This is a genomic window from Ruegeria sp. CDSB022 (genome assembly GCF_059611145.1).
In genome coordinates this window covers 1-109,511 of record NZ_JBXWOZ010000009.1, presented here as the reverse complement: position 1 = coordinate 109,511, position 109,511 = coordinate 1, and the positions used below count along the sequence as shown (strand labels likewise).

Annotated in this window: 114 protein-coding genes, 2 tRNA genes and 1 pseudogene (1 of these 117 running past the window's edge); 65 read left to right on the top strand and 52 right to left on the bottom strand. The window is 57.0% G+C overall.

Features of this window, described 5'->3' with window-relative positions:
* The 8 genes from AC2FIZ_RS14325 to AC2FIZ_RS14290 form a co-directional block, all read right to left on the bottom strand.
* On the bottom strand, positions 1 to 453 hold the start of the coding sequence (locus AC2FIZ_RS14325; RefSeq protein ID WP_142637962.1) for a type II secretion system F family protein. The gene continues 516 nt to the left of window position 1, outside the view; only the first 453 of its 969 coding nucleotides appear in the window; its start codon is at positions 451 to 453; the stop codon falls past the left edge of the window.
* Positions 454 to 464: 11 nt separating this feature from the next.
* A complete protein-coding gene (locus AC2FIZ_RS14320; RefSeq protein WP_281995756.1) occupies positions 465 to 1,907 on the bottom strand; it encodes a TadA family conjugal transfer-associated ATPase in 1,443 nt (480 codons plus the stop codon).
* Between the two features lie 24 nt (positions 1,908 to 1,931).
* Positions 1,932 to 3,167 (bottom strand): CpaE/TadZ family protein, encoded by a 1,236-nt coding sequence (locus AC2FIZ_RS14315; protein ID WP_281973278.1) that lies wholly within the window; start codon positions 3,165 to 3,167, stop codon positions 1,932 to 1,934.
* A gap of 194 nt (positions 3,168 to 3,361) precedes the next feature.
* Entirely contained in the window at positions 3,362 to 3,991 is a 630-nt protein-coding gene (locus tag AC2FIZ_RS14310; RefSeq protein ID WP_142637968.1) for an OmpA family protein, read from the bottom strand.
* 17 nt (positions 3,992 to 4,008) lie between these two features.
* Entirely contained in the window at positions 4,009 to 5,415 is a 1,407-nt protein-coding gene (locus tag AC2FIZ_RS14305; protein WP_142637970.1) for a type II and III secretion system protein family protein, read from the bottom strand.
* A 194-nt stretch (positions 5,416 to 5,609) separates the two neighbouring features.
* On the bottom strand, positions 5,610 to 6,491 hold the full coding sequence (gene cpaB, locus AC2FIZ_RS14300; RefSeq protein ID WP_142637972.1) for a Flp pilus assembly protein CpaB: 882 nt from the start codon (positions 6,489 to 6,491) through the stop codon (positions 5,610 to 5,612).
* 143 nt (positions 6,492 to 6,634) lie between these two features.
* On the bottom strand, positions 6,635 to 6,844 hold the full coding sequence (locus AC2FIZ_RS14295) for a hypothetical protein (protein WP_142637974.1): 210 nt from the start codon (positions 6,842 to 6,844) through the stop codon (positions 6,635 to 6,637).
* A gap of 81 nt (positions 6,845 to 6,925) precedes the next feature.
* Positions 6,926 to 7,132, bottom strand: coding sequence for a hypothetical protein (locus tag AC2FIZ_RS14290; protein ID WP_142637976.1), 207 nt, complete (start codon positions 7,130 to 7,132; stop codon positions 6,926 to 6,928).
* A gap of 352 nt (positions 7,133 to 7,484) precedes the next feature.
* Here AC2FIZ_RS14290 and AC2FIZ_RS14285 point away from each other — a divergent pair, with 352 nt between their 5' ends.
* Positions 7,485 to 8,351 (top strand): lytic transglycosylase domain-containing protein, encoded by an 867-nt coding sequence (locus tag AC2FIZ_RS14285; protein WP_496703308.1) that lies wholly within the window; start codon positions 7,485 to 7,487, stop codon positions 8,349 to 8,351.
* A gap of 43 nt (positions 8,352 to 8,394) precedes the next feature.
* On the opposite strand, the gene AC2FIZ_RS14280 is transcribed toward AC2FIZ_RS14285, so the two are convergent.
* The 5 genes from AC2FIZ_RS14280 to tldD all read right to left on the bottom strand — a co-directional run bounded on the left by AC2FIZ_RS14280 (position 8,395) and on the right by tldD (position 15,391).
* Positions 8,395 to 9,021, bottom strand: a complete 627-nt coding sequence (locus AC2FIZ_RS14280) for a 3-oxoacid CoA-transferase subunit B (protein WP_142637980.1) — start codon at positions 9,019 to 9,021, stop codon at positions 8,395 to 8,397.
* Positions 9,021 to 9,725: a CoA transferase subunit A gene (locus AC2FIZ_RS14275; RefSeq protein WP_281973275.1), complete on the bottom strand. Its 705-nt coding sequence runs from the start codon at positions 9,723 to 9,725 to the stop codon at positions 9,021 to 9,023. Before AC2FIZ_RS14275 ends, AC2FIZ_RS14280 begins: the two co-directional genes overlap by 1 nt.
* 91 nt (positions 9,726 to 9,816) lie before the next feature.
* Positions 9,817 to 12,450, bottom strand: a complete 2,634-nt coding sequence (gene topA / locus AC2FIZ_RS14270) for a type I DNA topoisomerase (protein WP_496791225.1) — start codon at positions 12,448 to 12,450, stop codon at positions 9,817 to 9,819.
* A 150-nt stretch (positions 12,451 to 12,600) separates the two neighbouring features.
* Entirely contained in the window at positions 12,601 to 13,731 is a 1,131-nt protein-coding gene (dprA, locus tag AC2FIZ_RS14265) for a DNA-processing protein DprA (protein WP_281995760.1), read from the bottom strand.
* A gap of 238 nt (positions 13,732 to 13,969) precedes the next feature.
* Complete coding sequence (tldD, locus tag AC2FIZ_RS14260) at positions 13,970 to 15,391, bottom strand: metalloprotease TldD (RefSeq protein ID WP_281995761.1); 1,422 nt, start codon at positions 15,389 to 15,391, stop codon at positions 13,970 to 13,972.
* 176 nt (positions 15,392 to 15,567) lie between these two features.
* On the opposite strand from tldD, the gene coxB reads away from it, so the two are divergent.
* From coxB to AC2FIZ_RS14205, 11 genes are all read left to right on the top strand, one after another.
* Entirely contained in the window at positions 15,568 to 16,479 is a 912-nt protein-coding gene (gene coxB / locus AC2FIZ_RS14255; RefSeq protein ID WP_142637990.1) for a cytochrome c oxidase subunit II, read from the top strand.
* A gap of 87 nt (positions 16,480 to 16,566) precedes the next feature.
* A complete protein-coding gene (cyoE, locus tag AC2FIZ_RS14250; protein WP_142637992.1) occupies positions 16,567 to 17,523 on the top strand; it encodes a heme o synthase in 957 nt (318 codons plus the stop codon).
* Positions 17,520 to 17,681, top strand: coding sequence for a cytochrome c oxidase system small membrane protein (locus AC2FIZ_RS14245; RefSeq protein WP_185956706.1), 162 nt, complete (start codon positions 17,520 to 17,522; stop codon positions 17,679 to 17,681). The genes cyoE and AC2FIZ_RS14245 overlap by 4 nt, the downstream gene beginning before the upstream one ends.
* The gene (locus AC2FIZ_RS14240; protein WP_282027749.1) at positions 17,681 to 18,256 is read left to right on the top strand and encodes a cytochrome c oxidase assembly protein; all 576 of its coding nucleotides are present in this window, start codon (positions 17,681 to 17,683) and stop codon (positions 18,254 to 18,256) included. Before AC2FIZ_RS14245 ends, AC2FIZ_RS14240 begins: the two co-directional genes overlap by 1 nt.
* Before the next feature lie 22 nt (positions 18,257 to 18,278).
* Positions 18,279 to 19,094, top strand: a complete 816-nt coding sequence (locus AC2FIZ_RS14235; protein ID WP_142637996.1) for a cytochrome c oxidase subunit 3 — start codon at positions 18,279 to 18,281, stop codon at positions 19,092 to 19,094.
* Positions 19,095 to 19,249: 155 nt separating this feature from the next.
* Positions 19,250 to 19,927 (top strand): SURF1 family protein, encoded by a 678-nt coding sequence (locus tag AC2FIZ_RS14230; protein WP_142637998.1) that lies wholly within the window; start codon positions 19,250 to 19,252, stop codon positions 19,925 to 19,927.
* Entirely contained in the window at positions 19,924 to 21,312 is a 1,389-nt protein-coding gene (gene thrC, locus AC2FIZ_RS14225; protein ID WP_142638000.1) for a threonine synthase, read from the top strand. The genes AC2FIZ_RS14230 and thrC overlap by 4 nt, the downstream gene beginning before the upstream one ends.
* Complete coding sequence (locus tag AC2FIZ_RS14220; protein ID WP_142638002.1) at positions 21,309 to 22,571, top strand: M16 family metallopeptidase; 1,263 nt, start codon at positions 21,309 to 21,311, stop codon at positions 22,569 to 22,571. Before thrC ends, AC2FIZ_RS14220 begins: the two co-directional genes overlap by 4 nt.
* Entirely contained in the window at positions 22,571 to 23,155 is a 585-nt protein-coding gene (locus tag AC2FIZ_RS14215; protein ID WP_271950493.1) for a GNAT family N-acetyltransferase, read from the top strand. Before AC2FIZ_RS14220 ends, AC2FIZ_RS14215 begins: the two co-directional genes overlap by 1 nt.
* 104 nt (positions 23,156 to 23,259) lie before the next feature.
* Positions 23,260 to 24,078 carry an MBL fold metallo-hydrolase gene (locus AC2FIZ_RS14210; RefSeq protein WP_496791224.1) on the top strand — a complete coding sequence of 273 codons (819 nt, stop codon included), beginning with the start codon at positions 23,260 to 23,262 and terminating at the stop codon, positions 24,076 to 24,078.
* A gap of 38 nt (positions 24,079 to 24,116) precedes the next feature.
* Entirely contained in the window at positions 24,117 to 25,532 is a 1,416-nt protein-coding gene (locus tag AC2FIZ_RS14205) for an FAD-binding oxidoreductase (protein ID WP_496791223.1), read from the top strand.
* A 12-nt stretch (positions 25,533 to 25,544) separates the two neighbouring features.
* Here the strand turns inward: AC2FIZ_RS14205 and AC2FIZ_RS14200 are convergent, their stop codons facing one another.
* Entirely contained in the window at positions 25,545 to 26,084 is a 540-nt protein-coding gene (locus AC2FIZ_RS14200) for an adenine phosphoribosyltransferase (RefSeq protein ID WP_142638010.1), read from the bottom strand.
* A gap of 312 nt (positions 26,085 to 26,396) precedes the next feature.
* On the opposite strand from AC2FIZ_RS14200, the gene AC2FIZ_RS14195 reads away from it, so the two are divergent.
* Positions 26,397 to 26,570: a hypothetical protein gene (locus tag AC2FIZ_RS14195; protein ID WP_496791222.1), complete on the top strand. Its 174-nt coding sequence runs from the start codon at positions 26,397 to 26,399 to the stop codon at positions 26,568 to 26,570.
* A 4-nt stretch (positions 26,571 to 26,574) separates the two neighbouring features.
* Here the strand turns inward: AC2FIZ_RS14195 and AC2FIZ_RS14190 are convergent, their stop codons facing one another.
* The 3 genes from AC2FIZ_RS14190 to AC2FIZ_RS14180 all read right to left on the bottom strand — a co-directional run bounded on the left by AC2FIZ_RS14190 (position 26,575) and on the right by AC2FIZ_RS14180 (position 29,244).
* Positions 26,575 to 27,204 carry a LysE family translocator gene (locus AC2FIZ_RS14190; RefSeq protein ID WP_496791220.1) on the bottom strand — a complete coding sequence of 210 codons (630 nt, stop codon included), beginning with the start codon at positions 27,202 to 27,204 and terminating at the stop codon, positions 26,575 to 26,577.
* Between the two features lie 51 nt (positions 27,205 to 27,255).
* Positions 27,256 to 28,272: a DUF418 domain-containing protein gene (locus AC2FIZ_RS14185; RefSeq protein WP_496791219.1), complete on the bottom strand. Its 1,017-nt coding sequence runs from the start codon at positions 28,270 to 28,272 to the stop codon at positions 27,256 to 27,258.
* 99 nt (positions 28,273 to 28,371) lie between these two features.
* Positions 28,372 to 29,244, bottom strand: a complete 873-nt coding sequence (locus AC2FIZ_RS14180) for an S-methyl-5'-thioadenosine phosphorylase (protein WP_496791217.1) — start codon at positions 29,242 to 29,244, stop codon at positions 28,372 to 28,374.
* Between the two features lie 302 nt (positions 29,245 to 29,546).
* Here AC2FIZ_RS14180 and AC2FIZ_RS14175 point away from each other — a divergent pair, with 302 nt between their 5' ends.
* Positions 29,547 to 31,181, top strand: a complete 1,635-nt coding sequence (locus AC2FIZ_RS14175) for a SulP family inorganic anion transporter (RefSeq protein WP_142638018.1) — start codon at positions 29,547 to 29,549, stop codon at positions 31,179 to 31,181.
* A gap of 31 nt (positions 31,182 to 31,212) precedes the next feature.
* On the opposite strand, the gene AC2FIZ_RS14170 is transcribed toward AC2FIZ_RS14175, so the two are convergent.
* Positions 31,213 to 31,851, bottom strand: coding sequence for a CatB-related O-acetyltransferase (locus tag AC2FIZ_RS14170; protein ID WP_496690164.1), 639 nt, complete (start codon positions 31,849 to 31,851; stop codon positions 31,213 to 31,215).
* Positions 31,851 to 32,456, bottom strand: a complete 606-nt coding sequence (locus AC2FIZ_RS14165) for a flavin reductase family protein (protein WP_281995771.1) — start codon at positions 32,454 to 32,456, stop codon at positions 31,851 to 31,853. The genes AC2FIZ_RS14170 and AC2FIZ_RS14165 overlap by 1 nt, the downstream gene beginning before the upstream one ends.
* Positions 32,457 to 32,527: 71 nt before the next feature.
* On the opposite strand from AC2FIZ_RS14165, the gene AC2FIZ_RS14160 reads away from it, so the two are divergent.
* The 5 genes from AC2FIZ_RS14160 (at position 32,528) to AC2FIZ_RS14140 (ending at position 35,557) form a co-directional block, all read left to right on the top strand.
* A complete protein-coding gene (locus AC2FIZ_RS14160) occupies positions 32,528 to 33,022 on the top strand; it encodes a GNAT family N-acetyltransferase (RefSeq protein ID WP_142638024.1) in 495 nt (164 codons plus the stop codon).
* A gap of 53 nt (positions 33,023 to 33,075) precedes the next feature.
* Positions 33,076 to 33,834, top strand: a complete 759-nt coding sequence (locus AC2FIZ_RS14155; protein WP_142638025.1) for an EcsC family protein — start codon at positions 33,076 to 33,078, stop codon at positions 33,832 to 33,834.
* A gap of 96 nt (positions 33,835 to 33,930) precedes the next feature.
* Complete coding sequence (locus tag AC2FIZ_RS14150) at positions 33,931 to 34,389, top strand: NUDIX hydrolase (RefSeq protein ID WP_271950475.1); 459 nt, start codon at positions 33,931 to 33,933, stop codon at positions 34,387 to 34,389.
* 70 nt (positions 34,390 to 34,459) lie between these two features.
* A complete protein-coding gene (locus tag AC2FIZ_RS14145; RefSeq protein WP_281995772.1) occupies positions 34,460 to 34,915 on the top strand; it encodes a DUF1178 family protein in 456 nt (151 codons plus the stop codon).
* Between the two features lie 3 nt (positions 34,916 to 34,918).
* Complete coding sequence (locus tag AC2FIZ_RS14140; protein WP_281973265.1) at positions 34,919 to 35,557, top strand: SDR family NAD(P)-dependent oxidoreductase; 639 nt, start codon at positions 34,919 to 34,921, stop codon at positions 35,555 to 35,557.
* Here AC2FIZ_RS14140 and AC2FIZ_RS14135 read toward each other — a convergent pair.
* A complete protein-coding gene (locus AC2FIZ_RS14135) occupies positions 35,551 to 35,907 on the bottom strand; it encodes a hypothetical protein (protein WP_142638033.1) in 357 nt (118 codons plus the stop codon). The genes AC2FIZ_RS14140 and AC2FIZ_RS14135 overlap by 7 nt on opposite strands.
* A 164-nt stretch (positions 35,908 to 36,071) precedes the next feature.
* Between AC2FIZ_RS14135 and AC2FIZ_RS14130 the strand changes: the two genes are divergently transcribed.
* The 6 genes from AC2FIZ_RS14130 (at position 36,072) to AC2FIZ_RS14105 (ending at position 44,871) form a co-directional block, all read left to right on the top strand.
* On the top strand, positions 36,072 to 37,310 hold the full coding sequence (locus AC2FIZ_RS14130) for an aspartate kinase (protein WP_142638035.1): 1,239 nt from the start codon (positions 36,072 to 36,074) through the stop codon (positions 37,308 to 37,310).
* Positions 37,311 to 37,356: 46 nt separating this feature from the next.
* Positions 37,357 to 39,600: a phosphoenolpyruvate--protein phosphotransferase gene (gene ptsP / locus AC2FIZ_RS14125; RefSeq protein ID WP_282027753.1), complete on the top strand. Its 2,244-nt coding sequence runs from the start codon at positions 37,357 to 37,359 to the stop codon at positions 39,598 to 39,600.
* Positions 39,601 to 39,738: 138 nt separating this feature from the next.
* Positions 39,739 to 41,184, top strand: coding sequence for a glucose-6-phosphate dehydrogenase (zwf, locus tag AC2FIZ_RS14120; protein ID WP_281973264.1), 1,446 nt, complete (start codon positions 39,739 to 39,741; stop codon positions 41,182 to 41,184).
* 2 nt (positions 41,185 to 41,186) lie between these two features.
* On the top strand, positions 41,187 to 42,992 hold the full coding sequence (gene edd / locus AC2FIZ_RS14115; protein WP_281973263.1) for a phosphogluconate dehydratase: 1,806 nt from the start codon (positions 41,187 to 41,189) through the stop codon (positions 42,990 to 42,992).
* Between the two features lie 5 nt (positions 42,993 to 42,997).
* Entirely contained in the window at positions 42,998 to 43,630 is a 633-nt protein-coding gene (locus AC2FIZ_RS14110) for a bifunctional 4-hydroxy-2-oxoglutarate aldolase/2-dehydro-3-deoxy-phosphogluconate aldolase (protein WP_142638043.1), read from the top strand.
* 50 nt (positions 43,631 to 43,680) lie between these two features.
* Positions 43,681 to 44,871, top strand: a complete 1,191-nt coding sequence (locus AC2FIZ_RS14105; protein ID WP_496690159.1) for a pyridoxal-phosphate-dependent aminotransferase family protein — start codon at positions 43,681 to 43,683, stop codon at positions 44,869 to 44,871.
* 126 nt (positions 44,872 to 44,997) lie between these two features.
* Here the strand turns inward: AC2FIZ_RS14105 and AC2FIZ_RS14100 are convergent, their stop codons facing one another.
* A complete protein-coding gene (locus AC2FIZ_RS14100; RefSeq protein ID WP_282022135.1) occupies positions 44,998 to 46,113 on the bottom strand; it encodes a pyridoxal phosphate-dependent aminotransferase in 1,116 nt (371 codons plus the stop codon).
* 93 nt (positions 46,114 to 46,206) lie between these two features.
* On the opposite strand from AC2FIZ_RS14100, the gene AC2FIZ_RS14095 reads away from it, so the two are divergent.
* The gene (locus AC2FIZ_RS14095; protein ID WP_281973260.1) at positions 46,207 to 47,277 is read left to right on the top strand and encodes an SMP-30/gluconolactonase/LRE family protein; all 1,071 of its coding nucleotides are present in this window, start codon (positions 46,207 to 46,209) and stop codon (positions 47,275 to 47,277) included.
* 66 nt (positions 47,278 to 47,343) lie between these two features.
* Positions 47,344 to 48,126 carry a crotonase/enoyl-CoA hydratase family protein gene (locus AC2FIZ_RS14090; RefSeq protein WP_281973259.1) on the top strand — a complete coding sequence of 261 codons (783 nt, stop codon included), beginning with the start codon at positions 47,344 to 47,346 and terminating at the stop codon, positions 48,124 to 48,126.
* A 205-nt stretch (positions 48,127 to 48,331) separates the two neighbouring features.
* Here the strand turns inward: AC2FIZ_RS14090 and AC2FIZ_RS14085 are convergent, their stop codons facing one another.
* Together AC2FIZ_RS14085 and AC2FIZ_RS14080 are read right to left on the bottom strand one after the other, a co-directional pair.
* Positions 48,332 to 49,495: a benzoate/H(+) symporter BenE family transporter gene (locus AC2FIZ_RS14085; protein ID WP_246097247.1), complete on the bottom strand. Its 1,164-nt coding sequence runs from the start codon at positions 49,493 to 49,495 to the stop codon at positions 48,332 to 48,334.
* 143 nt (positions 49,496 to 49,638) lie between these two features.
* Entirely contained in the window at positions 49,639 to 52,791 is a 3,153-nt protein-coding gene (locus tag AC2FIZ_RS14080) for a valine--tRNA ligase (protein WP_281995776.1), read from the bottom strand.
* Between the two features lie 142 nt (positions 52,792 to 52,933).
* Here AC2FIZ_RS14080 and AC2FIZ_RS14075 point away from each other — a divergent pair, with 142 nt between their 5' ends.
* The 3 genes from AC2FIZ_RS14075 to AC2FIZ_RS14065 all read left to right on the top strand — a co-directional run bounded on the left by AC2FIZ_RS14075 (position 52,934) and on the right by AC2FIZ_RS14065 (position 57,492).
* The gene (locus AC2FIZ_RS14075; protein ID WP_496791215.1) at positions 52,934 to 55,225 is read left to right on the top strand and encodes a xanthine dehydrogenase family protein molybdopterin-binding subunit; all 2,292 of its coding nucleotides are present in this window, start codon (positions 52,934 to 52,936) and stop codon (positions 55,223 to 55,225) included.
* Positions 55,203 to 56,279, top strand: coding sequence for a T6SS phospholipase effector Tle1-like catalytic domain-containing protein (locus tag AC2FIZ_RS14070; RefSeq protein ID WP_496791213.1), 1,077 nt, complete (start codon positions 55,203 to 55,205; stop codon positions 56,277 to 56,279). The genes AC2FIZ_RS14075 and AC2FIZ_RS14070 overlap by 23 nt, the downstream gene beginning before the upstream one ends.
* Before the next feature lie 124 nt (positions 56,280 to 56,403).
* On the top strand, positions 56,404 to 57,492 hold the full coding sequence (locus tag AC2FIZ_RS14065; protein WP_281973255.1) for a Hint domain-containing protein: 1,089 nt from the start codon (positions 56,404 to 56,406) through the stop codon (positions 57,490 to 57,492).
* Positions 57,493 to 57,593: 101 nt separating this feature from the next.
* Here the strand turns inward: AC2FIZ_RS14065 and AC2FIZ_RS14060 are convergent, their stop codons facing one another.
* Positions 57,594 to 58,169, bottom strand: coding sequence for a GcrA family cell cycle regulator (locus tag AC2FIZ_RS14060; RefSeq protein ID WP_281995779.1), 576 nt, complete (start codon positions 58,167 to 58,169; stop codon positions 57,594 to 57,596).
* 126 nt (positions 58,170 to 58,295) lie between these two features.
* Here AC2FIZ_RS14060 and AC2FIZ_RS14055 point away from each other — a divergent pair, with 126 nt between their 5' ends.
* Positions 58,296 to 59,099 carry an ABC transporter permease gene (locus tag AC2FIZ_RS14055; protein ID WP_496791212.1) on the top strand — a complete coding sequence of 268 codons (804 nt, stop codon included), beginning with the start codon at positions 58,296 to 58,298 and terminating at the stop codon, positions 59,097 to 59,099.
* On the opposite strand, the gene AC2FIZ_RS14050 is transcribed toward AC2FIZ_RS14055, so the two are convergent.
* Entirely contained in the window at positions 59,081 to 59,974 is an 894-nt protein-coding gene (locus AC2FIZ_RS14050; RefSeq protein WP_281995781.1) for a DMT family transporter, read from the bottom strand. The genes AC2FIZ_RS14055 and AC2FIZ_RS14050 overlap by 19 nt on opposite strands.
* 47 nt (positions 59,975 to 60,021) lie before the next feature.
* On the bottom strand, positions 60,022 to 60,399 hold the full coding sequence (locus AC2FIZ_RS14045; RefSeq protein ID WP_281995782.1) for a MerR family transcriptional regulator: 378 nt from the start codon (positions 60,397 to 60,399) through the stop codon (positions 60,022 to 60,024).
* 58 nt (positions 60,400 to 60,457) lie between these two features.
* Here AC2FIZ_RS14045 and AC2FIZ_RS14040 point away from each other — a divergent pair, with 58 nt between their 5' ends.
* The 6 genes from AC2FIZ_RS14040 to AC2FIZ_RS14015 all read left to right on the top strand — a co-directional run bounded on the left by AC2FIZ_RS14040 (position 60,458) and on the right by AC2FIZ_RS14015 (position 65,804).
* On the top strand, positions 60,458 to 60,718 hold the full coding sequence (locus tag AC2FIZ_RS14040; protein ID WP_345741813.1) for a zinc ribbon domain-containing protein: 261 nt from the start codon (positions 60,458 to 60,460) through the stop codon (positions 60,716 to 60,718).
* Positions 60,719 to 60,957: 239 nt separating this feature from the next.
* Complete coding sequence (locus AC2FIZ_RS14035; protein WP_142638068.1) at positions 60,958 to 62,145, top strand: aspartate aminotransferase family protein; 1,188 nt, start codon at positions 60,958 to 60,960, stop codon at positions 62,143 to 62,145.
* Positions 62,146 to 62,173: 28 nt separating this feature from the next.
* Entirely contained in the window at positions 62,174 to 63,100 is a 927-nt protein-coding gene (argF, locus tag AC2FIZ_RS14030) for an ornithine carbamoyltransferase (protein WP_271950442.1), read from the top strand.
* Between the two features lie 57 nt (positions 63,101 to 63,157).
* Positions 63,158 to 63,499 (top strand): 5-carboxymethyl-2-hydroxymuconate Delta-isomerase, encoded by a 342-nt coding sequence (locus tag AC2FIZ_RS14025; RefSeq protein ID WP_281995783.1) that lies wholly within the window; start codon positions 63,158 to 63,160, stop codon positions 63,497 to 63,499.
* 309 nt (positions 63,500 to 63,808) lie between these two features.
* Positions 63,809 to 64,771, top strand: coding sequence for a pirin family protein (locus AC2FIZ_RS14020; RefSeq protein ID WP_496791210.1), 963 nt, complete (start codon positions 63,809 to 63,811; stop codon positions 64,769 to 64,771).
* Between the two features lie 67 nt (positions 64,772 to 64,838).
* Positions 64,839 to 65,804, top strand: coding sequence for a 2-dehydropantoate 2-reductase (locus AC2FIZ_RS14015; RefSeq protein WP_496791208.1), 966 nt, complete (start codon positions 64,839 to 64,841; stop codon positions 65,802 to 65,804).
* A 4-nt stretch (positions 65,805 to 65,808) separates the two neighbouring features.
* Here AC2FIZ_RS14015 and AC2FIZ_RS14010 read toward each other — a convergent pair whose 3' ends face one another.
* From AC2FIZ_RS14010 to hrpB, 3 genes are all read right to left on the bottom strand, one after another.
* Entirely contained in the window at positions 65,809 to 67,287 is a 1,479-nt protein-coding gene (locus AC2FIZ_RS14010; protein ID WP_496791207.1) for an inorganic phosphate transporter, read from the bottom strand.
* A gap of 93 nt (positions 67,288 to 67,380) precedes the next feature.
* On the bottom strand, positions 67,381 to 67,839 hold the full coding sequence (locus AC2FIZ_RS14005) for an NUDIX hydrolase (protein WP_282027762.1): 459 nt from the start codon (positions 67,837 to 67,839) through the stop codon (positions 67,381 to 67,383).
* A 139-nt stretch (positions 67,840 to 67,978) separates the two neighbouring features.
* A complete protein-coding gene (gene hrpB / locus AC2FIZ_RS14000) occupies positions 67,979 to 70,411 on the bottom strand; it encodes an ATP-dependent helicase HrpB (RefSeq protein WP_496791206.1) in 2,433 nt (810 codons plus the stop codon).
* Between the two features lie 153 nt (positions 70,412 to 70,564).
* On the opposite strand from hrpB, the gene meaB reads away from it, so the two are divergent.
* From meaB to AC2FIZ_RS13975, 5 genes are all read left to right on the top strand, one after another.
* The gene (gene meaB, locus AC2FIZ_RS13995) at positions 70,565 to 71,542 is read left to right on the top strand and encodes a methylmalonyl Co-A mutase-associated GTPase MeaB (RefSeq protein ID WP_142638208.1); all 978 of its coding nucleotides are present in this window, start codon (positions 70,565 to 70,567) and stop codon (positions 71,540 to 71,542) included.
* 149 nt (positions 71,543 to 71,691) lie between these two features.
* Positions 71,692 to 72,831 carry a Hint domain-containing protein gene (locus AC2FIZ_RS13990; RefSeq protein WP_496791205.1) on the top strand — a complete coding sequence of 380 codons (1,140 nt, stop codon included), beginning with the start codon at positions 71,692 to 71,694 and terminating at the stop codon, positions 72,829 to 72,831.
* 169 nt (positions 72,832 to 73,000) lie between these two features.
* Positions 73,001 to 73,288 carry a 50S ribosomal protein L28 gene (rpmB, locus tag AC2FIZ_RS13985; RefSeq protein ID WP_142638086.1) on the top strand — a complete coding sequence of 96 codons (288 nt, stop codon included), beginning with the start codon at positions 73,001 to 73,003 and terminating at the stop codon, positions 73,286 to 73,288.
* A 408-nt stretch (positions 73,289 to 73,696) separates the two neighbouring features.
* Positions 73,697 to 74,047, top strand: a complete 351-nt coding sequence (locus AC2FIZ_RS13980) for a hypothetical protein (RefSeq protein WP_142638088.1) — start codon at positions 73,697 to 73,699, stop codon at positions 74,045 to 74,047.
* A 42-nt stretch (positions 74,048 to 74,089) separates the two neighbouring features.
* Positions 74,090 to 74,554: a copper chaperone PCu(A)C gene (locus AC2FIZ_RS13975; RefSeq protein ID WP_281995789.1), complete on the top strand. Its 465-nt coding sequence runs from the start codon at positions 74,090 to 74,092 to the stop codon at positions 74,552 to 74,554.
* 81 nt (positions 74,555 to 74,635) lie between these two features.
* Here AC2FIZ_RS13975 and AC2FIZ_RS13970 read toward each other — a convergent pair whose 3' ends face one another.
* Together AC2FIZ_RS13970 and AC2FIZ_RS13965 are read right to left on the bottom strand one after the other, a co-directional pair.
* Positions 74,636 to 75,244, bottom strand: a complete 609-nt coding sequence (locus AC2FIZ_RS13970; protein ID WP_282027764.1) for an HdeD family acid-resistance protein — start codon at positions 75,242 to 75,244, stop codon at positions 74,636 to 74,638.
* A 54-nt stretch (positions 75,245 to 75,298) separates the two neighbouring features.
* Positions 75,299 to 75,994 (bottom strand): NAD-dependent deacylase, encoded by a 696-nt coding sequence (locus AC2FIZ_RS13965; protein ID WP_281995791.1) that lies wholly within the window; start codon positions 75,992 to 75,994, stop codon positions 75,299 to 75,301.
* 28 nt (positions 75,995 to 76,022) lie between these two features.
* Here AC2FIZ_RS13965 and AC2FIZ_RS13960 point away from each other — a divergent pair, with 28 nt between their 5' ends.
* Positions 76,023 to 76,466 (top strand): low molecular weight protein-tyrosine-phosphatase, encoded by a 444-nt coding sequence (locus AC2FIZ_RS13960; protein ID WP_142638096.1) that lies wholly within the window; start codon positions 76,023 to 76,025, stop codon positions 76,464 to 76,466.
* A 67-nt stretch (positions 76,467 to 76,533) separates the two neighbouring features.
* On the opposite strand, the gene AC2FIZ_RS13955 is transcribed toward AC2FIZ_RS13960, so the two are convergent.
* From AC2FIZ_RS13955 to AC2FIZ_RS13945, 3 genes are all read right to left on the bottom strand, one after another.
* Positions 76,534 to 77,460, bottom strand: coding sequence for a DMT family transporter (locus tag AC2FIZ_RS13955; protein ID WP_281995792.1), 927 nt, complete (start codon positions 77,458 to 77,460; stop codon positions 76,534 to 76,536).
* Positions 77,461 to 77,619: 159 nt separating this feature from the next.
* Positions 77,620 to 78,561, bottom strand: coding sequence for a LysR family transcriptional regulator (locus tag AC2FIZ_RS13950; protein ID WP_281995801.1), 942 nt, complete (start codon positions 78,559 to 78,561; stop codon positions 77,620 to 77,622).
* A gap of 66 nt (positions 78,562 to 78,627) precedes the next feature.
* Positions 78,628 to 78,939 carry a hypothetical protein gene (locus AC2FIZ_RS13945; RefSeq protein ID WP_142638101.1) on the bottom strand — a complete coding sequence of 104 codons (312 nt, stop codon included), beginning with the start codon at positions 78,937 to 78,939 and terminating at the stop codon, positions 78,628 to 78,630.
* 175 nt (positions 78,940 to 79,114) lie between these two features.
* Here AC2FIZ_RS13945 and AC2FIZ_RS13940 point away from each other — a divergent pair.
* Positions 79,115 to 79,738: pseudogene (locus tag AC2FIZ_RS13940) on the top strand (RNA ligase family protein).
* 86 nt (positions 79,739 to 79,824) lie between these two features.
* On the top strand, positions 79,825 to 81,624 hold the full coding sequence (lepA, locus tag AC2FIZ_RS13935) for a translation elongation factor 4 (protein WP_281973236.1): 1,800 nt from the start codon (positions 79,825 to 79,827) through the stop codon (positions 81,622 to 81,624).
* A gap of 7 nt (positions 81,625 to 81,631) precedes the next feature.
* Here lepA and AC2FIZ_RS13930 read toward each other — a convergent pair whose 3' ends face one another.
* Positions 81,632 to 82,765, bottom strand: coding sequence for an acyltransferase family protein (locus AC2FIZ_RS13930; protein WP_281973235.1), 1,134 nt, complete (start codon positions 82,763 to 82,765; stop codon positions 81,632 to 81,634).
* A 397-nt stretch (positions 82,766 to 83,162) separates the two neighbouring features.
* Here AC2FIZ_RS13930 and AC2FIZ_RS13925 point away from each other — a divergent pair, with 397 nt between their 5' ends.
* Entirely contained in the window at positions 83,163 to 83,342 is a 180-nt protein-coding gene (locus tag AC2FIZ_RS13925; RefSeq protein ID WP_142638109.1) for a CTP synthetase, read from the top strand.
* A gap of 90 nt (positions 83,343 to 83,432) precedes the next feature.
* On the top strand, positions 83,433 to 83,753 hold the full coding sequence (locus tag AC2FIZ_RS13920) for a hypothetical protein (protein ID WP_142638110.1): 321 nt from the start codon (positions 83,433 to 83,435) through the stop codon (positions 83,751 to 83,753).
* Between the two features lie 1,294 nt (positions 83,754 to 85,047).
* On the opposite strand, the gene AC2FIZ_RS13915 is transcribed toward AC2FIZ_RS13920, so the two are convergent.
* The 4 genes from AC2FIZ_RS13915 to AC2FIZ_RS13900 form a co-directional block, all read right to left on the bottom strand.
* Complete coding sequence (locus AC2FIZ_RS13915; protein ID WP_142638111.1) at positions 85,048 to 85,185, bottom strand: entericidin A/B family lipoprotein; 138 nt, start codon at positions 85,183 to 85,185, stop codon at positions 85,048 to 85,050.
* Between the two features lie 76 nt (positions 85,186 to 85,261).
* Positions 85,262 to 86,056 carry a metal ABC transporter permease gene (locus tag AC2FIZ_RS13910; RefSeq protein ID WP_142638112.1) on the bottom strand — a complete coding sequence of 265 codons (795 nt, stop codon included), beginning with the start codon at positions 86,054 to 86,056 and terminating at the stop codon, positions 85,262 to 85,264.
* Positions 86,056 to 86,805, bottom strand: coding sequence for a metal ABC transporter ATP-binding protein (locus AC2FIZ_RS13905; protein ID WP_496690139.1), 750 nt, complete (start codon positions 86,803 to 86,805; stop codon positions 86,056 to 86,058). Before AC2FIZ_RS13905 ends, AC2FIZ_RS13910 begins: the two co-directional genes overlap by 1 nt.
* On the bottom strand, positions 86,802 to 87,281 hold the full coding sequence (locus AC2FIZ_RS13900) for a Fur family transcriptional regulator (RefSeq protein ID WP_142638114.1): 480 nt from the start codon (positions 87,279 to 87,281) through the stop codon (positions 86,802 to 86,804). The genes AC2FIZ_RS13905 and AC2FIZ_RS13900 overlap by 4 nt, the downstream gene beginning before the upstream one ends.
* 93 nt (positions 87,282 to 87,374) lie before the next feature.
* On the opposite strand from AC2FIZ_RS13900, the gene AC2FIZ_RS13895 reads away from it, so the two are divergent.
* A complete protein-coding gene (locus AC2FIZ_RS13895; protein ID WP_496690138.1) occupies positions 87,375 to 88,412 on the top strand; it encodes a zinc ABC transporter substrate-binding protein in 1,038 nt (345 codons plus the stop codon).
* 23 nt (positions 88,413 to 88,435) lie between these two features.
* Here the strand turns inward: AC2FIZ_RS13895 and AC2FIZ_RS13890 are convergent, their stop codons facing one another.
* A complete protein-coding gene (locus AC2FIZ_RS13890) occupies positions 88,436 to 88,771 on the bottom strand; it encodes an ArsR/SmtB family transcription factor (protein WP_142638116.1) in 336 nt (111 codons plus the stop codon).
* 320 nt (positions 88,772 to 89,091) lie between these two features.
* Here AC2FIZ_RS13890 and AC2FIZ_RS13885 point away from each other — a divergent pair, with 320 nt between their 5' ends.
* The 6 genes from AC2FIZ_RS13885 to AC2FIZ_RS13860 all read left to right on the top strand — a co-directional run bounded on the left by AC2FIZ_RS13885 (position 89,092) and on the right by AC2FIZ_RS13860 (position 92,857).
* A complete protein-coding gene (locus AC2FIZ_RS13885) occupies positions 89,092 to 89,724 on the top strand; it encodes an ATP-dependent Clp protease proteolytic subunit (protein ID WP_142638117.1) in 633 nt (210 codons plus the stop codon).
* Between the two features lie 132 nt (positions 89,725 to 89,856).
* The gene (gene clpX / locus AC2FIZ_RS13880) at positions 89,857 to 91,122 is read left to right on the top strand and encodes an ATP-dependent Clp protease ATP-binding subunit ClpX (protein WP_496791203.1); all 1,266 of its coding nucleotides are present in this window, start codon (positions 89,857 to 89,859) and stop codon (positions 91,120 to 91,122) included.
* 66 nt (positions 91,123 to 91,188) lie between these two features.
* The gene (locus AC2FIZ_RS13875) at positions 91,189 to 91,563 is read left to right on the top strand and encodes a Rid family hydrolase (protein WP_142638120.1); all 375 of its coding nucleotides are present in this window, start codon (positions 91,189 to 91,191) and stop codon (positions 91,561 to 91,563) included.
* Positions 91,564 to 91,642: 79 nt separating this feature from the next.
* A complete protein-coding gene (locus AC2FIZ_RS13870) occupies positions 91,643 to 92,026 on the top strand; it encodes an NADH:ubiquinone oxidoreductase subunit NDUFA12 (protein WP_142638122.1) in 384 nt (127 codons plus the stop codon).
* A 13-nt stretch (positions 92,027 to 92,039) separates the two neighbouring features.
* On the top strand, positions 92,040 to 92,492 hold the full coding sequence (gene mlaD / locus AC2FIZ_RS13865; RefSeq protein ID WP_496703388.1) for an outer membrane lipid asymmetry maintenance protein MlaD: 453 nt from the start codon (positions 92,040 to 92,042) through the stop codon (positions 92,490 to 92,492).
* Positions 92,489 to 92,857 carry a DUF2155 domain-containing protein gene (locus AC2FIZ_RS13860; RefSeq protein WP_142638127.1) on the top strand — a complete coding sequence of 123 codons (369 nt, stop codon included), beginning with the start codon at positions 92,489 to 92,491 and terminating at the stop codon, positions 92,855 to 92,857. The genes mlaD and AC2FIZ_RS13860 overlap by 4 nt, the downstream gene beginning before the upstream one ends.
* Here the strand turns inward: AC2FIZ_RS13860 and aat are convergent.
* The 4 genes from aat to AC2FIZ_RS13840 form a co-directional block, all read right to left on the bottom strand.
* A complete protein-coding gene (aat, locus tag AC2FIZ_RS13855; RefSeq protein ID WP_496703390.1) occupies positions 92,812 to 93,444 on the bottom strand; it encodes a leucyl/phenylalanyl-tRNA--protein transferase in 633 nt (210 codons plus the stop codon). The two genes, AC2FIZ_RS13860 and aat, sit on opposite strands and share 46 nt — an antisense overlap.
* Before the next feature lie 48 nt (positions 93,445 to 93,492).
* Entirely contained in the window at positions 93,493 to 94,842 is a 1,350-nt protein-coding gene (accC, locus tag AC2FIZ_RS13850) for an acetyl-CoA carboxylase biotin carboxylase subunit (RefSeq protein WP_496791202.1), read from the bottom strand.
* A gap of 9 nt (positions 94,843 to 94,851) precedes the next feature.
* Positions 94,852 to 95,343 (bottom strand): acetyl-CoA carboxylase biotin carboxyl carrier protein, encoded by a 492-nt coding sequence (gene accB / locus AC2FIZ_RS13845; RefSeq protein WP_281995796.1) that lies wholly within the window; start codon positions 95,341 to 95,343, stop codon positions 94,852 to 94,854.
* A gap of 152 nt (positions 95,344 to 95,495) precedes the next feature.
* The gene (locus AC2FIZ_RS13840; protein ID WP_142638135.1) at positions 95,496 to 96,032 is read right to left on the bottom strand and encodes a helix-turn-helix domain-containing protein; all 537 of its coding nucleotides are present in this window, start codon (positions 96,030 to 96,032) and stop codon (positions 95,496 to 95,498) included.
* 223 nt (positions 96,033 to 96,255) lie between these two features.
* Here AC2FIZ_RS13840 and AC2FIZ_RS13835 point away from each other — a divergent pair, with 223 nt between their 5' ends.
* The 5 genes from AC2FIZ_RS13835 to AC2FIZ_RS13815 all read left to right on the top strand — a co-directional run bounded on the left by AC2FIZ_RS13835 (position 96,256) and on the right by AC2FIZ_RS13815 (position 102,159).
* Positions 96,256 to 97,554, top strand: a complete 1,299-nt coding sequence (locus AC2FIZ_RS13835) for a helix-turn-helix domain-containing protein (protein WP_281995802.1) — start codon at positions 96,256 to 96,258, stop codon at positions 97,552 to 97,554.
* Positions 97,555 to 97,632: 78 nt separating this feature from the next.
* The gene (locus AC2FIZ_RS13830; RefSeq protein ID WP_142638139.1) at positions 97,633 to 98,013 is read left to right on the top strand and encodes a response regulator transcription factor; all 381 of its coding nucleotides are present in this window, start codon (positions 97,633 to 97,635) and stop codon (positions 98,011 to 98,013) included.
* On the top strand, positions 98,010 to 98,312 hold the full coding sequence (locus AC2FIZ_RS13825) for a hypothetical protein (protein WP_282027767.1): 303 nt from the start codon (positions 98,010 to 98,012) through the stop codon (positions 98,310 to 98,312). The genes AC2FIZ_RS13830 and AC2FIZ_RS13825 overlap by 4 nt, the downstream gene beginning before the upstream one ends.
* The gene (locus AC2FIZ_RS13820) at positions 98,312 to 100,990 is read left to right on the top strand and encodes an ATP-binding protein (RefSeq protein WP_496791200.1); all 2,679 of its coding nucleotides are present in this window, start codon (positions 98,312 to 98,314) and stop codon (positions 100,988 to 100,990) included. The genes AC2FIZ_RS13825 and AC2FIZ_RS13820 overlap by 1 nt, the downstream gene beginning before the upstream one ends.
* A 77-nt stretch (positions 100,991 to 101,067) precedes the next feature.
* Complete coding sequence (locus tag AC2FIZ_RS13815) at positions 101,068 to 102,159, top strand: FliM/FliN family flagellar motor C-terminal domain-containing protein (RefSeq protein ID WP_496791198.1); 1,092 nt, start codon at positions 101,068 to 101,070, stop codon at positions 102,157 to 102,159.
* Positions 102,160 to 102,167: 8 nt separating this feature from the next.
* On the opposite strand, the gene AC2FIZ_RS13810 is transcribed toward AC2FIZ_RS13815, so the two are convergent.
* Genes AC2FIZ_RS13810 through AC2FIZ_RS13795 form a run of 4 tightly spaced genes read right to left on the bottom strand, consistent with a single transcriptional unit; the run spans position 102,168 to position 104,361 of the window.
* Positions 102,168 to 102,599 carry a protein tyrosine phosphatase family protein gene (locus AC2FIZ_RS13810; protein ID WP_142638147.1) on the bottom strand — a complete coding sequence of 144 codons (432 nt, stop codon included), beginning with the start codon at positions 102,597 to 102,599 and terminating at the stop codon, positions 102,168 to 102,170.
* Positions 102,600 to 102,608: 9 nt separating this feature from the next.
* Positions 102,609 to 103,040 carry a DUF6691 family protein gene (locus AC2FIZ_RS13805; RefSeq protein WP_142638149.1) on the bottom strand — a complete coding sequence of 144 codons (432 nt, stop codon included), beginning with the start codon at positions 103,038 to 103,040 and terminating at the stop codon, positions 102,609 to 102,611.
* Positions 103,040 to 103,462 (bottom strand): YeeE/YedE family protein, encoded by a 423-nt coding sequence (locus tag AC2FIZ_RS13800; protein WP_142638151.1) that lies wholly within the window; start codon positions 103,460 to 103,462, stop codon positions 103,040 to 103,042. Before AC2FIZ_RS13800 ends, AC2FIZ_RS13805 begins: the two co-directional genes overlap by 1 nt.
* Positions 103,463 to 103,497: 35 nt before the next feature.
* Positions 103,498 to 104,361, bottom strand: a complete 864-nt coding sequence (locus tag AC2FIZ_RS13795; RefSeq protein WP_281995798.1) for an MBL fold metallo-hydrolase — start codon at positions 104,359 to 104,361, stop codon at positions 103,498 to 103,500.
* A gap of 246 nt (positions 104,362 to 104,607) precedes the next feature.
* On the opposite strand from AC2FIZ_RS13795, the gene AC2FIZ_RS13790 reads away from it, so the two are divergent.
* Positions 104,608 to 104,823, top strand: a complete 216-nt coding sequence (locus tag AC2FIZ_RS13790) for a hypothetical protein (protein WP_142638155.1) — start codon at positions 104,608 to 104,610, stop codon at positions 104,821 to 104,823.
* Between the two features lie 9 nt (positions 104,824 to 104,832).
* Here AC2FIZ_RS13790 and AC2FIZ_RS13785 read toward each other — a convergent pair whose 3' ends face one another.
* Positions 104,833 to 105,051: a carboxymuconolactone decarboxylase family protein gene (locus AC2FIZ_RS13785; RefSeq protein WP_142638212.1), complete on the bottom strand. Its 219-nt coding sequence runs from the start codon at positions 105,049 to 105,051 to the stop codon at positions 104,833 to 104,835.
* Between the two features lie 162 nt (positions 105,052 to 105,213).
* On the opposite strand from AC2FIZ_RS13785, the gene AC2FIZ_RS13780 reads away from it, so the two are divergent.
* Positions 105,214 to 105,480 carry a DUF2312 domain-containing protein gene (locus tag AC2FIZ_RS13780; RefSeq protein WP_142638157.1) on the top strand — a complete coding sequence of 89 codons (267 nt, stop codon included), beginning with the start codon at positions 105,214 to 105,216 and terminating at the stop codon, positions 105,478 to 105,480.
* A 22-nt stretch (positions 105,481 to 105,502) separates the two neighbouring features.
* On the opposite strand, the gene AC2FIZ_RS13775 is transcribed toward AC2FIZ_RS13780, so the two are convergent.
* The gene (locus AC2FIZ_RS13775; RefSeq protein WP_281995799.1) at positions 105,503 to 106,060 is read right to left on the bottom strand and encodes a hypothetical protein; all 558 of its coding nucleotides are present in this window, start codon (positions 106,058 to 106,060) and stop codon (positions 105,503 to 105,505) included.
* 499 nt (positions 106,061 to 106,559) lie between these two features.
* Here AC2FIZ_RS13775 and AC2FIZ_RS13770 point away from each other — a divergent pair.
* From AC2FIZ_RS13770 to AC2FIZ_RS13760, 3 genes are all read left to right on the top strand, one after another.
* Positions 106,560 to 106,635: transfer RNA gene (locus AC2FIZ_RS13770), tRNA-Thr, on the top strand.
* A 239-nt stretch (positions 106,636 to 106,874) separates the two neighbouring features.
* Positions 106,875 to 106,960: transfer RNA gene (locus tag AC2FIZ_RS13765), tRNA-Leu, on the top strand.
* Between the two features lie 225 nt (positions 106,961 to 107,185).
* Positions 107,186 to 107,557 carry a rhodanese-like domain-containing protein gene (locus AC2FIZ_RS13760; protein ID WP_142638196.1) on the top strand — a complete coding sequence of 124 codons (372 nt, stop codon included), beginning with the start codon at positions 107,186 to 107,188 and terminating at the stop codon, positions 107,555 to 107,557.
* A gap of 48 nt (positions 107,558 to 107,605) precedes the next feature.
* On the opposite strand, the gene AC2FIZ_RS13755 is transcribed toward AC2FIZ_RS13760, so the two are convergent.
* Positions 107,606 to 108,406 (bottom strand): alpha/beta fold hydrolase, encoded by an 801-nt coding sequence (locus AC2FIZ_RS13755; RefSeq protein WP_399171133.1) that lies wholly within the window; start codon positions 108,404 to 108,406, stop codon positions 107,606 to 107,608.
* A 49-nt stretch (positions 108,407 to 108,455) separates the two neighbouring features.
* Between AC2FIZ_RS13755 and AC2FIZ_RS13750 the strand changes: the two genes are divergently transcribed.
* Positions 108,456 to 108,830 (top strand): hypothetical protein, encoded by a 375-nt coding sequence (locus AC2FIZ_RS13750; protein ID WP_281995800.1) that lies wholly within the window; start codon positions 108,456 to 108,458, stop codon positions 108,828 to 108,830.
* 55 nt (positions 108,831 to 108,885) lie between these two features.
* On the opposite strand, the gene AC2FIZ_RS13745 is transcribed toward AC2FIZ_RS13750, so the two are convergent.
* Positions 108,886 to 109,511: PLP-dependent aminotransferase family protein (locus AC2FIZ_RS13745; RefSeq protein WP_496791195.1), on the bottom strand; the 626-nt coding region annotated here is incomplete at its 5' end.

Sequence of the window (109,511 nt, the reverse complement as noted above, 5' to 3'; positions counted from 1 at the left end):
CAACTGTTCTTCCAGCATTGCCATACGCTTTTTGGCCTTGTTGTTTACCCACGCATAGACACCACCAACACCGATTGCGACCGAAATTGCGGCCCGCATTATGGTTTCCGTTCCCGTTGCAATGCTGAGCCCCATGAAGGCAAAGCCTGTCACCAACACCATAATCAGGATCAACTGACGGGGTGTGAAGGCGATGGCGGCCTTCTGAGCCTTGTCCGCCAATAGGGAATAGAGCGGAATACTCTGGGACTTCATATGCTGCTGCATTTCCTTGCGCAGCTGTTCCAGAACTTGTTCGCGCCCGACGCCTTTATCCAGCATGTCCAGACGGCGGTTCACGCGGCTGTTCAGACTGATGGATTTTCCGAAGGCAACCAGATAGATTCCTTCCACCAACGCAAGTACGCCTACGAAGATCGCGACGTAGATCAGTGCCTCCATAGGCAGTTGCATTTCAAGATCTCCTACATAGTCGTTGGTTCGTAAATCGAAGGGGGCAGATCATAGCCCCACAGACGGAAGCGTTCGGAGTAGTGGCTGCGAACGCCTGTCGCGGTAAAATGGCCAATGATCTTGTTGTCGGGCGTTAATCCAACGCGTTGAAAACGAAAGATTTCCTGCATGGAAATCACATCGCCTTCCATACCAGTGATTTCGGTGATCGAAGTCATACGCCGCGAGCCGTCCTGCAGGCGGCTTGCCTGAACGATCAGGTTCACAGCACTGGAGATCTGGCTACGGACGGCCTTGATCGGCATTTCGATCCCGGCCATCGCGATCATGTTTTCAAGGCGCGAAATCCCGTCTCGGGCCGAGTTCGCGTGGATCGTTGTCATCGAGCCATCATGGCCAGTGTTCATGGCCTGTAGCATGTCGATAACTTCCGAGCCCCGTGTCTCACCCACGATGATACGGTCGGGACGCATACGAAGGGCGTTTTTCAGACAGTCGCGGGGGCTGACTTCACCCTTGCCTTCGACGTTAGGCGGGCGGCTTTCCATCCGGCCAACATGAGACTGTTGCAGCTGGAGTTCCGCTGTATCCTCGATGGTCAGAATACGCTCGGCGTCGTCGATAAAGCTGGACAATGCGTTTAGCGTGGTTGTTTTACCGGAACCGGTACCGCCCGAAACGATCACATTCAGGCGTGTAGATACAGCAGCCTGCAGATAGGCGGCCATTTCTTCGGTGAAGGCACCAAAATTCACCAGGTCATCAATGGCCAGCTTATCTTTTTTGAACTTACGAATGGATACCAGCGAGCCGTCAACGGCAATCGGTGGCACCATGGCGTTGAAACGCGAGCCATCCGCCAGACGGGCGTCCACATAGGGGTTGGATTCGTCAACACGGCGGCCCACGGCGGATACGATCTTGTCGATGATCCGCATCAGGTGCTTTTCGTCTTTAAAGGTAACGTCGCTAATTTCTAGCTTACCGAACCGTTCAACAAAAATTTGCTGCGGGCCGTTGACCAGAATATCGCTGACAGAGTCGTCCTGAAGCAAGGTCTCGAGAGGGCCAAGACCGGTTACTTCGTCATACAGTTCCTTGTTCAGCTGTTGCCGGTCGTCGCGGTTTAGAACGATGTTGCGGGATTCCAGAACCTCACTGGCAATCGCACTGATTTCCGAGCGCAGCTCGGATTCTCCAGCTTTCTCAAGGGCCGCAAGGTTCAGGTTTTCAAGAAGCTCGCGGTGGAGTTCGATCTTGATTTCGCCCAGACGCTCTTTGCGCTTGCGTTCCTTGTCCGCCCCTACAACCTCGACCGCCTTTTTGGGGGTGGGTCGCCGGGCAACAGCAGTAGAGGTTGATGCTTGCTCCGCTGCAGGTGCAGGTGTGGCCTCGGGCGATTTAGCCGGTGCCTGGACCGGTTGTGCTTCGGGTTTTTTATATCTTGAAAACACGGCGGCTCTCCCTGTGGGATTGTGTTATGCGGCTTCGGCGCTACTGCTGCCCAGGCTGTGCAGCGACTTCGCAAGCTTTGCGATTTCCTTGCGCAGTGGGTTCTTGGCCGCAGCGTTGGCCAATGGCAGACCGTGATCACCGCTTTGCATCACGGGTTTGCCGCCATCCGGCAGTTGAAGATCAATAGAGATACCCAGGCTTTCACCCATGCGCTTGACCCGGCCCTTACCATTCAGATCGGTAAATTTCGGGGCGCGATTGAGAGCGAAACGCAACTTATTGAAGGGTAGTTCCTCGGCCTGTAAAGCGCGCTTGAGGCGCAATGCGTTCTGAGCCGATCGCATGTCCAGTTCTATCAGGGCAAAGTAAACATGGGCGGCCTGCAGTACAGTTTCCGACCAGTGAACCAATGTCGTTGGCATGTCGACGATCACATAATCGAAGTGCTTTCGCGCCTTTTCGATCACCCGTTCGATATCTTCTTGCGTAATCAGATCCAAAGGCACCATATCCGAAGGCGCAGTTAGCACCTGCAGCTTGTCCTCATAGGACTGAAGCGCCTGGTTGAAGACGTCATCATCCATTGCCGCCGTATCAGACAGCATCTCGAATACAGTTTCTCGACGGGGAAGATCCAGATAGGTCGAAACCGTTCCGTATTGCAGGTCCAGGTCAATCAAACAAACCGAAGGGGCCTCTTTGTCAGAGACCGTTGCCAGTTCCCAAGCTAGGTTGACGGCCATAGTCGTCGACCCGACCCCACCGGCAAGTCCCTGAATCACAAACAAAGCACCCTCTTTAGAGTCGCCAGCTGCACGTGCGGCATCTGATCCGGGGGCAACGGCGACGGGTTCGGGTTTGTTCATCCGGTCGATTGCTTCTTGCAATTCACCTTCTGGAAGAGGGTAGGGGACGAATTCGTCCGCGCCCTTGCGCAGCAACTGATGCAGCGAAGCCGGGGTCACGTCCTCGGCGATCAGAACTATTTTGATATTTTTGTCTTTTGCCTGTGTGATGATTTCACCCATCAGTGACAGGTTGTCTTCATCCTCGCCATCAATGGCCAACGCGACAAATTGCAGTGAATTCGCCTCGGGTTGGTTGAAAAATGTCAGGGCTTCGGCAAAGCCGAGATCGCCCCAACGCTCACCCAAAGCGCCTTCCATATCTTCTATAAGCAGATCGAAATTCTGGACATCACGACTGATCGTGCAGGCCAGAATTGCGGTCTCTTCGTTTTGCGGCGTGGCGCTTGTCATTAACACAATCCTCGTCGAAGGGTAGGCGAACCATCCTGGCCCAGAGGACAGGATTGGCTTGCTGTCACCCTATTGCGGCCATTTTCGGACGCAGGTCACCCAATTGTTGAAAATGTGGCTTGGAACTTAGGCAAGAATTAGGCGCAAAAGAACCAATTGTAGGGAATTGGGCGACGATGCCGCCCAATCACAGTTTATTGTTCGCTTGTATCGCCAATAGCGGTTTCGCGGCGCAGCTGGGATTCATAAACCGCGCTTTCCACGTACTCACGATTGACGATAGCGGCGTATTTGCCATCGAGTAGCTGGGGTGCACGATCAACGAAGCCTGATACTTCGGTCACGGTGCGCCTGTTGCGACGGTCTCGATCCGGCGTAGCCACGAGAGGTCGAGACTTACCGAATGAAACAACCGCCTCCAACCGCGAGCGAGAGATACCCTGCTGCGTAAGGAACGCAACAGCCGCATTCGCGCGCCGCTGGCCCAGGCTTTGGTTATATGCCGTTGATCCAACAGCATCCGTATGGCCATAGACCCGGAACCGTGCCTCGGGGAACTGTTTGATCCAGTTCGCCTGACGCAAGAGTACTCGCCGAGCTGTTTCGTCCAGTTGAGCGCTGTTGAAATCAAAGTTGATCTGGGTCGGCACTTCGGCTGCGAACCGTTGGCCCAGGATCTGGGCATATGTCAGTTCGCCATTCATTACTTGAATGTTGTTCAGTGTCGCATTCCCGAACGCGCCTTGATCGGCTTCGTATCCGGCCTCACGCGTACATGCGGCGACAGCGACCGAAAGACCCAGTGTGATGATCCACTTCTGCATTGGTCCTATCCTCCTAATCAATCCAGGACGTAGCCGTACGAGCTACCGAAGTCCTGATTCGCGACTTCCGAAGCTGCACCGGCACCTAGACGTTCAGTCCGACCGACTTTGCCATTGACGAACAGATCAAATTCGCTGGGCGGTTTGACCCGATCCGTAGGCAGAGCCAGTGCCTCGCCACGAGTCGGCGACACAAGGTGGGCTGTGATGATGATCACCAGTTCACTTTGCTGACGCTGATATTCCGCGCTGCGGAAGAGGGCGCCAAGAACCGGGACGTCACCCAACCAAGGAATCTGGCTGTTCAGGTCGGTGAAATCATCCTGGATCAAGCCAGCGATCGCAAAGCTTTCACCATCGCGCAGCTCAACCGTTGTGCTGGTCTGGCGTGTGATGAAAGATGGAACATTATCACCTTGAATGGTGAAGTTCGACGAACCATCGATAGCTGACACGGCAGCAGCCATTTCAAGGTTGATCAGATCACCATCCACAACGCGGGGGATAAAGTCGATTTCAACACCGAAGGCTTTGTATTCAATCGCAATTACGCCGTCGTCCTGCGGTACCGGAATAGGAACTTCACCACCTGCAAGGAACGTCGCTTCCTGACCCGAAAGTGCGGATAGGTTAGGCTCTGCAAGGCTGCGCGCCAGTCCTTTGGACTCGAGTGCCTCCAGCAGCAGACGAACCTGTGTGGAGCCTGCGCCAAAGCCGAACAGAATAGCGCCGGTATTCGTCTGTACCGCCGGAATGTTGTTGTTCAGGGCATTTGCCAAAGCACCAGCATTGTTCAGCGTGTTGATACCGCCAGTCACATCACTGCCGCCGAATCCAAGCGATGCAGTCAGGCTTTTAGCCACCGACCGATTCATCTCGGCAAAGCGCACTTTCAGCATGACCTGCTGAACGCCGCCAACCGACATCAGGTTCGATACGCGCTCCGGTGCATAGCGCTCTGCCAGCTCCAATGCCCGCGCCAACTTGGCAGCGCTAGAAATTGTGCCAGAAAGAACGATACCGTCATTGGCGGTGCGAACTTCGATAGGCTCGGTCGGCAAAATCTGGCGCAGACGTTCTTTAAACTCGGTAACATCCGGTGCCACACGGACCCGAACATTAGCAAGTAGATTACCTGCACCGTCGAACAATGTCAGGGTCGTCAGGCCAGGAGCCTTACCCAAAACATAGATAGTACGATCCGAAAGCGACGAAATATCAGCGATGCCTGCATTGGCGATGCTGAGTTCGGCAAACGGTTGCTCACTTTCTACAACTATTGCGCGGTTCATTGGCACATCAAGCGTTTCCGCTGTACCCTTCTTTACCACGCGAAGTGTTTCAGCCCAGGCAGCATTGCCGACTGGGCCAACTACGAGCGCCAAGCCCAATAGGGCTGCGCTTATCCAGGAACTTCTTTTCATGTGACCTGCCTCTCCGATCACGCCTCGTTTTTTGCGGCTACTGCCTTATGTCTGATAACACTGCGCGAATTGAGAATTTATTGCAATAATCAATGGTTTCTGGAATTTTCCTTATGTGGACAATGCGCAACATGCGAACAAATTAGGGCCGCGCAATTCGCGCGGCCCCGGTCATGTAACGCACTGATTTTCTGTTAATTTGTGCAGGGTGTTACTATTCCCGTATCGACGATCTCGGCACCGCGGCGCGTCTTGACCGTACAGACCTCTTCCGCGATTTTGGGTGCCACGGGGACGACATCTTTAATGCCCAGAAGTTTTCTTTGGTCAACTTCGACCGCGCTTGCGATTGTGTCGTCTTGCACGCCAACCAGCGCCAAAGACAGGCGGCCGGTGTTCTGAGCCTGAGCCAGTGCCGCGATTTGTTCCGGAGTAGCAGCGACCGTAACGGTGCGCGCGATCGTGGCTCCGGTCAGATCGGACCCGGCGCTCTGGTCAACAGCGATCAACTCAATGCTGGTTTGAATCAGGCGGGTGATTTCACCGCGCGACCCATCGATTCCGCCACCATACGAACCGGTCCAATAAACATCGATACTGTCCCCAGGGCGAAGGAAGCCGGATACGCCCGAGGCAACGTCCACGCTGATTGCAAATGCGCGCTTACCTTTCGCGATTCGTGATGTCAGACCCGCTGCCTCGCCTGGTTTGGTTACTTTGACCTCCATCAGGGCTTCGTCTTTTTCCATGGTCCTCAGAACGAAGCGGTCGCCACTGGCGTCCTCTGGAAACAGGACGGCCATTTCAAGGAAGCTTCCTTCGGGAATTGCATCCTCAGGCCATTTCACGATCCGCACATCTTCAGCGGCCAGACGCTCACCATATTTAAGAGCACGGTTCGAAACCAGAACGTCCACCGTCGGGACGGACTTAACATTTGCCAATGCTTCCTGAGCCGCCAAACGTTCTCTGGCCAATTCCGCCTGATACTGAGAAATATAGTCCCGCGCCATATAAACAGCTCCTCCTGCCAGAGCCACCCCAACAATCAGGACAAGTCCAAATACTGCACGCATGCGCGTTCCCTCATTTATTTGTATGCGATGTCAGTCGTCATAGGGAATACGACTTCAACTGACTATTGGTTACAGGAGAATTGTGTCGAAAAGGGGGACAATGAAGTATTTTTTTGACGCCCGTGTCCTTAGTGCCAGATTGATCAATCTGATTCCGATGCCTGTTCCTGATTCGCAGAATAGACCTCTATACCGCGAAGTGCGTTACCCGTCTCGGTATCGACGTGTTGTACCCCGCCCGTCAAATTGAATACGGTGACAAGTCCAAGGCCGACCAGCGCAGCAGTAAGCACCACCCAATCAACGGTGATTGCGCCATGTTCCCCGGATAAGAATTTTGAAATACCCTTCATCGCAGGACCTCGTCTTTTTTCTATAAAAAAGGGGGCCGCGATCTGACGAGCGCAGCCCCCTTCAAAATTCTATCTAAATAATTACGGGGTTGTTGGGCCCGCGTTAGGTGCAGTAACAACAACACCCGTCAGGGCGGTGTCAATGTCGCCAGCCAGATCGTCGACACCGTCGCTAACCTGTGTCCAAGCAACGGCGGCCAGGCCAACAACAGCTGCGGTCAGAACGACCCAGTCTACTGTTACGGCGCCGTCTTCGTCAGTGGTGAAGTTCTTGATGAACTTGATCATGTTACGTCCCTCCTAAAGGATCTAATAAGTCTAATGAACCTCGGCGTCTTCCAGAGCTTCGTCTCTCAGTCCGCTCCCGATCGTCTCGGTATGGCATTATGTTTGCCTGTTGGGCGTGGCAGGAATTGGGCCAAACCCCAAATTTTTGTGCCTCAGCTTAACTTTTTGGTAGCTTTCCGATTAACTAATTGAAATTAAAGAAATAAAAATAATCCCTTCGTACGAGTACCGATAAAACCCGATGCAAAATGGCGCCAAATGAGGCGAAATTGCCCCAATTCACATTGTTTTTCTGGCCTTACAGACAGATTCGGGGTTCAAATTGACGCAAAAGAGAACGTGAGGCAGGCAAATGAATCTCCGGAACGCAATAACTTGCGCCGGCTTGGCGCTGGCAGTGGTGTCGGCACCTGTGTCTGTCCCCGCCAACGAAGTCGAACCGCGTGGCGTATATAAACGGATCAAAGCACCTAAACCCGGCCAACGTCCGCGCATTACCGTTCAGATATCGCCTACAGAACATGCCTCAGCACCTTCGGCGCCCAGCACAGGGGCTGAGATCGTAGTTCCTGAGATTATCGCGAGGACACGTGTTACGCCTCCGGGGCTTCCGGGAATTACGCCGCAAAACAAACCCGTCGGGTCATATAAAGCGTTCTGGGACAAGATCTCGCCCGGGATAGATGAGGCCAGTTCGGGTCGTTTGCAGGATTCGATAAATGCGCTTGCCGCCATAAACGTAGCCTCGCCCCGATTGCAGACGCTTCAGAATATTGCTCAGCGGCAGGGGATCGACATTTTACGCTCGACCGTAGGGACAAATGTGTCGCCTGCGTTGGTGCTGGCCGTCATCTCGGTTGAATCTGCAGGCCGGGAAAAGGCGGAAAGTTCGGCCGGAGCGCAGGGGCTGATGCAGCTTATGCCCGCGACCGCGAAACGATTTGGGGTCGAGGACAGCCTTCACCCGGGGCAGAACATCTCGGGCGGAGTGAAATACCTGAACTGGCTGATGGAAGAGTTTGGAAACGACCCGATCCTGGTCCTGGCCGGATATAATGCGGGCGAGGGTGCGGTTCGCAAACATGGTGGTGTACCGCCTTATGCGGAAACACGGGACTATGTGCCCAAGGTTCTCGCGGCTTTTCAGGTGGCGCGAGCGCTGTGTTCGACACCGCCCGAGTTGATTTCTGACGGGTGCGTGTTTCAGGCTCTTAATTGACCAAGGCCCACACTGAAGTGGGCCTTGCCATTAGGTGAATTGATCAGTCGACAATCGTCGCCTGTGTCGCGGCGCGCATCTCATCTTCGCTGACACCATCTGCGAGCTCTACGATCTTCAGGCCGCCATCGACCACATCCAGAACTCCAAAATTGGTGATGATGCGATCCACAACACCCTTGCCCGTCAGCGGCAGGGTGCACTCTTTCAGCACTTTCGATTCACCGTGTTTGTTGGTGTGATCCATAACCACGATCACACGTCCGACACCTGCAACCAAATCCATCGCGCCGCCCATGCCTTTGACCAGCTTGCCGGGAATCATCCAGTTGGCCAGATCGCCTTTTTCATCCACTTCCATAGCACCCAGGATTGCCGCAGCGATTTTGCCGCCCCGGATCATGGCGAAAGACGTAGCGCTGTCGAAATAAGCAGTCCGAGACAGTTCGGTGATCGTCTGCTTGCCTGCGTTGATCAGGTCCGGGTCTTCGTCGCCCTCGAAAGGAAAGGGACCCATACCAAGCATTCCGTTTTCGGATTGCAGGGTGATATCCTTGTCGCCAACATAATTTGCCACCAGCGTCGGGATACCGATGCCGAGGTTTACATACATGCCGTCTTCGAGCTCTTGCGCTGCGCGGGCGGCCATCTGATTGCGGTCCCAGGGCATTATGCGTCCTCCTTCTTGCGGGTGGTGCGCTGTTCGATGCGCTTTTCGTGATTGCCCTGAATGATGCGATGCACGTAAATTCCAGGTAGGTGGATCATGTCAGGGTCCAGAGAGCCACGGGGCACGATCTCTTCAACTTCGACCACACAGATCTTGCCGCAAGTGGCGGCGGGCACGTTGAAGTTTCGGGCGGTTTTGCGGAACACCAGATTGCCGGTGTCGTCGGCTTTCCACGCCTTGATAATCGCCAGATCTGCAAAAATACCTTCTTCGAGAATATAGGTCTCGTCGTTGAAGTCTTTGTGTTCTTTCCCATCGGCAATAACAGTGCCTACGCCCGTTTTTGTGTAGAAACCCGGGATCCCGGCACCACCTGCGCGCATCCGTTCGGCCAGGGTGCCTTGAGGGTTGAATTCCAGTTCAAGCTCACCGCTGAGGTACTGACGCATGAATTCGGCGTTTTCGCCCACATATGAACTGATCATCTTTTTGACCTGCTTCGTTTGCAGCAGGATACCGATACCGAAATCGTCCACGCCCGCATTGTTCGAGGCAAAGGTCAGGTCTTTGGCACCCGAGGTCTTGATTGCCTCAAGCAGAAGCTCGGGAATCCCGCACAGGCCAAACCCGCCAGCGGCGATCAACATGCCATCCGAAAGCACGCCATCGAGCGCTTCGTTGGCATTGGCATAGATTTTCTTCATGGAAAACTCCCCCAATGAGATGGTGTTGGGCAGGTTGTGCCGTCACGTCACGGGGAAGTCAATGAAACCGGGCGAAGGGTGGTATTTCTACCTAACCGGCCTTCTTGGTTGTCTTCTTGGCGGCTTTTTTCTTGGGCGCCGCCTTTTTCTTGGCCCCTTTCAGGGCCGCGCGCTCATTGACCAGTTCGATGGCCATTTCCTGCGTTACGTCCTCGGGTTTGATGTCCTTGGGAATGGTCGCGTTGACCTTTTCCCACTTCACATATGGACCATAGCGCCCATCCAGAACCTGCATTGCGCCACCATCGGGATGTTCCCCCAGTTCTTTCAGCGCTTTGGCCGCAGCCCGGCGTCCGCGTCCCGGATTGGAGCGCTTTTCAGCAAGCAATTCGACCGCGCGGTTCATGCCGATCTCGAACACGTCATTGGGGTCTTTGAGGTTTGCATAAACCGGTTTGGCCTCATCCGCCAGCTGGTGCATCAGATATGGTCCGAACCGCCCGAAATTCGAGCTGATCATACCGCCCTCGGGGTGCTCACCAATCTGGCGGGGCAGGGATAGCAATGTCAGCGCCTTGTCCAGATCCATATCATCCTTGCTCCAGCCACGTGGCAGCGAGGCGCGCGGAGGTTTCTTGTTCTCGGGCGTTGGCTCTCCACGTTGAACATAAGGTCCGAACCGACCGGTCTTCAGCCAGATATCATCACCTGAATCTTCACCCAGCAGGCGCTCTTCACCCTCGGCACCTTCACCGGCGATAGGACGGGTATAGGTGCATTCGGGATAGTTGCCGCAGCCGACGAACCCGCCAGTGCGTGAAGTTTTCAGGTGCAACTGGCCTGCGCCGCATTTCGGACAGACACGCGGGTCAGATCCATCCTCGCGTGGCGGATAGAGCTGCGGTGCCAATGCTTCGTCCAGTTTGTCCAGCACTTCGGAAATGCGCAGTTCCGATGTCTCGCCAATCGCGGCCGAGAAGTCGCGCCAGAATTTGCCCAACAGATCCTTATAGTCCCGATCACCTGCACTCACATCGTCCAGCTGTTCTTCCAGATTGGCGGTGAATTCATAACCGACATACTGACGGAAGAAGTTCAGCAGAAAAATCGTGACGATCCGCCCCTTTTCTTCGGGGATCAGCCGGTTCTTGTCCTTGCGTACATATTCCCGGTCCTGAATCGTTGTGACAATCGAGGCATAGGTCGACGGTCGCCCGATCCCCAGCTCTTCCATCCGCTTGACCAGCGTCGCCTCGGTATAGCGCGGCGGCGGTTGAGTGTGATGTTGCAGCGCCAGAACTGATTCATTGTCTGACAGAATAGCCTCTTTCGCGGCCCGGTCCGTGCCATCGCTTGTCGCTTTGGTGAACTGATCCCGCAACGTGGTTTTAGAGAACCGTGCGGGGTCGCCCTGCATGATCTGGGGCAGGCGTTTGTCATCCTCATCGGCGACATCATCGCGGCCTTCTTCATAGACACGCATGAACCCGTCAAACATCACCACCTGACCGGTCGCGCGCAGGCCAACCTGCCCATCTTCGCTGCCGATTTCGACAGTTGTGCGTTCCAGCCGGGCAGCAGCCATCTGGCAGGCAATGGTGCGTTTCCAGATCAGGTCATAGAGCTTGCGCTGATCGTCGTCCGTTACCTTCAGCGCTTTGGTATCGCGGGTCATATCCGTAGGCCGGATGCATTCGTGGGCTTCCTGCGCGTTCTTTGCCTTGTTCTTATAAATGCGAGGGCTGTCCGGCACATATTCCGCGCCATAGCGGTCGGCGATGGTCTCGCGCGTAGCCGCCACGGCCTCGGGGGCCATGTCGATGCCATCGGTTCGCATATAGGTAATGTAGCCGGCCTCATACAAGCGCTGTGCCACTTGCATCGCGTGACGCGCACCCATGCCGAACTTGCGGCTGGCCTCTTGCTGCAGGGTCGAGGTCATGAAGGGTGCGCTGGGATTTCGAGCGGCGGGTTTCGCCTCGACCGAAGTGACACTGAGCGCGCGGCTGGTGATCGCCTGCACCGCCAGTTCGGCCTGGGTTGAGTTGGACAGATCGTGCTTGTCCAGCTTTTTACCGGCCAGTGTGACCAGGCGTGCCTCATAGGTCTGACCACGGGGTGTTTCGAACAGGGCGCGCACCGACCAGTATTCCACCGGTTTGAACGCCTCGATTTCCATCTCTCGCTCGACAATCAGGCGCAGGCAGACAGACTGCACGCGGCCTGCGGATTTTGCACCAGGCAGTTTGCGCCACAAGACGGGCGACAGGTTAAACCCCACAAGATAATCCAGGGCACGGCGGGCCAGATAGGCCTCGACAAGTGGCATGTCCACCTGACGGGGGTTTCGCATCGCCTCGGTCACTGCGTCCTTAGTGATGGCGTTGAAGGTCACCCGGCTGACAGGCGTATCCTTTTTGATCGACCGGCGTTTGGTCAGTGCTTCCTGCAAATGCCAACTGATCGCTTCACCCTCACGATCGGGGTCGGTGGCGAGGATCAGGGCGTTGTCTTCTTTCAGCGCGTCGGCGATGGCTTTGACATGTTTGCGGCTGTCGTTCCCGACCTCCCATTTCATCGCAAACTCATCCTCGGTATCGACCGAGCCATCTTTGGGCGGCAGATCTCGAACATGGCCGTAAGACGCCAGAACCGTGTAGTCCGGGCCAAGATATTTATTGATTGTTTTGGCCTTGGCAGGGGATTCTACAACAACAACAGGCATTTAAGGGGAAACCTCGCTCGACGGAATTGGCGCCTTCTATGAGTGTGCAAGATGTGTAGGGCAAGAGCGAATTGTCAATGCGTTCCTTTGAAAGCAAGGATTTATATGCGATTTCAATGGGATACATGTGTAAGCTTGGATATCCAACACTCAGGCGGTCAATGACAGAAGACCCCCGGGTTGGCGTTGAATACGTCCGTCCAGTTCTAGATCGACCAAAACCGGGGCAATTTCACCCGCCGTTGCCTCAACATCGCGGATCAACTGGTCTTCGGCGATAGGAGAGGGGCCGAGCCGGGTCAGAATTAGGCGTTCCAGGTCATTGGTTGAGCATGGTGTGCGGGGTAAATTCTTTTGGAGCATTTGCTGGGGTTCGAATAGGTTCGCTTGCTGCGGTAGCGCTTCGATCACATCTTCTGCAGACCTTATCAAAGTAGCACCGTCGCGGATCAGCAGGTTGCAGCCGGCCGCACGCGCGTCAAAGGGGTGCCCGGGTACGACCAGAACATCGCGCCCCTGGTCCAAGGCGTCGCGCGCTGTAATCAGGCTGCCGGATTTGGCGGCGGCTTCGACCACAATAACGGCCTTTGCCAGGCCCGAGATGATCCGGTTGCGACGCGGGAAATGGCGCGCCTGTGGCGTGACGCCCATCGGTTGTTCCGAGACGCGAAGCCCGGAACCTGCGATTTCAGCGGCAAGATCGGTATTTTCAGCAGGGTAAACCACGTCGACCCCCCCCGCCATAACGGCGATGGTGCCTGTTTCAACCGTGGCTAGGTGCGCCGCGGTATCAATCCCGCGGGCCAGGCCAGAAACAATCACATAACCCTGTTTTCCCAGATCGGTCGCCAATCCGCGCGCCATTCGCGCGCCCAGAGATGAGCAGTTGCGGGCACCGACCATAGCGACCGAGGGGCGCTGTAAAAGAGAGGTGTCACCGATTGCCCACAACATTGGCGGAGCATCATTCAGATCATGTAAAGCGGATGGGAAATCGGCGGACCCTAGGCACAAAAGCCGCGCATTGGCAGCTTTTGCGGCCTTGAGTTCCGCCTCAATCACGCCGGGCGGGCAGATTTCATACCCTTCTATTCCGGCAGCGCGTGCCATTTCCGGCAGCGCGGCCAGCGCATTCTGCGCCGAGCCATGTTCGCGAAGCAGCCGCCGAAACGTCGCCGGGCCCACTTTGCGAGAACGCAACAGACGAAGCCAGGAAAACCGATCCTCTTCCGTGGTGGGTGGGAGTGTGGGGTGATTGGAAGAAAGCTGCTCTTCGGTCATCCGTTGCTCCGTCTGATTGCAGAACTGGTTTACAGCTGCCAGGGTTAACAGCGTGTGAATCCCGTCAAATTTTCCGGATATATTTCGAGGCTCGGGTGTCTCAGTTGCGTAGGTTGTTGAAAAACAACGGCAAAAAATACAGCCGAGTCGGAAGTCGGAAAACACCTCTCCGCAAAGTATCAATGCATATCCAAAGCGGGCGTTAACCCTGCGCTTTGGAAGCAGTGACCGATTCTAATTAGGCCGCCGATCCGCCAATCGTCAGCCCATCCATCAGGACCGTAGGTTGGCCAACGCCCACAGGCACCCATTGACCATCCTTGCCGCAAGTGCCCATTCCCGGATCCAGGGCCATGTCGTTGCCCAACCCGCGAACGCGTTTGAGGGCAGAGGGGCCATCGCCAATCAATGTTGCCCCTTTGACCGGCGCGCCGATTTTGCCGTTTTCAACCCGGTATGCCTCGGTGCAGGAAAACACGAACTTGCCATTGGTGATATCCACCTGGCCGCCGCCAAAGCCAACCGCCCAGATGCCATCCTTTATATTGGCTACCAAAGCGGCGGGATCGGCATCGCCACCCAACATGATTGTATTTGTCATCCGTGGCATTGGTTTATGGGCATAGCTTTGACGCCGCCCATTCCCGGTTGGCGCAACACCCATCAGACGGGCGTTTTGGCGATCCTGCATATATCCGGTAAGGATGCCGTCTTCGATCAGCACAGTGCGCGAACTGGGTGTACCCTCATCATCGACGCTGATTGACCCGCGCCGGTCTGCGATTGTGCCGTCATCAACGACCGTCACACCTTTGGACGCGATCTGTTGACCCATCAGCCCGGCAAAGGCGGAACTGCCCTTGCGGTTGAAATCCCCTTCAAGGCCGTGGCCGATTGCTTCGTGCAGCAAGATGCCGGGCCAGCCAGGGCCCAGTGCGACCTCCATCACGCCCGCAGGGGCGGGAACAGCCTCGAGGTTGACCATGGCGATGCGAAGGGCCTCGCGGGCTTTATCCTGCCAGTCGGTTGGGTCGATCAGCCCGTCCAGGCCGATCCGGCCACCTCCACCGGTCGAGCCGCTCTCACGACGGCCGTTCTGTTCCACGATGACTGAGATATTCAACCGGGTCATGGGGCGGACATCGCGGACCAGAATGCCGTCAGGGCGTAGAATCTCAACCTCCTGCACCGCAGCAGCAATAGTGGCGCTGACCTGTACTACACGCGGATCAAGATCACGGGCAAAGGCGTCAATCTCGCGCAATGTTTCGATCTTGACGGGAAAACTGGCAGATTCGATCGGGTCTTCGTCTGTATAGAGGCGCTTGTTGGTGGCCCGGGGGGCATCGGCTAGCGTACCGCCACCATCACCGACCGCCAGCCGCGCGGTCTCGGCGGCCCGTTTCAGGGCAGGAATCGAGACGTCCGTTGAATGCGCATAGCCTGCCACTTCGCCCTGCACGGCGCGCAGGCCGAAACCTTCGGACGCGTCATAAGAAGCGGTCCGCAAGCGCCCGTCATCAAAGACCAGAGACTCGGATTTCCGGCGTTCAACGTACAGTTCTCCGTCCTCGGCCCCGGCGGTGGCGGATTGCAGTACTGCAAGCGCTTCGTCATGTGGAAGAGCGCTTTCAAACGGGCGAAACGGGTCGTTGGGCATCTCTTGGGACCTTTCGAGTTTGATCCAGATCAAAAATAGCGTCTGTTTGACGCAAGCATTTTGCTTTATCTACCCGCAGGAATATGGTTTTTAACGCGGCCAAAGACAACGGGTGAGGTGTGGCCGATTCACACCTTTTCGCCAGGGACGCAAAGATCAAACGATCAGGACAGAAAATGAAGAACGCTTTGAAGCTTTCGGGGCTTATGACAGCCCTCTCCAGCCTTCCCGCCATGGCTCAGGAGCTTGAGATTATCGGTCAGCCGGTTGACGGCGGCATAGGATTCCAGCCTGCAGCCACAAGCCTTGCCGAGGGGATTCATCGCCTGGATAATATGATTCTGGTGATTATTACCGCGATCTGCATATTCGTTGCGGGCCTGCTGGTTTACTGCATCATGCGTTATAACCAACGCGTCAACCCGACCCCGGCGCGATTCTCGCACTATACTCCGGTCGAGATCGTCTGGACGTTGGGTCCGATTCTGATTCTAGTATTCATCGGTGCTTTCTCTCTGCCGGTTCTGTTCAAGCAGCAGGAAATTCCCGAAGGTGATGTCGTTATCAAGGTTGTCGGCAACCAGTGGTATTGGACATATGAGTATGTCGATCACGATTTTGCATTCGACAGCTATCTGCTCGGCCACCCAGCCACGTTGGACGAAGGTACTCGCCCCGCCGATGCGGACGTGACGGCATTTGTCCTGGATGACGCGATGCGGGCCAAGCTGGCAGACGCAGGGTATAGCGACGATGAGTGGCTGCTGGCCACCGACACAGCGGTAGTTGTCCCGGTTGGCAAGGTCATCGTGATGCAAGTGACTGCGTCCGACGTGATCCATTCCTGGACCATTCCGTCCTTCGGTGTGAAGCAGGACGGTGTACCCGGACGCCTGGCTGAGCTGTGGTTTGAGGCCGAAAAGGAAGGCATCTATTTCGGCCAGTGTTCGGAACTGTGCGGCAAAGACCATGCCTATATGCCGATCACTGTCAAAGTTGTCAGCCAAGAGGCGTATGACGCGTGGCTGAAAGGTGCGATCGACGAGTATGCGGGCCTGCCGCAGAACTATCAGGTCGCTTCGAACTGATTTCAGTAAGGGCGGGATGCGTCCCGCCTGCTACAAGATGCAGGCTGTGCGAGAGATCGCACAGCCTTCGCCCCAAAAGGACCCGAGATGAGCGACGCAAGCATCAATGCAAGCCAAACGACCGCCCAAGCGTATGCGAATGAGGCCAGCTTTGGCGATTACTTCGCCCTGCTGAAGCCGCGCGTGATGTCGCTGGTTGTATTCACGGCGCTTGTTGGTCTGCTGGCAGCGCCGGTACCGGTACATCCGTTCGTTGGGTTCTGCGCGATATTGTTCATTGCCATCGGAGGTGGCGCATCCGGCGCGCTGAACATGTGGTGGGATGCAGATATCGACCGCGTTATGAAGCGCACCAAAGGTCGCCCCATACCGTCGGGCAAGGTACAAGAGGGCGAAGCGATGGCCTTGGGCCTGGCACTGTCCGGCCTGTCGGTGATCATGCTGGGTCTTGCAACCAACTGGTTCGCCGGAGCCTTTCTGGGCTTCACCATCTTCTTCTATGTCGTTGTCTACACGATGTGGCTCAAGCGTTCGACGCCACAGAACATCGTGATTGGCGGCGCAGCTGGGGCTTTCCCGCCAGTCATCGGCTGGGTCGCTGCAACCGGATCCATGTCCGTCGAACCTTGGCTGATGTTTGCCCTCACCTTCATGTGGACGCCGCCGCATTTCTGGGCGCTGGCCCTGTTTATGCGGTCGGATTACGACGATGCGGGTGTGCCGATGTTGACGGTAACCCATGGTCGGCGGGCGACGCGCTGGCATATTCTGGTCTACACCGTTCTGCTGGCAGTGCTTGCGATTGGAACCGGCTTTTCGGCAATCGGCGGCCCGATCTATCTGACCGTCGCTATTGTACTGAACGCGTTGTTCCTGCGCGGAGCATGGGCAATCTCGCGTCGGACCGAGGATGACTCCGAGGCTGATAACTTCAAAGTTGAGCGTGGCTTTTTCAAGCTCTCGCTGCTGTACCTTTTCCTGCATTTCGGCGCGATCCTTGCCGAAGCGCTGCTGAAGCCTTACGGGCTGGGAGGCTGGGCATGAGCCTGCGCAAAAGCCATGAGTTGCATCAACGTCGGTTCAGCCGAAATCTGGGCGTTGGCCTGACGCTTGCTGCATTCATCGTGCTGATCTTTGGGCTGACGATCGTCAAAGTCTCAGGGACCGATTTTAACAGGGCCATGCAAGAGGTGCAGAACTGATGGCGCTCACGGGGCCGCAAAAAACCGTCGTGCAAACCGTCGGCGTTGTTGTTCTGATGGGCAGCCTCGCCTGGGCTTCGGTACCGTTTTACGACTGGTTTTGCCGGGTCACCGGGTATGGCGGCACAACCGGAGTGGCTGTAGCCGCGCCAGAGGACATCCTTGAGCGCACTGTTACCGTTCGCTTTGACGCCTCAAAGGCGAAAGACATGGCCTGGGAATTTAAGCCGGTCGAGCGCCAGATGGAAATCCGCATCGGTGAAACGGGCCTGGCCTTCTATGAGGCATATAACCCCACTGACCGCCCGATTGCCGGTCAGGCGTCTTACAACGTTGCGCCTTATTCGGCCGGTGGGTATTTCCAGAAGATCGCCTGTTTCTGTTTTGAAGAACAGGTGTTGCAACCCGGAGAACGGGTTCAGATGCCGGTGAGCTTTTTCGTCGATCCCGAAATGGTCGAGGATCTGGAAGCCAAATATGTGCATACGATCACTCTGTCGTATACATTCTACGAAATTGACCTGCCCGAGGGCTATGCCGCCCTTGATGTTCAGGCTGATACAAACAAGAACTAACGCCTGTAGGTGAGGGACGCTGATGGCACACGCAAAAAATCATGATTACCACATTCTGACCCCTTCGATCTGGCCACTGATCGGCGCTGCGGGCGGCTTTGTGATGTTGTTCGGGGCCGTCCTCTGGATGCACGGCGTCACCTCCTACATGTTCTGGGCCGGTCTTGTCGCGGTTCTTTACACCATGTTCGCCTGGTGGTCCGAAGTGGTGGCCGAAAGCCGTGTAGGCGATCACACGCCGGTCGTGCGCATTGGCCTGCGCTATGGGTTCATCCTGTTCGTGATGTCCGAGGTGATGTTCTTCTTCGCCTGGTTCTGGTCGTTCTTCAAACACCGTATGTACCCGATGTACGACTATGCGGGCACCGAGTACATCCAGCCGGATATCCACGCGGTTGACCCGTTCCACTTGCCGCTGATCAACACGCTGGTCCTGCTGCTTTCGGGCTGTGCCATCACCTGGGCACACCACGCGCTGGTGCATGACAATGACCGGAAGGCGCTGATCAACGGCCTCGCTATTGGTATCGTTTTGGGCATCGCATTTACCGCTCTGCAGGGCTTTGAGTACTACGAATTGCTGGCCCATGAGGGCTGGAAATTCGGTGGTGATCAGTTCTATTCGAACTTCTTCATGGCAACCGGCTTTCACGGCTTCCACGTGATTATCGGCACCATCTTCTTGTCGGTCTGTTTAATCCGGGCACTGAAGGGTGATTTCACGCCGGAAAAGCACGTCGGTTTCGAGGCCGCGGCCTGGTACTGGCACTTTGTTGACGTTGTCTGGCTGTTCCTGTTCTTCGCAGTCTATATCTGGGGACAAGCCCCTTTGATCTGACGCCGGACCGGTAACAAAATTGCAAAAGCCGCCCCCAAGGGCGGCTTTTTCTCTATCAGGGTGCAAGATTGCACCCGATACAAATGGGTGGTTGCAATTCAGTTCACACCGCCCTTAACAAGACGCCGGTTTCTGCAACAAGGTTTGACCCCGCCATGCGCCGCATAACTTTCCTGCTGATCTTCGGGCTCGCCGGTCTGGGTGTGCTTGTGTCGCTGGGCGTCTGGCAGGTACAGCGGCTTGGGTGGAAACAAGACGTGTTGGCCGAGATTAACGACCGGATCTCCGCTGAACCTGTTTCCCTGCCGCAGCAGCCTTCCGAGACACGGGACAAGTACTTACCGGTTTTCGTCCAGGGTGAGATGCAGCCGGGTGAAATCCATGTTCTGGTTTCGGTGAAACAAGTAGGCGCTGGCTATCGAGTTATCCAAGCTTTCGATACTGGCGACCGGACTATTCTGGTCGATCGCGGTTTTATCCCAACCACTGCCAAACAGGTTGAAAGACATACCGGGCAGATCGAACTGACGGGCAATCTGCACTGGCCGGATGAGATCGACGGCTATACGCCCGAACCCGATTTGTCTGCTAATATCTGGTTTGCCCGCGATGTTCCCGCTCTTGCCGCAGCTCTGGGAACCGACCCGGTTCTGCTGATCGCACGGTCCCAAACCGATCCGAATGTGACCCCTCTGCCAGTGGACACTGCGGGCATCCCGAATGATCATCTGGGATACGCGATCACATGGTTTGGCCTGGCTTTGGTCTGGGCTGCGATGACTGGTTATTTCCTGTGGCGCGGTCGCGCCCCATCAGAAAGTGAAGCGCAATGAAATATGTCTCAACCCGCGGGCAGGCGCCCGAACTGAGTTTTGAAGAGGCGATGCTGACCGGGCTGGCCCGCGACGGCGGCCTGTATCTGCCCGCCGAGATCCCGGTGATGAGCCAGGATGACATCGCTGCTTTGGCCGGCCTGTCCTATGAGGAGATCGCCTTTCGTGTGATGTGGCCCTATGTCAGCGGATCATTTGGGGAAGATGAGTTCAAACAGATCATTGCCCGCGCCTATAAAGGGTTCGGCCATGACGCCCGCGCACCGTTGAAGCAGTTGAACGAGAACCACTTCCTGCTGGAGTTGTTTCACGGCCCGACACTGGCCTTCAAAGACTTCGCCATGCAGCTAATCGGTCAGTTGTTCCAGGTAGCGCTGAAGCGTCGCGGGGATCGGGTGACTATCGTGGGCGCGACCAGCGGTGATACCGGTTCGGCCGCGATTGAGGCGTTCCGGGGGCTGGATGCGGTAGACGTGTTTATCCTGTATCCGCATGGCCGCGTTTCGGAGGTGCAGCGTCGTCAGATGACCACACCTTCGGACAGCAATGTGCATGCTCTGGCCGTCGACGGGGACTTTGACGACTGTCAGGCCGCGCTGAAAGATATGTTCAACGATTTCGACTTCCGTGACGGTGTGAAACTGGCGGGGGTGAACTCGATCAACTTCGCCCGCGTGCTGGCACAGATCGTCTATTACTTCTCAGCTGCGGTCAGCCTTGGCGCGCCACATCGCAAGGTCAGCTTTACCGTGCCTACGGGTAATTTCGGGGACATCTTTGCGGGCTATCTGGCCAAACGCATGGGATTGCCGATTGACCGCTTGGTAGTGGCGACCAACCAGAATGACATTCTGCATCGGTGTCTGGCAGGCGAAGGGTATTTCAAGGGAGACACGATCCCTTCGATCAGTCCTTCGATGGATATTCAGGTCAGCTCGAACTTTGAACGGGCGCTGTATTATGCCTATGACGAGGATGGCAATTCTGTGGCTCAGCTGATGGACGAGCTGAAGACGGGCGGCTTCAATGTCAGCCAAGGCGCGATGGAAGCGTTGCGCGAAAGCTTCGACTCGGGCCGCGTGTCCGAAGAGGAAACACTGGCGACGATCACAGCCACGCTGGCCCACAGCACCGAACTGGTCTGCCCCCATACTGCCGTGGGTATCAAAGTTGCCGAGGAGCACCGCGACGCGAACGTCCCGATGATCACTTTGGCGACTGCACACCCGGCCAAGTTCCCGGCTGCGGTCGAGAATGCGAGTGGCGTACATCCGCCTCTTCCCTCTCGCATGTCTGATCTGTATGAACGTCCGGAACGGGTGACCCGCATCGCCAATGATCTGGGCGCCCTTGAGGATCATATCAAAGGGCATATCGCCGAGTGACTGTCAGACAAGACCAACTGAAGAACGGCTTCCGTATCGTCAGTGAACATATGCCGGGGCTGCAATCTGCGGCCATAGGCATCTGGGTAACCGCCGGTGCGCGCAATGAGCGGATCGAACAGAATGGCATAGCCCATTTCCTTGAGCATATGGCGTTCAAGGGAACCAAACGGCGATCCGCGCTGCAAATTGCCGAAGCGATCGAGGATGTGGGCGGGTATATCAACGCCTATACTTCGCGCGAGGTGACGGCATATTACGCGCGCGTTCTAAAAGACGATGTGGCGCTGGCGATGGATGTCATCGGTGACATCGTCCTGAACCCGATCTTCGATCCGCGCGAGATTGAGGTCGAACGCGGTGTGATCCTACAGGAAATCGGTCAGGCCTATGACACGCCCGACGATGTAATCTTTGACTGGCTGCAAGAGCAGAGCTATCACGATCAGCCCCTGGGCCGGACCATACTTGGCCCCACTGAACGCGTCAGCGCATTCTCGCGCGAGGATCTGTCGGGTTTCGTGGCCGAGCATTATGGCCCTGAACAGATGATCCTATCCGCTGCTGGTGCGGTGGATCACGATGCACTGATGAAAACGGCCGAAGAGATGTTTGGTCACCTGCAACCACGCAAGGGTTTGATCCCTGAAGTGGCCCGATTTACCGGTGGTGAGGCGCGGCAGGAGAAAGAACTGGAGCAAGCTCATTTCGCTTTGGCGCTGGAAAGCCCCGGCTATCGCGACGACGCGATCTATACCGCGCAGATTTATTCGACCGCGCTGGGCGGGGGTATGTCTTCGCGCTTGTTTCAGGAAGTGCGGGAAACGCGCGGGCTTTGCTATACGATCTTTGCCCAGGCTGGCGCCTATGCCGACACCGGCACTACTACGATCTACGCGGGGACATCTGCGGATCAGATCGGTGAGTTGGCGACGATCACCATTGACGAAATGAAACGTGCCGCCGAGGATATGAGCCCCGAAGAGGTCGCGCGTGCTCGTGCGCAAATGAAGGCCGGAATGCTGATGGGGCTGGAAAGCCCCTCGAACCGGGCCGAGCGTCTGGCGCGTCTGGTGCAGATCTGGGGACGGGTGCCGTCGCTTGAGGATACTGTTGCCAAGATTGACGCGGTCAGCACCGAAGATGTCCGCAGCTTTGCCGAGCAGATAGCAGCACAAGCGCCAGCGGCGCTGGCGCTGTATGGTCCGGTATCAGGTGCACCCACACTCGCGGACTTGCAGGAGAGGCGCGCGGCGTGATGCTTCTGGGCAGACGCAAGCTGAAACTTGAAACCGAGCGGCTCAGCTTGCGCCCGCCCGTGCACTCCGACTTTAATGACTGGGCAGCGCTGCGGCGCTCGTCCAGAGATTTTCTGACCCAGTGGGAGCCGATCTGGGCTTCGGATCATCTGAGCCGGAAGTCCTTTACCAACCGGGTCTACTGGGCGCAGCGATCTGTTGCGAGCGGGACGGCGATTCCGTTGTTCCTGTTCCGGCGCTCTGATGACCTGCTGGTTGGTGCGATCACGCTGGACAATGTGCGCCGTGGCCCGGCACAGGCGGGGACCCTGGGCTATTGGACCGGTCAGGCTTTTGCCCGCAACGGCTATATGCGCGAAGCTATTGGCGCGGTGGTCCATCATGCCTTCACGCGGTTGGACCTGAGTCGGATCGAGGCGGCGTGTTTGCCCGAAAACAAACCTTCGCGTGGGTTGCTGGAAAGCTCGGGCTTTAAATACGAAGGCGTGGCGCAGTCCTATCTGCAGATTGACGGGCGCTGGCGAACGCATGTGTTATATGCCTGCCTGCGCTCAGACCGGCGCGGGAAGACCGAAGCCGGGTAGGTGGCCTCGGTGAGGCCATTGGGGCTCTGCCCCAAACCCCGAGGTATTTTAGGCCAGATGAACTAGGGGCATGACTTGGCGGGCACTTGCGCTACAATCACGTTATGCGCTGGGTGGTTTTTTCATTTTTGGTGATCTCGGGCGGGGCTGTGGCACAGGAGCGGCGGCCAAGCCATTGCATCGCCATTGCGGATGCGGCACCAGGGATCGAATACCTGCATAAAGCGGGGTGGCAAGATCCGGTGCCGGAGTATTCCGTCCGGATCAGCTATGTCGCGCATGCGTCTTTTCTGATCCAGACGCCGGGCGGGTTGAACGCCGTGACAGATTTCACCGGCTTCATCGGCGGGGCCAGTCTGATTCCCGATGTGGTGACGATGAACCACGCCCATGGCACGCATTGGACCGCGCATCCCGATCCCGCCATTCCGCATGTGCTGGAGGGGTGGGGCGTGTTCGGGGAGGGGATCGAACATCATCTGGATCTGGACGAGATGCTGGTGCGCAATGTCTCGACCGATATCCGTTCTGTTTATGGCGGGGTCGAAGAACGTGGCAATTCGATCTTTGTGTTTGAGGTGGCGGGCTTGTGTATCGGGCATCTGGGTCATCTGCACCACGTCCCATCGGACGCGCAATTTGCGGCCCTTGGGCGGTTGGATGTTGTCATGGCCGCCGTTGATGGCGGGACGACCATGCCGCTGCCCGAAATGATTACAGTTCTGAAACGGTTGAAGAGTTCGGTCATCATTCCGATGCATTGGTTTTCAGACTATTCGCTGGATCGGTTTCTGGCGGATATCAGGGGGGATTTCCCTGTTGAACGCGATGGCGTTTCTGAATTCACCGTATCCCTACGCTCACTTCCGGACCGGCCAACGGTGGTTGTGTTAGAGCCGCAATACCTGATCGAGTTGGAATAGGGCTTGTCGGGACCTGTTGCCTTGGGCAAGGAATGGGCATGACCCTGAATCCCGCAGACGATCAATTCGCCCAATCAATTCGCGCCGCCTTGCCGGATGAAGTGCTGCGACCGGTCACCGCGCGATATCTCGAGGAGCCGCGCCGTCGGATTTCCGGGCAGGCGGGGGTGCTTGCGGTGCCCAGAACGGCCGAGGAGGTGGCGGTTCTGATCCGATTGGCTGCCGAGGCATCGGTCCCGGTGGTGCCATATGGGGGCGGCACCGGTGTTGTTGGCGGTCAGGTGACGTCGGACGGGCCTGCGCCTTTGCTAATCTCGCTAGAGCGGATGACAGCGATCCGGGCTGTCTATCCGACAGAGAATGTGATGATTACAGAAGGTGGTGTGATCCTTGCAGATGTGCAGGCGGCTGCCGAAGGCGCGAACCGGTTATTTCCACTTTCCCTTGCCTCACAGGGGTCATGTAGGATCGGAGGGAACCTGTCGACAAATGCAGGGGGGGTTAACGTGTTGCGCTATGGAAACGCCCGTGACCTGTGTCTGGGCCTTGAGGCGGTTCTACCAAGTGGCGAAATCTGGCATGGGCTCAGCCGGTTGCGAAAGGACAATACCGGGTATGATCTGCGCAATCTTTTGATCGGAGCCGAAGGGACGCTAGGGATCATCACTGCGGCGGCACTCAAGCTGTTTCCCCGTCCTGAGGCGGTTGGAACGGCCATGGTTCAGGTCACCTCTGCCGAAGCGGCGGTTGATTTGCTGGCGCTGGCGCGGGACCTCATGGGCGACAGCGTCAGCGCATTTGAACTGATTCACCAACAGGGGCTTTTGTTCCTGAGTGAGGTTCTGCCAGAGACGCGGCAGGCTTTTGCCGAGCCGCCCGAATGGTCTGTACTGATCGAGATTGGCTTGTCGATGGGACAATCACCTGAAACCGCGTTTGAGGTGCTGTACGAGGCCGCTGAGGCACGTGGGCTGGTCACCGATGCGGTGATTGCACAAAGCGAGGCGCAGCGGCAGGACATGTGGGCCGTGCGCGAGCGTATTCCGGATGCAAACCGGCTGATCGGGTCGGTCTCAAGCCACGATATCTCGGTGCCGATCTCGGCCATCCCAGAATTTATCCGGCGTGGTGCAGATGTTGTGGCCGCGCTTGGTCCGTATCGGGTGAACTGTTTCGGGCATCTGGGCGACGGGAACCTACATTACAATGTGTTTCCGCCAAACGGGCATTCCCGGTCAGAGTATGACGCCGAAAGTGCGAAGGTAAAAAGGGCCGTTCATGACCTTGTGCATGAGTTTCAGGGATCCGTCAGCGCAGAGCACGGTATCGGGCGATTGAAGACCAATGATTTGGAACGATATGGCGATCCGGTCAAATTGAGCGCGATGCGGGCGATCAAATCGGCGTTGGACCCCAAAGGGATCATGAACCCCGGCGCGGTCCTGCGGCTGTAACTGTGGGATCGATCAGAGTCCTTCGAATTCGCACAGGACATGAACATCCATGCCCATCTCTTCCAGAACCTTGCGCCCGCCCAGTTCTGGCAGGTCAATGATGAAGGAACATGACACGATCTCGCCGCCCAGCCGTTCGATCAGTTTGATCCCGGCGGCGGCGGTGCCTCCGGTGGCCAGCAGGTCATCCACGACCAGAATTTTCTCACCCGGCTGAATGGCATCATCGTGGATCTCGACAATGGCCTCGCCATATTCCAGCGTGTAATCCTGGCTGATTGTTGTGCCGGGCAGCTTGCCCTTTTTGCGGATGGGGACGAAACCGACGCTCAGCTGATGTGCGATGGCGCCGCCCAATATGAAACCGCGCGCCTCAAGTCCCACGACCTTGTCGATCTGTTCGCCAGCATAGGGGTGCAACATTTGGTCAATCGCCATACGAAACCCGCGCGGGTCCGCAAACAAGGTGGTGACATCCCGAAACATGATCCCTTCGTGCGGAAAGTCGACGATGGTTCGGATGTAATCCTTGACCGACTTGTTTCTTGACATGACCATCCCCTTCTGGCGTCAAAACACGCTGGGTTGTTTGGCCCATCGGGGACGGTCATGCAAGAACAGAATGAATGTGCTGGCTTGCAATCTTCCTAGAACGTGCGATTGCCTATCTCACCGAAAAAACCAGATAGGTTTCCCAAGACGTCGTCTTTTTTAGCCAATGCGTTGGTTCCGAAAAAGAATTACCTGAATTGAACACAGGCTACTTGCAAAGATTCCGCAAGGTTGTTAGCTGCCCATCATATGTTTTCTATATACTTAGTATATACGTTTCATTCCTTCTGAAGTCTTTTGGAGACAAAGTGCATGTCAGGGACAGATCGTAAGGTTTCAGTCAAAAAGGACAGCCAGCTGGTTCTGCGGCTGGATCGTGGCGAGCGCGATGCTTTTGTAGAGCTGTGCAGGGAACTCGACACGTCGGCGGCGCGGGAAATCAGGCGGTTTATTCGCGGATTTATGAATGATCACACTGCAGAATAGGCCCTCAGGCCGGGCGACGCAGGATTGATGTGGCGATCCCCATACCGATCAGGGTCAGCCCCCCGAAACGCGTCAATGCGCGAATGGTGCTTGCGCGGCCGATCATATGGCGCAGCCGATCTGCCAAAAGGGCATAGGCCAATGTGTTCAACCAGGCCAACCCGACGAAGGTGCCTATCAGGATCGCGAATTGAGGGCCCAGAGGTTCGGTAGGGCGCAGGAATTGCGGCACGAAGGCGATAAAGAACGCAATCGATTTGGGGTTCAGGGCGGTTACAGCGGCCGCGTGACCAAAGACGCCTCGCGCAGTGATATCTGCGCCGGGTTCAACCGCTTGCAGCCCCGCCGAAGGGGCGCTGCGGAGTAACTTGATACCCAGCCACACCAGATAGGCCGCGCCGATCCACTTCAATACGGAAAACAACGTAGCTGAGGCCAGAACCAATGCCCCCAATCCCAGCAATGAGGCCGTCATGGCCACCAAATCGCCAACCGCCACCCCGGTGGCCGAGGCTACGGCAACGCTGCGGCCTTTGGACAGCGCATAGCTGAGCACCAGCAGCACAGTGGGGCCGGGGATCAGCAGCAAAGCGGTGGATGCGGCCACAAAGGCCAGCCAGATGTCAAAGGGCATGTGATCTCCGAATAAGATACGCGGGTATCAAGCTTTGGTGACGAGCAAAGGTCAAGCCCCTGAGGGCCGGGTCACGCGGTGCATCAACGCCTCAAGTGGTCCGCGTCTGAAGCGCAGGAACCATAGCAGAGCAAATCCTGAGGACAGCACGCAGAAACCCAAGGCGTAGCCAACGATCTGTGGCGCGCTGAGCGATCCGTCCAGCAGGCCGGCCTCTTCCAGAATGCCCATCCCAATCACGATATGTGCCAGATACAGCGTCAAGGCCTGCCGCCCCGGCGCAGTCAGTGCCGGTGCGACGCCCAGCTCCTGAATCCGCGGCCAGAGCTTTAGCAACAGGCCGATCACCACGCAGGCGGTTCCAGCCCCGGCCAAAATGTAAAACGGCCCCGGAGGGATGGATTGAGTGCCCAGATAGGCGGCCAGGTCAGGATCGGTTGCCAGCTTTTGTGGAAACAGGGCCAGAACCGCTGCGCCAAATCCCCACATGATCAACCGGTGCTGAACACAGACCGTCTGTAGTTGCGATCGCCCAATCGCCATACCGATCAGCAAGAACGCTGCCCAAGGTAGAACGGGGTGCCAACCATTGAACAGCAAGTTTCGTACAAAGCCCGGTATCGTCCACAGGTCGGTATGGGTCAGGGAAAGCCAGTCCCATCCCTGATCATAGTCAAAGATAAGATTGGCGAGAACGGTCAGGACAACGACACTGCATGCGCCAAGCCACAAACCAAAGATGGACGAGGACAGAAACGCCGCGCCGACAACAAAATACAATGCATAGAAATGCAGGATATCGGCCTCAAACATGGTCATGTTGATCAGGCCAAGTACGAAAAGAAATGCAGCCCGTCGTAACAGAATTCCAACAGAAGGGCTGGACAGACCAATACCGATCCCGGCCAGAATGACAAACAATGCAGCAGCACGACCTTCCAGTGCCTCGACAAGCGCCGATGCCCAGTCATCTGCCGGTTTGACCTGCGCCGCGATGCGAAAGTTCACCAGCACCATGCCGCAAAATGCCAGAAAGCGTGCGGCGTCCAGGGCCTCGAGCCGTTTCATTCCTATCCTCTTCGTTCCCTGCCGCCCGTACCGAACTTAAAAGGCTGCCTTTCGGTTAAGTACTGATGCGGCCGACCGGAATAGGGTTGATACCAATCGCTAGAGCACCCGCCCTGCGACTGCGTCCAGTTTCGCCAGCAGCGCCGGATCACGTTTTTCTGGCGCGGTCAGGATCGCGTATTCCAGCGCCCGGTCACACCCGTGCGGGCAGGGCAGGCGCTCTGCCCCCAGCAACTCTGGCAAGCCCTTGACCAGCGCCCGGCCTTTTTCGGCGTTCCCGGTCAGGGTGGCGATAATGGCGGTCACGTCGACCTCGCCATGGTCCGGGTGCCAACTGTCATAGTCGGTGACCATCGCGATCGAAGCATAACAAAGCTCGGCTTCTCGGGCGAGTTTCGCCTCGGGCATGTTGGTCATTCCGATCACATCGCAGCCCCAATGCTCGCGGTACATTTTGGATTCCGCCAGTGTCGAGAATTGCGGCCCTTCCATCGCCAGATAGGTGCCGTCGCGATGAATGGTGATGCCGGCAGCCTTGCCAGCAGTCTCACAAGCATCTGACAAACGTGGGCAGGTCGGGTGGGCGACGCTGACATGGGCCACGCAGCCGGAGCTGAAAAAGCTTTTCTCCCGCGCAAAGGTGCGGTCGATGAATTGGTCGACGACAACAAAATCTCCGGGCGCCATATGCTCGCGGAATGATCCGCAGGCCGAGATCGAGATCACATCCGTGATCCCCAGACGTTTCAGCGCGTCAATATTGGCGCGATAGGGCACGTCCGTCGGCGAATGAATGTGGCCACGCCCGTGGCGAGGCAGGAACGCCATCTCGATCCCGTTCAGCGCGCCGGTCAGTATTTGGTCCGAAGGCTTACCCCAAGGCGTTTCAACCGAGACCCATTGCGCATTCTCCAATCCGTCGATGTCGTAAATGCCTGATCCGCCGATGACGGCAATCTTGGTCTGGGTCACTGGTTTTCTCCGATTTTGGTGCCTGTTCAGCGATTTGTGCGCTGCGCTGCATGGTTTGACAAGGGTGATCGCCCGGTGGTTCTATCACTTTTTTCGCAGGGGTTCGGGTCGTTGCTATCCGAGCCAGGCAGAGCGTCAAGCCAAGGTGTGACGGCAACGAACCGACATCAATTCACCTATTCGCGAGATATGTGCTATGCGTGCTGCGCATATCAGCCTCCCGCCTGATGCGGTGGCTCAAAAACCGGTTCACAGATAGAAGTCCCTTTTTTGCGCGAACCCATAAACCAACAGGACGCCCTATGCCCCGAGCTATGCTGGCAAGCTTTGCCAATCGTATCGCCAAACCTGATCTTCGTTGGGTTCCGGATGAGGGCCTGACCGTCTCGCGCCTTCGGATCGAGCTGCTGTCCGGCCTGACGGTTGCACTTGCTTTGGTCCCTGAGGCGGTGGCCTTTGCGTTTGTCGCGGGCGTGCATCCTCTGGTTGGTTTGTATGCTGCGTTCATGGTGGGGCTGATTACTGCACTGATCGGTGGGCGTCCGGGTATGATTTCGGGCGCAACCGGGGCCCTGGCCGTGGTGATGGTTGCCTTGGTGGCAGAACATGGGGTCGAATACCTCTTCGCTACAGTTGTTTTGATGGGAATACTGCAGCTGATCGCAGGGGCGATGCACTGGGGGCGTTTTATCAGGCTGGTACCGCATCCAGTGATGCTGGGGTTTGTGAACGGATTGGCCATCGTGATTTTTCTGGCCCAGATGGGCCAGTTCAAAGTTCCCGGTAGCATGGAAAACACGGGCCATGGCATGAGCGGTGGCGAATGGCTTTCCGGTATTCAGCTTTTTACCATGTTGGGTCTGGTCGGCCTGACTATGGCGGTGATCCTTATCGTGCCACGCATTACACGCATTGTCCCGGCGCCTTTGGCAGGGATCATGGTCGTCGCAGCATTGGTGATTGGTTTTGGACTGGACGTCCCACGGGTGGGCGATCTTGCCTCGATCGAAGGTGGCTTGCCGCCGTTCCACATCCCGATGGTGCCGCTGAACTGGGAGACGTTTGAGATCATCCTGCCATACGCCGTCATATTGGCAGCGATTGGCCTGATCGAGTCGCTTCTGACGCTGAACCTTGTTGGCGAAATCACCGGCAAACGTGGTGGTGCCTCGCAAGAATGTATCGCCCAAGGGTTTGCCAATGTGGCCACGGGCTTTTTCGGAGGCATGGGCGGCTGTGCCATGATAGGTCAGTCCATGATCAACGTGAAATCAGGTGGGCGCACGCGCATTGCCGGTATCGCAGCGGCGCTGTTCCTGTTGGTATTCATCCTGTTCGCTTCCCCGCTGATTGAGCAGATTCCATTGGCCGCTTTGGTCGGGGTGATGTTCATGGTGGTGATCGGGACCTTCGCCTGGAACTCGTTCAAGATCATGCGCAAAGTGCCTTTGATGGACGCGTTTGTCATTGTGCTGGTGACTGTCGTGACCGTGATGGAGGACCTGGCGGTAGCGGTTGTTGTTGGTGTGATCGTCTCGGCCCTGGCTTATGCTTGGAACAACGCCAAGCGTATCCATGCAATCACCCGCGATTCACTGACGGAAAAAGGCGCAAAGGTCTACGAGATTCAAGGGCCGCTGTTCTTTGGTTCGTCCGAGGGATTTGTTGAGATATTCGACGTTTCAAACGACCCGGAAACCGTGATTGTCGATTTTGCCGAAAGCCGTGTGGTGGATCAGTCGGCATTGCAGGCCATCGAGAACATCGCTTCGAAATATGAAGCCGCAGGAAAGCGCGTCATGCTCCGTCACCTCAGTCGTGACTGTCACAAACTGCTGAACAAGGCAGGCCATTTGATGGTCGACAGCGACGATGACCCCGATTACGCGCTGGCGGTCGATTATTCTGTTCGCACCGGCATTCTGGGTGGGCACTGATTGTGAAAGGCGGCCAAATGGGCCGCCTTTTTTAGGGGGCTAAACGCTCCAGCATATCGACGTTTCCGGACAGCAGAGCACTTTCGGCTTCGGTAATCAGATCAGTTGGCCAATCCCACCACTTCAAAGCAAGCAGCCGGTCGATTGTACCGGCCTCAAACCGATACCGTCGTACTTCTGCAGGATTGCCTGTCACGATTGCATAAGGCGGTACTGTTCCGCGCACGACGGATCCTGCACCGATAATGGCGCCATCTCCGATTTCAGCGCCAGGCATGATCAAGGCACCGTATGCGATCCAAACGTCATTTCCGATCACGGTATCGCGCCTGTCAGGTTGATATTCCAACAGCTTTTCGGGATCGAAAACGGGAAAAGGATAGCATGTCGCCCCGCTCATGGCGTGATTGGCCGATGAAGTGATGAACCGGACGCCGTGGGCGATTTGACAGAATCTACCCAAGACAAGTTTTTCGCGGGAAAACGGGAATAGATAAGGGGCAAGGCGTTGCGCCCAATCCTCTGGTGCGTCGAAATCCGACGCATAGCTGTATTCACCGGCTTCTATTCTGGGGTGGTCGATAGCCTGAGACAGTAAGACCGTTCCCGGGTGGTCCGAGCCGTCAGGCAATGTGATTGGGTATCGGCGCGATGCGTCAGGTAAAGGCATTAGTCATCCGGTCTTGAAAGACTGAACAGCTCGGACGCAACCGAATAATCCCGGTAGCCAAGCCGTGCCAGTGGTTTGAAAGACGTCACATCGAATTTGCCATCCCGCATATGGTCGTCGTTCAGATGCACTCCTGTCACTTCGCCAAACACAACCCGGTTCGCCTGTCCGGGCAGGGTCACGATCTGCGTGAGCTTGCATTCCAATGCGGCTGGGGCACCTTCGACACGGGCGCAGGGGATGGTCTCGCATTCGATTGCAGTAAGGCCGGCGTGTTTGAACTCGTCGACATGTTTGGGCAGCGCGGCTGAACTGGCGTTCATTGCGTCGCGGTGGGCGTGGGCGACAACGTTCACGCAGAATACGCTTGTTGCCTCGATATTGGTGATGCTGTCCTTTCCACCGTCCTGATCGGCCTTGGTTCCGGTCGAGGCAAACATGACCTGCGGAGGTGTGTAGGCCACACCATTAAAGAACGAATAGGGCGCGAGGTTGTTGGTCCCATCCGCGCCACGGGTTGATATCCAGCCGATCGGGCGGGGGGTGATGATGGCGTTGAACGGATTGTGTGGCAGGCCATGGCCGTCTTCTGGGCGATAGAACATAAGGTCTCCAAGCGTTTGCCCAAGGCGTAACGAAGTGCTAGGGCGAATTCCAGCTAGGAAAAGAGGGCAGGGTGCAGCAATTCGTGATCAGGCCGGAGGAGCCGGACGATTGGTGGGAAGTCGAGGCTTTGTACGATTTGTGCTTTGCGCCCGGGCGCGAAGCGCTGTCTTCGTATCGCCTGCGCGATGATGTTCCGCCAATGTCAGGCTTGTCACAAGTGGTGCGGGACGGGCAGGATATCCTGGCCGGTGCAATAAGATTCTGGCCCGTGCATGTTGGCGATCAGGACGCGCTGCTTTTGGGCCCTGTGGCCGTCCACCCGACCCATCAAGGTGAAGGACTGGGTGGATTTTTGATCCATGAAGGATTGCGGGCCGGGCGAACCAAGGGTTGGGACAGGGTCATGTTGGTCGGGGATGCACCCTATTATGCTCGGTTTGGTTTCACCCGTCTGACCGGGGTCGAGATGCCCCCGCCAACCAACCCGGATCGGGTTCTGGGCGTGGACCTGATACCCGGCGGATGGGACGGAATAACTGGTCCGGTAACCCGCTGGAGCCGCTGAGCTATTGAAACCGTTGCGGTAAGTGCCGATGTTCTAGGGGCAGGAGGGTACTTATGCAGGACATGGTTCTTGTCGGAAAACTCAATGCCGAAGCGGAACTGGACCGTTTGGCCGGATTTTACCAATCCGCCGGAGGGCCGGGCGTCAAGTTGTTGAACAGTGTCGGTGGCTCGGCAGAGTCATTGCTTGAACAGCTGCCGCCATCTGTGCGCGAAGTCCTAACCGGGGCGACAGAAAAGGCGCTTTGGATTGCGATGAACGCGGCTGAAGGGTCGCGTAGGGCGGTGCCCGATCAGTTGCCATGGGTCAATACGGCCCTGACGACAGCCATGGGAGCTGCAGGCGGTATCGGTGGCGTTCCGACCGCATTGATGGAGTTACCAGCAACCACGACTATGCTGCTGCGTTCAATTCAGGGCGCTGCGGCGCGCGAAGGGTTTGACCCTTCTGAGGATGGTGTCAAATTCGACTGTGTCCGGGTATTGTCAGCCGCTGGTCCGATGTCTTTCGATGACGGCGCGGATCTGGGTTTCTTTTCGGCGCGCCTGACCCTGACAGGCCCAGCTTTGCAAAAGCTGATATCTGCCGTTGCCCCGAAACTGGCGGTGGTTTTGGGGCAAAAACTGGCTGCGCAATCTGTGCCTGTGTTGGGCGCCATAGCCGGCGGCGGTACGAATTATGTCTATACACGCTATTACCAACAGATCGCCCGCGTCCATTTTGGCCTGAGGCGGCTGTCAGTAGATGCCGATATTCCGCATGAGGTTCTGATCCGCAAACTTGAGGCGCGGATGCAAGGGATTGAAAAATAACGCTTCATATGGCATTCTTCAGGCGCAGGTCCGATAAATAAGCGCAAAAGCGCACCGGGCAGGCGGATAAAACGTTCCCTGGAGAGGCAGCAGGACGTGATCGAGCAAAGGCAACTCAACCTGCATCAAGCGGGCACTGTGCGAGTCGTACGGCAATCGGCAGCTCTGTGCTATCGTGTCCAACGCGGCACGCCTCAGGTGTTGCTCATTACAACGCGTGGTTCCGGTCGTTGGATAATACCCAAGGGGAATTTGATCGAAGGCCTCTCACCCTCCGGGACAGCCAGTCAAGAAGCCTGGGAAGAGGCGGGTGTGACCGGTACTTGCACTCCAAATGCCTTTGGGCAGTTCCTGCATTACAAGCGGAGGTACAAGAAAGGATCAGCGGTTTATCTGGTCGATGTCTATCCGCTGGTGGTCAAATCCCTGGCCGCGCGATACCCTGAATGGCAAGAGCGCAAGCGCAGGTGGTTTTCGCTGGGACATGCCGCCTCTCGGGTTAATTCGCCCGATCTTGCATCATTGTTACGCAATGTAGAGCATTTGTATCACTGATGTCCCCCTCAGGGGCTTGCCATTGCAATAGTGGTTGGTATCTATTTGGCATCCGACATCTGGACAGAACATGATTCAATATGCGTTGAAATGTAATAGCGGTCACAGCTTTGACAGTTGGTTTCAATCAGCCGCCGCTTACGACAAACTTGCCGCCGCGGGCATGGTGACATGCGCTGTGTGCGGTGATCCGCAAGTTGAAAAAGCAATCATGACCCCGCGTGTCCGCCCCGGACGTACGGTCGAATCTCGTGCCACGGTTCCGGCATCTCGGGATGAGGTCGTCAACATGGCTACGCCAAGCGTTGATGTCGAGAAAGCCCTTTCTGAGCTGCGGCGCAAAGTCGAGGACAACTCGGATTATGTTGGCAAGGATTTTGCCAAAGAGGCCCGTAAGATACATTTGGGCGACGCGCCGGAACGTGCGATCTATGGCGAGGCCAAGCCAGAAGAAGCCAGGGCATTGATCGATGACGGCGTTCCTGTTGCGCCGCTGCCTTTCGTACCTTCGCGCAAGACGAACTAGCCCATGCATGTTGTTATCACCGGTGCTGGGCGGGGGATCGGAAAGGTTCTGGCGGACAGGTATCGGGCGCAAGGATGCGATGTAACGGGCACGGCTCGGGATGGCAGCGCGGAGGTGGCGCTGGATGTAACAGACCCAAAACAACATAAAGCGATGGCGGAAAAACTGGCAATGCGCCCTGTTGATCTGCTGGTCTGCAATGCCGGTGTATATCTGGATAAATCCCAAACCATCGATGGCTACCCCGCCGAAATGTGGGCGCAGAGTTTCGCTGCCAATGTGACGGGGGTCTTTCTGACAGTTCAGGCCTTGTTGCCCAATCTGCGCGCGGCACAGGGAAAGATTGCGATTTTATCCTCGCAGATGGCCTCGCACACGCGGGCGCCTGGTGGCAGCTATATCTACCGCTCGTCCAAGGCGGCGGTTCTGAACCTGGGGCGCAATCTTGCTGTGGACCTGCGCGGCGACGGCATTTCAGTAGGCATTTACCATCCCGGCTGGGTTCAGACGGATATGGGTGGGACCGGGGCTGATATCACGGTTGATAAGGCTGTTCAGGGCCTAATCAACCGTTTCGATACTCTGTCACTTGAAAGTACCGGGTGCTTTGAAACCTATGAAGGCCAGTCGCACCCTTACTGACGGGCAAGAGCGACTTTAGGGATCTCATATACCTCACCGGGATCAACGAAAATCACCATAACATCGCCTCGGTTTTCATAGGTGATCTTAGCTGCCGAATTTGTCGAATCCGGGATGCCATCGGTGAAATAGATGTTGCGGACTTCGCCATTTCCCATCGCAACCGCAAGCGTAGAGCTGCCGTCGTCACGGCGCCGCATTTCGGCGTTGCAAGTGCGCATCGCCTCGCCTGGGCTGGTCGCACAGGGCACTTTCCCCAAGGCGTTTTGACCGTCGGTGCCGGTCAGCGAGGCGACTTGCGCCGCCGCAGGTGTGGAAAATAGGGCAAGGACAAGGGCAAGACGGTGCATTGAATACCTCGTAGTGAATTTGATGCGTCAGGCTTACACCGTCATACGCGGTTGTAAAGCGATGCTAGGCCCCGACTGATGCGGTATTGCACTCTTGCTCTTGCGGCCCCCCTCGCATAAGACGCACGGGATCTGAATTCCAAGGCGCGGAGACATCAGCCCCCATGCCCGTACTCGTGATGAAATTCGGCGGCACATCCGTCGCAAATCTGGACCGTATCCGCCGTGCTGCAAAGCGCATTGGCGTTGAGGTGGCCAAGGGTTATGACGTGATCGTCATCGTCTCGGCCATGTCGGGCAAGACCAACGAGCTGGTGGGCTGGGTCAACGAAACCTCGCCACTGTTTGATGCGCGCGAATATGACGCCGTGGTGTCTTCGGGGGAAAACGTCACCGCCGGCCTTATGGCGCTGACATTGCAAGAGATGGACGTACCAGCCCGCAGTTGGCAGGGCTGGCAGGTGCCGTTGCTGACCACCAGCGCCCACAGCCAGGCCCGGATCGAGGATATTCCGACCGACAACCTGAACCAGAAATTCGGCGAGGGCATGAAAGTGGCCGTTGTCGCGGGTTTCCAGGGTCTCAGCCCTGAAGGCCGTATCACGACACTTGGCCGTGGCGGGTCGGATACCACTGCGGTGGCCTTTGCTGCCGCATTCGGGGCCGAGCGCTGCGACATCTATACCGATGTAGATGGCGTTTACACGACCGACCCGCGCATCTGCCAAAAAGCGCGTAAGCTGGATCGGATCTCATTCGAAGAAATGCTGGAACTGGCCTCGCTTGGGGCTAAGGTGCTGCAAACCCGCTCGGTTGAGCTGGCGATGCGATATAAAGTGAAATTGCGCGTTCTCTCAAGTTTTGAAGAACAATCCGACGAGGCTGGTACGCTGGTCTGCGACGAGGAGGATATCATGGAATCCAATGTTGTGGCCGGTGTGGCCTATTCTCGTGACGAGGCCAAGATGACCGTCGTTTCCGTGGCGGACCGCCCCGGTATCGCCTCGATCATCTTCACGGCGCTTAGCGACGCGGGCGTGAATGTGGATATGATCGTTCAGAACATCTCGGACGAAGGGCGCACGGATATGACCTTTTCCTGCCCCACGGATCAGGTGACGCGCGCCGAAAAGGCGCTGTTGGCTGTGAAAGACCGAGGAGAGCTGAACTATGCCGACCTGGTCGCAGATAATGATGTCTGCAAGGTTTCTGTGGTCGGGATTGGAATGCGTTCGCAATCGGGTGTTGCGGCCAAAATGTTCAAGATACTCTCGGATGAGGGTATCAACATCAAGGTCATTACAACCTCTGAGATAAAAATTTCCGTCTTGGTAGACAGGAAATACATGGAACTTGCGGTTCAGGCACTGCATGATGCCTTTGAATTGGACAAGGCGGCCTGAGCAATTCAGCCAAGGGTCACGCCTGAAACCTTAGACTGGTTGGGCTATGGCAGACGGCACTGAAACAGAATCCCGTAAGCTGCTGGGGCGGCTGCGTGAAGAGATGGCGAGCGAAGCTGCCGGTCAGGAACGTCTTGACCGGATCACTCACCTGATCGCAGACAGTATCCGGGCCGAGGTCTGCTCGATCTATCTGTTCCGCGACGAAGAAACCCTGGAACTTTGTGCGACCGAAGGCCTGTCGCCCGAGGCCGTCCATATGACCCGTATGCGCATGGGCGAAGGACTGGTGGGGCGCGTCGCGAAATCCGGCAAAATCGTGAATACCCCTGATGCACCGTCCGCCAAGGGCTTTCGCTATATGCCTGAAACGGGCGAAGAGCGTTTCTCGTCTTTTCTGGGCGTGCCCATTCAGCGGCTGGGTGAAAAGCTGGGCGTTCTGGTCGTTCAGTCCCGCAATGCGCGCGAGTTTTCGGCGGATGAAGTTTACGCGCTGGAAGTGGTTGCAATGGTTCTGGCAGAAATGGCTGAACTCGGTGCCTTCGTGGGCGAGGGCGCGGCCCTGTCGCCACGCCACCAGCAACCAGTTCAGTTTACCGGCGGTCCTGCACAAGAGGGCTCGGCCGAAGGCCATGTCTGGCTGCATGAGCCGCGCGTTGTTGTTACCAACCCGATTGCCGATGACCCGCACCGCGAACAAGAACGTCTGACCGAGGCGGTCGAAGAATTGCGCGTCGGTGTCGACAAGATGCTCGAGATATCCAAGAACGGCGACAAGGAACAGCTGCAGGTTCTGGAAGCCTATCGCATGTTCGCCAACTCCAAAGGCTGGATGCGCCGGATGGAGGAGGACATTGCACTTGGGCTTAGCGCCGAAGCTGCGGTGGAAAAGGAACAATCCCAGGCGCGCGCGCGCATGAGCCAAGTCTCCGACCCCTATCTGCGCGAGCGATTGGCGGATCTGGACGATCTCAGCAACCGTCTGCTGCGCATTTTGACCGGGCAAGGGCAGACAAACAGTGCCGACCTGCCACCGGACCCAATCCTGGTTGCCCGGAATATCGGTCCAGGTGACCTGCTGGAATATGGCCGGTCCTTGAAAGGCATCGTGCTCGAAGAGGGCTCGGTCGGAAGCCATGCCACCATTGTTGCCCGTGCTTTGGCCATACCACTGGTGGTCCATGTCGGGCGCATTACGACCGAGGCCCTGAACGGAGACCATATCCTGGTTGATGGCGATCAGGGCACTGTGCAGCTGAGACCAGAAGATACCGTGGTCAGCGCGTTCCGTGATAAGGTCGCGATGCAGGCCAAGGCGCAGGAACGCTATGCCTCAATCCGCGAAACGCCAACGGTGACTCGGGATGGAGAGCGGATCAATCTGGTGATGAACGCGGGTCTGATGGCGGACCTGCCTTCGCTGAACAATTCCGGTGCCGAAGGCGTGGGCCTGTTTCGTACTGAGCTGCAGTTCCTGATCCGCAATAAGATGCCCAAGCGTTCGGAGCTTGTGACGCAATATCAGCGGGTTCTGGATGCGGCCGATAAAAAGCGTGTGGTATTTCGCACGCTGGATATCGGGTCCGACAAAGTTCTGCCCTACATGAAACACATCGAGGAGCCGAACCCGGCCTTAGGCTGGCGCGCAATTCGGGTTGGCCTGGATAAACGCGGCGTGATGAGGATGCAGCTGCAGGCTCTGCTCCGGGCCGCCAATGGTCGTCCGTTGACGGTCATGTTCCCATTCGTGGCACAAGCGGAAGAGTATTATGAAGCGCGATGGGAAGTGAATAAGACCATCGACCGCGAGAAACGTCTGGGCCATGCCCTGCCTGAAAGTATTGAAGTCGGAGCGATGTTGGAAACACCCTCACTCGCTTTTGCACCGCAGAAGTTTTTTGACGAAGTCGATTTCATTTCGATTGGTGGCAATGATCTGAAACAGTTCTTCTTTGCTGCCGACCGTGAAAACGAGTTGGTCCGCCGCCGCTATGACTCGCTGAATGTCAGTTTCCTGACTTTTATCGAACGGATCGTAGAACGCTGCAACATCTCGGATACGCCGCTCAGCTTCTGCGGTGAAGACGCAGGACGACCGGTCGAGGCACTGTGTCTGGCCGCGATGGGAATCCGGACGTTGTCGATGCGCCCGGCGTCGATTGGGCCGGTCAAAAGCGTATTGTTGCGGGCAGATCTGCAAGCAGTGCGCAAGATCATATCGGACGCTCGTCATCGCGGAGAGCAATCCGTGCGGCCGGCTGTGATGGAATGGTTACGCAGCCAGGGGTAGTGCGTCAAATCCACCCTTGCTTTCTTTTCTCGCTTTGCCTAAGGAAATGGTGAATGTTAGCGATAACATTTTCTATTCACCGGCGCTGTTAGCTTTAAGTGCTATTGTGGTTCAGCAGAGGATTGAAGGAGCCCGACGATGGTTTCACGCGTAATTCCCGTTAACCCGTTCGATCTGGTGCTGTTTGGCGCGACCGGTGATCTGGCGCAGCGAAAAATCCTGCCAGGTTTGTGTCATCGTTTCGAAGTCGGCCAGATGCCAGACGAAGCCCGGATTATCGGGTCTGCCCGATCCGCCATTGATAGCGACGCGTTTCGGGATCAGATACGCGCCTCGATGAAAGAGTTCGCGCCGGAATTCAAAAAAGACGTTCTGGACCGCTTTCTGTCACGCGTGGAATATGTACAGGTTGATGCCTTGGGTGATGCGGGCTGGGACAATCTGGCCAAGTCATTGCGCCCAGACGTTGTGCGAGCGTTTTACCTTTCTGTCGGCCCAAGCTTGTTCTCGGGCATTGCGAAACGGCTGAACGATCACGATCTTGCAACGCCTGACAGTCGTATCGTTGTGGAAAAGCCGTTTGGTCATGATCTGGCCTCGTCCAAGGCGCTGAACGAAGGGCTGCGCGCCTGTTTCGAAGAACATCAGATCTATAGGATCGACCACTATTTGGGCAAAGAGACCGTGCAGAACCTGATGGCCCTGCGCTTTGCCAATTCCCTGTTCGAGCCGTTGTGGAACGCAACACATGTCGACCACGTCCAGATCACCGTGGCTGAAACCGTCGGCGTCGAGGGGCGCGGGGCCTATTACGATCAGTCGGGTGCAATGCGGGATATGATCCAGAACCACTTGGTACAGCTGCTGTGCCTGACAGCGATGGAGCCGCCGTCCAAGTTCTCTCCCAACGCGGTTCGCGATGAAAAGGTCAAAGTGATCGAGGCGCTTGAGCCGGTGATGCCTGCGGATATCGCCCGCGGTCAATACCGCACGGGCGAGGGCGGTGACGGGTATCTGGACCATGTCGGCAACCCTGCAAGCCGGACAGAAAGCTATATTGCGCTAAAGGTTCATTTGGGTAACTGGCGTTGGGCTGGGGTGCCTTTTTATCTGCGCACCGGAAAACGTTTGCGTGCGCGCGAGTCGGAAATCGCCGTCTACTTCAAGGATCCTCCACACACTATCTTCCCCAATGTAGGGCCATTGCATGGAAATGTGCTGGTGATCCGTCTGCAACCGGACGAAGGGATCACCCTGCGCACCACCATCAAAGATCCCGGTCCGGGCGGGTTCCGCCTGTCGGATGTGTCGCTGGATATGAGCTTTGCCGAGGCGTTGGGCGCAGATGCGCGGGCTCAGGACGCTTATGAACGGCTGGTGATGGATGTGATCCGCGGTGACCAGACCCTGTTCATGCGTGGCGACGAGGCCGAAGCCGCCTGGGCTTGGGTTGACCCTATTATTCAGGGTTGGGAAAACCGGGGCGACCGGCCATCGAAATATGATCAAGGCAGTTCCGGGCCTGAAGAAGCTCTGATGCTGATGCATCGCGACGGGCGCCGCTGGCGTCAGATCGGAGGTTAGACATGGTTAATTCAGTTATCACCGACGTCACGCAACGGATTATAGCGCGCAGCACCGATTTGCGTGGCCCGCATCTTGAGCGGATGGAACAGGCCCGGTCCAAAGGCCCGGCGCGGGCGCATCTGTCCTGCAGCGGTCAGGCCCACGCCTATGCCGGCGCAGGCGATGACCAACAATCGATGGCCACTGGTACGGCGGGCAATCTGGGCATAGTTACTGCCTATAACGACATGCTGTCGGCCCATCAGCCGTTCGAGCGCTATCCCGGCTTGATCCGCGATGCGATCCGCGCCGCAGGTGGAACCGCACAGGTGGCAGGTGGCGTACCGGCAATGTGTGACGGCGTCACGCAGGGCGAGGCGGGGATGGAACTGTCGCTGTTCTCACGTGACGTGATCGCGCTGGCCACAGGGGTGGCGCTGAGCCACAACACTTATGACGCTGCCGTGTTTCTGGGGGTCTGCGACAAGATCGTGCCCGGCCTTGTGATCGGCGCGCAGGCGTTCGGCCATCTGCCAGCTGTATTCCTGCCCGCAGGCCCGATGACCAGCGGTTTGCCAAATGACGAAAAGGCCAAGATCCGCCAGAAATTTGCCGCCGGAGAGATCAACCGCGCCGAGCTCATGGCCGCCGAGATGGCCGCCTATCATGGCCCCGGCACCTGCACCTTTTATGGCACCGCCAATACCAACCAGATGCTGATGGAGTTCATGGGCCTGCACCTTCCGGGATCCAGCTTTGTTAATCCAAACACACCGCTGCGCGATGCGCTGACTGAAGAAGGTGCGCGCCGTGCTCTGTCGCTCAGTGCGCTGGGCAACAACTATGCGCCGGTCTGCCAGATACTTGACGAACGTGCCTTTGTGAACGGCATCGTCGGTCTGATGGCCACGGGCGGGTCGACAAACCTGCTGATCCACCTGATCGCGATGGCGCGCGCGGGCGGCATCGTGCTGGATTGGCAGGATTTTTCCGAAATCTCCGCCGTGGTGCCTTTGGTTGCGCGGGTCTACCCCAACGGACTGGCTGATGTGAACCATTTCCACGCCGCGGGCGGGCTGGGCTATTGCATTGGCACGCTGCTCGAAGACGGGTTGCTGCACCCCGACACGCTGACCGTCGCGGGGCAGGGGCTGCACAATTATACCAAAGAACCCAAGCTGAAAGACGGCGATCTGACCTGGGAGGACGGCGCAGGCCACAGCCTGAATGACAAGATATTGCGCCCCGCCAAAGACCCGTTCCAACCTACAGGAGGTCTCTCGCGGCTCAGCGGCAATCTGGGTACCGGAGTGATGAAGGTTTCGGCGGTTGCCCCCGAGCATCAGGTGGTCGAGGCCCCGGTACGGGTGTTCCAAACTCAGGATGCGGTCAAGGCGGCGTTCAAAGCCGGAGAGTTTACGGATGACGTCATCGTCGTTGTGCGCTTTCAGGGACCCAAAGCGAATGGCATGCCCGAATTGCATTCATTGACGCCGATGCTGTCGATCCTTCAGGGCCGGGGGCAAAAGGTGGCGCTGGTGACCGATGGCCGTATGTCCGGCGCCTCCGGCAAGGTTCCCGCTGCCATTCATATCTGCCCCGAGGCTCTGGATGGCGGCGCGATCGCCTATTTGCAGGACGGCGACATTCTGCGCGTGGATGCCGTAAACGGCGCGCTCGAAATCCTCACCCCAGGTGTGCTTGACCGCACTCCGGCCACGGCTGACCTTTCTGCCAACCAACATGGTGTCGGGCGCGATCTGTTCGGCGCGTTTCGCAACGCTGTAGGCACCGCGGATACCGGCGCCAGCATCTTCGGAGTGTAAGATCTATGTCCAAGACACAACGCACCCGTGAAATCTGTGCCCTTGCCCCGATTGTCCCGGTTCTTGTAATTGACGACGCCGCCAGCGCACGACCTCTGGCCGAAGCTCTGGTCGCGGGCGGTCTTCCTGCGCTCGAAGTGACCTTGCGCACCCCGGCTGCGCTCGATGCGATCCGGGCGATGGCGCAGGTTCCCGGTGGCGTCGTCGGGGCGGGTACATTGATCACGCCGGATGACGTGCGCGCCGCGAAAGAGGCTGGCGCGCAGTTTGGCGTCTCGCCCGGTGCCACCGACGCCCTGATCGCCGCATGTGAAGCCCAAGACCTGCCCCTGCTGCCCGGCGCCGCAACCGCCACCGAGGCGATGGCCCTGCTGGAAAAAGGCTATGACATGCTGAAATTCTTCCCGGCCGAGGCCTCGGGCGGGGCGCCTGCGCTCAAGGCTATCGGCGCGCCCTTGCCGCAAATCACCTTCTGCCCAACGGGCGGTGTATCGCCTTCAAATGCCCGAGATTACCTGTCTTTGTCCAACGTGATCTGTGCGGGCGGCAGCTGGGTAGCACCCAAACAGATGGTCGCAGAAGGCAACTGGTCCGGGATCGAAACGCTTGCCCGGGATGCCGCCAAGCTGATGGATTGACGCCGAAATTGGCCACGTTAGGGTAGGGCCAATTCAAACAGGTTGATCCCATGACACATCCAATCTCCCTCGCGCGTGGGCGCGAGTATCTGGCCATTCCAGGCCCCTCGGTCATGCCTGACGCTGTGCTGCAGGCGATGCACCGACCGTCACCTAATATCTACGATGGCGAATTGATCGAGATGATGCCCGATCTGATCCGCGATCTGCGTCGCGTTGCCCGCACGGTCCATAACGTGGCCATCTACATTGCCAACGGCCATGGCACGTGGGAGGCGGCACTGTCGAACACCATCGCGCCCGGTGAGACAGTGCTTGCCCCCGCATCGGGGCGGTTTACCCATGGATGGGCCGAAATGGCCGAAGGGATCGGCGCCAAAGTGGATGTGATTGATTTCGGAACCAGCTCGGTCTGGGGTTTCGATCGCATTGCCGAGGTGCTACGCGCTGATTCATCGTATGATATCAAGGCTATACTTGCAGTTCACGTGGATACCTCGAGCTCAATTCGCAACAACCTCCCGGCGCTGCGCGCGTTGCTGGATGATCTGGGTCACCCGGCGCTGGTGATGGCGGACTGCATCGCCTCGCTGGGATGTGAGCAATTCGAGATGGATGCCTGGGGTGTCGACGTGACTGTTACCGCCTGTCAAAAAGGGCTGATGACCCCACCGGGCGTGGGGTTTGTATTCTTCAACGACAAGGCGCAGGCAAAACGGGCCGCAATGCCGCGTGTTTCCCGGTATTGGGACTGGCAGCCACGAGCCAATCCCGAGCTATTCTACCAATACTTCGATGGTACCGCGCCGACCCATCATCTCTATGGGCTGCGGGCCGCGCTCGACCTGATCCACGCGGAAGGGATCGAAAATGTCTGGGCGCGCCATCAACGCCTCGCTCAGGCAATCTGGACCGCCTGCGAAATCTGGGCACAGGGCGGTGCGCTGTCGTTGAATGTAGCTGACCGCGCAGACCGAAGTCATGCGGTCACCGCGCTGTGCCTGAGTGGAGGGCTCGGAACCCCATTGCGGTCCTATACCGAACAATCGCTGGGCCTGACTTTGGGAATAGGCCTCGGGATGGAAGATTGGGACGGCTGTTTTCGCCTGGGCCATATGGGACACATCAATGCACAGATGGTCATGGCGATGCTTGGCGGCGTGGAAACTGCCATGGCCGCCCTTGATATTCCGCGCGGCACGGGTGCGTTAGAAGCCGCCGCCACCGCGCTTGTGACCTGAGACCAGCCCCCGATCTCAGTGCTAATCTGTATCTTCATCTGACTCAAAATACTTTCGGGGGGAATCGCGCAAACGGCGCGATGGGGGCAGACAGCCCCCCCGTCCCGATGGCCATAAGCGAGAGCTTCAGACGTTCAGCGCCCGGGCGTCAGCAAGCGCTTTTGGCAAAGAGGCGGCAAAAGCCCCTAGATTGGAGGCATCGCCGCAGCTCACTCGAATGCACCTGTTCTGAGGCGCGGCAAAGGGCATCCGAACGAAAACCCCCTGCGCCACCAGCGACTCCAGAACAGCCTTGGCAAACACCCCATCCTGACCGCAATCAATGGCCACGAAATTGGTGGCTGAGGGTAAAGGGTGCAGCCCGTTCTCCAACGCTATCGCGTTGATCCTCTCGCGCGCATCTGAGATGCGGGCACGGATTTGTAACAGCCAAACCTCATCCTGCAGCGCAGCCAACGCGCCTGCTTGTGCAGCCTTGTTCATACCGAAATGGTTGCGCACCTTGTTGAACGCCGAGATCAGGTCTGACGCCCCAATGGCATAGCCGACACGCGCGCCGGCCATTCCGTATACTTTGGAAAACGTGCGCATCCGGATCACACGCGGGTCATCTGCGGCAACTGGCGCTGCAGTCCCGTCGGGGGCGCATTCCACATATGCCTCGTCCAGAACCAGCAGACAGCCATCGGGCAGCGCATCCAATACAGCCACGATATCAGTGCCCGAATGCCAGCTGCCCATAGGGTTGTCAGGATTGGCCAGATAGACCAGCTTAGCCTCGACCTCAGCGGCCTTGGTAAAGAGTGCTTGAGGGTCTTCGTGGTCGTCGCGATAGGGAACCGTGTGTATCACCCCGCCAAACCCGGCGACGTGATAGTTGAAGGTCGGGTAGGCCCCGTCCGAGGTCACAACCGTATCTCCTTGCCCAACCAGCAAGCGCACCAGATAGCCCAGCAACCCATCAATGCCTTCGCCAACCACGATATTTTCGGGTGAGACGGAGTGGTACTCAGCCAGGGCGTGGCGCAGGTTGTGGTTTTCCGGATCGCCATACATCCAGATATCGCCAGTTGCCCCCCGCATGGCCTCGATAGCGCGTGGCGAAGGGCCAAAGACATTCTCATTCGCACCCAGCCGGGCCACAAATGGTGCACCGCGCTGTCGTTCCTGTGTTTCAGGGCCGACAAAAGGCACAGAAGCAGGAAGAGATTGGGCAAGCGGGGTATAGCGTGGATTGGTCATGCAACCAGATAAACGCAAGGTCATCCGACAGGCAACCTTGCTTTGCCTGCACAGTGCCCACAGTCTGGCACCAACAAAAACAAAGGAGTGTCCATGCGCATCGCGATTGGTTTGGCTTTAGTGGGGCTTGCCTATTTGATATTTTGGCCTGTTGACGTGGACCCAGTGGCCTGGGAGCCGCCCGAAGCTCCGGGCTTTACCGGCGTGTTTGCCGAGAACAACGCTTTGGACAGCCTCGAACTAGTCTCTTTGCCGGATGGCGAGGAAGGCCCGGAAGACATCGCGATCATGCCGGATGGCACGATCTACACGACATCCATGTCCGGCGCGCTTTATCGGATCGACGGCGACAGCCCGGTCAAGATCGACGACCTGGGTGGGCGCCCTTTGGGTCTGCAAGCTGGGCCGGACGGCGCGCTATATATCGCAGATAGCTACCGGGGGCTGATGCGCTGGACCGGGCCTGGCACGCTGGTATCCCTTGTGTCCGAGATTGGCGGGTCTCCGGTGGTCTATGCCAATCAGTTGGACGTGGCTCCGGACGGTACGGTCTATTTCTCGAACTCGTCTGATCGGTTCGATCCCGAAACCATGGGCGGTACCAAAGCCACCTCGATCCTGACCATCTGGGAGCAGTCGGATACGGGATACGTGGCCCGCTATTCCCCTGATGGCACAACAAAAAAGGTGGCCGAGGGCTTTGTCTATACCAATGGTGTAGCGCTTTCCCCGCAGACGGATTTTCTGCTGATCGCCGAAACTGGCCGTGCGCGGGTGCACAAGCTCTGGCTAACTGGGCCGAGTGCTGGGCAGCGCGAGGTGTTGATGGAAAACCTGCCGGGATACCCCGATAACCTCACGGCGCAGGGCGACGGCACTTATTGGATGGCCTTCGCCAGCCCGCGGGTGCCGAGTGAAGCTTTGATGCCCTATCCCTTTTTGCGCAAGGTGATCTGGCGGCTGGGTCCTTTGGTGCGACCGGCGCCGATTCATCGCGGCATGATCGTCCAATTCGACGGGGATGGCACAATCCTGCAAACCTTGCAGGACCCCGGTGGGCGGCTGGGCATCACCACGGCGGGTCAGGTCGTTGGTGACCTGTTCTATGTCATGACGCTGGATTCGCCGTGGTATGGCCGGATGCCCGTCGCTGATTTGCCCTGACGTCGTGGTGGCACTGTCCTCGTCTTGCTGGCATGGTTGACGCAACACTGATTTCCGGAGGGACCAATGTCTCGCGTTTCCATCGAATACAAAGACCATATCGCCCATGTCACGCTAACCCGTGGCGACAAGATGAACGCGCTGGACGAAGCCATGATCAAGGCGATCCTGTCCGCCGGGCAAGAGGTGGCGGTCTCCGACGCCCGCGCCGTGGTGCTGTCGGGTGAGGGTAAAAGCTTCTGCGCTGGTCTCGACATGGCCAGTTTCGCCAGCATGGCCCACAAGGACCCGACCGAATGGCTGATGAACCGCAGCCATGACGACGCCAACGAAATGCAGGAGCTTGCCTTGATCTGGCGCCGTGTCCCCGTTCCAGTCATCTGTGCCATTCAGGGTGTGGCCTATGGTGGTGGTCTGCAAATCGCACTGGGCGCGGATATCCGCATTGCCCACCCCGAGGCGAAATTGGCGGTGATGGAGATGAAATGGGGTATCATTCCCGACATGGGCGGCATGGTTCTGCTGCCCGAGCTTGTCCGCTCGGACGTGCTGCGCTTGCTGACGTATACTGCACGTCCAATAGGCGCGCCGCAGGCGGCTGATTGGGGGCTGGTCACGAAACTCTCGGACGATCCTCTGACCGAGGCGCTGGCTCTGGCTGAAGACATCGCAGGCCAAAGCCCTTCAGCCATCCGTGCCGCCAAGCGCCTGATCGACGTGGCCGAAAACCGTTCGCGAGCCGACGTTCTGCTGGCCGAATCTGCCGAACAGGTGGAGCTGATCGGCAAACCCGATCAGATGGAGGTTGTCATGGCGCAGATGCAGGGCCGTAAGCCCAAGTTCAAGTAGTCACCACATGAATCCCGATGCGCATCGCGGTCCTGCACGTCAGGCAGTGGGGTGTAGGCTTTGCGCATCTGATCCAGCGTTACTTGAAATGAATTCTCTGGGTTGGACCTAGGTCTGTGCTTTCTTGATCCGGCGTACCACCAGAGTTCCCAATGATCCAAATTTTGGCCGGTTTTACTTTGGCTGTGGCCTCAAGGCAAAGCGGCTATCGCAGCCAGTTAGTCACCAGATAGGCAATGCCACCAGCCAGCAAACCCCAGACCGCGGCCCCCAGCCCGAAGACTGTGATACCGGACGCAGTGATAGCAAAAGTCAGGATCGCCGCCTCACGCTCGGCCACAACCTCCAGCGCAGCGTGGATCGCATTTGCCAGCACACCGATCAGTGCGACCCCGGCCAGCGTCCCCATCAGCAACGGATCGGCATGGGCGGCAAATCCTGTGATGGCCACGGCAAAAACACCAAACAGGCAATAGAATACGCCACCCATGATGGCCGACCAATAGCGCAGCGCAGGATCGGGATGACTGTCCTGATTTGAGCACATCGCGGCGGTGATGGCGGCAAGGCAGGTGGCGGGGGCTCCGAACGGGGCGGACAACAGGCTGGCCCCTCCGACGGCCGAGAACAGTTTGCCCGGCACGGGCGTAAAGCCAAAGCTGCGCATCACCGCGATGCCGGGGATGTTCTGTGTCGCCATGGTGACGATGAACAGCGGCATTCCGATCCCTATGGCCGAGGCCAGCGAGAATGTAGGCATGGCCCAGATCGGTGCCGCAATCAGACGCTCGGGCATGATCGTTGTATCTCCGGCGTTCAGGATGACTATAATGGCTGCTGCGATCACTGCCGCGGGAACCGCAAACAGCCGGTTGAACCGCCCCGCGATGAACCATGTCAGGATTACGGGTAGCGCCTGCCACGGAATCTCGACGGCCGCCTTGAACGGGAGGATACATAGAGGCATCAGAACCCCGGCAAGCATTGCCTGCGCTAACGTGGTCGGGATTGCAGCTGCCAACCTTCCCAGCGGCTTCCACAACCCAGCCACAACCGTCAAAGCGCCAGCGCACAGGAACGCACCGATAGCTCCTGAGAATCCCTCGACAGGTGTGGCGGATACAGCCAACAGCGCGACACCCGGCGTGGACCAGGCGACACTGATCGGCAACTTGTAGCGCAAGCTCAGCGCGATGGCGGCCAGCCCCATGGCGATGGCGGCGGTCATCAGGCCCGATGCGGCCTCCTCCGGTGACGCACCCATCGCATCCAGCCCCTGCAATACAATGGGGAATGAGCTGAAAAAGCCGACGATGGCCACAACCAATCCGGTTGAGATGGTCTGCATTGGTGGAAATGCGCGTGTCATCCTGCCCTCAGCGTTATCAACCTGCACTTGCTAGCAATCGTAAGCGGAGGTGAACAGGGCGAAATCCGGACCGGGGAACGAAAACCCCGCCAACGCGGGCGTGGCGGGGTCTGGTATCTTGAACGGTTTGGAGCAGACGAAGATCAGGCGATTTCGGCCAGACGTGCCAGCGCCTCGTTCAGTTTCACCTCTTCCTCTTCACGGGCGGCGAGGTTGGCTTTGGCTTCGGCGACAACCTCTTCCGGGGCCGAGGCCACAAATTTCGGATTGTTCAGACGACCGCGCAAACCACCCAATTCCTTGGCAAGTTTGCCCTTGGCCTTTTCCAGTCGTTCCTTTTCGGCGCCGATATCGATGATATCTGCCAGCGGCAAACCGAACGTCGCACCCGGCGCGGCAATCGAGATCGTTCCCTTGGGAAATGCATCCACTTTGGTCAGGCTGTCGATCCGCGCCAGCCGCTTGATCAGCGCCTCGTTACGGTCCCATGCAGCTTGGCCATGCGCGTCAATCTCTGTCACCAGCATCGGTACATAAAGGCCCGCCGGAACCCGCATCTGCGCACGAGCTGAGCGCGTGTTCTCGATCACCGAGATCACCCAGTTCATTTCGCGGTCCGCCTCTGGGTCGACCAGTTCGGTGCCGTAAGTCGGCCAGTCGGCGTGCACGACCATCTTGGCGCGCGTGCCTGTCAGGCCCCACAGTTCCTCGGTAACGAAGGGCATGATTGGGTGCAGCAAGACCATGCACTGGTCCAGAACCCAGCGCATGGTAGCGCGGGTCTCGGCCTGTGCTTCGGCATCGTCACCCTGTAGCAGCGGTTTGGAGAGTTCAACGTACCAGTCGCAGACCTTACCCCAGACAAAGGCGTAAAGCCCGTTGGCCGCATCGTTGAAACGATAGCTTTCCAGTGCGGCGTCGACCTCGGCCCGTACGCGGGCAGTTTCGCCTATGATCCAACGGTTTACGGCGGCCTTGGGTTTCAGATCAGCGACGTCTAGTTGCGGTACGGCGTCGGTGAAGACCTCGTTCATCTCGGCAAAGCGAACAGCGTTCCAAAGTTTTGTACCAAAGTTGCGATAGCCGGTGATGCGTTCGCGAGACAGTTTCAACACGCCACCAATCGCCGCCATCGAGGCATTGGTAAAGCGCAGCGCGTCGGCGCCGAACTCGTCCACGATCTCCAACGGGTCGATGACGTTGCCGGTGGTCTTGGACATCTTCTTGCCCTTCTCGTCGCGGACGAGCTGGTGCAGGTAGACGGTGTGGAACGGGATCTGATCGACCACCGCCAGTTGCATCATCATCATCCGGGCGACCCAGAAGAACAGGATGTCAAAGCCGGTGATCAGAACGTCCGTGGGGAAGTAGCGTTCCAGCTCCTCGGTCTGCTCGGGCCAGCCCAGCGTGCCGATGGGCCAGAGGCCGGAGGAGAACCAGGTGTCGAGAACGTCGGGGTCACGCCAAACCGGATAAACCAGCTTCGTCGGGTCTTGTTCAACTGCATACTGAGCAAGACTTTCGGCGAATTGATGGATCGCTTCTTGCTTATCGGCAACTTCGATTACAGTTGCGTGGCTTAGCGGGCTGGGAATGTTTGCATTATCGTCCAGGAATTTTTCAGTCACTGCCTCCAGACTCGACGCGCATTCCATGACATTGCCACGGTGCAACATACCGCCTTCGTTCAGCAAACGACCCAATTCGACCAGATCAAGGTTGCCGTCGTTCTCGTCATCTTTGAAGTTTTCGGCCGACAGGTCGAGGCCATACCAAACCGGAATCTGATGCCCCCACCACAACTGGCGCGAGATACACCAGGGCTCGATGTTTTCCAGCCAGTGGTAATAGGTCTTCTCGCCCGACTCGGGGATGATCTTGACCGTGCCGTCCTTGACCGCGTCCAGCGCGGGGCCGACGACTTTTTCGGCATCCACGAACCACTGGTCGGTGAACATCGGTTCGATCACGACCTTCGAGCGGTCGCCAAAGGGTTGCATGATCGGTTTGCTCTCGACCAGCGGGACGAGTGCAGCCGGGTCGTCGTCCTCACCCAGCTTTGTGCCCAGAACCGGGTTGTCGGCACGGGTCATGACGGCCAGACCGTCGTTGGTGATCTCTTCGACCACCTTGGCGCGCGCCTCGAACCGGTCAAGCCCGCGCAGGTGATCGGGGATCAGGTTGATTGCGTCGATCTCATTCTCGGTGAACTCCTTGCCGCGCGCGTATTCCTGCGCCTTGCCGGCCTCTTCGGCATAGGGCGCGCCATCGGCTCGCAATGCGCCACGCGTGTCCATCAGACGGTACATCGGAATACCGCCACGCTTGGCGACCATGTTGTCGTTGAAATCATGCGCGCCGGTGATCTTCACCGCGCCCGAGCCGAAATCGGGATCGGGATAGTCATCAGTAATGATCGGAATCTGCCGACGATGCTCTTTCGGTCCAACAGGAATTTCACATAGTTTTCCTATGATTGGCGCGTAGCGCTCATCTGACGGATGAACCGCAACCGCGCCGTCGCCCAGCATTGTTTCGGGCCGTGTCGTGGCGATTGAGATATAGTCGCGCTGTTCCTCAAGCACGATATTCCCGTCCTCATCCTTTTCGACATACGTATAGGTCTCACCACCCGCCAGCGGGTACTTGAAGTGCCACATATGGCCCGCGACCTCGATATTCTCGACCTCAAGATCCGAGATTGCGGTCTCAAAATGCGGGTCCCAGTTGACCAGACGCTTGCCGCGATAGATCAGGCCCTTTTCGTACATTTCTACGAAGACCTTGATGACGGCATCGTGGAAATTTGCAGAATTCTCATGCCCTGTGCGCGGGTCACCCGGTGCACCTGCCATGGTAAACGCGTTGCGGGACCAATCGCAGCTGGCGCCAAGACGCTTGAGCTGTTCAATGATCGTGCCGCCGTATTCACCCTTCCATTCCCAGACTTTCTCAAGGAACTTCTCGCGCCCGAGTTCACGCCGCCCTTCGTTGCCCTGCGCCGCCAGCATCTTTTCAACCTGCATCTGCGTGGCGATGCCCGCGTGGTCCTGACCGGGTTGCCAAAGCGTGTCGAAGCCGCGCATCCGGTGCCAGCGGGTCAGGATATCCTGCAGCGTGTTATTGAACGCGTGTCCCACATGCAGCGCCCCCGTCACGTTGGGTGGCGGGATCATGATGGTAAAGCTTTCATCGCGCGATCTGTTCGCGCCCGCCTTGAAGGCTCCGGCCTGTTCCCAGGCCTCGTAAATGCGGGCCTCGGCCTCGGCCGCGTTGAATGTCTTTTCCATCGCCATTGGATGCGTCCTGCGTCAACAAATTCGGGTTAGCGCTTGCAATATCGAAAGGATAGCAAAAGGGAAAGGGCCAAGCGCCGGGGCTATGGACAATGATGCATCGCAGCCTAATGTCGCCTAGAGGCAGAGACAGGAGCGCGCGGTGGAAAAGTTTGGCAAAAGCCAGCCCGTCAAACGGACCGAGGACCAGCGGTTTCTGACCGGGCAGGGGCATTATATGGACGATGTCCTACCGCACGGGGCTTTGCATGCTGTATTCGTGCGATCCCAGGTGGCGCATGGGGTGATTGGGGCGCTGGATCTGGATGACGCGCGCGCGGCCGAAGGGGTGCGGCTGATCATGACGCTGGACGACCTCAAGGCCGCTGGGATCGACACGTGTATGAATGCGGCCATCCTGAATAACCGAGACGGTTCGAAAGCCGCTGCGCCGGACCGGCATATGTTGGCCGCGGATCGCATACGGTTTGTCGGAGAACCCGTCGCTGTAGTCATTGCCGACACCGCCTTACAGGCCCGCGATGCGGCCGAGCTGATCTGGGTCGAAACCTCTGACTTGCCCGTAAAACTGGACGTGTGTGTGGGCGGAGAAACGCTGCACGCGGAAACTCCGGATAATCGGGCATTTGACTGGGCGCTGGGCGATGAGGCGGCAACTATTGCTGCGTTTCAGCAGGCGGCTCATACCGTTGCACTGAATGTGGACGACAATCGAGTTATCATCACGTCGATTGAACCGCGGGGCTGTCAGGCGCATTGGGTTGATGGGCGGTTGCACTTTTCCTATGGCGGGCAGGGGGTTTGGGCCATGCGTGGTCAGCTGGCGCAAAAGCTAAAGCTCAACCCCGAGGATATCCGAGTCACGACCCCGGATGTCGGCGGCGGGTTCGGCATGAAGGTCATGCCCTATCCCGAATATTTCTGTGTGGCCGTAGCTGCGATGAAACTGGGCCAGCCTGTTCACTGGATGTCTGACCGTTCCGAGGCAATGTTGTCCGATCACCATGGCCGCGACCTGTCTTCGCTGGCCGAGCTGGCATTTGACAGCGATCACCGGATCACCGCCTATCGGGTGCACAGCAAGGTAAATCTTGGGGCCTATAACAGCCATTACGGCCAGGCGATACAAACCAATCTTTTCAGCAAAGTGTTGATGGGTGCCTATGATGTACAAACCACCTATCTGCGGGTCGAGGGGTTCTTTACCAATACAACGCAGGTTGACGCCTATCGCGGCGCAGGGCGACCCGAGGCGATATATGTCCTTGAACGCGCTATCGACCGCGCGGCCCGAGAACTGGGCGTAGATCCCTGGGAGTTGAGGCGCAAGAATTTCATCCGGCCTGAGGCATTTCCTTACAAGACCGCGACCGGCGAAACGTATGATGTCGGCGATTTCGACATGGTTCTGTCCCAAAGCCAAAGACAGTCCAGCGGCTTTGCCGCCCGCAAGATCGCCGATGCTGAACACGGTTTGTTCCGGGGGCAGGGGATTTGTTACTATATCGAAAGCATTTTGGGCGACCCTTCCGAGAACGCAAAGATAGAGTTCGTTGAGGATGGCACCTTGAAACTTTTTGTGGGAACCCAATCCAACGGGCAGGGGCACGAAACGGTCTATGCTCAGTTCCTGTCTGACCAAACCGGGGTTCCCCTGGATTGCATCACCGTAGTTCAAGGTGACAGCGACCAGCTTCCGAATGGTGGGGGAACCGGGGGATCGCGATCAGTTACGGTGCAAAGTACAGCGACGCTTGCCACGATCGACGTCATGGTTGCCGCATTCACGCCCTATCTCGCAGATAAGATGGGGGTGGAAGAAAGCGACGTGCGCTTTGATTTTGAAACCTTCCGCGCGCCGGGATCAAACCTGACGCCCACTTTGACCGAGGCCGCGGATATGGCCCGTGCCGACGGGCGCGTTGATTTGTTGCAGCATCAGGCAAGCATCTCGCTGGACGACCGTAGCTATCCCAACGGGGCACATGTTGTCGAAATCGTGATTGACCCTTGTACCGGCGAAACATGGGTAGACCGCTATACTGTGGTCGATGATTTCGGTAATCTTATCAATCCGATGCTGGCCGAGGGGCAAGTTCATGGTGGTGTCGCACAAGGCATCGGTCAGGCGCTGTCCGAACATGTTGTCCATGATGCGCAGGGGCAACTGCTCACGGCATCGTTGATGGATTACGCCTTGCCCCGCGCAGCCGAGATACCCATGATTAAGTTTACCTCGGCGCCGGTACCGTCAACCTCTAACCCGTTGGGAATGAAAGGATGCGGAGAGGCCGGCACCGTGGGCGCGCTGGCTGCAGTGGCAAATGCGGTTCAGGATGCGCTCTGGGATCACGGGGTGCGGCAGGCCGATATGCCTTTTACGCCGCACAAAGTATGGGAACTGCTGAACGATGCAACTGTCGCGGCTGAGTAGAAAGGTACTGGGGTGGCTTGGACGGCCGCTGCGATCCGAGCATTCGGCCGAAACGCGCCATCGTGAACCTGTCAGCCATGTCATCATTCTAGACGGCACCATGTCGACGCTTGAGCCCGGATATGAAACTCATGCGGGGCAGGCGCTGCGGCTGTGCTGCGAGATGGGAAGCAAGGTATCCGTCTTCTATGAGGCCGGCGTGCAATGGGAAAGCTGGAAGTCCTCGTTGGATGTGATGATGGGGCGGGGGATCAATCGCCAGATACGCCGGGCCTATGGCTATCTGGCCTCGCGGTATAAGCCCGGCGACCGTATCTATTTCATCGGCTACTCACGTGGGGCCTACGGTGTGCGCAGCCTTGCGGGTGTGATCGATATGATTGGCCTGCTCAAGGCCGAGCATGCGACCGTAAGGAATATCAAACAGGCCTACCGCCACTATGAATGCAATGCCAATGGTAGCGCTGCTGCTGTGTTTCGCCGGCAGTTCTGCCATGAAGATGTTGCAATCGAAATGATCGGCGTGTGGGATACAGTAAAAGCGCTGGGCTTGCGTCTACCGCTGCTTTGGCGTTGGGCCGAGGATCGCCACGCCTTCCACAACCATCAGCTTGGTCCCGCTACGCGCCACGGCTACCACGCGATGGCGCTGGATGAAACGCGCGAGGTATTCGAGCCGGTCCTGTGGAAATGTACCCCCGATTTTAAAGGCCATATCGAGCAAGTCTGGTTCCGAGGCACCCATGGCGATGTGGGTGGCCAGTTGAACGGGTTTGAAGAAGCCCGTCCTCTTAGCAACATCTCGCTGGTTTGGATGCTGGACAAGGCAGAGCTGCACGGCCTGCCATTGCCGGAGGGATGGAGAGACCGCTTTGTGATCGACCCTCATGCGCGTTCGGTCGGCACATGGCGCGGTTGGGGTAAGATTTTCCTACTGCGCAAGCACCGCAAAGTAGGCCGCGACCGATCCGAGCGGCTGCATGTCTCGGTTTCGCCAAACGAACTGCCCGGTTGGGTGCCGATGCTGGATTTGCCATCGCATCCAGCGCAGTAATTCGGTTCCAGCTGCGAACAAAAATCACTGGGAACATTTACTGGTTAGTGAGACCCTAATACTCATATATTGAAACAAGTATCGGATCATCATACTCACGCCGAACACAAAGGCAAATTGACATATGGCAGACCCATATTTTTCCGAACTCAAGTACCTAGGAGGTCCACCACAGGACTTTATCGAGGTCGCTGTTGACGCGGGTGCGGATGTTTCTGGGCTTGTTGTTACGATCTACAACTCTGACGGATCTATCCGCAGCACTAACACGCTTGATGGGATCACCCCGACGACAGTCGCAGGCCGGGACGTCTATGTAATTGACTCAGCCAGTTCCGCCACCTTTACCGGGCTCGGTAAAACCAATGGTATCTCTTTATCCGACGGGTCAACGGTTTATCAGTTCAGCTCTTTCAGCGATCCCCCCAGCCCCGGCCCGATAACGGCGACAGCTGGCCCCGCCAATGGGATGAGCTCGACGGTTATCGGCGAGGCCGGGGCGGGAGATTCACTTATTTCCACCGACAATGGTGGAACCTATACGGTGAACACCACTCCGACACCGGGCACCATACCGTGCCTTACGGCAGGAACGTTGATTGCGACCGATCAGGGCCCTGTCCTGATCGAGAGTTTGAAGCAAGGTGATCGTGTCTTGACGGATCATGGTTGCACGCAGCCTTTGTCACAAATCATTCGGCGACATGTCAGCGCGCGGGATTTGCGCCGCAATCCCAAGCTTTACCCAGTACGCATTTGCGCTGGCGCGCTAGGGCAGGGCCTGCCCAGACGCGACCTGCTCGTGTCCCGTCAGCACCGGATGCTGATATCCTCGGCGATCGTTAAGCGCATGTTTGAGCGCCCCGAGGTTCTGGTCTCAGCTATAAAGTTGGTCGAGCTTCCGGGGATATACGTCGACGACAGAATTACAGAAGTTACTTATTTCCACCTGGTGTTTTCTGAACATGAGGTAATTTATGCAGATGGCGCCCCGACCGAGAGCCTTTTGCTTGGCGATGAAGCACTGAAATCTCTACCGGCAGCAGCCATGGAAGAGCTTTTTACGCTGTTCCCCGATCTTGTCGAAACCCCGATGCAAAAGACCAACTACAAAATCCCAGAGGGGGGGCGGCAAAAGCGATTGATCGCTCGGCATGCACGGAACCGGCGGCCGCTTTTGGCAGATTACGACTCTTCTTCGATTCCAGTGTGATCGCTCTTAGATGACGCAGAGCCAAAACAGGTGTATTGCCTACATTCCGGCCTGCTGCGGGCACCGCGTTCTGTTGCTAGGTGCCTGCCGTCGTCAAAGCCTTACCGCCGCCGGTCGCGACGTGAGCTCATAGGCTGGAACGCCACACCCACATGCGCTTCGCAATAAGGTTTGCCTGCCTCAACGGGCAGACCGCAAAACCAGAAATCCTCGGTCGCGGGGTCGCCGACGGGCCATTTGCAGGTCTTCTCGGTCAGTTCCATCAGCGTCAGCTTTTTGGCTTTCTTCTCAACCTCGTTGACCTTGGCCAGCGCCTCGGGGCTGATCTCGTTCGCTGAAGGTTGCGGCGGCAGCGGTTGACCGGCCGGGATGATCTGACGGCGGGCCGGTACAGCGGGCTTGGTCTCGGCTGCAGGGGCTGCGGCTGGACGTGCCGGTTCCGTCTTGGGCGTGGGTTTGGGCTTGGCCTCGGCCTTGGGCGCGGGCGCTGGTTTTTCCTTTGGCTCAGCCTTGGCGGGGGTCGCGCCGGTTGCGCGATTCGACAGGCCCAGCCGGTGGACTTTGCCGATAACCGCATTGCGGGTCACACCGCCCAGTTCCTTGGCGATCTGGCTGGCCGACTGGCCCTCGCCCCACATCTTTTTAAGCAGCTCTACACGCTCGTCAGTCCAGGACATCATTTGCCTTTCAAAAGCGGAAAGCGGCCCCGGATTCGGGCCGCCTTGGGAATTCGTCTCAGCCCCCTATTTTAAACACTGCGGTCCGAGTTACAAGCGGTCTTCGAATCAGGTAGAGGGCAGATCATGCAGAATCTCATGGATCATGAGGCGCGCCGCTTTGGTGCGGTGAATTGGATGGGTCTCTATACGCTGGCCCGGCGGGAAACTTTGCGGTTTTTGGCGGTGTGGACGCAGACACTTTTGGCACCGCTGGTGACTGCGGGGCTGTTTCTGCTGATCTTCAACATCGCTATCGGGCCCAGCCGGTCTGATGTGATGGGCATGCCATTTTTGACCTTCCTGGCGCCGGGCATCATGATGATGACGGTGATCCAGAATGCGTTTGCCAATACTTCGTCCTCGATGGTGATCTCGAAAGTACAGGGCAACATCGTCGATACCCTTATGCCGCCGCTTTCGCCGCTAGAGATTCTGCTGGGATACCTTGCGGGCGGCATTGCCCGTGGCTTTCTGATCGCTGTTGTCGTTGCAAGCGCGCTGGCGCTGGTGCTCGGTATTGTCCCGCAGAACCCACTGATCGCCTTGATCTTTGTGGTGCTGGGAGGGGCCTTTATGGGCGCGCTGGGTCTTTTTGCCGGGATATTCGCCAATAAGTTCGACCAGATGGCTGCGATTACCAACTTCATCGTCACGCCTTTGGCGTTTCTTTCTGGCACCTTTTACTCGGTCGAGGCATTGCCGCCGGTTTTGTACCGGCTAAGCCACGCCAACCCGGTTTTCTATCTGATCGACGGGCTGCGCTATGGTATGATTGGGGTTTCGGACAGCTCGCCCTACCTTGGGATGTTGATCTGCACGGCTGCAACACTGGTGGTCGGTGCACTGACCTGGCAGATGCTGCGAACGGGCTATCGGCTCAAGGCCTGACGGTGCCGCGCCTCGCGCCACACAAGAATCAGCCCTCCGGCCAAGATGATGGCAGATCCAATCAAGCTGACCGCGTCGGGCACCACATCGAATATCGCAAAATCATATAGCGCAGCGAACAGCAGTGTCGCATAGCTTATCGGCGCTACGAAAGACGCATCTGCCCGCGCCATGCCGTTAACGAAACAGGCCTGTGCGCAAGCCATCAATGCGCCGATCCCCGCAAGGGCGGCCCATTGCGCCGGGTTGGGCATCTGAAACACGAAACTCACCGCGACCGATGCGATGGTCAGGCCCATCGCGTTGTTCACCAATAGAATTTGGATCGGGCTCTCTCGCCCTGACAGCTTTTTGATAAAGATCAGCTCCATCCCGATGACGACAGCCGCCGCCAGCGCCAGTAACGCCGCAGGTTGGAAGCTCGCAGGTGTCGGGCGCAGCAGAACCATTGCCCCGATCAGGGCCACCGCCGCCGCCAGCCAGCGCCAGGGGCCGACGCCTTCTTTCAGCAAGGGAATGGCCAGAACCATCGCAAAGACCGGGTTCAAGAACGAAATCGCCGTCGCATCCGCCATCGGTATGAACGCGACCGATGCAAACATCAGCGTGATTCCCAGCCAGCCAAAGCTTGTCCTACCGATATGCAGCCCCCAATAGGGCCGCCGCAGGGTAGGGCGCATGATGCCCACTGCTGAAACGATGACCAGGAAGGCGAATAGAAACCGCCCGTGGCTGATCTGCATTGGATGCAAAGGAGCACCTAGCGTATCTGTCCCCAAAGCTTTGGCCAGCAGGGTGGTTGCCGCAAGGAATGCACTGGCGACAAAAATCAACAGTGCCGCAAGGGGCGGGTTATGCGCTTTGGGAACGAACATGCGTAAGCGGTGATGTACGGGTGGACGAAAGGCAAGGGGTAAAACGGTCAGGGCTGTCCCGACGGTGTTGCAAGAGCCTGTTTGGCCTGTCGCAAGCTGTCCAGAAAACGATTTGCGCGGCCGATCCGCGCCTCAACCTCTTCGATCCGTTCCTGAAGAAATGCTACGCCGTCAAAGGTTTCGGGATCAGCCGCACCAAGTTGCCCCAGCAGAGTTGCAAGTTGGGCGATACTGATCCCCGCCGCCTGTGCATCGCCGATCTGTTCCAGCGTGATCAGCATGTCATCCGGGTAGTCGCGATAGCTGTTTGTCGCTTCTGGCCCGGGGCGCGAGGCAATCAATCCGTGCCGTTCGTAAAACCGCAATGTGTCGCGGGGCAGCCCGCTTCGGCGGGACAGTTCTCCGATACGCATCTGTAAAACCATTGACTATACTCTATGGTTTTGATCTTATGGCCCGTGGTCAAAGCCTGCAAGGGGAAAGATGATGGGATCCAAATGTCAAAGCTGCGGCATGCCTCTTAGCAAGGATACCGAAGGGGGAGGCAGCGAAGCGGACGGAACCCGCAGCACACGGTATTGTTCACTCTGTTACGCTGACGGTGCGTTTCGACATCCCGATGCCTCGTTCGAGGAATTTCAGTCCCATTGTCTGGATGCGCTGGTGAACAAGGGCATGCCCCGCATTCTGGCCTGGGCTTTTACGCGCGGTATGGGTCGATTAGACCGCTGGAGCGAAGGCTGATACGGGGGTTGCAGCGTTGCAGCAACAAAGCCCTTTTCATCGCAAATCTTCGGCGCTATACGGCATCCATGATCAAACACGCTGATATCCTGCGACTTCGACGCCGACGCTTTGCCGCGTAACCGGCCCGTTTGATCCTTTTGCGCTGCCCAAATCGGCGCATCTCCCACCAAATCAGTTGACGAACATGGCCCTCGTGTATCACTCACGGGGCTCAACATATCGAAAAGGATGATCCGATGATCCCGTCCGTTCTGCCGACCTATAATCGTGCGCCCCTGACCTTTGTGAAGGGCGAAGGCGCTTGGCTGACCGAGGCGGATGGCCGACGTTTTCTGGATATGGGCGCGGGGATTGCTGTGAATGCACTGGGCCATGCGCATCCGGCGCTGGTGAACGCGCTGACGGAACAGGCCCACGCACTGTGGCATGTGTCGAACCTTTATAACATCCCTCAGCAGCAGGCGCTGGCTGATAAGCTGGTTGAACATACCTTTGCCGACACGGTGTTCTTTACCAATTCAGGCACGGAAGCCTGCGAGCTGGCTGTGAAAATGGCACGCAAATATTTCTACGATAAAGATCAGCCCGAACGGGTCGACATCATCACCTTTGACGGTTCGTTTCACGGTCGGTCTTCGGCAGGTATCGCCGCTGCGGGGTCCGAGAAAATGACCAAAGGCTTTGGCCCGCTGCTGCCCGGCTTTGTACACCTGACATTTGGTGATCTTGACGGCGTCACCAATGCGATCTCGGACAAGACCGCGGCGATCTTGATCGAACCCATTCAGGGCGAGGGCGGTATTCGCCCCGTCCCTGATGCCGAGCTCAAAGCGCTGCGTCAGATCTGCAACGACAATGGCCTGTTGCTGATCCTCGACGAGGTCCAATGCGGCGTTGGGCGTACCGGTAAACTTTTTGCCCATGAATGGGCGGGCATCACGCCTGACATCATGATGGTCGCCAAGGGCATCGGTGGAGGGTTCCCTCTGGGTGCGGTGCTGGCCACCGAAGACGCGGCCAGCGGCATGACGGCAGGTACGCACGGGTCGACCTATGGCGGAAACCCTCTCGGTTGCGCGGTGGGCTGCGCGGTGATCGACCAGGTTGCAACCCCCGCCTTTCTGGACGGGGTCAATCGCAAGGCGGGCATGTTGCGCCAGAAGCTCGAAGGATTGATTGCAAATCATCCGGACGTGTTCGAAGAGGTGCGCGGCGCAGGGCTCATGCTGGGTCTGAAATGCAAGGCGACCAACTTGGACGTGGTGAATGCGGGATATGATAACGGCCTCATCACCGTTCCCGCCGCTGACAATGTGATCCGCCTATTGCCGCCTTTGACCCTGACAGAGGACGACATTGCACAGGCGGTTATTCGTCTGGAGAAAACGGCCGCGCAGGTCGATAGCAATCTGGCGTCTGCCTGAGCCCACCCGATTAGAAAAGCGAAACGACATGAAGCACTTCCTCGACATTCACAAAACCAATGCCGCCGCTTTGCGGGGCATGATCGACCAGGCTGCTGCCATGAAGCAGGCGCGTCTGGGGCAGCCAAAGGCGGCACCGGATGACGAATTGGCACTCAAAGACCGCATGGTCGCCCTGATCTTTGAAAAACCGTCAACCCGGACGCGCGTGTCCTTTGATGTGGGCGTGCGCCAGATGGGTGGTCAGACGATGGTCCTTTCGGGCAAGGACATGCAGTTGGGCCACGGCGAAACCATCGCTGACACCGCCCGCGTGCTGTCGCGCTATGTCGATATGATCATGATCCGGACATTTGACGAAACCATCCTAACCGAAATGGCGGAATACTCGGACGTGCCGGTGATCAACGGCCTGACCGATCGCACCCATCCTTGCCAAATCATGGCCGATGTTCTGACGTTCGAAGAGCACCGAGGCCCGATCGCTGGGAAGAAAGTCGTTTGGACTGGCGATGGTAACAATGTGTGTGCCTCGTTCCTTCACGCGGCGGGCCAGTTCGGGTTTGATCTGACTTTTACGGGCCCGGCGCAATTCGACCCCGAAGAGGATTTCATGGGTTTTGCCCGTCAAAAAGGGTCCAAGATTGTTGTGGAACGGGACCCCTACAAGGCTGTAGATGGGGCCGATCTAGTTGTCGCCGATACCTGGGTTTCGATGCACGACTCTCAATCCGCGAAAGAACGGCGCCATAACCTGCTGCGTCCTTATCAGGTAAACGCCGAATTGATGGCCCATGCCAAACCCGATGCGCTGTTCATGCATTGCCTTCCTGCGCACCGCGAAGAAGAAGCGACATCCGATGTCATGGATGGGCCGAACTCGGTCATTTTTGACGAGGCCGAAAACCGACTGCACGCCCAGAAGGCCGTTATGCGTTGGTGTCTGGGTGTCTGAACACATGAAAATGGCAAGAGAGAGCCGCGTGCTCTCTCATGATTTCCGGAGTGCACAATGCCCCATTTAGTCCTCGAATTCTCTCAGGGCCTTGAAGAGAAACATGATTTCCATGCGATCTGCGAGAAGTTGTTTGCGGTGCTTTCTGAACATGCTGAGTTTGATGCACCGGCCCTTAAGATCCGTGCCAATCCGGTCACCTATTTTCGGATCGGGACCGAACCGCAGACCTTTGTCCATGCGACGCTTTTATTGATGCAGGGCCGGGATGAGGCCACGCGAGCTGAACTGAACGCTACCGTTTTGGATGTTCTGACTGTTGCCATGCCCGAGGTTGGCAGCATCACGGTGCAAGAGGTCGAACTGAACCGTGCGTCTTATGCCAAACGCCTGGCGTGATTGTGTTTGGCAATTTGTCTATCTGAAGCACGGCGACTGACACCTTCTTTGGCCGCAAGCAACATTCCTTTGCAGGGCAGCAAAAATGCCCTGCATTCCCCGTCAAACAGGTGATCGGATAGCGAGCTGTCTGGATGGTTCTTTTCTCAGGTGGAATTTCTGTTAGAATTGTTATGTAATAACATTAATGATATGTCATAACGGACAAAAATCCACCGGAGTTGTGCAATTATTGAGGTTTCTTTCAGGTGCAGCGGCCTGCATCTTGCAGGGGCGAACCGTTGCCTGCCGAAAAAGGGAGAAACTGGAATGAGCTGGAACCCGTCTCACAACCCCGATCGTTTGACTGAGAACCCGTCTTTAGAGGCACTGATCATTCCTCGTGCACGTGATCTGGGTGGGTTCGAGGTGCGCCGTGCGCTACCCTCGGTCAAACGACAGCTTGTTGGCCCGTTCATTTTCTTTGACCAGGTGGGCCCTGCAGAATTCATCACAGAAGGCGGTATAGACGTCCGGCCTCACCCTCATATCGGGTTGGGCACGATCACCTACCTGTATAAAGGGGAATTTGAGCATCGTGATAGCTTGGGTACCCATCAGATGATCTATCCCGGTGAGGTCAACTGGATGATTGCAGGACGTGGCGTGACCCATTCTGAACGCACCAGCAAGGAAACGCGCAGCAAAAGACACAGTCTTTTTGGCATTCAGACCTGGATCGCGCTGCCAGACGACCAGGAAGATATTGCACCGGACTTCGAACATCATAAACAATCTGCGCTGCCCCATATTCAGGATGCTGGGGTCAGCGCTCGTCTAATCCTTGGCTCGGCTTATGGTGAAAGCAGCCCGGTCACGACACTGTCTGAAACCTTCTATCTGGACGTGCAGCTTGCCCCTGGGGCCTCTTTTCCTTTGCCTGATGATCAAGAAGACCGCGGTGTTTATGTGACGGAAGGAACGGTTGAGATCGCCGGGGATCAGTTCACCCAAGGTCGTATGATGGTGTTTCGGCCAAGGGATCGCCTTTCCGTTCAGGCAGGGCCGCAGGGTGCGCGGCTAATGTTGCTTGGAGGTGCGACGTTGAACGAGGATCGTTATATCTGGTGGAACTTCGTGTCGTCCTCAAAGGAAAAGATAGAAGCAGCCACCCGCGAATGGAAAACGGCGGACTGGGCCAAAGGGGCTTTTCAACTGCCTCCGGGGGACGATCAAGACTTCATCCCGATTTCAGAAGACCTTGAACGCACCCGTCCGAGGCGCGCGCGCTGACCTGGCGTCATTTGGCCTTGTCTGACAGGCGGATCGCGGCAATCTTTGACCGAAGGGGAGGGGCGTCATGAGGATCGCAATCGCGGGGGCGGGCAGCATTGGATGTTACTGCGGGGCTTTGCTGGCCCGATCCGGTCACGATGTCACCCTGTTGGGGCGGGCACGAATCCTCGACCCGATCCGGGATAAGGGGCTGATGGTCACAGATTTTTCAGGCCTGCGGTGTCATGTGACCAACCTGTCCCTGACCGAAGATCCGGCGGAACTGAGTGATGCTGAAATAGTCATTGTCACGGTAAAGACCGGCGCGACGGAAGAGATGGCGAAGGATATCGGGAAACACGCTCCAGACGCTGTGATCCTCTCCTGGCAAAATGGACTGGAAAACGCAGGCACCTTACGTACGATGCTTCCGCACCACGATGTCCGCGCCGGTATGGTGCCCTTCAACGTCGTCTCGACAGATACTGGCGGATTTCATCGCGCGACTTCTGGTGAAATCGTTATCCAATCCGGCCTCGGCGATTTGGGCGCAAAGCTGACTGGTCCCGACCTACCGGTGTCAGAGAGTGACCAGATCGAAGCCGTCCAATGGGGCAAGCTGGTGATCAATCTCAATAACGCGCTGAATGCGCTGTCCGGGTTGACGTTGAAACAGCAGTTGCTGGACCGCAACTGGCGCCAACTGATGGCAGATCAGATGTCCGAGGCCCTGACCGTGCTGCACTCCGCCGGCCAACCGATTGTGCCAATGACGCCGCTGCCCGCATGGATGACACCGTATATCCTGCGCCTGCCGACGCCCTTGTTTTCGCGGGTTGCCTCCCGGATGCTGACCATTGACCCCTCGGCGCGCACCTCTATGGCCTATGACCTGTTGGCAGGGCGCCCAACGGAAATCGACAGTCTGCAAGGCGAGATCATCCGTTTGGGCGAGCGGCACGGCATTGCGACCCCAATCTGCGCGCAGGTTCGCGAAAAGATTGCACAGAACCCAAAATCCCCGCTTACTCCCGAGCAAATCCGAAGCTGATGGGTTAGAGAAAAGCCGTCAGTGTCCAGAAGATAGCGGCTGATAACACTGCGGTAGCGGGGACCGTTATGATCCAGGCAGCCACGATCGTCATGAAATGCGAGCGACGGACGAGTTTCCGGCGTTTTTTCTCTTCCTGTGCTTGGCGCCGCTCGGGCAGTCGTTGGTGGTTCGCGTTCTTTCTGCGCCGCTCGGCATGCCATTCGCGATAAAAGCCCACTCCGAAGACCGCTCCCACTGCGATATGGGTGGAACTGACGGGCAGGCCCAGCCAACTGGCCAGGATCACAGTGATCGCCGCAGAAAGGGCGACACAGAATGCGCGCATTGGGTTGAGCTTGGTGATCTGACTGCCGACCATCCTGATCAATTTTGGGCCAAACAGGAACAGCCCAAAGGAAATTCCCAGCGCTCCGATCACCATCACCCAGGTTGGAATTGCGACTTGTGCAGCGAAATCCCCGAACTGCGCCGTATGCACGATTGCCGCCAACGGACCAACCGCATTTGCCACGTCATTGGCGCCGTGGGCAAAGCTAAGAAATGTTGCTGAAATAGTAAGTGGTAGCCCAAACAGCGTTTTCAGAGACTTCGTTCTGTTTTCTAGTCCTTCTGATCTGCGATGCACCCAAGGGACTGTCACCAGCCATGTCAGAAATCCGGTGGCCAGACCGAACAGCAAAGCGACTTCAAGCTCAACTTTGACCAGCTTGTTCAGGCCTTTGACGGCCAAATAGGTGGTAAAGGCACCAGCCATGACAGCAACGAGTATCGGCACCCAACGGCGGGCAGCGGCGATCTTGTCGTCCTGATACTGAATTTTGGCATTGATCAAAGCCAGAAAGCCAGCGGCAATAGTTCCACCTAACACAGGAGAGATGATCCAACTGGCGGCAATGGCGCTCATCGTGGTCCAACTGACCGCGCTTAGGCCAGCTGCTGCGACGCCCGCCCCCATGACGCCCCCTACCACCGAATGTGTGGTCGACACCGGTGCGCCGACCCAGGTGGCCAAGTTGACCCACATGGCTGAAGATATCAGGGCCGCCATCATCGCCCAGATAAAGACGGTGCTGTCGTGAACCGATGCCGGGTCTATAATCCCTTTCGAAATCGTCGAGACGACATCCCCACCTGCCAGCAAGGCCCCAGCGCTTTCTGCGATGGCGGCGATGACGATTGCGCCGGTCATGGTCAGCGCGTTGGCCCCGACAGCGGGGCCCATGTTATTGGCAACATCATTTGCGCCGATATTGATGGCCATATAGGCCCCAAAACCCGCTGCCGCGACAACGATCAACCCGCCATCAGCCCGCCCAAAAACCACTGCGGCCGTCAGCCCGGCCAGCGCAATAAAGGCGAAGGCGATACCCGGCGCCAGCATGGGGCGTGCCACATGGGCATTGGCATACTCAACGCGTGAGATGCGCGCCAGATCGCTGTCCAGCGATTGCCAACGGGGTTTGGAGCTTGGGTTCGACATCAGGCTATTGCGGGCGGCTTCCAAAAGAACACCCGCGGCTATACGGTTTCGCTCAGACGAGCAACCGTGGCGTCATCACTTTTTGTGGAGGTGTCACAGCTGCAGCAGCAAAGCGCGCAGTTCGGGCTCCTGAACACGTCCGGCCGCTATCACGGGCGAAACCCACTCGCGGGTCCTTTCCTCGGCCTCGGGGTAGATATCGGCCAGTTCCTGCACTTCGATCCGATAGACATTGGTCACCACAGTCTGGCTGGCCCCGTCTTTCAGGATCTTGTCATAAGTATATTGCCCAACAGGGTCTTTGGATAGGGATTGGGCGCGCACGCCGGCTTCTTCCCAGGCCTCTTGCCGGGCAGCCTCGGCGCCATCCAGGCCATCAATCGGCCAACCTTTGGGGATGATCCAGCGTCCGGTGTCCCGGCTGGTGATCAAAAGAACCTGCAGCCCGTCCTGTGTTTCGCGGGTGCACAAGGCGCCAAACTGCACCCGATGGGGGCGCAGGAACAGAGGCCGGGCGACCTCTTCCCAAATATTTCGCAGCCATTTTGTCATGTTTGTCGTTCGCGTACCCGGGTTTTACCTGAGCAGCCCACATAGCAATGAAACAGATAATCTTCAATGAACGCCCGGAATCGCCGTGCTTTCCGCATCTTCATGCCAAGAATTTTCGACGAAAATTCCCGACGGCCGCCTAATTTCGACGTTTTGCGCGCAGGGTGGGGTCGGCCTTGGTCGGATCTTCGGGCCAAGGGTGTCTGGGATATTGCGCGCGCATATCTTTGCGCACATCCGCGTATGACCCAGCCCAGAAACCGGGCAGGTCGCGCGTGATCTGGATGGGTCGTTGGGCCGGTGAAAGAAGAGTGATCTTGAGGGCCTCACCGCCAATGACCGGATGGCGCGTTACGCCAAACAGTTCCTGCAGCCGCACCGAGATTTCCGGTACTGCACCGCCATAATCTATCGGCACCTTTCGCCCCAGAGGAGTTTCAAACGACCCTGGAGCGCGCCGGTCCAGTTCCTGCGTCTGGGCCCAGTCCAGTCGGGCGCGCAACGCTGGCAACAGGTCGAACCGTTTCCAGTCTTCAGCATTGCGGACGCCGGAAAGCATCGGCAACAGCCAGTCTTGCAGCGTGTCGGTCAACCCCTCGATCGAGAAATCAGGCAGCTCTGCGCCTTCGGTCCGGACCAGTTCCACCCGTGCCGCCAATCGCGCAGCGGCCCCGTTCAGTCGCAGGCCAAGATCACGGACGCCATCCAGCATCGCCAATGCAACTGCTTCGTCCGGAACCTCTTTCCAAACACGATCACTCAACGTGATTGCGCCTAGCCGTTCTTGTTTGCGCGCAACGACACGGCGGTCACGTTTTGACCAGTCGCAGACCTCGATCCAGGTGATCTGATCCTCGAACAAGTCACGAATTTCCTTTTCCGAGATCTGTGCGGCCATGCGCACCTTTGCTTCGCGGGGGTTGCCATCGGTATCGGTCACAACCAGATAAGGCGCGGCAGCCAGCGTATCGCTGCCATCCAGCACAACACCCTTCCCTCCTGACAACACATAACGCGGCTCATCCCCTTTGCGCCGTTGTCCAATGCGATCGGGATAGGCGAGTGCGGCTGTTGCCGCTGGGCTGAAGTCGGATGGGGTGCCTTTGGATCGCAGTCGCTTGGCCTCGGTCTTTATCCGTTCCAACGCACCAATGTTGACCTGCCAGACACGGTTACACTGAAAGGCGCGCATATCTCGCATGGCTTCGAGCCGGAGCAGCATATCCACCGGCGCGCCGCGCAGAGGGTCGCGTTCGGCCATCAGGGCGGCCAAGGGCGCAGCGCCGGGGCCTGTCTGTTCCAGCATATGCCCCAGTCGCGGGTGCAGAGGTAACGCAGCCAGTGACCGCCCGTGGTCGGTGATCCGCCCCTTTCCATCCAGCGCGCCCAGCATTGTCAGCAACGTGCGGGCCTCTGTTATCGTGCCCTCGGGTGGAGGGGTCAGGAAAGACAGTTCTTCGGGGTCCGCCCCCCAAAGTGCCAGTTCCAGCGCCAGCCCGGTCAGGTCGGTTGCCTCGATCTCGGCCGGGGGGTAGGCCGCCAGCGCGCCTTCTTCGCCCTTCGACCATAAGCGATAGCACTTGCCTTCGGCGACACGACCAGCGCGGCCAGCGCGCTGCGTTGCCTCGGCGCGCGTCACCCGCTCGGTCACTAGTCTGGACATACCCGAACCCGGATCGAAACGCGCCCGCCGAGCCTGTCCCATGTCCAAGACCACGCGAATGTCTGGAATGGTCAACGAGGTTTCGGCAATGGACGTAGCCAAAACCACTTTGCGACCGGTTTCGACCGGTGCAATCGCTTGGCGCTGGGCAGCAAAAGGCATCGCGCCGAATAGTGGTCGCACCGTAGCTTTGCTGGATAGCCGGCCAGCCAAGGCGGCCTCTGCCCGGCGGATTTCGCCTTCTCCGGGCAGGAACACCAACATCCCACCTTCTGTTTCGCGCTCGGCCTGAACTACAAGATCGACCAATGCGTCCAGCTTTCGCGCCTGTTGTCCTAGCGGTCCGTCCAGCCAACGTGTTTCGACCGGGTAACTGCGCCCTTGGGACGTAACAACGGGGGCCTCCATCAACCGTCCCACAGGCTCAGCGTCTAGCGTTGCCGACATTGCCAGCAGGATCAGATCGTCCCGCAATGCCCCGGCGACCTCAAGGCACAAGGCCAGGCCGAGATCCGCGTTCAGAGACCGTTCATGGAATTCATCGAAAATCACCGCACTAATGCCGGGCAGATCGGGTTTGACTTGCAGCATCCGGGTCAGGATACCTTCGGTGACGACCTCGATCCGGGTCGATTTCGATACCTTCGCCTCGCCCCGCACGCGATAACCAACTGTGTCGCCCACGCGCTGTCCCAGCGTATCGGCCATGCGCTCAGCAGCAGCCCGGGCCGCCAAGCGGCGGGGTTCCAGCATCACGATCTTGCCATCGCATAGCCCCGCCTCGAATATCGCCAGCGGCACTCGTGTTGTTTTCCCCGCGCCCGGAGGTGCCTGCAGCACTGCGCGGCCCGAAGCCTTTAGGGCGGCAAGAAGGTCAGGAATGGCGTCGTCGATGGGCAGGCGTATCATGCGGGCTTTATCCGCCAACGGTACGGCAAGGTCCAGTTCCGTCTCTTATGCCCGGAGAGCGCATATCCCAGAGGTAAATTCTTGTGCGCTCTGGTCTGGACAAACCCCTCATTGGGACGGCAACTAGAACTGCCGCAACTGATTGGGGGCGAAATGGAACTGGACAGCCTGAGTGACAGGATTTTGAACGGAGACCGGCGCGCGCTGGCCCGTGGTATCACGCTGGTGGAAAGCGGTCGCGCCGATCATCGTGCGCAGGCGACGGAACTGCTGACCAGATTGACCAAAGAGGGCCGCCAGGCCCTGCGGATCGGATTGTCAGGAACGCCCGGCGTCGGCAAGTCCACGTTCATCGAAAGCTTTGGTATGATGCTGACAGGGCAGGGGCTGCGTGTTGCAGTTCTTGCAGTAGATCCCAGCTCAACTCGGTCGGGTGGGTCCATTCTGGGGGACAAGACCCGGATGGAACGCCTGAGCCGCGAGAAAAACGCCTTTATCCGCCCATCACCCAGCCAGTCGCACCTGGGCGGCGTTGCCCGCCGCACACGTGAGGCCATCGCTTTATGTGAGGCCGCTGGGTTCGATGTTGTTTTGATCGAAACGGTTGGTGTCGGGCAATCGGAGACGGTTGTCTCCGAGTTGTCGGATCTGTTTATGCTGTTGCTTGCCCCGGCGGGCGGTGACGAACTGCAGGGCGTCAAGCGCGGTATCATGGAAATGGCCGACATGATCTTGGTCAACAAGGCGGATGGTGACCTGAAATCTGCCGCCACTCGCACCTGCGCCGACTATTCCGGGGCGCTGCGTTTGTTGCGTAAACGACCCCAGGACCCGGAAGGGTTTCCCAAAGCGATGACTGTCTCAGCGGTCGAGGAACATGGGCTGGCTCAAGCCTGGGAGGAGATGCAGTCCCTCAGTAAATGGCGCCGTGAAAATGGCCACTGGGAGGTCAACCGCGCCACGCAAGCACAATATTGGTTCGAACAAGAGGTTCGGTCTGCCCTTCTGGCACGCCTGGCGACTCCACAAGCGCGCTCGGAAATGGAGCGTCTGGGCTCGCAGGTCAGCACTGGTCAGCTCAGTCCGTCGGTTGCGGCGGAACATATGTTGTCTGCTTTAGTCGCTGGCTAAGGCCTTATTCAAGCCTTTGATCTCATTCTCTTTCTGATTTCGGATCGGTGGGTTATCGCCCATAGGTTGCAAGTTGACCCAAACTTGATGCAAACTCAGGTTAAGGCCGCGCATCTGTCGCCAGGCCGGATATGCGGGAACCGTCAGCTATGCCCGATATTACTGGGACCAACGGCAACGACGATATCGACGTTAACAATGACACGGGGACCCTGAACGGTTCACCGGCTGGAACTCCGATTGATAATATCCGCGGCCTGGGTGGCGACGACGACGTCGACATCAATAACAGCACGATTACCGGGAATGTCATCGGCAATGCCGGCTCCGACACGATCACCGTCACCAGCAGCACCATTGGTGGTAGGATTGCCAGCGGGTCGGATGACGACACTGTCGATATCAGTGGCTCGAGTGTTGGAAACATCCGGCTGGGGAGCGGCAACGATACCCTGAATTTCACCAGCACCAGCGTTAGTGGCGATTTGCGGGGTGGTGGCGGGACCGACACGTTGAACTTGCCTGTGGGTACCGTCATCACCGATACCAATTTTGGCGTCATTAACGTCGTAGATGGCGTAGGCTATACCCTGTCCAGCGGGACATTCACCCTACCATCCGGTATCACGGTCACATATTCTGCCTTTGAGAACGGAAGTGGCGTTCCTTGTTTTACCCGTGACACGCACATCCTGACGCAGGACGGCATGAAAGCAATCCAAGCGCTGCGGATCGGGGACATGGTCCCGACCATGGGGTGCGACCCTCAGCCTATACGCTGGATCGGTCGTCGACAGTTTGACCGCGCCGCCTTGCTGGTAAATCCCAGGCTCTTGCCGGTACGAATCCTTGCAGGTGCGCTGGGCGAGGGTTTGCCGCATCGCGATCTTCTGGTCTCACGCCAGCACAGGATGCTGGTGCAGTCCAGAATCGCGGAACGCATGTTCGGCACCACCGAAGTTCTGATTCCGGCGATCAAACTGACCGCACTGCCGGGAATCTATATCGATGAGGCCGTGCAATCGGTTGAGTATTTTCACCTGCTATTTGATCGCCATCATGTCATCTTTGCCGAAGATGCCCCAACCGAAAGCCTGTTCACCGGAGTCGAGGCCCTGAAATCCCTCGGATCGGAGGCGCGGCGAGAAATTTTCGAAATCTTTCCGGAACTGATCGAAAATCATGGTGAAAACCCGGCCCGGTTCATTCCATGTGGACGCCAACAGTCCCACCTGATCCAGCGGCATTTGAAGAACAACAAAGCCTTGCTTCAACGCAATGGCGCCTAGGTCTTATAGAGTTTAAGATGGGTGCAAAGATTTCGCACGGCCCGTCTTGACCCTTCCTGTGATTCCCACTAAACGCATCCAACCAGTTTTCGGGCGCGACTTCGGGTTGCGCCCCTTGTGATTTGGCCACGGGTCCTGTACCCAGCCCGCAGATACAAAGGAAGAAACCATGTCGCGCCGTTGCGAACTGACCGGAAAAGGCCCGATGACTGGCAACAATGTCAGCCACGCCAAAAACAGAACTCGTCGTCGTTTTCTGCCCAACCTGAACGACGTAACCCTGCAGTCGGAAACCCTGGGTCGTGGCGTCAAGCTGCGTATCTCGGCCGCTGCCCTGCGTTCAGTTGACCACCGTGGTGGTCTGGATGCGTTCCTGGCCAAAGCCAAGGATGACGAGCTGTCCACCAACGCACTGAAAGTGAAAAAAGAAATCGCCAAGGCTCAAGCTGCGGTCTAAGCGTTCTTTTTCACCAAAGATTTCGACCCTGTACCCGAACGGTGCAGGGTCTTTTCTTTTGCCTGATTGAGTTTAGACGATTTCGCCGTCAGAGCGTGATCTTGTTCACATACAGTGTTCTGATGTTTGAATATGTTTGTTCATATTCTATTGGCGGAGTTCGATCTCATGTCTTTCAAATCCTTTGATTCCCTCTCCCTGTTGGCGGCCTTTTTTGGCAAGACATTTGGGACATGTGTGCGGATGCAGCGTCAGGTGAACAGGTTGCATACCAGCCTGACAAAAGGGTCTGTCAAACGTCCCGGAATGGACAACTGACCTCGTACTGACCAAAAATGACCCGAGGGCTTCTGGCGCATTCGATTGTGCTTGAAGCCCTTTTTGTCTCGGGCGTATACCGAAGGCAGGATGAAACACTTTCGGAACAGATTTCTATCATTTGCCCTGTCGCTGCTGGTCATTCTGACTGGTCAGGGGGTGGCTGCGTCGCGTGGCGTTGATACTGCAGTCGGGCAGATGGTGCTGTGTACTGGTGTTGGTCCTGTTGTGATCTATATGGATGCGGAGGGGCAACCGGCGAAGCCCCCGCATTTCTGCCCCGACTATGCGCTGACGTTACTGGGTGCTATTGCCGTCGTTTCACATGTGCTGCCCGATGCACCAAGTTATGCCGGGCCATTTTTAGAGCGCGGCGACAGGAGCCTAATAGCAGCGCCCGTTCCGTTTCAGCCCGCCCGCGCGCCACCTGCAAGAGCCTGATTAAATTTAACTTTTTCAGGCACTTGACATAGGAGAGGCGCAATGTCCCTCACTTCCAAACTTTTGGCAACCCTGGCTGCGGCCGCATTTGCCACCACTGCAATGGCGCAGGAAACCATCACACTAGAAGATGCCTATGCGCGCTCCGCCGGCAAAACGGCGAAAGCGGGCGCGGCCTTTATGGTGATTCAGAACACGGGCGAGGCGGATGACCGTCTTGTTCGTGCGGAATCGGAGGCGGCTGCACGGATTGAGCTGCACACGCATCTGATCGATGCCAATGGCGTGGCGCAGATGACCCATGTCGAAGAGGGGTTCGTCATCCCTGCCGGTGGTGCGCATGCGCTCAAGCGCGGGGGCGATCACGTGATGTTCATGGGATTGGTTGCCCCGTTTGAACATGGTGCAACTGTGCCTGTGACGCTGGTTTTTGAAAAGGCCGGTGAAGTTGAGATCGACGTGCCGGTTGATCTGGAACGAAAAGACATGGGCGCCCACTCGAACTAAGGTCACGTCAACCTTCAAGCCGCTATGCGGCCGTCATCCAAGCGTCAGGCCGGGCTTTGCCCGGCCTGTTTGCCTATCGCTTCAACGGTTAACAACCCGCATCGAAACGCGGTCATGCGCCCGTTTGAAGCGCATTGCCAGAAAGAACATCACGGCGGCGAAAGCCAGAGCGGAAAAGGCAATGGCCCACCCCAGTGCGACCATGCCACTGCCGGGCCAGAACAACAGCACCAACCCAATGATCAGCGCAATGATCCCCGAGTTTCGCACCATCACGGCATCCGGGTTGTTGCTGGGTATCTGCCGCCATGCCAGCAACGAACCGATGCCGACGATCAGCGCCCAAGCACCCAGCAGGAAAAATGTCAGCCGCGCAACACCCTCGGGCCAGATCAGCAGGACAAGACCGATCAACAGTGCCCCGATGCCGACGCCGCCGATCAATCCGCGCCGTCCAAAGCCCAGTAGGGTCAGGCCGCCATCTAGAACCAAAAGCAGGCCGACCAGTCGCAACAGCAAAGAGATACTGCCCGTTGGCCAAAACAGCGCGGCGATCCCCAATGCTCCGGCCAGACATCCGCGCAACAGGAAGGTCCACCACAGATTTGCCAGTTGGTCGCCAAATGTATCGCGGCCCTCCATACTGGAATCGTCCATGATTTCTTCGCGCGTGTGGTGGGGGTCGGTCATGGGAGCCTCTTATTTCGATTGTCGTATCAATAATTTTGGTGCCGGTCTGGCGGGCTAAGATTCGCGCAGCAGCTTTTGAACCCAGCGTGGCACGGTTTCGGATGCAGGGCCAAGTATCACCTGATCGAAACTCGAGGCGCCGGATGACGGATCTAGGTTCAACTCGACGGTTCGTGCGCCTGACATTGTCGCCTCGTGCACAAATGCTGCGGCGGGGTAGACCTGACCCGAGGTGCCGATTGAAGCGAAGATTGCAGCATTGGCCAGGTGATCGTAGATCAGGTCCATAAAATAGGGCATCTCACCGAACCATACAACATCGGGTCGGGCGGTTGGGCCACCGCAGGCGGGGCAGGGTTCACCCACCGACATCTCGGGCGGGGCGACCCAGCGGTGATCGCAGGCGGTGCATAAGGCCCCAGCGAGGGTGCCGTGCATATGGATCACATTCTCGGATCCTGCAGCTTCGTGGAGGCCGTCGACATTCTGTGTCACGATGATAACCTCGCCGGGCCAGTTGCGTTGCAGATGGGTCAGCGCGGTATGGGCCGGATTGGGTTGCGCCTGTGCAGCCTGCACACGGCGCGCGTTGTAGAACTTGTGCACCACCGCCGGATTGCGGGCAAAGCCTTCGGGCGTGGCGACATCCTCGATCCTGTGCTGCGCCCACAGACCTCCTTCGTCGCGGAATGTGCCCAGCCCGCTTTCGGCGGAAATCCCGGCACCGGTCAGAATGACGATCTTTTCCATTTCCGCCTCACGCGTTACACCCGGTTGTATGACACACCGTATCCTTTTCGTCTGTTTGGGCAATATCTGCCGGTCTCCGGCCGCCGAAGGTGCCTTTCGCGCCCGTGCGCCGCATCATGCCACCGACAGCGCCGGAACCTCTGGCTGGCACATCGGAGACCCGCCTTATGGCCCAATGCAGCAGGCTGCTCATGCCCGTAGTATCGACATCAGCGATCTGCGCGCGCGCAAATTCGTGGCCGAAGATTTTGACCGCTTTGACCTGATCATCGGAATGGATGCAGAGAACCTTACCAATATCGAAAACTTGCGTCCCCGTGGCAACAAAACTCCGGTTCGCTTGCTGACTGATTTCGCTACTGAGACAGGCGCGGATCATGTGCCCGATCCGTATTACACCCGTGATTTCGAGGGCACGCTGGATTTGATCGAAAAGGCCGTCGCAGGTCTTGACGCACATCTGAGGGCTTAGTTGTAGATGCTTTGATGTCTTCGACATTCAGGTGTAAAATCAATCGACGCCTGCATCGGGGCTAAGCTCACCTGTTTGGTTCTTTCGCAATCACAGTGGATAAGGTGCGTGTCGTCCGGCTTCTGGTGATTGCAATCGCACCCAAAACCAAAGCGCAGGCTACGGCCTGTGGTGTTGTGATTGCTTCGCCAAAGGCAAGAAAGCCCACAGCAAACATCGTCGGCAATTCAATGCTGCCGACGACCGCAGTTTGAGAAGCGCCGATCAACGGCGAGCAGATCGTATAAATGAGCTGTGGCACAAGCGCTGTGACCAGGCCAATTCCGACGATCAAAATCCAGTCGGATTGCCCCTGCGGGAGCAACTTGGCAACATCGGCGTTCAACATCAGCGGCAACAGCCCGAGAACCGATCCCAAGGAAACCGAAGCAATGCGCGCAAGCGGTGCGATGCGGGACAACCTGTGAACCAAAACACATATTCCGAAGCCGAACCCGATTGGGGCTGCTAGCGACATCAGAAGCGTTGGTATGTGCTGAATAGGAACGGATGCGGGCGATCCTGCAATGAGTGCCGCCAACGTAATGAGGCCCGAGGCGAACAATGCGCGCCTTGTGGGTGTATCGGCGAACAAAGTCCAGGCAATGATCAGCGTGAAAACCGGATAGGTCATATAGAGAACGCCCACAGTCGATGCGGGTAATGTCTCCAGCGCCGTCACATATCCAATCCATCCAAGGCCCATTACCGCGCCTGCCGAAAGCCCCCAAGCAATCTCGCGCCAAGCGTTTCGGTGTATTATAAGAACAGGCAGCAGCAGAATTGCCGTAACGATGTAGCGATAGAACGCGACGGCATAAGGCGCGACGCCTTGCTCGGTCAGCCCTCGGCTAAAATAAGGAACCAGCCCGAAACAAATTGAGGCGAAAAGAACGCCGGCAACCGCAATCGGATAGGGAATAGTTGGTCTGGTCTGTGTTGATATCGTTGCCATTCCAATTTGCTATCACAGGTTTGCGACTGCTGTAGCAGAGATTCGTCGAGCGGTTGCTTCGGTTCGCAAAGCTAACCCTAGTTCAGTTCTGTATGAAGATGGTGGCAGAAACACACGGCGCGTTGGTAAATATGCTTCCAATATCTGCGGTACCCTACACTAACTCATCACCTTCAACTGCCCGCCCAGCCACGGCACCTGCGCGACTGCCGGATCAACAATCTGGCTCCGCATCAGCCGTCGGATCATGTCTGCAACCTCTTTGGGTACTTGGTCCGACCAGTCAGAGCGGGTGAACAGCGAAATTGTGCGGGCGAAGTCACCGAACGGGACCGGATGCGCCTCCATCCCGTCATGAAACCGCGTCGCACGCATATATCCCAGTGGTGTTGTGATCGCCCAGCCAAGCCCCTGTGCGACCATTGCCATCAGCGCCAGGTGCGAGCCGATTTCAAACCGTTCCTCGAACTCCATTTGCTGGCGCGCCAGATGCGCCTCGATCTGGCGGCTGATCAGCTGATCTCGGGCGTATCGCAGAAAGGGCAGGTCCTGTATTGAATTCCCCACACCCTTTGGGGTCACCAGAATGAAAGGGTCCTGAACCAGAGGGTATTCAATCACACCCTTCAGGACCTCTCCGGAATGCGCGGATACAGCCATATGCAGCCTCTGCGCCTCTAGCTCGGCGAACAGGTTTAGGCTGGGCAACGTGATCAGTTTGAATTTCGACCGGGTCAGGCTGTCGGCCAGCAAAGTCGCCAGCCGCGGGGTCAGATCGTTGTCGAAATCGTCTATCAAACCGATGGAGAGGGTGGTCAGATGCCCCAGATCCATCACGGTCAGTTCGCTTTGGGCCATTTGCAGTTCGGCCAGCACGACCTCGGCCCGCGCCAGAAAGCTGCGGCCGGCTTGCGTTAAACGCATTGGTCGTCGCCCGTGATCGACCAGATCAGTGCCCAATGCCTTTTCCAGATTGCGCAACTGCTGAGAAACCGACGGCTGGCTGAGCCCCGTGATCTCGGCGGCCTGTGCCACCGATCCTGTCCGCGCCAAAGCCTCGAACACCTCAAGGCCCCGCAGGGTCAGCCCTTTCATTACCATCTGATACACCTTTCGCTGCGCCATATCTGAGGTGCAGTGCGCATCAGGTCAAGCAGCGTGACCAGCTTAGTTGCAGATTGCCTGCGCCATCTGGCCAAAGTTCTTATACCGATCCCACAGCGCATCATCGCGCGAAGTCTGCGACATCTTCAACTCCTGCGCCTGATGGGGGTCGGTGAACCACTTGGCGACGGTCTTCTGATCACCACGCGTCAACGCCTGATCCGCGACGCGCTGAATGCAGCTGCACCGCGCCCGCGTCGCCGCCGACCGATCAGACGCCAGACACGCCCGTTTGATCTGCGCAGCCTCGCTGGGTGCCGGAGCCATCGCCGTCAGCGATGCCGCACAAAATGCGATTAGGAGGAACTGTTTCATGCTCTTGCCTCGTTTTTGCCTGCCCGGACGGGTCTGATGCCCCTCTTGGTCTGTGGCGGAGTATGAATCAAAGTGGATTTCGGATCAATCATGTGCTGCGAAAAAGTGATTGCGCACATAATTGATGTCGCGTTTTCTGGCCTGACTTCGCTTAGAACTATATCGTGAGACCAAAATGCTAAAGAAATACGGGCGTACATTCCACTTGCCGCAATCTCCCGGTGCTACAAGCGATGACAAGATCATGTCGAGTGTTGATGAGTTGGCATCAGCGGTCGAAGTCGTCTTTACCGAAAAGATGGACGGCGAGAATACGACAATTCACAGCCAAGGCTGCCACCCTCGCAGCATCGACGCAAGATATCACCCGTCGCGAGACTGGGTGAAGGCTTTCGCAGCTGGTATCGCACCGCAACTTACTTAGGATGAGCGCATTGTTGGCGAATATCTATTCGCACGTCATTCCATCGCGTATTTGGAATTGCCGACCTATTTTTTGGGATTCGCGTGGATCAAAGCTGGCGTCGTTCAGCCATGGGATGCGACGCTGTCACGCTTTACAAAACTTGGAATCAGCCCTGTTTCCGAACTGTATCGGGGACGGCTCTCAGCTCAGGTCGTCGCTGATGTAATTGCAGCCCTAGATCTAGACACACAAGAGGGGTTTGTCGTTCGCACAACAGCAGCATTCGAGGAAGAAAACATGCCCACTCATCTCGCGAAGTACGTACGTGAAGGTCATGTGCAAAGTGAGACGCATTGGATGAATGCTGAACTGGTTAGAAATGGGCTGGTCTGATCGGATCGAAGCCTAGCAACTAAAGGGTTTCGTCGGGTCGCGTCCTACCTTGACCGCAGCCCATTTCCGACGCATATCCCCAACCCATGACAGACCTCGCTCACATCCGCAATTTCTCCATCGTCGCGCATATCGACCATGGCAAATCCACCCTTGCTGACCGGCTCATCCAAGAGACCGGGACAGTCAAGGATCGTGACATGAAGGAACAGCTGCTCGACAGCATGGATATCGAGCGCGAGCGCGGCATCACCATCAAGGCCAACACGGTCCGCATCGACTATACCGCCGACAATGGCGAGAAATACGTGCTGAACCTGATCGACACCCCCGGCCACGTGGACTTTGCCTATGAGGTCTCGCGGTCGATGCGTGCGGTCGAAGGCTCTCTGCTGGTTGTGGACTCGACCCAAGGGGTCGAGGCGCAGACGCTGGCCAATGTGTATCAAGCCATCGACGCCGATCATGACATCGTGCCGGTGCTGAACAAGATCGACCTGCCTGCGTCCGATTGTGACCGCGTGGCCGAACAGATCGAGGATGTGATCGGCATCGACGCGTCTGAGGCGATTCAGGTCAGCGCCAAGACCGGGCAGGGCATCCATGAGACGTTGGAGGCCATTGTCACCCATCTGCCGGCCCCCAAGGGTAATCTGGATGCACCGCTCAAGGCGATGCTGGTCGATAGCTGGTACGACGCCTATCTCGGCGTCATCGTTCTGGTCCGCATCATGGACGGCACCCTGAAAAAGGGCATGCGCGTCAAGTTCATGTCGAACAACACCCTGCACCATGTCGACCGCGTCGGCGTTTTCCGCCCCGAGATGGAGATGGTGGACAGCCTCGGCCCCGGTGAGATCGGCTTTCTCACTGCCTCGATCAAACAGGTCCGCGACACGCGCGTTGGCGACACGATCACCAATGACCGCAATGGCGCAGAAATCGCGCTGGACGGCTTTAAACCCGCGCAACCGGTGGTGTTCTGTGGCCTCTTCCCCGTCGACAGTTCCGAATTCGAAGACCTGCGCGACGCGATCGACAAGCTGGCGCTGAATGACGCCAGCTTCAGCTTTGAAATGGAAACCTCGGCAGCACTTGGCTTTGGCTTCCGCTGCGGCTTCCTGGGCCTGCTGCACCTTGAGGTCATTCGCGACCGGATTGAGCGCGAATATGATATCGAGCTGATCACCACCGCGCCCTCGGTGATCTATCACGTCTTCATGAAAGACGGCGAGATGATCGAGCTGCACAACCCCGCCGACATGCCCGACCCCTCAAAGGTCGACCATATCGAGGAACCACGCATCAAGGCGACCATCCTTGTGCCGGATGAATTCCTGGGCGACGTACTGAAACTGTGCCAGGACCGCCGCGGCATCCAGATGGACCTGACCTATGCGGGCTCGCGCGCGATGGTCGTCTATGACCTGCCGCTGAATGAGGTCGTCTTTGACTTCTACGACCGCCTGAAATCGGTGACCAAGGGCTATGCCTCGTTTGATTATCAGATGACCGGCTATACCGAGGACGCGCTGGTCAAGATGTCGGTGCTGGTGAATGATGAACCGGTCGATGCGCTATCGACCATGGTTCACCGCGACCGGGCCGAGATGCGGGGCCGGGCGATGTGCGAGAAGCTCAAAGACCTGATCCCGCGCCACATGTTCAAAATCCCGATCCAGGCCGCCATCGGCGGCAAGGTCATCGCGCGCGAGACCCTCTCGGCCCTGCGTAAGGACGTTACTGCCAAGTGTTACGGAGGCGACGCCACGCGGAAACGCAAACTGCTGGACAAGCAGAAGGCGGGTAAGAAGAAGATGCGTCAGTTCGGGAAGGTCGATATTCCGCAGGAGGCGTTTATCTCAGCGTTGAAGATGGATAGTTGAGGCCTGCCTACCTCTTTTGGAATTGCTTGGGCTGCAAGAGGAATATGTCTCTGACGCCCTTTCGCCGAAATTCAACGAAACGATATGTTATTCCGGAAACGAGAAGCAATGCCAAAAAATAAAGCATCAGTATTGGCGTGAATATCCAGTTCTGGCTTCCCCAGATGTGATTGAACACATGAATGATCTGCCAGTGCCAGATATACACGCTAAAGCACATCATGCCCAAAACCTGAAGTCCTCGGATCTCTAAGAAACTCCGCAGAGTTGAGTTGGTTTTTTGGGCGCGAAGGGCTAAAATCAGCAGCGCGATACCCAGAGAGAGAAATAGATTTGCGAATGTCTGGGAAATGGCTGGAAAATCACCTGTGACGCGTCCGACGGAAAGTACAAAGGATAGATATATCATTAACACTCCACTTGGTAGTAAGATGCGCCTTTTCAAGGCGAGTGCATGATTGTCATCGGTAACGTGTATCCAAAAATGTGCTGCGAGCATACCAATACAAAAGTCTGAAAGCCTCCCAGGCAATGTGTCGGAAACACTGTTTAAGTATTTCCCGTTAACCTGAAATTCCACCGATCCATAGACGTTTACCGCAAGCGAAAGAATGATCAAAAGAGCGGACGCATTGGCAATACCCAAGTAACGCATTAGTATCAGGATCGCTGGAAATAAGATGGAAAACCAAATCTCGATACCCAAAGACCACAATGGAGGGTTCATTGGCGGGAAAAATAATTCTGGACTGGGAAAGAGGACAAGTACATAGGCGATTGAATGGATCAAGAACCTTGCGATTGGTTCGCCGACAAATGCGACAAGACACACAAGAACGTTCAGGTAGTAGAGTGGGAGCAGGCGCACGGCCCGCTTTTTTAGAAATCTCACGCTGTCGATTTGTAGATTGGCGGATCGCGCGAACGGAAGGAACAGAACGAACCCGGACAGCACGAAGAATATGTTTACACCCAACCAGCCGGAAAACTGAAATGGTTGGATCGCGAAAAAGTAAAACGACGAAGTTTTTTCTAAGGGTATTGGTGTATAATGAGGCTGAATGAGATGGTGATACAGGACCATCAGAATAGCAATGCCGCGTAACCCGTTAACGTACCCTATTTTGTCCTGATCAGCCATTCTGGTCATGTAATAAACTCAAACTCACAAACACTTACGACCCGCAGCATAGTAGACTGGCGCTAAGTGCACCAGCCCCGCATAGGGACACGCGATTTTGGTTGCGCCGCACGAGATAAAAGTCGCGAAAAGGTTTTTTTGTTTCAACCAAAGCAGTGTTTGGATGATGTCTTGAAAAAATTGTATTAGACAGTTAAAGACTGTGCCAATCAGGAAAATGGCAACTATTCTTTTGACCTGCTCTACAGAATTGTTACCAGATCATATCCTGCGAGTATTCGTTTTGAGGTACTATCTGTGCTGATACCATGCTCCTCTCACTCTGACCCAGATCAAAGACCGCGTGTGCGCTCAATCCTAGGATCCGCGAAAGTTGAATCCCTGATATGAGGCCCCCATGCTTCCCCTGATGCTGATCGTACATATCTTCCTTGGCTCCACCTTTGCCGGGTCCGCTGTCATTGCGGTTCTGTCGATGGGGTATACGACGCTATACCCTATCCTGATCGCTGCCGGAGCTGGCTTTATTGCGGCGTTTCCGGTTTCGTATCTGGTGACCCGAAAGATCGCGGGATAAGGCCTGTTCGGCCCATTGTGACCAACCTCACAGCCGCATCCCGGCTGGCCTGCTAGAGTTTACGTTGCAGAACCCTAGCAGGAGGCGCAGATGTCCACATCCATGATCCCCTTCATTGCCCTCGGGTCAGCGGGTCTCTATTCCGTTGCCATGGTAGCGATGAAGTTCTGGTGGAAAATCCCCGGCCTGGGGCTTGGCCTGCTGATCGTCGCGACCCTGCTGGCCGGGGCGACGCTCGAACTCGCCGCGCTGCGCGACGAACGGTTGGGCATAATCTATACTGGCATTCTGGGGGCCGAGGTCGTTCTGATCGCCATCGCCTCATTCTTTCTGTTTGGTGAAAACTTCTCGCATCGCGAAGTGTTTGGCATTTCCCTGGTCGTGATCGGCACCGCGCTGGCCTGGGCCTAAGCGAGACAAACTGGTTAGGCTTCTTTAAAGCCTTCATGAAGCTTCCTTCAGGTAAGTTGCAACCGGCCCTCAGCCACCCAATCTGTGTAAAAGGCCAGCGAAAGGCCCAGCACAGGAGGTGAGCCAGTGACAGCAAATTCAACTATCGAAGCGGTAGATGCCCCTTCATTTAGGTTGGCTGCGTGGGCTGGCGCAAGATCCTTGGGCTGTATGTAATCTTGAATTTGCGTAGCCTGCGCGATCGAACGAGTTCCGGGCTCGTCTCTGGTCTCCAGGTGAACTGAAGCGTCTCTGGTCCGGTTGGAATTTAGGGGGTACTGGCTGCGAATTGCCGCAGCGCTTAGTAGGTAACTCAACCGGGCCGGAGCGCTTCTCAAATTCAGAACAGGCTTTCAGCGCAATGTGCGGGCAGGTGGCCCTGATTGGTCAGAAAATGCCTCGGTCCTCGGAGGCCGTGGCCAAAGAGCGACCCGTTCACGGCGGGTTTGATTCGAAATATCAGGGATCGGATCGGCGCAATCGCTCACCAAAACCCCCAGAAGGGTCGTGCAGCCCGTTTGCGCCTGCAGAAAGAGTCCAAAATCCCGGGCCGAGCACGTAATTTCACTTGTCCAATGGCAACTCTGCGCAGGAACGTAAAATCTAGAGTTATCCACATCACTCTCCAGCGAGATATCAACAGTTTATCCCCGACTATTTTTTATGCTGCAGTGCTATTTTCTTGCCCGATTATGACCGCGATGTAACAGTCAGGTTACCGCAGAGGTTCTTAGGATCCTGGGTGGGACGCAAAGGCCAAGGGGGTCGCTGCGGTGAAGTAAAATCTTAGGATTTTGTTCTACTGCAAAGACTTACCGGTGCGTGATCAGCTGATTTGGGCGTCAAGTTTGAAACAGGTGATCAAGCTCTCAGAAGGTTAATGCGTGCTGTGCGGGGCCCTCGGGCTCTGTTCAGCGGCTGTGGCCCCTTAGGGGGACAAAGCAACTGGATCGGGACGTCCCTCGGGCGTGTCGAACCGGTAAGGCGTCAGGGGTGTCCTTTGGGCACGTGCAAAGACCGCGTCTGCGCACCTGACGCCTTTTCCTTTTTCCGGGCCCCGGATTCATACAGGCAGCGATTTAATTCCCCCTAAAACGGGAACGGGGTTCTAGCGTTTAAGCAAGAACCCCGTGATCGTGTCAGAAATGCAATGCCGCGTCTATGCACCTGTGTCCGCAAGGATAGCGGGTGTGGGTGCAGAGGGCAACCATATCTTGTATGTCGCCCGATCTTGATCGCTACATTCCGAATGGAATCAGATGTTTTCCTGAACCTCGGTGGCTGCGCCCTGAATTGCGTCACCTGCTTTTTCAATATCTTTACCGGCGCCTTTAGCGGTTTCACATGCGGCGAGTGTGCAAAGGGCCAGTCCAATAAGTGCGGCTCGGATCATAGGTCTCTCCTTTTGTATAAGTCCCGATTTTCGTAGCAGTTTTGCTAATGGTGAACCAGAGTTTTGAACCGGCATTCTATTCTTTACGAAAAAGTGGCCCGATGGCTGCTGTCACCAGGAAGATCACAGCTGCGGCGCAGACGATGCTGGGCCCGGCCGGAGTGTCGGCAAGATACGCACCGCACAGCCCGACAAGGGCGGCAGCTGATCCGATGATTGCGGCCCCGAACGCCATATTTTCAGGTGTTTTCACCAAAGACCGCGCGCCGGCTGCCGGGATGACGAGCAGGGCGGCAATCAACAGAACCCCTACCACTTTGATTGCCACGGCAACGGCCAGCGCCATGGTCAGCGTCAACCACACCTCCTCGCGCTTTGGGTCAATGCCGGATGCATAGGCCATGTCTGGGTTCAGCGTGGCGACAAGTAGGGCTGACCAGCGCCAGATCATGACTGCCAGGATCAACGCGCCGCCACCCCAAATGGTTGCCAAATCGCCTTTGGTGACAGCCAGGATATCACCAAACAGAAAGGCATTTAAATCCAGCCGGACGTCGGACAGCAAGGCGACGGTGACTAGCCCTGCGGCCAGGGCTGTATGCGCTATTACGCCTAGTAATGTATCCATCGCCAACCCCTTGCCACGCAAAAGCGTGACGGTAAGCCCCATGGCAAGCGCTGACGCCACAATCGACGGCAGCATCGGAAGCGAAAATGCCAGAGACAGTGCCACACCCAGAACAGCCGCGTGCGCTGTGGCCTCGCCCAGATAGGCCATCCTGCGCCATACCACAAAGCACCCCAAAGGGGCCGCCGCGAGTGCAACGCCGATACCAGCCAGCGCGGCGCGGACCATAAAATCGTCTAACATCAGTTGGTTGTTTCCTGGTCGTGGTGGTGGTCATGGTCGTGCGAATGGCTGTGTTGATGTTGGTAAAGGGCCATCATGCCCTTGGTTCCGCTGCCAAATAAGGCCCGGTATTCAGGTGCGTCCGCGACGGTATGAGGCGACCCCTCGCAGCATATATGTCCGTTCAGACATAGCACACGGTCTGAGGCCGCCATGACAACGTGCAGATCGTGACTGACCATCACGATCGCGCAACCAAGGTCGCGTCTGACCTGCTCAATGCGTTGATAGAAGGCAGCTGCACCCGGTTGGTCCAGGCCTTGCGTCGCTTCATCCAAAAGCAAGACCTGAGGATCATCAAGGAGTGCGCGCGCCAGCAGAACTCGTTGAAATTGACCGCCCGAAAGCTGGGTCATTTGCCGGTTGCGCAGATCCGGGACGCCCGCTCGTTCTAGGGCATCCAGCGCTTTGCGGGCCGAGATCCGTTTGGGTAAGCCCAGGAAACGTTGCACGGTCATCGGTAAAGCGGCGTCCAAAGCCAGTTTTTGCGGGACATAACCGATGCGCAGGCCGGGTGCGCGGCTTACCTGGCCTTCTGATGGGGTAATGGCCCCAATGATCGCCCGTAAAAGAGTCGACTTACCAGATCCGTTGGGCCCCACAATGGTCACGATCTCTGCTTCGGAAACTGCCGCATTCACATGTTCAAGGATCGTGCGGCCGTCGATCCGAATGGACATGTTTTTCAATGAAATAAGGGGGGTATTCATGCCGCCGACCCTACACATTCGGGACATAGGCCCTCGGCCTCGACCACTACTCGTTCGATTTGAAACCCCGAGGTGTTCGCCGCAGCGCCCAATCGGCCCTGTGTCAGCTCGGTTTCCGTTTCAGCCACCGCTTTGCAGGACCTGCAGATCAGAAACGCGGGGACATGGTCATGGGTCGGGTGGGCGCAGGCTGTATAGGCATTCAGTTGCTCGATACGATGCACGAACCCGTTTTGCACAAGGAAATCCAGTGCACGATACGCGACCGGAGGTTGCGACCCGAGCCCTTCTGCAGCTAGCACAGCCAGAATGTCATATGCGCCCATTGCCCGGTGCTTTTCCAACAGAATCTCAAGAACACGGCGTCGGACAGTGGTGAATTGCAGGCGCTTTGTTCTGCACTTGTTTTCGGCCTGAGACAGCGCAGTGTGAACGCAGTGGGCGTGATCGTGTTGTCTGAATCCAACAGTGCTCATGGCGGGACTCCAATAATTTTCAACTTGATATGTAATAACGTCCGGATTAACAAGCGCTCAACGAATGTAATAACATATCATCTCGGAGGGAATATGTTCCGACCCACACTGTATTTGTTCTCAATCGCGTTTGCAGGCCAAGCCATTGCCGAGGCGCCAAGCGTGGCCGTCGATATTGCGCCTGTCCATTCGCTGGTCGCCCGGGTGATGGACGGCGTGGGTGAGCCCAGCTTGATCATTCCACCCGGCGCGTCACCTCATGATCACGCTATGCGGCCTTCTGAGGCGCGGTCTTTGCAATCCGCCGAGATCGTTTTCTGGACCGGAGAAGAGCTGACCCCTTGGCTGGTTAAACCCTTGGGCGCGCTGTCGCCGGATGCGCTGCATGTCTCTTTGTTGGATGCGGATGGAACAATTCTCTATGAATTCCGGGATGCGACCGATCATGATGACCATGATGACCGTGCGGATCATGATGGCCACGACGATCACGCGGATCACGACGATCATGCGGGTCACGACGATCATGCGGGTCACGACGATCATGCGGGTCATGACGATCACGACGACCATGCGGGCCATGCAGACGACCATGGCCATGATCACGAAGGGGTAGACCCCCACGCCTGGCTGGATCCCGAAAATGCACGTATCTGGGTTCAGGTAATTGCCGCAACGCTCTCAGAGGCGGACCCTGAAAACGCCGATTCTTATCAGCAGAACGCGGCGACCGCAGATCGGGAACTGATTGAACTGAAAGAAAAAATTATGACAGATCTGACAGATATGCAGACGCTGTCATTCATAACGTTTCATGATGCCTATCAGTATTTCGAAAAGCGATTTGGGCTGGAGTCATCCGGCGCAGTCAGTCTTGGCGATGCGTCCTCTCCCGGGCCGGCGCGATTGGCGGCTTTGCGTGAAAAGGTTGAGCATGAAGGAATTGTTTGTGCCTTTTCCGAGCCACAATTTGACACAAGGCTGGTACGGACAGCGATCGAAGGAACCGGGGCCACGATCTTTGAATTGGATCCCGTAGGCGTGAGTTTTGACACAGGAATTTCGCACTATGACAGTTTGCTAATGGCCATGTCCGCCGGCTATCAAGACTGTTCCAAAAGTAAGTCGTAAGTAGCCGGGATAGCGGATTGCTCTTATTCTTCGTTGCAAAAGAGTTCGTAGACAACCTCTAACATCCGGCGTGGCCGTTCATCGGCAAGTCTATAAAAGATCGCCTTGCCTTCGCGGCGAGGCGTCACCAACCCTTCAAGTCGCAACCGCGACAGTTGTTGCGAAACAGCGGCTTGCCGCGCCGAAAGCAGCTCTTCCAGTTCTGTTACTGACTTTTCTCCCGATACCAGGTGGCACAGGATCATGAGACGCCCTTCGTGGCTGATGGCCTTGAGAAAATTTGCAGCATGCGTTGCGTTCTCAACCATTTTGTCGAAATTTTCCGGAGATGTTTCCTGTGAAAGTTGTGGAAGGGCCATCCTCTGTTTCCTTACCAGCCCACACTTTGGGCGCCTGTTTGTGTTGCTGCCTGGAGAAGGTCGCAAGTCAGCTAGTTATGAACATTTACTCTCATATGCATGAACCAAAATGAGGTGAGGGGAAAAGGGGAACTTGTGAGAGTTCGACGCAGATTTCGACTTTGAAGAGCGTATCGCTTTAGTCACCGCTGAATATCAATTTGCATTTGCAGGGCATGAAGTTTCCTGCACCCCTTGCAGCCCCACTGTGGCGATACTAAGACTCAGGTAACAGATTTTCGGGTAGTGTCCCGATCCATAGCAAAGCAGGCAGGTTTCTTATGTTCGATCCCGTTGACACATACATGAACACGCTTGTCCCAATGGTCGTTGAGCAGACCAGCAGGGGTGAGCGCGCATATGATATCTTCTCGCGCCTTCTGAAAGAGCGGATCATCTTTATCAACGGCCCGATCCACGACGGGATGAGCCATCTTGTGGTTGCTCAGCTGCTGCACCTTGAGGCGGAGAACCCGAACAAGGAAATCTCGATCTACATCAACTCGCCGGGTGGCGTGGTCACCAGCGGTTTGTCGATTTACGACACAATGCAGTATATCAAACCGAAATGTTCCACATTGGTGATCGGTCAAGCGGCCTCGATGGGGTCGGTTCTGCTGGCCGGTGGTGAGAAGGGCATGCGCTTTTCCCTGCCGAACAGCCGCATCATGGTGCACCAGCCCAGTGGCGGATATCAGGGGCAGGCAAGCGATATCATGATCCACGCAGCTGAGACGCAAAAGCTGAAGGATCGCCTGTATGATATCTATGTACGCCATACTGGACAGACCAAAAAGGCTGTTGAAAAGGCGCTGGACCGTGACAACTTCATGAGCCCGGAAGAGGCTAAGGAATGGGGTCACATCGACGAGATCGTTGAAAACCGCGCCAAGATGAGCGGCGAAGAGGGCTAAGCCCAGACCCCTCGTGTCGCCGATACGGGGGGTATTTTGAGATTGTAGCCGCCACAGTGCTGGCCTAAGCTGCACGAACAGGCGCAAGCGCGGCCCCGCAAGGGGCATAGGATGGAGCCCGAAAGGTAGATCATGGCGACGAATTCAGGCGGTGACGGCAAAAACACGCTCTACTGCAGCTTCTGTGGCAAAAGCCAGCATGAGGTGCGTAAGCTGATTGCAGGTCCGACCGTGTTCATCTGTGATGAATGCGTCGAGCTGTGTATGGACATCATCCGCGAAGAGACGAAAGCCAACGGGCTGAAATCTTCTGACGGAGTGCCGACGCCGAAAGACATCTGCGGAGTTCTGGACGATTATGTGATCGGTCAGGCTACGGCCAAGCGGGTTCTGTCAGTGGCGGTTCACAACCACTATAAACGATTGAATCACGCTCAGAAGGCCGGCAGCGATATCGAGCTGGCCAAATCCAACATCCTGTTGATCGGCCCGACAGGCTGCGGCAAGACGTTGTTGGCGCAAACTCTGGCGCGCATTCTAGATGTGCCCTTTACCATGGCCGATGCGACCACGCTGACCGAAGCCGGTTATGTGGGCGAGGATGTCGAAAATATCATCCTCAAGTTGTTACAGGCCAGCGAATACAATGTCGAACGCGCGCAGCGCGGCATCGTTTACATCGATGAGGTCGACAAGATCACGCGCAAATCCGAGAATCCCTCGATTACGCGCGACGTGTCGGGCGAGGGCGTGCAGCAGGCGCTGCTGAAGCTGATGGAAGGCACCGTCGCCAGTGTTCCGCCGCAAGGTGGACGCAAGCATCCGCAGCAGGAATTCCTGCAAGTGGACACGACGAATATCCTGTTCATCTGCGGTGGTGCCTTTGCGGGTCTGGATAGAATTATCGCACAGCGCGGCAAAGGCTCGGCCATGGGCTTTGGTGCCGATGTGCGGGACAATGATGACCGCGGCGTGGGTGAGATTTTCAAAGATCTGGAGCCTGAAGACCTGCTGAAATTCGGTCTGATCCCGGAATTTGTCGGACGTCTGCCAGTTCTGGCCACGCTTGAAGATCTCGACGAGGATGCGCTGGTCACCATTCTGACCAAACCCAAGAACGCGCTGGTCAAACAGTATCAGCGTCTGTTCGAACTGGAAGATGCCGAGCTGGGCTTTACCGACGATGCGCTCAAGGCTATCGCCAAACGCGCCATTGAACGGAAGACCGGTGCACGCGGGCTGCGCTCGATCCTTGAAGATATCCTTCTGGACACGATGTTCGAATTGCCTGGCATGAAGAACGTGACCGAGGTTGTCGTTAACGAAGAGGCTGTATCTTCAGACAAACAGCCGCTGATCATCTATGCGGATGCGGCGGAATCGGCTTCGGCCGGGTAATCACAGAATTTGAATTGCAACAGATGGCGCGGTGATCCCGCGCCATTTTGTGTTTGGGAGGGCAGGATGACGATAAGGCGAATTTCCTCGGGCGGCCAATATGAGGCCAAAGTCGGCTATTGCCGGGCAGTGGTTGCAAACGGTTTTGTCTTTGTTGCCGGAACCTGCGCACAAGGCGAAATCATTCCCAAAGATATCGTCGGACAGTGCAAATCCGCGCTGCAGGCGATTGAAAAGGCCTTGGATGAGGCTGGATCAAATTTGGCGCATGTGGTTCGGGTAAACTACTACCTTCCGGACATGTCAGAATTTGAACTGTGCTGGCCCTTGCTGGTTGAGGCATTTGGTGAAAACCCGCCGGCGGCGACAGTGACCGAATGCAACCTGATCACGCCAGAGGACCGCATCGAGATTGAAGTGACCGCAGTTTTGCCGGATTGATGCGCAACGTTACCCTAGCACTGGACCTTGGCGGACCTTTGGTCCATATCTGCAGAGACAAAAATGCCGGAGGCAGCCGATGGGAATCCTGAACAGTCTTTTGCGCGCCGTGACCTGGTGGAACGGGGCCACCCTGAACACCCAGATTTACACCGCGCGCAAAGGCGTGAAAGTCGGTGAAGATAATGAAGGTAATATATTTTATCGTACCGCGGATGACAGCAGGCGTTGGGTGATCTTCAACGGCGAGGCCGAGGCCAGCAGGGTTGATCCCGATTGGCACGGTTGGTTGCACCGCACCTGGGACGAACCTCCAACCGACAAACCTCTGGCACATAAATCCTGGGAAAAACCGCATCAGGAAAACCTGACAGGAACCGCGCTTGCTTATGCACCGGCGGGGTCTTTGCGCCGCCCGGATCCGGTCGAGCGTTCGGATTATGAGGCCTGGAACCCGGAATAAGACGAGGCGAGCAATGTCATCTTACAAAGTTTCAGAAGTTTTGGTCGGAGGCGCCGTCCTGGCCGGGGCAATAGCGTTTGGCGTCTATGCGAGCCAGTCGACAGGCCTGTCCCAGGGCGGTTCTGGTTATGAGCTTAACGCCTCTTTCCGCTCGCTCGAAGGCGTCGGCGTCGGAACGGACGTGCGGCTTGCCGGGGTCAAAATCGGCACCGTGACAGGGGTGGCCCTGAACCCGGAAACCTACCGGGCGGACACGACTTTTGCGATTTCTGATGGAATTTTAGTCCCCGATGACAGTGCTATCGTGATCTCATCCGAAGGGTTGCTGGGTGGTAACTTTGTAGAAGTCATGCCAGGCGGATCGCTCTTTAACTTTGAACCGGGCGATCAGGTCGAGGATACACAGGGCGCAGTCAGCCTGATTTCGCTTTTGGTTAAGTTCGTCGCCGGAGATGGCGGCGAATGAAGCGATATGCTCTGATCGCGGCAATTCTGGCAGCCTCTGGGGTAGCGGCACAGCAAAAGGTTCAATCTGGACCGGGTGCAATGCTCAGAGGGCTGGATAAGGTCAATGGCCAGACCGTTGATGTCGAACTGCAAAACGGCCAATCCAAGACAGTCTTTGGGCTGGATGTCGCGCTGGGTGATTGCCGCTATCCTGCAGATAACCCAACAGGGGACGCGTTTGCCTACCTGACCATTTGGGAACAAGGCGGAACGGATCAGCTGTTTGACGGGTGGATGATTGCCACCTCGCCAGCCCTGAATGCGCTTGATCATTCGCGCTATGACGTCTGGGTGATCCGCTGTATCACGCCATCCGGCGATTGATCGAGATCAGCAGAGAAATCTGCTGCAATAGTCACTGCCTCTTCCAGCGCGTTCCGATACTGTGCCCGCGGCACCTCAATCGCGCCGAGCGAGGCGAGATGCGCGGTTAAAAACTGTGTATCGAACAGTTTGAACCCGCAGGACCGCAACCGGTCGACCAGATAAGCAAGCGCAATTTTTGAGGCATCCTTGCGTCGGGAAAACATGCTTTCACCAAAGAAGGCAGCGCCAAGAGTAACGCCATAAACGCCCCCAACCAAATTCGGGCCGTCCCAGATTTCCAGTGAATGGGCGTGACCGGATTGGTTCAGCTTTTGGTAAAGGGTGCGAAGTTCCTGATTGATCCAGGTATCCGTGCGATCAGCGCAGCCATCAACAACGCCGGCAAAATCCCTGTTGATTGACACCGTGTACCCACAGTTCCGAATCCTGCGGGCCAAGCTGCGTGAGATGTGAAATCCGTCCAGAGGGAAGATGCCGCGAAACTTAGGATCAACCCAGAACAGGTCCGGATCATCGCGATGTTCAGCCATCGGGAAGATACCGATGGAATATCCATGGAGCAGTAATTCCGGGGAAAGGCTCATGCCAGGCGCCTCAGGGTCGGAAAGCGGTAACCTTCCGACCCAGCAGATTTAGTCGGCCATATTCTCCGCAAGCCAGTGCTCCAGCCAGTGGATGTTATAATCACCGCTTTGGACGTCACTTTCTTGCAGCAGCGCGTGGAACAAGGGAACCGTCGTGTCGATTCCGTCCACGATCAACTCTCCCAATGCGCGTTCCAGACGGGCCAGTGCTTCGGGTCGGTCGCGGCCCTGCACGATCAGTTTGGCGATCAGTGAGTCGTAGTAGGGCGGGATCGTGTACCCGTCATACAACGCTGAATCCATCCGCACACCCAGACCGCCCGGCGCATGGTAGGCCGAGATTTTTCCGGGGCAGGGTGAGAAGTTTGGCAATTTCTCGGCGTTGATCCGAACCTCGATGGCGTGACCATTGATTTTCAGATCTTCCTGACCGAATGACATTGGCTGACCAGCGGCAACGCGGATTTGTTCGCGCACCAGATCTACGCCAAAGATGCCCTCAGTGACCGGGTGCTCGACCTGTAGGCGGGTGTTCATCTCGATGAAATAGAAGTCGCCATTTTCGTACAGAAATTCGATCGTACCTGCACCGATATAGTTGATCTTGGCAACCGCATCGGCACAGACCTTACCGATCCTTGCGCGTTCTTCGGGGGTGATGCAGGGGCCGGGTGCCTCTTCGAATACCTTTTGGTGGCGGCGCTGCAGGGAACAGTCGCGCTCGCCCAGATGAACCGCTTGGCCCTTGCCATCGCCAAAGACCTGAATCTCGATGTGGCGCGGCGTGGTCAGGTATTTCTCAATATATACCTCGTCATTTCCAAAGGCGGCTTTGCCTTCGGCGCGCGCGGTCATAAAGGCGCTTTCCATCTCATCCGCACTCATCGCGACTTTCATGCCGCGTCCGCCGCCACCGGCGGTGGCCTTGATGATTACAGGATAGCCGAATTCTTCACCGATCCGCTTGGCTGCGGCCAGATCCGGCACGCCACCATCTGAACCAGGCACACAGGGAACGCCCAAGGCCTTCATCGTGTCCTTGGCGGTGATCTTGTCACCCATCACGCGGATATGCTCAGCGGTGGGTCCAATGAAGGTGATGTCGTGATCTTCGACGATCTGCACAAACTCGGCATTTTCAGACAAAAAGCCGTAGCCTGGGTGGATCGCCTGAGCGCCAGTGATCTCGCAGGCTGAGATGATCGCAGGCACCGACAGATAGCTTTGTGGGCTGGGCGGGGGGCCGATACAGACCGATTCGTCCGCCATGCGCACATGCATCGCGTCGCTGTCTGCGGTTGAATGGACGGCGACTGTCTTAATCCCCATCTCGCGTGCGGCGCGGATGACGCGCAGGGCGATCTCGCCTCGGTTGGCAATCAGGATCTTGTCGAACATGGGGCCGCCTTACTCAACAATGACCAGAGGAGTGCCGAATTCCACAGCATCGCCATCACCCACCAAAATACGCTTGATAGTGCCGGATTTAGGCGCGTGGATGTGGTTCATGGTTTTCATCGCTTCGACGATCAGCAGCGTGTCGCCTTCGGAAACACTGGCACCGACGGAGATGAAGGACGGCGCACCCGGCTCGGGCTGCATGTACACGGTGCCGACCATGGGCGAAGTCACAGCGCCCGGATGGCTGGCTGGATCGTCACTTGCTGCGGGTGCTTCAGCTGCTGCAGGTGCGGCTGCCGGGGCTGCGGCTGGCGCGGCCGCCGGGACCGCAACCTGGACCGGAGCGGCGACGGGTGACATGCGGCTAACGCGTACGTTCAAGCTGTCATCTTCGCCATAATCACGCTTTACCTGCAACTCGGTCAGGTCGTTTTCCCGCAGCAGTTCGGCCAGTGCCTTGATAAACGCCACATCCGCTTCGTGTTTGGTATCTGTCATGAGTGTCCTCGACGGTTCCCCTTTGGCCCGTCTGTTTCGCGCGGGCTTTGGTCTGATTACGCAGCGTTATAAGCTAAGCGTACGGCCATGAAAAGCACAGTCTCGGCCTGTCAGATGGGGGTTTTGCTGAAGATTACCAGTGGTAAACAGCGTTACAGCGGCATTCCGGAGAGTTTCGCAACCAGTTCAGGCAGTTTACGTGCCCCGAATTTTTCAAGCAGCCGCGCACGGTAGGCTTCGATTGTACGATAGCTCAGGTTCAGTTCCGCACCGATTTCCTTGGCCGACAAGCCCTTGCAGGACAGAATGGCTACCTCGCGCTCACGGCTGGTTAGCTCGACCAAAGGGCGTTCCTCGGAAATATCCGAAAAACTCCAGATGCCATGGCGGAATGGATCTTCAGGCGTTAGCGAGCGTCCGCGCGCGCGGCACCAGAATAAGTCGCTATCCCGGCGACGCATGACCCTCTCATCCGTGTAATATCCGGTGTCGCGCATGATTTGCAGGCTACGTGCGCCGATACGTTCCCAATCTGCGACAGAAGGGTAGAGATGTAGCAGGGGCATGTTGCGGTAATCGGCCTCTTCACCGCCGAAAGTGCGTGCGAACTGCAGATTGCACCGGCGGATCACGCGGTTCTCCAACTCGACCAATCCGATCGGCGCATATTCAAAGGCTGGGTCGCTCATATGTCCATGGTGCAGGTGTTTTTCCGAAAATAGAAGGGGAAGGCCTGTGATTTTCGAAATATGCAAATGGGTTACACCGTGGTCCGGGTGTTTGGAACTGCGGGATGCGTTTGTGAAGAAAGTAAATTGCTCAAGAAAATTAATTGCTAAAGACTTATATTTAAATAATAGTTTTGAAAATGCTTCTGAGGTTGACCAAAGGAGCCAGCGGAAAAAGAGGAAAATTTTGCGGGACACGTTAACAGGCAGCCGTATTCGCGAAAGGCGGCAGATCGCAGGATTGCGTCAGGCCCAGCTTGCACGGCAGGTTGGAATCTCGGCATCCTATCTGAACCTGATCGAGCATAACCGCCGCAGGATCGGAGGAAAGCTGCTGGTGGATATCGCTGCGGCCCTGACCGTTGAGCCTTCGGTGCTAACCCAGGGGATCGAGGCGACGCTGATTTCTGCGCTGCGCGAGGCTGCGGCAGATGCTGTTGGCCAGAAAGCCGAAGTGGACGGGCTTGAGGAGTTCGCAAGTAGGTTTCCAGGGTGGGCGGGCGTTTTGGCGCAAATGCACAGCCGAGTGGTGTCGTTAGAGCGAACGATTGAAACCCTGTCGGATCGTTTGACGCACGATCCGCATCTGGCAGCATCCATGCACGAGGTCCTTTCGACAGCCGCCGCGATTCGTTCCACCGCTGCCATTCTTGCTGAAACGCAAGAGATTGAACCCGAGTGGCAAGACCGATTCCACCGGAACCTGCACCAGGATGCCGAACGGCTGGCCGATAGCTCCAAATCGCTGGTGGCCTATCTGGATGATTCCGAGGGGGCCGAGGATCGTCGCGGCGTCCCTCTGGAAGATGTCGAAGCATTTTTTGACAGGCATGATCACCATTTCCCGGAAATCGAAACCGGAGGGGGAAGCGCGGATGTTAATCTGAATGAGATTGATTCCTCTGCCGCGCGAAAAGTGGCGCGGGATATTCTGGACGTCTACGAATCCGACGCTCGGCTTTTGCCTCTGGATGCGCTCAAAGGGGCTTTGGATCGGGGAGTTACAGATCCTTTGCTTTTGGCAACAGAGTATTCAGTCGACATCGCCACCGTGCTGAGGCGGCTGGCCGCCTTGCCCAAAGGGTATTTGTCGCGCCCGACCGGGCTGGTGATATGCGATGCCTCAGGCAGCATTTTGTTCAGCAAATCGGTGCCCGGTTTTGCCATGCCCAGGTTCGGCGAGGCGTGTCCTCTGTGGCCGCTGTTTCAGGCGCTGAACCGGCCGCTGGTTCCGATCCGAAAACGGATCGTTCAGTTGGGGCGAACGGCCGCGGAATTCGATTGTTATGCCTATGCCTGGCCGCAATCCATTTCCGGCTATGATGATGCGCCGGTTTATCGTTCTGTCATGCTGGTTCGATCCGTCGAAGAAAGCCCTCAGGGCAGTCAGGCGGTTGCCCATGTTGGCCCAAGTTGCCGGGTCTGCCCCAATAAGGACTGTGAATCGCGCCGAGAGCCCTCGATTCTGAGCGAAGGTTTTTGACAGTTTCGTGACACTGCGCATAAGCTGTTTCGGACAGGTTGACAGTGGTGCAGCCCGTCTCGGGGAGGAATGAAATATATGAGCCGAAAGGTTCTGTTGATCGAGGATGAGCCGAACATTGCTGAAGCCATTCGGTTTTTGCTGACCCGCGAGGGATGGCAGGTTGAAACGCATGCTGAAGGGACGGATGCGCTGCTGGTGATTCAGGGCGCGAAGCCCGATCTTGTGATTCTGGATGTGATGCTGCCGGGCAAAAGCGGGATGGAGATTTTGCGCGACTTGCGCGAACTCGAAGAACTGCGAAATCTTCCGGTTCTGATGCTAACGGCTCGTGGCCAATCGAAAGATCGTGAGATGGCCGAGAATGCAGGGGTCAGCCGGTTCATGACAAAGCCGTTTTCCAATGCAGAAGTTCTGACCGCCGTCCGCGATTTGCACGCGCAGGCCTCGCGGTCATGAGCATGCAGGACGACCGCCAACCATCTGGTGCGCGGCCGTCGCTGTTTCTTGAGCGCCAAAGTTACCGCCGACGCAGGCTAACCGACGCCGCCCGTTTATTGCCCATATTGGGGGGCGCGCTGATTGCGATTCCGTTGCTGTGGCCGCGTGGGGGCGATGCAGCGGACGGAGTGCCGCTGTCTTCTGCGATTCTCTATATCTTCACATGCTGGGCGGTTTTGATCGTTGTCAGCGTTCTCTTTGGGTTCGCCGCAAGACGCATATCAACCGGCGATGATTCCGAGCCAGGCCAAGACTGATGGCAACGCTGAACGTGCTGATCCTGGTTTGTTTAGGCTATGTGGTGCTGTTGTTCAGCGTCGCATTTGCCGCCGACAGAATGGCCGCGGCGGGCAGGGGGGCGTGGCTGCGATCTCCGTTGATCTACACGCTGTCGCTGTCGATCTATTGTACCGCCTGGACCTTTTATGGCGCGGTAGGGAACGCCGCCCGGTCGGGGCTGGAGTTCGTAACGATCTATCTGGGACCCACGTTGGTCATGATCTGTTGGTGGTGGGGATTGCGCAAGCTGGTTCGAGTTGGCCGCAGCCAGAGGGTGACCTCAATCGCTGACCTGATTTCGTCTCGCTATGGCAAGTCGAACACTCTGGCGATTTGCGTCACAATTCTGGCCGTGTTGGGCGGAACGCCCTATATTGCGCTGCAACTTCAATCCATTACGCTGTCATTCTCAATCTTTGCCGAGGCCGACCCAAGCGGTCTTTACCGCGAAGGGTCCAGTGTGTTCTGGGTTGCGGCGGGGCTGGCGGTGTTCGCCATTCTGTTCGGTACCCGCAATCTGGATGCCAACGAACGCCATCATGGCGTTGTCACGGCCATCGCATTGGAATCTGTCGTTAAACTTTTTGCGCTGCTGGCCGTGGGCATTTTCGTTGTCTGGGGTATAGCCGGAGGAGTCGGTCCGATGATGGACCGCATCGATGCCTCTGAGATCGGGCAGTGGAATGTGAATGCCGGACGCTGGACCACGTTTATATTTCTATCGGCTGCGGCCTTTGTGTGTCTGCCGAGGATGTTTCAGGTGATGGTGGTCGAGAACGCCGATGAAGGGCATCTGAGGACAGCCGCATGGGCCTTCCCCCTGTATCTGCTGTTGATGAGCCTCTTTGTCGTGCCTATCGCGGTCGTAGGATTGGACCTTTTGCCCGAAGGATCGAATCCGGATCTGTTCGTGCTGACGGTGCCCCTGTCGCAGGGCAATGAATGGCTGGCGATGCTGTCCTTTATTGGCGGCTTTTCATCCGCCACATCGATGGTGATTGTCACGGCAATGGCCCTATCGACCATGGTGTCAAATCACGTCGTGATGCCGATCTGGTTTAGCCAGCAGGAGGGCGCTGGCGCCGTATCCGGTGATGTCCGCAATGTGGTTTTGCTGTCCCGGCGGATTTCAATCGCCGTGATCATGGTGCTTGGGTTCTCGTATTACCGCATTTCCGGCGGCGGGGCCGCGCTGGCCTCGATTGGTCTGGTGGCCTTTGCCGGGATTTCCCAGATTTTGCCTTCGCTGGTTGGCGGGCTGTTCTGGCGCGGGGCGACGCGAACAGGCGCTTTGGTCGGGCTGACGGTCGGGTTCTTGTTGTGGATCTACACGCTGTTGTTGCCCGGCATGGGCAGCGCGATTATGTCGGATAGTGTCCTGCAGAACGGACCGTTCGGATGGGGCTGGCTGCGCCCGCAGGCCTTGTTCGGGATCGACGGAATGGACCCGATGGTGCACGCTGTGTTGTGGTCGCTGTCGCTGAACACGCTGGCATTTTGTGCGGCCTCTTTGCTGAGCTTCCCAAGCCCGCTTGAACGGTTGCAGGGCGCGCAATTCGTCAACGTATTCGACCATTCGGTCGCGCTGCGCGGTTGGACCGGATCGGTGGCACAAAGCGAAGACCTGATGATCATGACCCAGCGCATTTTGGGCGCAGGTCCGGCGCAAGAGTTCTTTCAGGCACAGGCCGAACAGCAGGGTGGGCGGTCCAGCCTGCCCGAACCTACGCCAGGGTTTTTGGAGCGGTTGGAACGTGAACTCAGCGGCTCGGTCGGGGCGGCGACAGCGCATGCGATGATCGGGCAGATTGTTGGTGGTTCCTCCGTTTCGGTCGAGGATTTGCTCGCTGTGGCTGACGAATCCGCGCAGATGTTGGAATACTCCAGCCAACTGGAAGCGAAATCCGCTGAACTCAGCCGTACGGCGCGTCAGTTGCGTGAGGCGAACACCAAGCTGACGCAAATTTCCGAACAGAAGGACGGGTTCCTCAGCCAAGTCAGCCACGAATTGCGAACCCCCATGACCTCGATCCGAGCATTTTCCGAGATCATGCGGGATACCGAAGGTCTGACCAGCGAAGAAAGAACGCGTTACGCTGCCATCATCCATGACGAGGCGCTTCGGTTGACACGGCTGCTGGATGACTTGCTGGACCTGAGCGTTCTGGAAAGTGGGCGAGTCAATTTGAACAAGAGCGGTGACACCCTGCGGTCGGTTTTGGATCGTGCTGTGTCCAGTGCCTTGGCTGGAACCAGCCAGAAACTAACCGTCCGGCGGTCGAAAACCTCCGAACGCGTTCTCCTGCATACGGATTTGGACCGTCTGGGGCAGGTGTTTATCAACCTGATTTCGAACGCTCAGAAATATTGTGATGCCAAAGAACCGGTTCTGACCATTTCCGCGCATGATGTCGGGGGGCAGGTCGTCATTGATTTTGCTGATAACGGCACTGGCATTCCTCCAGATGCCCGGCAGATGGTTTTTGAGAAATTTGCCCGCGTCGGAGGCGACAAGGCAGGTGGTGCGGGGCTGGGATTAGCGATCTGCCGTGAGATTATGCAAAGACTGGGGGGCGATATCAGCTACTTGCCCGGCCATGGTGGGGCTGCGTTCCGGGTCAGGCTGCCACAGGCCTACCGACAGGCTGCGCAGTGACGGCTGTATAAACAGGTTGGTAACTATCGCCGGGTTAGACCTGAAAGAGAATGCAGGAACAATCAGCGGTTTTAGGCATGACGCAATCTGTCAGCGCGGCTCTGGCGCGCAAGCTTTCGATCAGTCAGGAGGAAAAGGGTGACAAGCCTCGCTCGATCCTCCGTGCGCTGCGTCTGGCTTTTGCGCGCGCGGCAGAAGATCGTTTGCAGATGCCGTTGTCGGTTATTGGCGCCAAACAATCCTGTCGGCCACCAGGTGGGCTGACACAGTCTTTGGATGAGGATTGGATATTGCTGCTCTTTTCAGGCTCTGACAGCAGCTTGTCTGCGATCTGCATGGATATAGGGTTAGTGTCGGCTGTCGTGCAGGCTCAGACAATAGGCGAGGTGATGCCCGGAGCGCCTTCTGCGCGGGGGTTCACCGATACGGACGCGGCCATGGTGTCCCCTTGGATCGAAGAGGGGCTGTCTCGCGCGGCATCACTTGTCGAAACGGCGAGTGACCGCATGTGCCTGATCGGTTTTGAATATGCTTCGCGCCTTGCAGATCTGCGAACTTTGACCCTGGCGATGATGGAAGAGGAATACCGAGTTTTTGAACTGACAGTCGAACTTGGCGGTGGGCTGAGACAAGGTCAGCTTTCAGTACTGTTGCCCATCCGACCGGCTGAAACGGCCGAGACGGAGGTGATTCATGATGAGCCAGAGGGCAGGCTTGATCAGGCATCGGGCGTGTTGAGGGCAGATTTGAATACGGTGGTCTGCCGGATGCCCTTGTCTCTGGCGACGCTTACAGAACTGGCGGTGGGGGATGTGTTGCCATTGATCGGGGCGCGGCTGGATCGTACCGAGATTGTGGCGATCGACCGCAGCCGGGCCGCGATCGGACGACTCGGCCAATGCGGAGGGCTGCGTGCGGTGCGCCTGAACGAAACCTACCAAACTCAGACATTTTCCCAGCCCGAAGCAAATGAGTTCCTTGAGGCGAGTTCAGCCAGTATACACGAAGAGGGGCCAACCGAACACGGGCAGGAAATAATGCCATTTTCCCCCGGCGCGCTGGGCCAAGAGGGGACAGAATTGAACCTCGAGAATTCGGAACACATGGTTGCCGAGATATCTCAACTGGCTGGTTTATCTGGGGATGAAAGCGCGCTGAAAGGCAGTTAGCAGACGGCTCAAGTCACTGATCTGCGTATTTCTTCCAAGGTTGGACGTAGGTTGTCCAACGCATAGCCTGCCTTGGTCGTCGCCTGAAGGATGTCTTCGGTGCTCATGCTTTCGCACTGCCCCAATGCCCAGATCACAGAACAACGCGTGCCCGATGCACAATATGCGAGTACCGGACCGGCACAGGATTCTGCCAGGTCACGTTGCAAGGAGACGTTTTCGGGCGTCATGGTCTGATGCGTCAGCTCTAGCACTTCGTATTCCAACCCGGCAGCACGCACGGCCTGTCCGATAGCATCTGACTGGAGATCCTCGGGAACTTCGCTGTTCGGCCGGTTGCAGATCACTTTGACAAAGCCTGCCTCGACAATAGTGGGAACATCCTCGACCGAAATTTGCGGCGAGACGGCATAGCGGGGGGTTATCGGTCGAATCTCCATGGCTACTGCTTAGGTCGCGTTTACGGTTCTGTCCAGTTTTGCACCTACGGCAGGAGCGGCATACATCCCTGCGAGCATGGAAATCAGAAACACAACGCCTCCGGTTCCGCCATACGTAAGAGACGCGATGGCTGGACCGGGACACAGTCCCGCTAATCCCCATCCCATGCCAAACATGACCGATCCGATGATAAGGCGGCGATCCAGTTCATGCTGCACCATTGTCGGGAAATTCCCACCCGACAGCGGTTTGCGATCTGGAACCAGCCTCCATGCGATCATCATGGGCACAATGGCTCCCCCCATCACAAATGCGAGTGTCGGATCCCAGTTGCCGAAAATATCCAGCCACCCCTGCACCTTGGTTGTGTCAGTCATGCCGGAAATCAACAGGCCTGCTCCGAACAAAGAGCCCGAAAGAAGCGATATCAGATTGCGCATCAGATCAACCCCCAGACATGGCGAAACAAGGCCAGCGTCACTGCCCCGGCCGCAATGTAAAGGATCGTTGCCACGATCCCGCGCACCGAAAACCGGGAAATGCCGCACACCCCATGTCCAGAGGTGCATCCGTTGGCAATTCGTGTCCCGATACCGACAAGCAGCCCAGCCCCGATCACAACCGTCAAATTCGAGGTCAGGTTTGTCTGCGGCCCCGGCGACAAAAACAGGCTTAGCATCAACGGCGTCCCAATCATCCCAGCGAGGAAATACAGCCGCTCGGCCGAGCGGTCAGAGCGATCGACAAGCCCTCCCAGGATACCGCTCGCCCCCATTACACGACCGTTTCCAAGCAGGTAAACTGCTGCGCCAAGACCAATCAACAGGCCGCCTACCAGTCCCCATATCCATTCTGAATACACTGATTTGTTCCCCCAAGAAGTTCGGCTCTAGCCGTCTAAAGTTTGTTCACTGGTAGTTTCAGGAACACGTCGCCATTCTCATCCTCAGGCGGCATCTGACCCGCCCGCATATTGACTTGTAAAGAGGGCAGGATCAGCCGCGGCATGGCCAAAGTGGCATCGCGGGCGTCGCGCATTTCAACGAATTCCTCGATAGGTCGACCTTGCCCGATATGCACGTTCAAGGCTTTTTGCTCTTCAACAGTTGTTTCCCACGCAAACTCGTCCCGCCCAGGAGCTTTGTAGTCATGCCCGACAAAGATGCGTGTCGCATCCGGCAGTGAAAGGATCCTCTGGATCGAGTTGTACAAATCTCCGGACGATCCACCGGGAAAGTCGCATCGCGCGGTGCCAAAATCCGGCATGAACAGTGTGTCTCCGACAAATGCCGCGTCGCCGATGACATAGGTCATGCAGGCGGGCGTATGGCCGGGGGTGTGCAAGACGTCACCTCTCATTTGACCGACATGAAATCCGTCGCCGTCGCGGAACAAGGCGTCGAACTGGCTACCATCGCGCTGAAACTCGGTACCCTCGTTGAAAATTTTCCCGAAAGTTTCCTGGATGGCGACGATTTGATCACCGATGCCAATCTTGCCTCCGAGTTTCTGCTGCAAATAGGGGGCTGCTGAAAGGTGGTCGGCATGGACATGGCTTTCCAGAATCCATTCGGTTCGCAACGAATTGGATTGGACATATCTGATGATCTCATCCGCAGATCGCGTATTGGTCCGGCCGGATGCGTGATCGAAATCCAGAACACTATCTATGATCGCGCAGGCATCGCCTTCAGGATCCTGAACCAGATAAGACACCGTGAATGTCTCGGCGTCAAAAAATGCTTTCACTTTGGGCGTCATGGTTTCCTCCGCCGGTTAGGTCTTAGTCATATATTAATAACGGAATGTGAAGCAATCAACATTTGGTGATTTGATGCCGGTCAAGGCAGAAGCGGCAAAGTTGGGCTAAAATTCTGGCATCCTGCGAAAGCGCGCCGATATTAGGGGGCGGTCGCGCGAATATTCGCGCGATAGAATAACAGAGTGATGTAAGTCTTAAAACCGTTACTAAATTATAGGTAACTGATGACATTTGGGAGGATGGATATGCCGAGAATCGATTTGTATTCCGAAGCCGAACAACTTGAGAAAAAACTGAAGGGCGCCAGTGTTGATACCCGCCTTGCCCTTCAGCCCAGTGTCACAAAGGTCATCGAGAAGATGCGTCTGCAGGGTGTTGAGGTTCCTGCGCGCCTGCGCCGTCTGGATGCGGCCCTGTGCGAGGACGTTATGGAAGCGCGTTTCGACAATCTGCCGGTTTGATGGCCGCAGTCAACCGAACGAGATTCCAAGTATAACCAGCATAAGACCTATCACCGACAAAAAGAGCGCGCCCATGTTCCAGGGCAGCACCCGTTGAACAACGGCGCGCAGTTCATCGTCAGACAGGCCGGATTTGCGGGCTTTCATGACATGCAGAATGCACCAAACCAGCCCAGCCAGGCCGATAAGTGACAGGGCGGCACCGCCCCAGGTGATGAATTCGAACATCGTTTTCCATTTTTCAGCGTCTGACATGAGCGCTTAACTGATCGCGCTGGCCCGCACAAGCGAGACTGGTTTTTTGCATGCTTGCGGCTTGGCTCGCACCGATGTATCCCGCTTGTTGCCCACCTTTTCAGCATGACAAACCAGCCTCCGGGAGAGACTTAGATGGAAGAGAATACCGAAGATCAGGCCGCCGCGAATTACCGTGTAACCGCGGGTGAGTTGCGCCAGTTCATCGAACGGATCGAGCGTCTGGATGCGGAAAAGAAAGATTTGGCGGAGCAACAAAAAGAAGTGATGGCCGAGGCAAAAGCGCGGGGCTACGACACCAAGGTCATGCGGAAAGTGATCGCATTGCGCAAACGTGACAAAGACGACATCGCCGAGGAAGAGGCGGTGTTGGAAATGTACAAGGAAGCGTTGGGAATGTAACGGCTGCTTTCCCGCTATAGACTCAAGGTTTTAGAACCTGCACTCCGGGCATGGACTCAAGTCGGTCCATGTCCTGCGCATATAATTCTGCAAACGCGTCGACGATTTCCATACTCCAATCTGGCAGATCAAGCTCTTCTGTTGTGAGCTCGGTTTTGGCGTGTTCCTCCAAAACCGTGGCAAGGTCGTCACGCAAATGTTCGTCCTGTTCCAGGCTTTGATCAATCAATGCCAGACCTTTGGATTTGCCTGAATCGTCTAGAAGTGACAGCAGTAAATCAAACTCATCAACCAGCGTGTTGTCCGAGGGAAGGGCCGCGATTGCACGGACTATATCTCCCCAGATCAGTGGTGCGTCCTCGTTGCTCCAGAGTGTGATTTTGACATTGGGCGCAAGATCCCTGATGTCCTCGACCATGCTGATCCAGCTGAGGCAGCTGATATCGGTATTTCGCATTTTGTCGAGGCGACTCTGTTCAGGTAGCGACATCAAAGCTTTGGGAATAAATCTGCCAGGGCTTAAAAAACCCATACAAAGCTCAATTTCGTGGTCAGGAAAGGACTTTTCAAGCAACTCCATTCGGCGTCCCGCATTTGGGTATAGCTGCCCGTCGTCCAGTGCATTTCCAACATCGCCTGCAAAGCTGGCGCATGAGTAAATCAAACGATCGACCTTCGGAGCTGATCGCAACCCATCCCGGAGCATTTCCATTGCGGCACCGATTTCATCCTGGTTTTCAATGGCAGCAAAGGCGGGTTCGAAAATTTGTCGATATCGGCGCGGGCCAAATACGGATGCACCATTTTGATGCAACGCGCCGGTGTTGCGTTGAAGGGACCGCAATACGAGACCTTCATCGGTGAACGCAGCACCTGCGTGGATTGCAACCTGCATATTCGGTTTTTACCCTCGCGTTCGTGCACATTATCTGCTGGGTTACAGGCTGTACTCCGCACAGTCAAACCAGGCGGAGTAAAATCTCTGGGCCAGACCCAGTGCCATGAATACAGAAAATCGTTAAGCGGCGGCAAAATTCTGTCTTGAAGTCCGTAACAAGAGGCATTAATCGACACCAAGTGCCCCTATAGCTCAGCTGGTAGAGCAACTGATTTGTAATCAGTAGGTCCGCGGTTCGAGTCCGTGTGGGGGCACCATTTCACTCTAAGATTCTTTCTATTTCTTGATTTTCCAAAAGTCAGAATGATTGGGACAGCGCAGGCGAATTGCGTAACGAAGAGTTTTTCCGAGGACTTTTTCTGATGACCTGCGTAAATGGGGTGGTGGTCAAAGGCGGCGATTGAATTTCCGCAAGTTGCATCGGCGAAACGCATTGTGTTCATAGCCTTATGGCCTTACTGGTGCTTTCAGCCTAAAAACTGGCCCAACGCGCTGTGCGGGCGTGATGGAATGGTAGACATATCAGACTTAAAATCTGAAGGGCGTATGCCCGTGTGGGTTCGAGTCCCACCGCCCGCACCACCTCTGATGCCCTGATTGATTTTCAAGTCTCGATGCAGCAGAACCTCTCCCGGTTTGCTTTGGTTCGGGTTCGGCGGGAATTGAATACCGGGATTGGTTCAGCGCAAAAATCGGTGTCCTGCAATAAATGTCCAATATCTATCCAGCCTAAGGTGAAGGCCTGTCAGGCTACACCTTCCAGTTCCTGCATGTTAGCATCCCGTAAATTTCTTCAGGAGACACCATATGCCGTTGACCGTAAAACAAATGATGGAAGCTGCGAACTCCACCGTCGAGCGAATCCAGAGAGCCAAAGCGGTCGAGATCCTGGAGCGAGGTGGCCTGCTTCTGGACATCCGCGATGCAGCGGAATTGCAGCAGACAGGGCGTGCTTCGGGGTCACATCATATCCCGCGCGGTATGTTGGAATTTCGGGCCGATGACACTCTGCAATCACATGATCCAGAGCTTCGCAAAGATCGTCCAATTGTCTTGTATTGTGCCTCGGGTGGCCGCGCTGCCCTTGCGGGAAAACTGTTGCAGGACATGGGGTATGAGCAGGTCTATAACCTGGGTGGCTTGGTCGATTGGGTGAATGGCGGGGGCGAAGTCGCCTAGCCAATAGGAAACGCCAGAACCCGAGCTGTGATCGTTCGAAAGGTCAGGTCAGGCGTTGAGGAACGTCCTGACGGCGGCCTCGAACTCACGCGGTTTTTCCGCATGCAACCAATGTCCTGCACCAGGTATTTTTGCAAAACGTGCCGAAGGGAACATTCCGCGGATCACAGAGCGATGTTCAGGCAGCACATAGTCGGACTCCCCCCCGGACAAAAACAGTGTTTGACCACCCCAGGATGCGTCTATTTCAGGAAAGCCCATGATCTTGGGCATTTCAGAGGCCAAAGTATCCAGGTTCAAAAGCCAACGCTGTCCGTTGATGTCGAGTGACTGCGTGAAAAAGCTCTGAAGGGCTTTTTCGACTCCGTTGTCGGCCAGTTGTTGTTCAGCGTCCGAGCGACGCTCGACCCGGGAAAGGTCCACCGCGCGCATCGCTTCAATAAACTGAATCTGACTATGGCTATAGGCCACCGGGGCGATGTCTGCCACCACCAGTTTGCGCAGCTTTGCGCTGTGCAGCAGGGCTAAAGTCATGGATGCCTTGCCGCCCATCGAATGTCCGACGACATCTGCCTGTCCGCCGAACTGGTCGATAACTTCGGCCAGATCATTTGCTAGATCGGAATACCCATGGTCATGCGTCCACATGCTGTTTGCGTGGTTGCGCATATCAACCGCCACAACTTGCCGCTCGTCAGATAGCCGGCGGGCGATGACCCCCCAGTTCCGGGCCGAGCCATATAGGCCATGGGCGATCAGCAAAGGGGGCTTGTCGGTAGGTTCACCATGTATGATCGTGTTCAGCATATAGCCGTGATACCCGCCGCAATCTGAAACGGCCAGCCCCATTGTGGCTCCTATTCCACATGGGTAAACTGTCAGCTCAGGAGGCCGCAGCATGCCGCAAGACACAGATATACAAACCCAAATTGCGCAGACCATACAGCTGTTGCGTGACAAGTTGGGTGTGCGCGACAAAACGCTGACCGCCTCGGTCAAAAAGGCCAAAAGGCAACTGCCGCGCCGGATATACAAACAGGCAATGGTCCTGGCTCAAGCAGAGCAGATGGCGGCCCATCCAAAACTGCGACTTGTGCTGGACAATCCAAAACTGATCCAGGCCTCGGAAGAGGTTCAAAAACATCTGGGGGGTATCAATTTGGCGGATCGGAGGATGGGATGGTTTCTGGGAATGATGGGCGGGCTGACTTTTAACCTGTTGGCCTTTTCTGCTTTGTTGCTGATCTTCATGTTGTGGCAGGGGCTTATCTGACCACAAAAAAAACGGCGCCGGATTGGCGCCGTTTTGTTCTTGGATGACTGAATTCTTACAAGTTTGGATAGATTGGGAATCTGGCGCAGAGGTTTGCGACTTCGGCTTTGATTTTGGCCTCGACCTCACCGTTACCGTCCTCGCCATTTGCGGCCAGACCGTCGACCACTTCGATGATCCAGTCGGCGATCTGGCGGAACTCGGCCTCGCCGAAGCCGCGGGTGGTGCCTGCGGGGCTGCCAAGGCGGATGCCGCTGGTCACCATCGGTTTTTCGGGATCGAACGGGACACCGTTCTTGTTGCAGGTGATATGCGCCCGGCCCAGTGCCTTTTCAGTCGCGTTGCCTTTGACGCCTTTAGGGCGCAGGTCCACCAGAACCACGTGGGTATCGGTGCCGTGGGTGACTGTGTCCAGCCCACCTTTGATCAACTGGTCCGACAGGGCCTGCGCGTTGGTGACCACCTGGGCGATGTAGTCCTTGAACTCGGGTCGCAGTGCTTCGCCAAAGGCCACGGCCTTGGCCGCGATGACATGCATCAGCGGGCCACCCTGAATGCCAGGGAAGATGGCCGAGTTCACTTTCTTGGCGATCGCCTCGTCATTGGTCAGGATCATGCCGCCCCGCGGACCGCGCAGGGTTTTATGCGTGGTGGTAGTAGCCACATGCGCATGCGGGAAGG

Excerpts from the sequence above, each read along its gene's own strand:
- AC2FIZ_RS14175 (WP_142638018.1), top strand. The coding sequence starts at position 29,547 with ATGCCCCGAGCTATGCTGGCAAGCTTTGCCAATCGTATCGCCAAACCT.
- AC2FIZ_RS14280 (WP_142637980.1), bottom strand. The coding sequence starts at position 9,021 with ATGCCCTGGGACCGCAATCAGATGGCCGCCCGCGCAGCGCAAGAGCTC.
- lepA (WP_281973236.1), top strand. The coding sequence starts at position 79,825 with ATGACAGACCTCGCTCACATCCGCAATTTCTCCATCGTCGCGCATATC.
- AC2FIZ_RS14080 (WP_281995776.1), bottom strand. The coding sequence starts at position 52,791 with ATGGCGATGGAAAAGACATTCAACGCGGCCGAGGCCGAGGCCCGCATT.
- AC2FIZ_RS14040 (WP_345741813.1), top strand. The coding sequence starts at position 60,458 with ATGATGGGATCCAAATGTCAAAGCTGCGGCATGCCTCTTAGCAAGGAT.
- AC2FIZ_RS13825 (WP_282027767.1), top strand. The coding sequence starts at position 98,010 with ATGAGCATGCAGGACGACCGCCAACCATCTGGTGCGCGGCCGTCGCTG.
- AC2FIZ_RS13775 (WP_281995799.1), bottom strand. The coding sequence starts at position 106,060 with ATGGAGTTGCTTGAAAAGTCCTTTCCTGACCACGAAATTGAGCTTTGT.
- zwf (WP_281973264.1), top strand. The coding sequence starts at position 39,739 with ATGGTTTCACGCGTAATTCCCGTTAACCCGTTCGATCTGGTGCTGTTT.
- AC2FIZ_RS14035 (WP_142638068.1), top strand. The coding sequence starts at position 60,958 with ATGATCCCGTCCGTTCTGCCGACCTATAATCGTGCGCCCCTGACCTTT.
- mlaD (WP_496703388.1), top strand. The coding sequence starts at position 92,040 with ATGTCATCTTACAAAGTTTCAGAAGTTTTGGTCGGAGGCGCCGTCCTG.
- AC2FIZ_RS13860 (WP_142638127.1), top strand. The coding sequence starts at position 92,489 with ATGAAGCGATATGCTCTGATCGCGGCAATTCTGGCAGCCTCTGGGGTA.
- AC2FIZ_RS14315 (WP_281973278.1), bottom strand. The coding sequence starts at position 3,167 with ATGACAAGCGCCACGCCGCAAAACGAAGAGACCGCAATTCTGGCCTGC.
- AC2FIZ_RS13780 (WP_142638157.1), top strand. The coding sequence starts at position 105,214 with ATGGAAGAGAATACCGAAGATCAGGCCGCCGCGAATTACCGTGTAACC.
- AC2FIZ_RS14055 (WP_496791212.1), top strand. The coding sequence starts at position 58,296 with ATGCAGAATCTCATGGATCATGAGGCGCGCCGCTTTGGTGCGGTGAAT.
- dprA (WP_281995760.1), bottom strand. The coding sequence starts at position 13,731 with ATGACCGAAGAGCAGCTTTCTTCCAATCACCCCACACTCCCACCCACC.
- AC2FIZ_RS13925 (WP_142638109.1), top strand. The coding sequence starts at position 83,163 with ATGCTTCCCCTGATGCTGATCGTACATATCTTCCTTGGCTCCACCTTT.
- AC2FIZ_RS14185 (WP_496791219.1), bottom strand. The coding sequence starts at position 28,272 with ATGAAACGGCTCGAGGCCCTGGACGCCGCACGCTTTCTGGCATTTTGC.
- AC2FIZ_RS13785 (WP_142638212.1), bottom strand. The coding sequence starts at position 105,051 with ATGTTCGAATTCATCACCTGGGGCGGTGCCGCCCTGTCACTTATCGGC.
- AC2FIZ_RS13810 (WP_142638147.1), bottom strand. The coding sequence starts at position 102,599 with ATGGAGATTCGACCGATAACCCCCCGCTATGCCGTCTCGCCGCAAATT.
- cyoE (WP_142637992.1), top strand. The coding sequence starts at position 16,567 with ATGAGCGACGCAAGCATCAATGCAAGCCAAACGACCGCCCAAGCGTAT.
- AC2FIZ_RS14095 (WP_281973260.1), top strand. The coding sequence starts at position 46,207 with ATGCGCATCGCGATTGGTTTGGCTTTAGTGGGGCTTGCCTATTTGATA.
- AC2FIZ_RS13870 (WP_142638122.1), top strand. The coding sequence starts at position 91,643 with ATGGGAATCCTGAACAGTCTTTTGCGCGCCGTGACCTGGTGGAACGGG.
- AC2FIZ_RS13830 (WP_142638139.1), top strand. The coding sequence starts at position 97,633 with ATGAGCCGAAAGGTTCTGTTGATCGAGGATGAGCCGAACATTGCTGAA.
- thrC (WP_142638000.1), top strand. The coding sequence starts at position 19,924 with ATGAAATATGTCTCAACCCGCGGGCAGGCGCCCGAACTGAGTTTTGAA.
- AC2FIZ_RS14085 (WP_246097247.1), bottom strand. The coding sequence starts at position 49,495 with ATGACACGCGCATTTCCACCAATGCAGACCATCTCAACCGGATTGGTT.
- AC2FIZ_RS13945 (WP_142638101.1), bottom strand. The coding sequence starts at position 78,939 with ATGAAACAGTTCCTCCTAATCGCATTTTGTGCGGCATCGCTGACGGCG.
- AC2FIZ_RS13990 (WP_496791205.1), top strand. The coding sequence starts at position 71,692 with ATGCCCGATATTACTGGGACCAACGGCAACGACGATATCGACGTTAAC.
- AC2FIZ_RS13840 (WP_142638135.1), bottom strand. The coding sequence starts at position 96,032 with ATGAGCGACCCAGCCTTTGAATATGCGCCGATCGGATTGGTCGAGTTG.
- AC2FIZ_RS14145 (WP_281995772.1), top strand. The coding sequence starts at position 34,460 with ATGATTCAATATGCGTTGAAATGTAATAGCGGTCACAGCTTTGACAGT.
- AC2FIZ_RS14195 (WP_496791222.1), top strand. The coding sequence starts at position 26,397 with ATGTCAGGGACAGATCGTAAGGTTTCAGTCAAAAAGGACAGCCAGCTG.
- AC2FIZ_RS14130 (WP_142638035.1), top strand. The coding sequence starts at position 36,072 with ATGCCCGTACTCGTGATGAAATTCGGCGGCACATCCGTCGCAAATCTG.
- cpaB (WP_142637972.1), bottom strand. The coding sequence starts at position 6,491 with ATGCGTGCAGTATTTGGACTTGTCCTGATTGTTGGGGTGGCTCTGGCA.
- AC2FIZ_RS14005 (WP_282027762.1), bottom strand. The coding sequence starts at position 67,839 with ATGACAAAATGGCTGCGAAATATTTGGGAAGAGGTCGCCCGGCCTCTG.
- AC2FIZ_RS14110 (WP_142638043.1), top strand. The coding sequence starts at position 42,998 with ATGTCCAAGACACAACGCACCCGTGAAATCTGTGCCCTTGCCCCGATT.
- AC2FIZ_RS13805 (WP_142638149.1), bottom strand. The coding sequence starts at position 103,040 with ATGCGCAATCTGATATCGCTTCTTTCGGGCTCTTTGTTCGGAGCAGGC.
- AC2FIZ_RS13875 (WP_142638120.1), top strand. The coding sequence starts at position 91,189 with ATGACGATAAGGCGAATTTCCTCGGGCGGCCAATATGAGGCCAAAGTC.
- AC2FIZ_RS14050 (WP_281995781.1), bottom strand. The coding sequence starts at position 59,974 with ATGTTCGTTCCCAAAGCGCATAACCCGCCCCTTGCGGCACTGTTGATT.
- AC2FIZ_RS13970 (WP_282027764.1), bottom strand. The coding sequence starts at position 75,244 with ATGACCGACCCCCACCACACGCGCGAAGAAATCATGGACGATTCCAGT.
- AC2FIZ_RS13965 (WP_281995791.1), bottom strand. The coding sequence starts at position 75,994 with ATGGAAAAGATCGTCATTCTGACCGGTGCCGGGATTTCCGCCGAAAGC.
- AC2FIZ_RS13960 (WP_142638096.1), top strand. The coding sequence starts at position 76,023 with ATGACACACCGTATCCTTTTCGTCTGTTTGGGCAATATCTGCCGGTCT.
- AC2FIZ_RS14235 (WP_142637996.1), top strand. The coding sequence starts at position 18,279 with ATGGCACACGCAAAAAATCATGATTACCACATTCTGACCCCTTCGATC.
- AC2FIZ_RS14230 (WP_142637998.1), top strand. The coding sequence starts at position 19,250 with ATGCGCCGCATAACTTTCCTGCTGATCTTCGGGCTCGCCGGTCTGGGT.
- AC2FIZ_RS13885 (WP_142638117.1), top strand. The coding sequence starts at position 89,092 with ATGTTCGATCCCGTTGACACATACATGAACACGCTTGTCCCAATGGTC.
- AC2FIZ_RS13955 (WP_281995792.1), bottom strand. The coding sequence starts at position 77,460 with ATGGCAACGATATCAACACAGACCAGACCAACTATTCCCTATCCGATT.
- topA (WP_496791225.1), bottom strand. The coding sequence starts at position 12,450 with ATGCCTGTTGTTGTTGTAGAATCCCCTGCCAAGGCCAAAACAATCAAT.
- AC2FIZ_RS13890 (WP_142638116.1), bottom strand. The coding sequence starts at position 88,771 with ATGGCCCTTCCACAACTTTCACAGGAAACATCTCCGGAAAATTTCGAC.
- AC2FIZ_RS14190 (WP_496791220.1), bottom strand. The coding sequence starts at position 27,204 with ATGCCCTTTGACATCTGGCTGGCCTTTGTGGCCGCATCCACCGCTTTG.
- AC2FIZ_RS14025 (WP_281995783.1), top strand. The coding sequence starts at position 63,158 with ATGCCCCATTTAGTCCTCGAATTCTCTCAGGGCCTTGAAGAGAAACAT.
- tldD (WP_281995761.1), bottom strand. The coding sequence starts at position 15,391 with ATGCCCAACGACCCGTTTCGCCCGTTTGAAAGCGCTCTTCCACATGAC.
- AC2FIZ_RS13795 (WP_281995798.1), bottom strand. The coding sequence starts at position 104,361 with ATGACGCCCAAAGTGAAAGCATTTTTTGACGCCGAGACATTCACGGTG.
- AC2FIZ_RS13815 (WP_496791198.1), top strand. The coding sequence starts at position 101,068 with ATGACGCAATCTGTCAGCGCGGCTCTGGCGCGCAAGCTTTCGATCAGT.
- accB (WP_281995796.1), bottom strand. The coding sequence starts at position 95,343 with ATGACAGATACCAAACACGAAGCGGATGTGGCGTTTATCAAGGCACTG.
- clpX (WP_496791203.1), top strand. The coding sequence starts at position 89,857 with ATGGCGACGAATTCAGGCGGTGACGGCAAAAACACGCTCTACTGCAGC.
- argF (WP_271950442.1), top strand. The coding sequence starts at position 62,174 with ATGAAGCACTTCCTCGACATTCACAAAACCAATGCCGCCGCTTTGCGG.
- edd (WP_281973263.1), top strand. The coding sequence starts at position 41,187 with ATGGTTAATTCAGTTATCACCGACGTCACGCAACGGATTATAGCGCGC.
- rpmB (WP_142638086.1), top strand. The coding sequence starts at position 73,001 with ATGTCGCGCCGTTGCGAACTGACCGGAAAAGGCCCGATGACTGGCAAC.
- meaB (WP_142638208.1), top strand. The coding sequence starts at position 70,565 with ATGGAACTGGACAGCCTGAGTGACAGGATTTTGAACGGAGACCGGCGC.
- AC2FIZ_RS14200 (WP_142638010.1), bottom strand. The coding sequence starts at position 26,084 with ATGTCAAGAAACAAGTCGGTCAAGGATTACATCCGAACCATCGTCGAC.
- AC2FIZ_RS14105 (WP_496690159.1), top strand. The coding sequence starts at position 43,681 with ATGACACATCCAATCTCCCTCGCGCGTGGGCGCGAGTATCTGGCCATT.
- AC2FIZ_RS14060 (WP_281995779.1), bottom strand. The coding sequence starts at position 58,169 with ATGTCCTGGACTGACGAGCGTGTAGAGCTGCTTAAAAAGATGTGGGGC.
- AC2FIZ_RS14245 (WP_185956706.1), top strand. The coding sequence starts at position 17,520 with ATGAGCCTGCGCAAAAGCCATGAGTTGCATCAACGTCGGTTCAGCCGA.
- AC2FIZ_RS13915 (WP_142638111.1), bottom strand. The coding sequence starts at position 85,185 with ATGATCCGAGCCGCACTTATTGGACTGGCCCTTTGCACACTCGCCGCA.
- AC2FIZ_RS14010 (WP_496791207.1), bottom strand. The coding sequence starts at position 67,287 with ATGTCGAACCCAAGCTCCAAACCCCGTTGGCAATCGCTGGACAGCGAT.
- AC2FIZ_RS13980 (WP_142638088.1), top strand. The coding sequence starts at position 73,697 with ATGAAACACTTTCGGAACAGATTTCTATCATTTGCCCTGTCGCTGCTG.
- AC2FIZ_RS14135 (WP_142638033.1), bottom strand. The coding sequence starts at position 35,907 with ATGCACCGTCTTGCCCTTGTCCTTGCCCTATTTTCCACACCTGCGGCG.
- AC2FIZ_RS14305 (WP_142637970.1), bottom strand. The coding sequence starts at position 5,415 with ATGAAAAGAAGTTCCTGGATAAGCGCAGCCCTATTGGGCTTGGCGCTC.
- AC2FIZ_RS13920 (WP_142638110.1), top strand. The coding sequence starts at position 83,433 with ATGTCCACATCCATGATCCCCTTCATTGCCCTCGGGTCAGCGGGTCTC.
- AC2FIZ_RS14295 (WP_142637974.1), bottom strand. The coding sequence starts at position 6,844 with ATGAAGGGTATTTCAAAATTCTTATCCGGGGAACATGGCGCAATCACC.
- AC2FIZ_RS14020 (WP_496791210.1), top strand. The coding sequence starts at position 63,809 with ATGAGCTGGAACCCGTCTCACAACCCCGATCGTTTGACTGAGAACCCG.
- AC2FIZ_RS14155 (WP_142638025.1), top strand. The coding sequence starts at position 33,076 with ATGCAGGACATGGTTCTTGTCGGAAAACTCAATGCCGAAGCGGAACTG.
- hrpB (WP_496791206.1), bottom strand. The coding sequence starts at position 70,411 with ATGATACGCCTGCCCATCGACGACGCCATTCCTGACCTTCTTGCCGCC.
- aat (WP_496703390.1), bottom strand. The coding sequence starts at position 93,444 with ATGAGCCTTTCCCCGGAATTACTGCTCCATGGATATTCCATCGGTATC.
- AC2FIZ_RS14090 (WP_281973259.1), top strand. The coding sequence starts at position 47,344 with ATGTCTCGCGTTTCCATCGAATACAAAGACCATATCGCCCATGTCACG.
- AC2FIZ_RS14100 (WP_282022135.1), bottom strand. The coding sequence starts at position 46,113 with ATGACCAATCCACGCTATACCCCGCTTGCCCAATCTCTTCCTGCTTCT.
- AC2FIZ_RS13910 (WP_142638112.1), bottom strand. The coding sequence starts at position 86,056 with ATGTTAGACGATTTTATGGTCCGCGCCGCGCTGGCTGGTATCGGCGTT.
- AC2FIZ_RS14275 (WP_281973275.1), bottom strand. The coding sequence starts at position 9,725 with ATGAAGAAAATCTATGCCAATGCCAACGAAGCGCTCGATGGCGTGCTT.
- AC2FIZ_RS14310 (WP_142637968.1), bottom strand. The coding sequence starts at position 3,991 with ATGCAGAAGTGGATCATCACACTGGGTCTTTCGGTCGCTGTCGCCGCA.
- AC2FIZ_RS13900 (WP_142638114.1), bottom strand. The coding sequence starts at position 87,281 with ATGAGCACTGTTGGATTCAGACAACACGATCACGCCCACTGCGTTCAC.
- AC2FIZ_RS13950 (WP_281995801.1), bottom strand. The coding sequence starts at position 78,561 with ATGGTAATGAAAGGGCTGACCCTGCGGGGCCTTGAGGTGTTCGAGGCT.
- AC2FIZ_RS13750 (WP_281995800.1), top strand. The coding sequence starts at position 108,456 with ATGCCGCAAGACACAGATATACAAACCCAAATTGCGCAGACCATACAG.
- AC2FIZ_RS14290 (WP_142637976.1), bottom strand. The coding sequence starts at position 7,132 with ATGATCAAGTTCATCAAGAACTTCACCACTGACGAAGACGGCGCCGTA.
- AC2FIZ_RS14140 (WP_281973265.1), top strand. The coding sequence starts at position 34,919 with ATGCATGTTGTTATCACCGGTGCTGGGCGGGGGATCGGAAAGGTTCTG.
- AC2FIZ_RS14015 (WP_496791208.1), top strand. The coding sequence starts at position 64,839 with ATGAGGATCGCAATCGCGGGGGCGGGCAGCATTGGATGTTACTGCGGG.
- AC2FIZ_RS13755 (WP_399171133.1), bottom strand. The coding sequence starts at position 108,406 with ATGGGGCTGGCCGTTTCAGATTGCGGCGGGTATCACGGCTATATGCTG.
- AC2FIZ_RS13790 (WP_142638155.1), top strand. The coding sequence starts at position 104,608 with ATGCCGAGAATCGATTTGTATTCCGAAGCCGAACAACTTGAGAAAAAA.
- ptsP (WP_282027753.1), top strand. The coding sequence starts at position 37,357 with ATGGCAGACGGCACTGAAACAGAATCCCGTAAGCTGCTGGGGCGGCTG.
- AC2FIZ_RS14285 (WP_496703308.1), top strand. The coding sequence starts at position 7,485 with ATGAATCTCCGGAACGCAATAACTTGCGCCGGCTTGGCGCTGGCAGTG.
- AC2FIZ_RS14205 (WP_496791223.1), top strand. The coding sequence starts at position 24,117 with ATGACCCTGAATCCCGCAGACGATCAATTCGCCCAATCAATTCGCGCC.
- AC2FIZ_RS13905 (WP_496690139.1), bottom strand. The coding sequence starts at position 86,805 with ATGAATACCCCCCTTATTTCATTGAAAAACATGTCCATTCGGATCGAC.
- AC2FIZ_RS14240 (WP_282027749.1), top strand. The coding sequence starts at position 17,681 with ATGGCGCTCACGGGGCCGCAAAAAACCGTCGTGCAAACCGTCGGCGTT.
- AC2FIZ_RS14170 (WP_496690164.1), bottom strand. The coding sequence starts at position 31,851 with ATGCCTTTACCTGACGCATCGCGCCGATACCCAATCACATTGCCTGAC.
- AC2FIZ_RS13895 (WP_496690138.1), top strand. The coding sequence starts at position 87,375 with ATGTTCCGACCCACACTGTATTTGTTCTCAATCGCGTTTGCAGGCCAA.
- AC2FIZ_RS14210 (WP_496791224.1), top strand. The coding sequence starts at position 23,260 with ATGCGCTGGGTGGTTTTTTCATTTTTGGTGATCTCGGGCGGGGCTGTG.
- AC2FIZ_RS13820 (WP_496791200.1), top strand. The coding sequence starts at position 98,312 with ATGGCAACGCTGAACGTGCTGATCCTGGTTTGTTTAGGCTATGTGGTG.
- accC (WP_496791202.1), bottom strand. The coding sequence starts at position 94,842 with ATGTTCGACAAGATCCTGATTGCCAACCGAGGCGAGATCGCCCTGCGC.
- AC2FIZ_RS14045 (WP_281995782.1), bottom strand. The coding sequence starts at position 60,399 with ATGGTTTTACAGATGCGTATCGGAGAACTGTCCCGCCGAAGCGGGCTG.
- AC2FIZ_RS14165 (WP_281995771.1), bottom strand. The coding sequence starts at position 32,456 with ATGTTCTATCGCCCAGAAGACGGCCATGGCCTGCCACACAATCCGTTC.
- AC2FIZ_RS13975 (WP_281995789.1), top strand. The coding sequence starts at position 74,090 with ATGTCCCTCACTTCCAAACTTTTGGCAACCCTGGCTGCGGCCGCATTT.
- AC2FIZ_RS14070 (WP_496791213.1), top strand. The coding sequence starts at position 55,203 with ATGCAACTGTCGCGGCTGAGTAGAAAGGTACTGGGGTGGCTTGGACGG.
- AC2FIZ_RS13930 (WP_281973235.1), bottom strand. The coding sequence starts at position 82,765 with ATGGCTGATCAGGACAAAATAGGGTACGTTAACGGGTTACGCGGCATT.
- AC2FIZ_RS14215 (WP_271950493.1), top strand. The coding sequence starts at position 22,571 with ATGCTTCTGGGCAGACGCAAGCTGAAACTTGAAACCGAGCGGCTCAGC.
- coxB (WP_142637990.1), top strand. The coding sequence starts at position 15,568 with ATGAAGAACGCTTTGAAGCTTTCGGGGCTTATGACAGCCCTCTCCAGC.
- AC2FIZ_RS14065 (WP_281973255.1), top strand. The coding sequence starts at position 56,404 with ATGGCAGACCCATATTTTTCCGAACTCAAGTACCTAGGAGGTCCACCA.
- AC2FIZ_RS13760 (WP_142638196.1), top strand. The coding sequence starts at position 107,186 with ATGCCGTTGACCGTAAAACAAATGATGGAAGCTGCGAACTCCACCGTC.